Annotated in this window: 89 protein-coding genes, 8 tRNA genes and 1 pseudogene (1 of these 98 cut by a window edge); 60 read left to right on the forward strand and 38 right to left on the reverse strand. The window is 68.6% G+C overall.

Annotated features, from left to right (window positions below):
- Both BLP83_RS00470 and BLP83_RS00475 read right to left on the reverse strand, forming a co-directional pair.
- Positions 1-131, reverse strand: partial view of a hypothetical protein gene (locus tag BLP83_RS00470; protein WP_091237558.1) — the 5' end (the start) only. It extends 709 nt beyond the left edge of the window; the window shows 131 of its 840 coding nt (coding positions 1-131); it begins with the start codon at positions 129-131; the stop codon falls past the left edge of the window.
- Positions 132-259: 128 nt separating this feature from the next.
- A complete protein-coding gene (locus tag BLP83_RS00475; protein ID WP_091237559.1) occupies positions 260-1057 on the reverse strand; it encodes a S1/P1 nuclease in 798 nt (265 codons plus the stop codon).
- Between the two features lie 341 nt (positions 1058-1398).
- Between BLP83_RS00475 and gap the strand changes: the two genes are divergently transcribed.
- The 3 genes from gap to BLP83_RS00490 all read left to right on the forward strand — a co-directional run bounded on the left by gap (position 1399) and on the right by BLP83_RS00490 (position 4760).
- A complete protein-coding gene (gene gap, locus BLP83_RS00480; RefSeq protein ID WP_091237562.1) occupies positions 1399-2412 on the forward strand; it encodes a type I glyceraldehyde-3-phosphate dehydrogenase in 1014 nt (337 codons plus the stop codon).
- Positions 2413-2819: 407 nt separating this feature from the next.
- Positions 2820-4334: an alpha/beta fold hydrolase gene (locus BLP83_RS00485; protein WP_091237564.1), complete on the forward strand. Its 1515-nt coding sequence runs from the start codon at positions 2820-2822 to the stop codon at positions 4332-4334.
- A gap of 51 nt (positions 4335-4385) precedes the next feature.
- Positions 4386-4760 carry a hypothetical protein gene (locus BLP83_RS00490; RefSeq protein WP_091237566.1) on the forward strand — a complete coding sequence of 125 codons (375 nt, stop codon included), beginning with the start codon at positions 4386-4388 and terminating at the stop codon, positions 4758-4760.
- A 168-nt stretch (positions 4761-4928) separates the two neighbouring features.
- Here the strand turns inward: BLP83_RS00490 and alaS are convergent, their stop codons facing one another.
- The 5 genes from alaS to tilS form a co-directional block, all read right to left on the reverse strand.
- A complete protein-coding gene (gene alaS / locus BLP83_RS00495; protein WP_091237568.1) occupies positions 4929-7559 on the reverse strand; it encodes an alanine--tRNA ligase in 2631 nt (876 codons plus the stop codon).
- A gap of 184 nt (positions 7560-7743) precedes the next feature.
- Positions 7744-8061 (reverse strand): hypothetical protein, encoded by a 318-nt coding sequence (locus BLP83_RS00500; RefSeq protein WP_091237569.1) that lies wholly within the window; start codon positions 8059-8061, stop codon positions 7744-7746.
- 166 nt (positions 8062-8227) lie between these two features.
- Entirely contained in the window at positions 8228-9106 is an 879-nt protein-coding gene (locus tag BLP83_RS00505) for a polyprenyl synthetase family protein (RefSeq protein ID WP_091237571.1), read from the reverse strand.
- Entirely contained in the window at positions 9096-9374 is a 279-nt protein-coding gene (locus BLP83_RS00510; protein WP_091237572.1) for an exodeoxyribonuclease VII small subunit, read from the reverse strand. Before BLP83_RS00510 ends, BLP83_RS00505 begins: the two co-directional genes overlap by 11 nt.
- A 68-nt stretch (positions 9375-9442) precedes the next feature.
- Complete coding sequence (gene tilS / locus BLP83_RS00515; RefSeq protein ID WP_091239353.1) at positions 9443-10882, reverse strand: tRNA lysidine(34) synthetase TilS; 1440 nt, start codon at positions 10880-10882, stop codon at positions 9443-9445.
- A gap of 307 nt (positions 10883-11189) precedes the next feature.
- On the opposite strand from tilS, the gene coaE reads away from it, so the two are divergent.
- The gene (coaE, locus tag BLP83_RS00520) at positions 11190-11804 is read left to right on the forward strand and encodes a dephospho-CoA kinase (protein ID WP_091237573.1); all 615 of its coding nucleotides are present in this window, start codon (positions 11190-11192) and stop codon (positions 11802-11804) included.
- Between the two features lie 8 nt (positions 11805-11812).
- Here coaE and BLP83_RS00525 read toward each other — a convergent pair whose 3' ends face one another.
- From BLP83_RS00525 to uvrA, 3 genes are read right to left on the reverse strand one after another with little or no spacing between them, the layout of a single operon-like run.
- Positions 11813-12847: a patatin-like phospholipase family protein gene (locus tag BLP83_RS00525; protein ID WP_091237574.1), complete on the reverse strand. Its 1035-nt coding sequence runs from the start codon at positions 12845-12847 to the stop codon at positions 11813-11815.
- Positions 12844-13251, reverse strand: coding sequence for an acyl-CoA thioesterase (locus BLP83_RS00530; protein ID WP_091237576.1), 408 nt, complete (start codon positions 13249-13251; stop codon positions 12844-12846). Before BLP83_RS00530 ends, BLP83_RS00525 begins: the two co-directional genes overlap by 4 nt.
- On the reverse strand, positions 13248-16142 hold the full coding sequence (gene uvrA, locus BLP83_RS00535; RefSeq protein WP_176763941.1) for an excinuclease ABC subunit UvrA: 2895 nt from the start codon (positions 16140-16142) through the stop codon (positions 13248-13250). The genes BLP83_RS00530 and uvrA overlap by 4 nt, the downstream gene beginning before the upstream one ends.
- Before the next feature lie 659 nt (positions 16143-16801).
- Between uvrA and rplU the strand changes: the two genes are divergently transcribed.
- The 5 genes from rplU to plsB all read left to right on the forward strand — a co-directional run bounded on the left by rplU (position 16802) and on the right by plsB (position 22412).
- The gene (gene rplU, locus BLP83_RS00540) at positions 16802-17113 is read left to right on the forward strand and encodes a 50S ribosomal protein L21 (RefSeq protein WP_091237578.1); all 312 of its coding nucleotides are present in this window, start codon (positions 16802-16804) and stop codon (positions 17111-17113) included.
- 37 nt (positions 17114-17150) lie between these two features.
- Positions 17151-17408: a 50S ribosomal protein L27 gene (gene rpmA / locus BLP83_RS00545; protein ID WP_091237580.1), complete on the forward strand. Its 258-nt coding sequence runs from the start codon at positions 17151-17153 to the stop codon at positions 17406-17408.
- A gap of 237 nt (positions 17409-17645) precedes the next feature.
- Complete coding sequence (gene cgtA / locus BLP83_RS00550; RefSeq protein WP_091237582.1) at positions 17646-18722, forward strand: Obg family GTPase CgtA; 1077 nt, start codon at positions 17646-17648, stop codon at positions 18720-18722.
- 81 nt (positions 18723-18803) lie between these two features.
- Positions 18804-19775 carry a hypothetical protein gene (locus tag BLP83_RS00555; protein ID WP_091237584.1) on the forward strand — a complete coding sequence of 324 codons (972 nt, stop codon included), beginning with the start codon at positions 18804-18806 and terminating at the stop codon, positions 19773-19775.
- Positions 19776-19844: 69 nt separating this feature from the next.
- Positions 19845-22412: a glycerol-3-phosphate 1-O-acyltransferase PlsB gene (gene plsB, locus BLP83_RS00560; protein WP_425388959.1), complete on the forward strand. Its 2568-nt coding sequence runs from the start codon at positions 19845-19847 to the stop codon at positions 22410-22412.
- A 153-nt stretch (positions 22413-22565) separates the two neighbouring features.
- On the opposite strand, the gene BLP83_RS00565 is transcribed toward plsB, so the two are convergent.
- Together BLP83_RS00565 and BLP83_RS00570 are read right to left on the reverse strand one after the other, a co-directional pair.
- Complete coding sequence (locus BLP83_RS00565; RefSeq protein WP_091237588.1) at positions 22566-23849, reverse strand: alkaline phosphatase family protein; 1284 nt, start codon at positions 23847-23849, stop codon at positions 22566-22568.
- A gap of 73 nt (positions 23850-23922) precedes the next feature.
- Positions 23923-26112, reverse strand: coding sequence for a putative bifunctional diguanylate cyclase/phosphodiesterase (locus BLP83_RS00570; protein WP_176763942.1), 2190 nt, complete (start codon positions 26110-26112; stop codon positions 23923-23925).
- Between the two features lie 216 nt (positions 26113-26328).
- Between BLP83_RS00570 and BLP83_RS00575 the strand changes: the two genes are divergently transcribed.
- The 4 genes from BLP83_RS00575 to BLP83_RS00590 are packed head-to-tail and all read left to right on the forward strand — an operon-like array spanning position 26329 to position 32928.
- A complete protein-coding gene (locus tag BLP83_RS00575; RefSeq protein ID WP_091239355.1) occupies positions 26329-26916 on the forward strand; it encodes a TetR/AcrR family transcriptional regulator in 588 nt (195 codons plus the stop codon).
- A 56-nt stretch (positions 26917-26972) separates the two neighbouring features.
- Positions 26973-28232 carry an efflux RND transporter periplasmic adaptor subunit gene (locus BLP83_RS00580; protein ID WP_091237592.1) on the forward strand — a complete coding sequence of 420 codons (1260 nt, stop codon included), beginning with the start codon at positions 26973-26975 and terminating at the stop codon, positions 28230-28232.
- A 3-nt stretch (positions 28233-28235) separates the two neighbouring features.
- The gene (locus tag BLP83_RS00585; protein ID WP_091237594.1) at positions 28236-31505 is read left to right on the forward strand and encodes an efflux RND transporter permease subunit; all 3270 of its coding nucleotides are present in this window, start codon (positions 28236-28238) and stop codon (positions 31503-31505) included.
- Positions 31498-32928 (forward strand): efflux transporter outer membrane subunit, encoded by a 1431-nt coding sequence (locus tag BLP83_RS00590; RefSeq protein ID WP_091237596.1) that lies wholly within the window; start codon positions 31498-31500, stop codon positions 32926-32928. Before BLP83_RS00585 ends, BLP83_RS00590 begins: the two co-directional genes overlap by 8 nt.
- Positions 32929-33053: 125 nt before the next feature.
- Here BLP83_RS00590 and BLP83_RS18530 read toward each other — a convergent pair whose 3' ends face one another.
- Complete coding sequence (locus BLP83_RS18530) at positions 33054-33779, reverse strand: DUF2306 domain-containing protein (protein ID WP_176763943.1); 726 nt, start codon at positions 33777-33779, stop codon at positions 33054-33056.
- Between the two features lie 150 nt (positions 33780-33929).
- Between BLP83_RS18530 and BLP83_RS18535 the strand changes: the two genes are divergently transcribed.
- Together BLP83_RS18535 and BLP83_RS00600 are read left to right on the forward strand one after the other, a co-directional pair.
- The gene (locus BLP83_RS18535; RefSeq protein ID WP_176763944.1) at positions 33930-35102 is read left to right on the forward strand and encodes a sensor histidine kinase; all 1173 of its coding nucleotides are present in this window, start codon (positions 33930-33932) and stop codon (positions 35100-35102) included.
- Positions 35099-35725, forward strand: a complete 627-nt coding sequence (locus BLP83_RS00600) for a response regulator (RefSeq protein ID WP_091237599.1) — start codon at positions 35099-35101, stop codon at positions 35723-35725. The genes BLP83_RS18535 and BLP83_RS00600 overlap by 4 nt, the downstream gene beginning before the upstream one ends.
- Positions 35726-35788: 63 nt before the next feature.
- Here the strand turns inward: BLP83_RS00600 and hutH are convergent, their stop codons facing one another.
- Positions 35789-37333: a histidine ammonia-lyase gene (gene hutH / locus BLP83_RS00605; protein WP_091237601.1), complete on the reverse strand. Its 1545-nt coding sequence runs from the start codon at positions 37331-37333 to the stop codon at positions 35789-35791.
- Between the two features lie 305 nt (positions 37334-37638).
- Positions 37639-39330 (reverse strand): urocanate hydratase, encoded by a 1692-nt coding sequence (gene hutU / locus BLP83_RS00610; protein WP_091237603.1) that lies wholly within the window; start codon positions 39328-39330, stop codon positions 37639-37641.
- A gap of 135 nt (positions 39331-39465) precedes the next feature.
- Between hutU and BLP83_RS00615 the strand changes: the two genes are divergently transcribed.
- Entirely contained in the window at positions 39466-40179 is a 714-nt protein-coding gene (locus tag BLP83_RS00615; protein ID WP_091237604.1) for a histidine utilization transcriptional repressor HutC, read from the forward strand.
- Positions 40180-40303: 124 nt separating this feature from the next.
- Here the strand turns inward: BLP83_RS00615 and BLP83_RS00620 are convergent, their stop codons facing one another.
- The 3 genes and pseudogenes from BLP83_RS00620 to BLP83_RS00630 all read right to left on the reverse strand — a co-directional run.
- The gene (locus BLP83_RS00620) at positions 40304-42217 is read right to left on the reverse strand and encodes a putative bifunctional diguanylate cyclase/phosphodiesterase (protein WP_176763945.1); all 1914 of its coding nucleotides are present in this window, start codon (positions 42215-42217) and stop codon (positions 40304-40306) included.
- Between the two features lie 224 nt (positions 42218-42441).
- Positions 42442-42969, reverse strand: a complete 528-nt coding sequence (locus BLP83_RS00625; protein ID WP_091237609.1) for a methanogen output domain 1-containing protein — start codon at positions 42967-42969, stop codon at positions 42442-42444.
- A 339-nt stretch (positions 42970-43308) separates the two neighbouring features.
- Positions 43309-43776 (reverse strand): annotated as a pseudogene (locus tag BLP83_RS00630) (Dps family protein); the annotation flags it as partial.
- Between the two features lie 123 nt (positions 43777-43899).
- Between BLP83_RS00630 and hrpA the strand changes: the two are divergent.
- Entirely contained in the window at positions 43900-47847 is a 3948-nt protein-coding gene (hrpA, locus tag BLP83_RS00635) for an ATP-dependent RNA helicase HrpA (RefSeq protein ID WP_091237612.1), read from the forward strand.
- Between the two features lie 214 nt (positions 47848-48061).
- Here hrpA and BLP83_RS00640 read toward each other — a convergent pair whose 3' ends face one another.
- The gene (locus tag BLP83_RS00640; RefSeq protein WP_091237614.1) at positions 48062-48766 is read right to left on the reverse strand and encodes a TorF family putative porin; all 705 of its coding nucleotides are present in this window, start codon (positions 48764-48766) and stop codon (positions 48062-48064) included.
- A 188-nt stretch (positions 48767-48954) separates the two neighbouring features.
- Here BLP83_RS00640 and BLP83_RS00645 point away from each other — a divergent pair, with 188 nt between their 5' ends.
- Positions 48955-50265, forward strand: coding sequence for a YihY family inner membrane protein (locus tag BLP83_RS00645; RefSeq protein WP_091237615.1), 1311 nt, complete (start codon positions 48955-48957; stop codon positions 50263-50265).
- Positions 50262-50840 (forward strand): TlpA family protein disulfide reductase, encoded by a 579-nt coding sequence (locus tag BLP83_RS00650; protein WP_091237617.1) that lies wholly within the window; start codon positions 50262-50264, stop codon positions 50838-50840. Before BLP83_RS00645 ends, BLP83_RS00650 begins: the two co-directional genes overlap by 4 nt.
- Positions 50841-50857: 17 nt before the next feature.
- On the opposite strand, the gene BLP83_RS00655 is transcribed toward BLP83_RS00650, so the two are convergent.
- Together BLP83_RS00655 and BLP83_RS00660 are read right to left on the reverse strand one after the other, a co-directional pair.
- Entirely contained in the window at positions 50858-52036 is a 1179-nt protein-coding gene (locus BLP83_RS00655) for a vWA domain-containing protein (RefSeq protein WP_091237618.1), read from the reverse strand.
- Between the two features lie 6 nt (positions 52037-52042).
- Positions 52043-52888 carry an AAA family ATPase gene (locus BLP83_RS00660; protein ID WP_091237620.1) on the reverse strand — a complete coding sequence of 282 codons (846 nt, stop codon included), beginning with the start codon at positions 52886-52888 and terminating at the stop codon, positions 52043-52045.
- Between the two features lie 110 nt (positions 52889-52998).
- Between BLP83_RS00660 and BLP83_RS00665 the strand changes: the two genes are divergently transcribed.
- From BLP83_RS00665 to BLP83_RS00720, 12 genes are all read left to right on the forward strand, one after another.
- Positions 52999-53075, forward strand: a tRNA-Pro gene (locus BLP83_RS00665).
- 81 nt (positions 53076-53156) lie between these two features.
- Positions 53157-53233, forward strand: a tRNA-Arg gene (locus tag BLP83_RS00670).
- Between the two features lie 16 nt (positions 53234-53249).
- Positions 53250-53326, forward strand: a tRNA-His gene (locus BLP83_RS00675).
- Positions 53327-53403: 77 nt separating this feature from the next.
- Positions 53404-53479 (forward strand) — tRNA-Lys (locus tag BLP83_RS00680).
- A 41-nt stretch (positions 53480-53520) separates the two neighbouring features.
- Positions 53521-53605 (forward strand) — tRNA-Leu (locus BLP83_RS00685).
- Positions 53606-53744: 139 nt separating this feature from the next.
- Positions 53745-55049: a trigger factor gene (gene tig / locus BLP83_RS00690; protein WP_091237622.1), complete on the forward strand. Its 1305-nt coding sequence runs from the start codon at positions 53745-53747 to the stop codon at positions 55047-55049.
- A 114-nt stretch (positions 55050-55163) separates the two neighbouring features.
- On the forward strand, positions 55164-55784 hold the full coding sequence (gene clpP, locus BLP83_RS00695) for an ATP-dependent Clp endopeptidase proteolytic subunit ClpP (RefSeq protein WP_091237624.1): 621 nt from the start codon (positions 55164-55166) through the stop codon (positions 55782-55784).
- 226 nt (positions 55785-56010) lie between these two features.
- The gene (gene clpX / locus BLP83_RS00700) at positions 56011-57297 is read left to right on the forward strand and encodes an ATP-dependent Clp protease ATP-binding subunit ClpX (protein WP_091237626.1); all 1287 of its coding nucleotides are present in this window, start codon (positions 56011-56013) and stop codon (positions 57295-57297) included.
- A 256-nt stretch (positions 57298-57553) separates the two neighbouring features.
- Positions 57554-60061: an endopeptidase La gene (gene lon / locus BLP83_RS00705; RefSeq protein ID WP_091237628.1), complete on the forward strand. Its 2508-nt coding sequence runs from the start codon at positions 57554-57556 to the stop codon at positions 60059-60061.
- Positions 60062-60109: 48 nt separating this feature from the next.
- Positions 60110-60184 (forward strand) — tRNA-Val (locus BLP83_RS00710).
- Between the two features lie 78 nt (positions 60185-60262).
- Positions 60263-60339 (forward strand) — tRNA-Asp (locus tag BLP83_RS00715).
- An 86-nt stretch (positions 60340-60425) separates the two neighbouring features.
- Positions 60426-62339, forward strand: a complete 1914-nt coding sequence (locus BLP83_RS00720; protein WP_091237629.1) for a SurA N-terminal domain-containing protein — start codon at positions 60426-60428, stop codon at positions 62337-62339.
- A gap of 149 nt (positions 62340-62488) precedes the next feature.
- Here the strand turns inward: BLP83_RS00720 and BLP83_RS00725 are convergent, their stop codons facing one another.
- The 3 genes from BLP83_RS00725 to gloB all read right to left on the reverse strand — a co-directional run bounded on the left by BLP83_RS00725 (position 62489) and on the right by gloB (position 65582).
- On the reverse strand, positions 62489-63277 hold the full coding sequence (locus tag BLP83_RS00725; RefSeq protein WP_091237631.1) for an enoyl-ACP reductase FabI: 789 nt from the start codon (positions 63275-63277) through the stop codon (positions 62489-62491).
- Positions 63278-63588: 311 nt separating this feature from the next.
- The gene (locus tag BLP83_RS00730; RefSeq protein WP_176763946.1) at positions 63589-64461 is read right to left on the reverse strand and encodes a lytic transglycosylase domain-containing protein; all 873 of its coding nucleotides are present in this window, start codon (positions 64459-64461) and stop codon (positions 63589-63591) included.
- A 356-nt stretch (positions 64462-64817) separates the two neighbouring features.
- Positions 64818-65582: a hydroxyacylglutathione hydrolase gene (gloB, locus tag BLP83_RS00735; protein ID WP_091239356.1), complete on the reverse strand. Its 765-nt coding sequence runs from the start codon at positions 65580-65582 to the stop codon at positions 64818-64820.
- Between the two features lie 16 nt (positions 65583-65598).
- On the opposite strand from gloB, the gene BLP83_RS00740 reads away from it, so the two are divergent.
- From BLP83_RS00740 to BLP83_RS00755, 4 genes are all read left to right on the forward strand, one after another.
- Positions 65599-66336, forward strand: a complete 738-nt coding sequence (locus BLP83_RS00740) for an alpha/beta fold hydrolase (protein ID WP_245679953.1) — start codon at positions 65599-65601, stop codon at positions 66334-66336.
- 208 nt (positions 66337-66544) lie between these two features.
- Positions 66545-67114: a glycine zipper 2TM domain-containing protein gene (locus BLP83_RS00745; protein WP_143006507.1), complete on the forward strand. Its 570-nt coding sequence runs from the start codon at positions 66545-66547 to the stop codon at positions 67112-67114.
- Positions 67115-67219: 105 nt separating this feature from the next.
- Positions 67220-68875 carry an amidohydrolase gene (locus BLP83_RS00750; protein WP_091239358.1) on the forward strand — a complete coding sequence of 552 codons (1656 nt, stop codon included), beginning with the start codon at positions 67220-67222 and terminating at the stop codon, positions 68873-68875.
- A 102-nt stretch (positions 68876-68977) separates the two neighbouring features.
- The gene (locus BLP83_RS00755; RefSeq protein WP_218121160.1) at positions 68978-69682 is read left to right on the forward strand and encodes a DUF2062 domain-containing protein; all 705 of its coding nucleotides are present in this window, start codon (positions 68978-68980) and stop codon (positions 69680-69682) included.
- Here the strand turns inward: BLP83_RS00755 and BLP83_RS19335 are convergent.
- Positions 69664-70119, reverse strand: a complete 456-nt coding sequence (locus BLP83_RS19335; RefSeq protein ID WP_425388951.1) for a M15 family metallopeptidase — start codon at positions 70117-70119, stop codon at positions 69664-69666. The two genes, BLP83_RS00755 and BLP83_RS19335, sit on opposite strands and share 19 nt — an antisense overlap.
- 139 nt (positions 70120-70258) lie before the next feature.
- Here BLP83_RS19335 and BLP83_RS00765 point away from each other — a divergent pair, with 139 nt between their 5' ends.
- The 6 genes from BLP83_RS00765 (at position 70259) to BLP83_RS00790 (ending at position 77746) form a co-directional block, all read left to right on the forward strand.
- Positions 70259-72640: a hypothetical protein gene (locus BLP83_RS00765; protein WP_245679963.1), complete on the forward strand. Its 2382-nt coding sequence runs from the start codon at positions 70259-70261 to the stop codon at positions 72638-72640.
- A gap of 71 nt (positions 72641-72711) precedes the next feature.
- Positions 72712-74838, forward strand: coding sequence for a RelA/SpoT family protein (locus tag BLP83_RS00770; RefSeq protein ID WP_091237644.1), 2127 nt, complete (start codon positions 72712-72714; stop codon positions 74836-74838).
- 58 nt (positions 74839-74896) lie between these two features.
- Positions 74897-75577, forward strand: a complete 681-nt coding sequence (locus BLP83_RS00775; RefSeq protein ID WP_218121161.1) for a hypothetical protein — start codon at positions 74897-74899, stop codon at positions 75575-75577.
- Entirely contained in the window at positions 75574-76020 is a 447-nt protein-coding gene (gene rnhA / locus BLP83_RS00780) for a ribonuclease HI (RefSeq protein ID WP_091237650.1), read from the forward strand. The genes BLP83_RS00775 and rnhA overlap by 4 nt, the downstream gene beginning before the upstream one ends.
- Positions 76017-76724: a DNA polymerase III subunit epsilon gene (dnaQ, locus tag BLP83_RS00785; protein WP_091237653.1), complete on the forward strand. Its 708-nt coding sequence runs from the start codon at positions 76017-76019 to the stop codon at positions 76722-76724. The genes rnhA and dnaQ overlap by 4 nt, the downstream gene beginning before the upstream one ends.
- Positions 76721-77746 (forward strand): serine/threonine-protein kinase, encoded by a 1026-nt coding sequence (locus BLP83_RS00790; protein WP_176763948.1) that lies wholly within the window; start codon positions 76721-76723, stop codon positions 77744-77746. The genes dnaQ and BLP83_RS00790 overlap by 4 nt, the downstream gene beginning before the upstream one ends.
- A 14-nt stretch (positions 77747-77760) precedes the next feature.
- Here BLP83_RS00790 and BLP83_RS00795 read toward each other — a convergent pair whose 3' ends face one another.
- Entirely contained in the window at positions 77761-78993 is a 1233-nt protein-coding gene (locus BLP83_RS00795; RefSeq protein ID WP_091237659.1) for a M12 family metallo-peptidase, read from the reverse strand.
- A gap of 343 nt (positions 78994-79336) precedes the next feature.
- On the opposite strand from BLP83_RS00795, the gene BLP83_RS00800 reads away from it, so the two are divergent.
- The 11 genes from BLP83_RS00800 (at position 79337) to BLP83_RS00850 (ending at position 90791) form a co-directional block, all read left to right on the forward strand.
- The gene (locus BLP83_RS00800) at positions 79337-79669 is read left to right on the forward strand and encodes a winged helix DNA-binding protein (protein ID WP_091237663.1); all 333 of its coding nucleotides are present in this window, start codon (positions 79337-79339) and stop codon (positions 79667-79669) included.
- A 357-nt stretch (positions 79670-80026) separates the two neighbouring features.
- Positions 80027-80116, forward strand: a tRNA-Ser gene (locus BLP83_RS00805).
- A 79-nt stretch (positions 80117-80195) separates the two neighbouring features.
- Complete coding sequence (locus tag BLP83_RS00810) at positions 80196-80954, forward strand: LamB/YcsF family protein (protein ID WP_091237665.1); 759 nt, start codon at positions 80196-80198, stop codon at positions 80952-80954.
- On the forward strand, positions 80951-81658 hold the full coding sequence (locus tag BLP83_RS18830; RefSeq protein ID WP_091237668.1) for a DUF969 domain-containing protein: 708 nt from the start codon (positions 80951-80953) through the stop codon (positions 81656-81658). Before BLP83_RS00810 ends, BLP83_RS18830 begins: the two co-directional genes overlap by 4 nt.
- On the forward strand, positions 81655-82617 hold the full coding sequence (locus tag BLP83_RS18835) for a DUF979 domain-containing protein (RefSeq protein ID WP_091237670.1): 963 nt from the start codon (positions 81655-81657) through the stop codon (positions 82615-82617). Before BLP83_RS18830 ends, BLP83_RS18835 begins: the two co-directional genes overlap by 4 nt.
- Before the next feature lie 88 nt (positions 82618-82705).
- Positions 82706-84367 (forward strand): M48 family metalloprotease, encoded by a 1662-nt coding sequence (locus tag BLP83_RS00825; RefSeq protein WP_091237672.1) that lies wholly within the window; start codon positions 82706-82708, stop codon positions 84365-84367.
- 47 nt (positions 84368-84414) lie between these two features.
- Entirely contained in the window at positions 84415-85104 is a 690-nt protein-coding gene (gene phoB / locus BLP83_RS00830) for a phosphate regulon transcriptional regulator PhoB (protein WP_091237676.1), read from the forward strand.
- 54 nt (positions 85105-85158) lie between these two features.
- Positions 85159-86487: a phosphate regulon sensor histidine kinase PhoR gene (gene phoR / locus BLP83_RS00835; protein ID WP_091237679.1), complete on the forward strand. Its 1329-nt coding sequence runs from the start codon at positions 85159-85161 to the stop codon at positions 86485-86487.
- 125 nt (positions 86488-86612) lie between these two features.
- On the forward strand, positions 86613-88682 hold the full coding sequence (gene ppk1, locus BLP83_RS00840; protein ID WP_091237682.1) for a polyphosphate kinase 1: 2070 nt from the start codon (positions 86613-86615) through the stop codon (positions 88680-88682).
- A gap of 11 nt (positions 88683-88693) precedes the next feature.
- On the forward strand, positions 88694-90217 hold the full coding sequence (locus tag BLP83_RS00845; protein ID WP_091239361.1) for a Ppx/GppA phosphatase family protein: 1524 nt from the start codon (positions 88694-88696) through the stop codon (positions 90215-90217).
- Positions 90218-90356: 139 nt separating this feature from the next.
- Entirely contained in the window at positions 90357-90791 is a 435-nt protein-coding gene (locus tag BLP83_RS00850; protein WP_091237685.1) for a cytochrome c oxidase assembly factor Coa1 family protein, read from the forward strand.
- 51 nt (positions 90792-90842) lie between these two features.
- Here BLP83_RS00850 and BLP83_RS00855 read toward each other — a convergent pair whose 3' ends face one another.
- Complete coding sequence (locus tag BLP83_RS00855; protein WP_091237687.1) at positions 90843-92156, reverse strand: hemolysin family protein; 1314 nt, start codon at positions 92154-92156, stop codon at positions 90843-90845.
- Between the two features lie 151 nt (positions 92157-92307).
- The gene (locus tag BLP83_RS00860; RefSeq protein ID WP_091237689.1) at positions 92308-92832 is read right to left on the reverse strand and encodes an SRPBCC family protein; all 525 of its coding nucleotides are present in this window, start codon (positions 92830-92832) and stop codon (positions 92308-92310) included.
- A 121-nt stretch (positions 92833-92953) separates the two neighbouring features.
- On the opposite strand from BLP83_RS00860, the gene BLP83_RS00865 reads away from it, so the two are divergent.
- Both BLP83_RS00865 and BLP83_RS00870 read left to right on the forward strand, forming a co-directional pair.
- Positions 92954-93538 (forward strand): DUF5655 domain-containing protein, encoded by a 585-nt coding sequence (locus BLP83_RS00865; RefSeq protein ID WP_176763950.1) that lies wholly within the window; start codon positions 92954-92956, stop codon positions 93536-93538.
- An 89-nt stretch (positions 93539-93627) separates the two neighbouring features.
- Positions 93628-94404, forward strand: a complete 777-nt coding sequence (locus BLP83_RS00870) for a hypothetical protein (protein ID WP_091237695.1) — start codon at positions 93628-93630, stop codon at positions 94402-94404.
- Positions 94405-94496: 92 nt separating this feature from the next.
- Here the strand turns inward: BLP83_RS00870 and BLP83_RS00875 are convergent, their stop codons facing one another.
- A complete protein-coding gene (locus BLP83_RS00875; RefSeq protein WP_091237698.1) occupies positions 94497-95579 on the reverse strand; it encodes a PA0069 family radical SAM protein in 1083 nt (360 codons plus the stop codon).
- A 134-nt stretch (positions 95580-95713) separates the two neighbouring features.
- Between BLP83_RS00875 and BLP83_RS00880 the strand changes: the two genes are divergently transcribed.
- The 3 genes from BLP83_RS00880 to BLP83_RS00890 all read left to right on the forward strand — a co-directional run bounded on the left by BLP83_RS00880 (position 95714) and on the right by BLP83_RS00890 (position 98412).
- The gene (locus tag BLP83_RS00880) at positions 95714-96277 is read left to right on the forward strand and encodes a LemA family protein (protein WP_091237701.1); all 564 of its coding nucleotides are present in this window, start codon (positions 95714-95716) and stop codon (positions 96275-96277) included.
- Positions 96274-98016: a DUF2207 domain-containing protein gene (locus tag BLP83_RS00885; protein ID WP_091237703.1), complete on the forward strand. Its 1743-nt coding sequence runs from the start codon at positions 96274-96276 to the stop codon at positions 98014-98016. Before BLP83_RS00880 ends, BLP83_RS00885 begins: the two co-directional genes overlap by 4 nt.
- A gap of 81 nt (positions 98017-98097) precedes the next feature.
- Positions 98098-98412: a hypothetical protein gene (locus BLP83_RS00890; protein WP_143006508.1), complete on the forward strand. Its 315-nt coding sequence runs from the start codon at positions 98098-98100 to the stop codon at positions 98410-98412.
- Between the two features lie 97 nt (positions 98413-98509).
- Here the strand turns inward: BLP83_RS00890 and BLP83_RS00895 are convergent, their stop codons facing one another.
- Together BLP83_RS00895 and BLP83_RS00900 are read right to left on the reverse strand one after the other, a co-directional pair.
- Entirely contained in the window at positions 98510-99034 is a 525-nt protein-coding gene (locus BLP83_RS00895) for a CIA30 family protein (protein ID WP_176763951.1), read from the reverse strand.
- Positions 99035-99242: 208 nt separating this feature from the next.
- Entirely contained in the window at positions 99243-99956 is a 714-nt protein-coding gene (locus BLP83_RS00900) for a hypothetical protein (protein ID WP_091237712.1), read from the reverse strand.
- 414 nt (positions 99957-100370) lie between these two features.
- On the opposite strand from BLP83_RS00900, the gene BLP83_RS00905 reads away from it, so the two are divergent.
- The gene (locus BLP83_RS00905) at positions 100371-101168 is read left to right on the forward strand and encodes an alpha/beta hydrolase (RefSeq protein ID WP_143006509.1); all 798 of its coding nucleotides are present in this window, start codon (positions 100371-100373) and stop codon (positions 101166-101168) included.
- 15 nt (positions 101169-101183) lie between these two features.
- On the opposite strand, the gene BLP83_RS00910 is transcribed toward BLP83_RS00905, so the two are convergent.
- Both BLP83_RS00910 and BLP83_RS00915 read right to left on the reverse strand, forming a co-directional pair.
- Positions 101184-101795 (reverse strand): hypothetical protein, encoded by a 612-nt coding sequence (locus BLP83_RS00910; RefSeq protein WP_091237719.1) that lies wholly within the window; start codon positions 101793-101795, stop codon positions 101184-101186.
- A gap of 82 nt (positions 101796-101877) precedes the next feature.
- Complete coding sequence (locus tag BLP83_RS00915; protein WP_091237722.1) at positions 101878-102435, reverse strand: DUF3228 family protein; 558 nt, start codon at positions 102433-102435, stop codon at positions 101878-101880.
- Positions 102436-102778: 343 nt separating this feature from the next.
- Between BLP83_RS00915 and BLP83_RS00920 the strand changes: the two genes are divergently transcribed.
- The gene (locus BLP83_RS00920) at positions 102779-103351 is read left to right on the forward strand and encodes a hypothetical protein (protein WP_091237724.1); all 573 of its coding nucleotides are present in this window, start codon (positions 102779-102781) and stop codon (positions 103349-103351) included.
- Positions 103352-103534: 183 nt separating this feature from the next.
- On the opposite strand, the gene BLP83_RS00925 is transcribed toward BLP83_RS00920, so the two are convergent.
- The 3 genes from BLP83_RS00925 to mfd form a co-directional block, all read right to left on the reverse strand.
- The gene (locus tag BLP83_RS00925; RefSeq protein WP_176763952.1) at positions 103535-106486 is read right to left on the reverse strand and encodes a CHASE domain-containing protein; all 2952 of its coding nucleotides are present in this window, start codon (positions 106484-106486) and stop codon (positions 103535-103537) included.
- On the reverse strand, positions 106483-108315 hold the full coding sequence (locus BLP83_RS00930; RefSeq protein WP_176763953.1) for a PAS domain-containing protein: 1833 nt from the start codon (positions 108313-108315) through the stop codon (positions 106483-106485). Before BLP83_RS00930 ends, BLP83_RS00925 begins: the two co-directional genes overlap by 4 nt.
- A gap of 526 nt (positions 108316-108841) precedes the next feature.
- Positions 108842-112315, reverse strand: a complete 3474-nt coding sequence (gene mfd, locus BLP83_RS00935) for a transcription-repair coupling factor (protein WP_245679925.1) — start codon at positions 112313-112315, stop codon at positions 108842-108844.
- Positions 112316-112454: 139 nt separating this feature from the next.
- Between mfd and BLP83_RS00940 the strand changes: the two genes are divergently transcribed.
- Entirely contained in the window at positions 112455-113018 is a 564-nt protein-coding gene (locus BLP83_RS00940) for an ECF-type sigma factor (RefSeq protein ID WP_091237735.1), read from the forward strand.
- Between the two features lie 65 nt (positions 113019-113083).
- On the opposite strand, the gene BLP83_RS00945 is transcribed toward BLP83_RS00940, so the two are convergent.
- A complete protein-coding gene (locus BLP83_RS00945) occupies positions 113084-113803 on the reverse strand; it encodes an arginyltransferase (RefSeq protein WP_091237738.1) in 720 nt (239 codons plus the stop codon).
- 27 nt (positions 113804-113830) lie between these two features.
- On the reverse strand, positions 113831-115042 hold the full coding sequence (locus tag BLP83_RS18545) for an RNA polymerase sigma factor (RefSeq protein WP_176763954.1): 1212 nt from the start codon (positions 115040-115042) through the stop codon (positions 113831-113833).
- Positions 115043-115343 lie beyond the last annotated feature (301 nt).

A 115343-nucleotide genomic window follows, 5' to 3' on the forward strand; every position in this document is an offset into this window, starting at 1 on the left:
CGACCCGCGCTGCCGTCCACATGCAGACAGCGCACGTGATCGATCTTCGCGGCGAACATGCAGTCCAGCGCGAAGCCGTAGTCGGTGTTGCTTTCGAAGCCGTGCAGGGCCAGTGAGCGGCGCAGGTTCATGGCGACCGGAGCATTCGCGCGACGCCCACGGAACGGGGCGGCGCGAGTCTAGCAATTGCGGCTGGACGCGCTGTCTCGCGTCGGCTGTGTCGGCAGGAAGGGCCCGACGAGTGGGGCTCGCCTGTGATTCAACGCCCCAGGTCGGCTTCCAGCACGGCAGCCAGCCGGGCGGCGGCGAGGCGCATCTGCGCTTCCGCCACCGGCCGGCTGCGCTCGACGTAGCTGCGGTCGATGAAGCGCTTCTCGGGATAGATCCGGGCGGATTCGATCAGCGCGCAGGACTGCTCGGCCCAGCGCGCGGCGGCGCCGCGGCCGACGCCGCCGTCCTCGGGCAGGGTTTCGCGGCTCAGGCGCTGCACCAGAGCAGGACGGTCCAGCTCCAGGGTGTCGACCAGCATTCCGTCCCACAGCGCGTGCAGATTCGAGCCCATGCGATTGAAGCGGATCTGGGTGTCATTGCCGCCGCGGTCGAAGCCGTAGCCGGCGTGCAGAGGCTGGTGGATGTCGCCGACGAGGTGGGTCACGAATTTCAGCGCCTCGCTGCGCTGCCCGCGCGGGCTGGAGGCATTCCTCAGCACGGCGCGCTGGGCTTCGAGCGCGGCGACGATGCACTGGCCGTCGGCGCAGTCGCGGCGGGGCCGGTAGCGGCAGTCGCCTTCGGGGAAGTTCACGAAATGCCAGCGCGCGGTGTGGCGCCAAGCCTCTTCGCTGCGGACCTCGTCGGGCCAGGTCGAGACGGCCGCCAGCGAGTTCGAGGGTTCGTTCTTGAGCAGCTCACGCACGGCAGCCAAGGCAGGCGCCGAGAGCTGTTGCTCGGCCAGCTCGCCGATGGTCTGGTGGCCCTTGAAGTTCCAGGCGGCCGCATCGGGGGGGGCTGCGAGTCCCAGCAGAATGAGGGTGACAGTGAGGCGGAACGCAGACAGCATCGGAGCTCATCGAAACAGGGTCTGGGCAGTCTGACAGGACGGACTCATCCCGTCTTCAACAGTCGGTGAACTGCCAATGCGGGACGCCGAAGCAGTGCGCTCCGCGGAACGCTTTCAGTCGCTGTCTGCGCGCAGCGCCTGCCTGTCTCAGGCTCTGGCGGCGGCTACCGCGATGCAATGGCTGTGGCTGGCCCGTGCGGCGCCGTCCGGGCCGCAGGCTACCCCACGGCAGGCGCTCGATCGAAATGTGAGGGCGCGAGCACTACACTAGCGCGCTTGGCCGGGCCCGCCCCGGCTGTATTCCCGCCCCTGGCATCCACGCCCTCACGAGGATTCAAGCAATGACGATCAAGGTCGCGATCAACGGTTATGGCCGCATCGGCCGCAATGTGCTGCGCGCGCTGTACGAGGCCAAGCGCACCAACGAGATCCAGATCGTCGCGATCAACGACCTGGGCGACGCCGAGACCAATGCCCACCTGACCCAGTACGACACCGCCCACGGCCGCTTCCCGGGCGAGGTCTCGGTCGACGGCGGTGACCTGATCGTCAACGGCGACCGCATCAAGGTCTTCGCCGAGCGCGACCCGGCCAAGCTGCCCTGGGGCGCGCACGGCGTCGACGTGGTGTTCGAGTGCACCGGCCTGTTCACCAGCAAGGCCAAGGCCGCGGCCCACATCGCCGGCGGCGCCAAGAAGGTGATCATCTCGGCGCCGGGCGGCAGCGACGTCGACGGCACCTTCGTGTTCGGCGTCAACCACGACCAGCTGAAGGCCTCGCACGAGGTCATCAGCAACGCCAGCTGCACCACCAACTGCCTGGCGCCGCTGGCCAAGGTGCTGCACGACGTGGTCGGCATCGAGCACGGCCTGATGACCACCATCCACGCCTACACCAATGACCAGGTGCTGACCGACGTCTACCACTCGGACCTGCGTCGCGCCCGCTCGGCCACGATGAGCCAGATCCCGACCAAGACCGGCGCGGCCGCCGCGGTCGGCCTGGTGCTGCCGGAGCTGAACGGCAAGCTGGACGGCTTCGCCATGCGCGTGCCGACCATCAACGTTTCGGTGGTCGACCTGTCCTTCGTGGCCAAGCGCGCGACCAGCAAGGACGAGATCGACAGCGCCGTCCGCGCCGCCGCCGAGGGGCCGCTGAAGGGCATTCTCGGCATCAACACCAAGCCGCTGGTCAGCGTGGACTTCAACCACAACCCGCACAGCTCGGTTTACGACGCCACCCAGACCCGCGTCATGCAGGGCACCCTGGTCAAGGTGCTCAGCTGGTACGACAACGAGTGGGGCTTCTCCAACCGCATGCTGGACATGGCCATCGCCCTGATGGCGGCCAAGTAAGCACCTGCAAGCGACGAACGAACGCGCGAACGCCCACCCCGAGCGGTGGGCGTTCGCGTGTCTGCGGCGCACTTGGAAGCACGCAGAAGTGGCGGCTTGCCGTAAGTGCGGTCCGTGAGGGTCTGGGCTCTGTCATGGGAGCAAGCCGCCTCCACGAAACCAGATTCCTGCTCAGCTCCGCCAAGGCCGGCTTTTTGTAGGAGCGAGCTTGCTCGCGACCCGTTCTGGCGAGAGAGGGCGCAGGCTGCGGTCGCCTGCAAGCAGGCTCCTACAGAGAGCACGAGCGGACGAATGCAGCTCTCATCACGAATAGCTGCACTGCGATATCACGCCGGGACGCTCTCAGTTGAAGCCGCGCGGGGCTGCGAATCCCAAATCCCGAATTCCCAATCCCGGCTCTTGGCGCCATGAAGAAATTCCTGATCATCGCTGTCGGTGTGCTGATGCTCGTCGTGATCGGCCTTGAGCCGGTCCTGCGCAGCTTCCGCTACGACATCGAGACGGCACAGCTCGAAGCACCTGACACTGGCCGCTTCACCCTCAGCGTCAGCTGCTGGTTTGGCGATGGCTGGCTTGAGCGCAGCGAATGCGCCTGGCTGTATCCGAGCCAGCGGGGCGAGGCGATGACCGCACTGCCTGTGGTGATCCTGCGCCACGGGCTGCTCACGCGCTCGGACACGGCGACGGTCTATTTGAGCGGCGGCCCCGGCGGCTCCAGCTATCTGTATGAGGAGGCCATGCCCTGGTGGCGCGACTGGATGCAGCAGCGCCTGGGGCTCGATCACGATCTCGTGCTCTACGACCAGCGCGGCAGCGGCTACGCGACGCCGCGCTTGTCCTGTCCCGAGTACGACACGCGCTCGCGCCAGCTGATCCTGGAGGGCGCCTCGATCGATGCGCAGTGGGAAGAAACCGCGCCCCTGCTCGAAGCCTGCGCCGCCGCGGTGCCGGAGAGCGAACGCCGCGAGGGCCTGTACTCCACCGCCACCGCGGCGCAGGACCTGCGCGAGCTGGTACGCGCCCTGCGCGAGGAGTTCGGCTACCGCGAGGTGCATCTCTACGGCGTGTCCTACGGCACGCGTCTCGCCCAGGTCGCGCTGGCCGAATCGATCGAGGGCGTCGGCCGCGTGGTGCTGGATGGCTTCTATCCGGCCGGGCTGGAACTGATGGGCCGCTTCGCCGACGACTATGCGCAGGTGCTCGCTGCCGCGCAGACGCAGTGCGAAGGGCAGGGCGGCTGTGCGGGCGGCAGCCTGCGCAGCCTGCTGGCGCAGGCGCTGGAGCGGCTGTCCGCGCAGCCTGTCGAACTCGCGCTGCCGGCCTTCGAGGAGGCAGCGGCCGCGGTCGAGGCGCAGCCTGAGACGCTGCGGCTCACGCCCGAAAACCTGTTCGCCCTGGTCGAAGCCCAGCTCACCTTCGGCCTGCCCGTGGCTGAGCTGCATGCCCTGCTGCAGCAGGCCGCGCGCGGTGAGTTCGATGCGCGTTGGGAAGAGCTCGCCGCCGACTGGGTCTACACCTTGGACGACCCCGAGTTCAGCACCCTGTTGATGGCCCTGATCGAATGCCGCGACAACCCGCCGCTGCGCCGCGAGACGGTGGCCGCATCCATCGAAGCCCATCCCGACTGGGCGGCGCTGCTCTACACGCCTGAGATCGCCTACGCGCAGTGCGGCCGACTCGGCGTACGCCCGCAGCCGCTGCGGCCCAGCGTGATCCGCCAACCCACCCTACTGCTGGCCGCCGAGTTCGATCCGCGCACGCCCACCGTGCCTGCACTCGAGCAGGCGCGGGGCTTCACCCAGCTGCAGACCCTGGTGCTGCCGCGCAGCGGGCACAGCATGACCGACCTCGATGACTGTGCTGCTGCGGCGGCGGGAGCGTTCCTGAATCGGGGGGCTGCGCCGCCGGAGCGGTGTCCGTGAGCTGGATTCCAATTTGAGATCCCCGAAAAACCCCATGAGAACCCATTCGTCATGACCCGAAACTCGCAGTTCCGTCGCAACGTTGGCTTGCTCGGAGTGGCTTGCGCGGTTAGTCCGGGCGCGGCAAGCGCGAGCAACTTCGAGGGCGCAGGGGTTCTCCTTGTGTTTGTCCTCCTACTTATTTTTGGTCCGCCAATCGTGATCGCCTGCTTGTCTCCGGCGAAGTACGCGGTGGTGGCCTTTGTGATCTCGACGACGGCCTTGCTCGGCGGTCAAGCCGCGGTGCATTACCTTGGCGGCGAGTGGATCGCCGCAATGATCGTCTACGCGATTACGCTGCTTGTCTGCGGGGCCTACGCACTCGATGAACGCGCCAAGATGATTCAGAAGGCAAAAGAAGAAGCGCCGGCGAGGCCGGACGCTTGAAGCCTGTGGACAAGGACAGGCTGTAGTACTGCAGCAGCGTTGGTGCTCAAGCCTGCTGAGTGAGGGCCGCGCGGCGGTCGGTCAAGATCCACCCTGTGCGTGGTGGTGAGGGTTAGGAGAGACGGGCCTGGAGTACGAACTTCCAGGCCACAAGCTCGAATCCAGCCTTCACACCTTCCCGCGCACGAAGCCCTCGACCTCGGCCAAGGCCGCCGCCAGCGCCGGGCCATCCTCGCCGCCGCCCTGGGCCATGTCGGGGCGGCCGCCGCCCTTGCCGTTGATCTTGGCGGCGACGAAGGACACCACGTCGCCGGCCTTGACCTTGCCCAGCGCTGCGCCAGCAACGCCGGCGGCCAGCGAGGCTTTGCCCTCGCTGCCGGTGGCGAGCAGGATCACGGCGTCGCCGAGCTTGTTCTTCAGCACGTCGACCGAGTCGCGCAGGGCCTTGGCGTCGAGGCCATCGAGGCGCGCGGCGACCAGCTTGAAGCCGCCCAGGTCGATGGCGCTGTCAGCCAGCTCGCTGGCGGCGTTCGCGGCCGACTTGGCCTTCATCTGCTCAAGGGTCTTCTCGAGCTGCTTCTGGCGGTCCAGCAGCTGGCGCAGCTTGGCGCCGACTTCGGCCTTCGACGCACCGACCAGCTCGGCGATCTCGCCGAGGCGCTGTTCTTCCTCGCGCACGTGCGCCAGCGCGCCTTCGCCGGTGACCGCCTCGATGCGGCGTACGCCGGCAGCCACGCCGCCTTCGGAGAGGATCTTGAACAGGCCGATGTCGCCGGTGCGCTGCACGTGGGTGCCGCCGCAGAGCTCGGTGGAGAACTCGCCCATGCGCAGCACGCGCACGCGGTCGCCATACTTTTCGCCGAACAAGGCCATGGCGCCGAAGTCCAAGGCCTCCTGCATGCCCATGTGGTGCACTTCGGCGGCGACGTTGCGGCGCACCTCCGCGTTGACCATGTCCTCGATGGTCTTCAGCTCATTGGCGCTCAGCGCTTGGAAGTGGCTGAAGTCGAAGCGCAGGCGGTCGGGCGCGACCAGCGAGCCCTTCTGCTGCACATGGGTGCCGAGCACGCTGCGCAGGGCGGCGTGCAGCAGGTGGGTGGCGCTGTGGTTCAGCACGGTCGACTGCCGGCGCGCGGAGTCCACGCGCGCGGCCAGCACGTCTCCGACCTTGAGGCTGCCGCTGCTGACGTGGCCGACATGGCCGTGGAAGACGCCGGCCAGCTTCTGGGTGTCGCGCACTTCGAAGCGGGCGCCGCCGGCGCTGAGCTGGCCGTGGTCGCCGACCTGGCCGCCGCTCTCGGCGTAGAAGGGCGTGCGGTCGAGAATCAGGATGCCGTGCTCGCCTTCGTTCAGAGCCTGCACGGACGCGCCCTCGCGCAGCAGAGCGATCACCTTGAGCTGTTCGCTTTCCAGATCCTCGTAGCCGACGAACTCGGTCGGCGAGAGGCTGGCGACGATGTCGGCCGACAGCGTGCCGGCGGAGGCGAACTTGCTCGCCGCACGCGCCTGCTCGCGCTGCTTCTCCATCGCCGCCTCGAAGCCGGCCATGTCGACGCCCATGCCGCGCTCGCGGGCCATGTCGGCGGTGAGGTCGACAGGAAAACCATACGTGTCGTACAGGCGGAAGGCGTCAGCGCCGGGGATCTCGCCGCTGCTGCGGGCTGCGACCTCGTCGAAGATGCGCATGCCCTGGTCCAGGGTCTCTGCAAAGCGTTCTTCCTCGGCGCGCAGGGCGGCCTCGACCATCGCCTGCTTCTCGCGCAGCTCGGGGTAGGCCTCGCCCATCTGCTCGACCAGGGCCGCCACCATCCTGTGGAAGAAGCTGCCGCGCACGCCCAGCATCCAGCCGTGGCGGAGCGCGCGGCGGATGATCCGGCGCAGCACGTAGCCGCGGCCTTCGTTGCTGGGCAGCACGCCGTCGACGATCAGGAAGCTGCAGGCGCGGATGTGGTCGGCGATCACGCGCAGGGATTTGTTCTCCAGATCAGCCGTGGCGGTGAGCTCGGCAGCGCGGCGGATCAGGGCCTGGAACAGGTCGATCTCGTAGTTCGAGTGCACGTGCTGCAGCACTGCGGCGATGCGCTCCAGGCCCATGCCGGTGTCGACGCAGGGTGCCGGCAGCGGCAGCAGGCTGCCATCGGGCTGGCGGTCGAACTGCATGAAGACGTTGTTCCAGATCTCGATGAAACGGTCGCCGTCTTCATCAGGGCTGCCCGGGGGGCCGCCGGCGATGTGCGCGCCGTGGTCGTAGAAGATCTCGGTGCAGGGGCCGCAGGGGCCGGTGTCGGCCATCTGCCAGAAGTTGTCCGAGGCATACGGCGCGCCCTTGTTGTCGCCGATGCGGATGATGCGGTCCTCGGGCACGCCGGCGACATCGCGCCAGATCGCGAAGGCCTCGTCGTCGGTGTGGTAGACGGTGACCAGCAGCTTCTCTTTCGGCAGCTTCCAGACCTCGGTCAGCAGCTCCCACGCATAGGCGATCGCATCGCGCTTGAAGTAGTCGCCGAAGCTGAAGTTGCCCAGCATCTCGAAGAAGGTGTGGTGGCGGGCGGTATAGCCGACCTGGTCGAGGTCGTTGTGCTTGCCGCCGGCGCGAACGCAGCGCTGGCTGGAGACCGCGCGCTTGTAGCTGCGTTTCTCGCCGCCGAGGAACACATCCTTGAACTGCACCATGCCGGCATTGGTGAACAGCAGGGTGGGATCGTTGCCCGGCACCAGCGAGCTGGACGCCACCACGGCGTGGCCCTTGGACTTGAAGAAATCGAGGAAGTCCTGGCGGATCTGGTTGCTGGTTTTCATGGGGGCGGGCGGCGGGCACAAGGCGGGCGAAGGACCCTGAATGATGCCGCATGCTGCGCTGCGGTGCCATGCAGGCGCTGGCCTCAAGCCGCGTCGCCGCGGGCTGCCGGACGGCGAGTGGGCAGGGCACGGAAACACAAAGGCCGGGCATCGGCCCGGCCTTTCGGCATCAGCTGCGCGCGGCTCAGAAGCCGCGGCCGATCGACGGGTCGAGTCGGGTCAGGGCTTCGCTGACCGTGGTGGCGCCGGTGCGATCGAGATCCTCGCGGGAGTAAACCCGGCCCGCGGAGCTGCAGCTGCCGCGCTGGCGCTTGATGCGGCTGGCGGTGGCGTCGGGGCAGAATCGATCGAGTCGGGCGCGACGGGCGTCGGCCTCGGAGGCGGCGACGGCCGTGGTCGCATCGGCACTGTCTTCGGGCGGGGCCTTGGGCTCGGCGGCCCACAGGCTTCCGGCGGCCAGCAGCAGGGAAAGGGTGGAGGCAAGAATCAGCGAAGGCTTCATGGGCAATCTCCTCGACGGACAAGGCGCGCGTCAGGGCTGAAAACTGCGCCCGCGCACGCGTGCGGTCAAGTGCCGCATCGAGCCGATGGCTGGCGCAGGCCGTCCGCGTTCGTGCAGCGCTCAGCTTGCTGAATGGGCAGGTGCGATGCTTCGACCGGTCCTTGGCTCAGCTCGACCGACGCAGGGTCAGCTCGGCCAGGGCCTCCAGCTCTGGCGCCGGCTGCGGCAGGCGCGACAGCGCTGCGCGCATGGTTTCGCCTTGCGCTTCCAGCGCAGCGCGGGCGCCCTCCACGCCCAGCAGGGCGGGGTAGGTGGGCTTGCCCTGTTCGGCGTCCTTGCCGGGCGTTTTGCCGAGTTCCTCGGCGCTACCCTCGATGTCCAGCAGGTCGTCGCGGATCTGGAAGGCAAGGCCCAAGGCCGATGCATAGGCATCCAGCGTCGCCAGCGTGGCGGCTTCGGCGCCGGCGCAGAGCGCGCCCATGCGCACGGCGGCGCGGATCAGCGCGCCGGTCTTGAGCGCATGCATGCGCTTGAGCTGATCGAGAGTCTGTTCGCCGCCGGTGACGGCGAGGTCCAGCGCCTGGCCGCCGCACATGCCGGCGGCGCCGCTGGCGCGGGCCAGCGTGGCCAGCAGTTCGACGCGGATGGCGGGCTCTACCGGCGCCTGCGTCAGCACCTCGAAGGCCAGGGCCTGCAGGGCATCGCCTGCGAGGATGGCGGTGGCCTCGTCGAAGGCGATGTGCACGGTCGGTCGACCGCGGCGCAGGCTGTCGTCGTCCATCGCCGGCAGATCGTCGTGCACCAGCGAGTAGGCGTGGATGAACTCCACCGCCGCCGCAGCGTGATCGAGGATCGGCTCGCTGGCGCCGCAGCTCAGGCCGCTGGCGTAGACCAGCAGCGGACGCATGCGCTTGCCGCCGCCGAGGCTGGCGTAGCGCATGGCCTCGTGCAGTCGGCGCGGCTCGTCGGTGGGGTTGGGCAGCAGCCCGGCGAGGACGGATTCGCTGCGCTCGGCCCAGGCGCGCAGCCGGGCCTCAGGGCGCATCGGTGGCGAAGGGCTGGGCGCTGTCCGGATCGTCAGGGTCACTGAGCAGGCGCACCCGCAGCTCGGCCTGATCCAGCGCGGTCTGGCAACTGCGGAACAGGGCGATGCCGCGCTCGTAGGCCTTGAGCGACTCATCGAGGCTGAGGTCGCCCTTCTCCAGACGCTGCACCAGGCTTTCCAGTTCGTCGAGCGAACGCTCGAAGCCGGCAACGGCACTGCCGTCGGTCGAGGCTTCAGGGGCAGGAGCGGCGGGGTCGGGCGTAGACATACGCGGGAGTGTGCCGAAGCCCTGCGAGCGCGGTCAATGTGAGGAAAGTCCAGCGCTTGTGCCTCGGGTCACGCGCGCAGACCGCGGTGATGACTCGGGTGGGCAGCCGGGCGCGACGGGCGGCTGCCTGCAGCACTGGGCCTGCGGACCATGGCCAGGTCGTCGACGCCGGCGATCGACGACTGTCCGTTGGGGCCCAGCCAGCGCAGGCACAGGCCGTTTGCCGACAGCGCGGCGCGCAAGTCCTCGCGCAGCAGCAGATCGCCCACGGCGACCAGCTCGCCCTCGGCGTTCCACAGGAAGGGCAGATGCGGACGCAGCCACGGCGGCACGCCCAAGGACTGCAGCAAGGTCTTCACGCACTGGCTGGGGCGCTGCGGGGAAAGACGGATGCGCTCACCACCCTGCCTCGCGCGCAGCTGCAGTGCACGCGGCAGCCGCGCATCGGGCTGGACTTCGCCGAGGCCATTGCAGAGCGCGATCGCGTGACCGTCGGGCAGTGCGACTGGACCGCCGCCCTGCCATGCGACATCGAGATCGATCGGCAGTGGCCGCAGTTCGGGCAGCAGGTGGAGCGCGTCACGCCAGGCACGCAGTCGATGCTCGCGCCAGCGCGCTTCGGCCTCGCTGTCGGCGCGTGCATGTAGAAGCTCGCGCTCGATCTGCGCCATCACGCCGGGCGGCGGCAGCGCACAGCCCAGCGCCTGCAGCCAGGCGCGCAGCACGCGTGCGCGGCGCGCAGGTTCCCAAGCCCGCAGCACCTGCAGGTCCAGCGCGCGCGGATCGAGCAGTTGGGCGCGCGCGAGATCGATGGCGTCGAGCGACGCAAGCCGCGCATCCGCCTGCGCGCTCAAACCTGCTGACAGCGCCAGCGTCTCCGCCGCGTGAGGCCAGCGTTGGCGCAAGAGAGGCAACACGGCATGGCGCAGGAAGTTGCGATCGTGGCGCGGGTCAAGATTGCTGGGGTCGTCGATCCAGCGCAGGCCGCGCACGCGGGCGAAGTGCTCGAGCGCGCTGCGCGGTGCGCCCAACAGCGGTCGCCACAACCAGCCGGTTCCGAAGCGGCGCAACGCGCGCATGCCGCCCAAGCCGCGCTCGCCGGCGCCGCGCAGGGCGCGCAGCAGGAAGGTCTCGGCCTGGTCGTCCTGGTGGTGGGCCATCACCAGCACCTCACCCGGGCACAGCGCGGCCTGCAGCGCGGCGTGGCGGGCGCGGCGCGCGCGCTCTTCGAGCCCGCCGCTGCCGCTCGGCACCTCCGCGCGCAGCAGGCTGATGTCGAGGCCAAGGCCGAGGGCGTCGCGACGGCAGTGCTCTGCCCAGCGCGCCGAATCCGCATGCAGGCCGTGGTCGACATGCAGCACGCGCAGGCCGCGGGCGCGCGCCCAGTCGGCTTCGGCCAGGAGTTGCAGCAGCACGCGTGAGTCGAGCCCACCGCTGAAGGCCACGGCAAGGCCTGCTTCGGGCGGTAGGGCGCGGGCATTGAGGTCGATGGCGTGGGGGGCGGGCATGCGCGGCATGGTAGCGAAGCGCAGTCCATGCGCCGGTCTGCATACGTTTGATCAGTACGTGCGGGAGCACCAGCCCCCACAGCGAAGACATCCGCAAGCGCGGCAGCGGACGGTTGCTTGCGGTCGCTCCGTCGACGGGACGAAGAGCCGCGACCGCGTTCGCCGTTGGCCCCGCGAAGGCAGGGGGCAGTGGTCGTGCCTAGTAGACTGGGCGCCTCATCCTCGGGATGAAGACCTTCAAGCCGCGGCGCGACGACGCCTGCAGGCCTTCGTCCACGCGACGCCCCCAATACCCTGCAGGCCATCCATGCGTGCATCGCCCCACATCGTCGCCGTCACCGGCGGCATTGCCTCCGGCAAGTCGGCCGTCACCGCGCGCTTCGAGCAGCTCGGTGTGCCGGTCATTGATGCCGACCTGATCGCCCGCGAGCTGGTCGAGCCCGGCGAGGCCGCGCTGGCCGAGATCGTGCAGCGCTTTGGTGCCGTCGTGCTCGATGCCGACGGCCGGCTGGATCGGCGCCAGCTGCGCCAGCGCATCTTCAGCGACGCCGGGGCGCGTCGCGATCTCGAAGCCATCCTGCACCCGCGCATCCGCGAACGCATGCACGAGCGCGCGCTTGCTGCCGATGCGCCCTATGTGGTCCTGGCGATCCCGCTGCTGACGGCGAGCAGCCGCTATCCCTTCATCGACCGTGTGCTGGTCGTCGATGTGCCCGAATCCGTGCAGATCGAGCGGCTGACGCGGCGTGACGGTGTGGATGACGCTGACGCGCGCGCCGCGCTGGCTGCGCAGATCCGTCGCAGCGAGCGGCTGGCGCTGGCCGATGACGTGGTCGACAACAGCGGCAGCCTGGAGGCTCTGTCCACGGCGGTCGATGCGCTGCATGCGCGCTATCTGGAACTGGCGGCGGCGCGTTGTTAGCGCGGGTGCTACAGGTACTCGCTGCGCACGTCGACGCTGTCGCGCACGCCGAGCGCTTCGAAGTTGGCCTCCAGCCATTCCCGCGCCACCTGACGGCCGCTGTCGCGCAGGCCGAGCAGGAAGCGGCGGTCGGGGCTCAGCTTGCTGGAGACATCAAGCGTAGCCATCAGCGCATCGGCGCGAATCGCATGCAGGTGGATGCGCTTCAGGCGGTCCTCGAACTCCGGCTTGAGCCAGCCCTCGTCCTTCAGCTTGGCGACGAAGGCGACCGCGCGCATCTCGCGCATCAGTGAGGCGTTGAAGCTGATCTCGTTGACCCGATTGGCGATCTCCATCGGCGAACGCGGCGTCTGCTCGCGCACGATCGGGTTGATGTGCACGATCAGGATGTCCGGGCTCGCGGTTTCGTAGAACAGCGGGAACAGCACGGGGTTGCCCATGTAGCCGCCGTCCCAGTAGGGCTCGCCGTCGATCTCCACCGCCTGGAACAGCTGCGGCAGGCAGGTCGAAGCGAGCAGGGCGTCGACGCTCATCTCGGCGTTGTGGAACACCTTGACCCGACCGCTGCGCACGGCCGTGGCGCCCACGAAGAGCCTGAGGCAGCCGGGCGCGCGCAGGGCCTCGAAATCGATGCGCCGGCCGAGCACCTCGCGCAGCGGATTGAAATCGAAGGGATTGAACTGGTAGGGCGAGAGCAGGCGTGTCCAGGTCTCGAAGGCGGCGAAGCCGACGCTGCGCGCCCAGCTCTCGAAGGCCGGCGGCAGAGGTAGCGTCGGGCGCGTCGGGCTGAACAGCAGGCCGCTGGCGGCGACATCGCTCCAGAAGCCATCCAGCGCCTCGCGCGCGCCATCGATACCTCCGCGCAGCAGGCCATCGGCCAGCACCGCCGCATTCATCGCGCCGGCGCTGGTGCCGCTCAGGCCCTCGAACTCGATGCGGCCGTCCTCCAGCAGGGCGTCCAGCACGCCCCAGGTGAAGGCGCCATGCGCACCGCCACCCTGGAGGGCGAGATTGATCCGGCGCGCGCGGGGCTTCGCGCTCACCCGGTGGCCGCGCGCACGAAGCCGGGCAACGCCATCGAGGCGCCGCGACGGTCCACCCAGACCAGCACGGTGTGGCCGTCGGCGTAGAGCAGGTCGTCCTGGGTCGCGCTTTCGATGCGGTGGCTGAGGGTCAGGCTCTTGCCGCCGATGCGCTCGGCGCCCATCACGACGCGCAGGCGCTCGGGCCAGCCGATCGGGCGCCGGTAGTTCATCTGCGCGGCGGCCAGGATCGGCGCGCAGTCGGGGTTGCTCCAGTCCGGGCTGATCTCCTTGAACCAGAGCACGCGGGCTTCCTCGATGTAGCGCAGGTAGCTGGCATTGTTGACGTGGTTGAAGGCGTCCATGTCGCCCCAGCGCACGTCCATCTCGATCTCGAACACGGTCTTCATCGGCGTCTCGTTCATGCCAGCTTCCTGCGGCCGCGCTGCATCGGTTTGGCTTCGCCCACGCCCTCGGTCTTCGCGGGCTTCAAGCTGGGCAGCAGCTTCTTCAGGAACACGCCGGTATGCGAAGCCGGATTGGCAGCGACGGCCTCGGGCGTGCCCTCGGCGATGATCTGGCCGCCGCGGTGGCCGCCCTCGGGGCCGAGGTCGATGATCCAGTCGGCGGTCTTGATGACATCGAGGTTGTGCTCGATCACCACCACGGTGTTCCCGTGCTCGCGCAGGCGGTGCAGCACGCCCAGCAGCAGCTCGATGTCGTGGAAATGCAGGCCGGTGGTGGGTTCGTCGAGGATGTACAGGGTATTGCCGGTATCGCGCTTGGCCAGCTCCCTCGACAGTTTGACGCGCTGCGCCTCGCCGCCCGACAGCGTGGTCGCCTGCTGGCCGAGCTTGATGTAGGACAGGCCGACCTGCATCAGCGTCTCCAGCTTGCGGGCGATCGTCTGCACCGGCTCGAACAGCTTGAGCGCGTCCTCGACGGTCATCTCCAGGACGTCGTGGATGGTGTGGCCCTTGTAGGTGATCTCCAGCGTCTCTCGGTTGTAGCGGCGGCCCTGACAGACATCGCAGGGCACGTAGACGTCGGGCAGGAAGTGCATCTCGACCTTGATCATGCCGTCGCCCTGGCAGGCCTCGCAGCGTCCACCCTTGACGTTGAAGCTGAAGCGCCCGGCCGTGTAGCCGCGGGCGCGCGCCTCCGGCACCTGGGCGAACAGTTCGCGCAAGGGCGTGAACAGACCGGTGTAGGTCGCGGGGTTGGAGCGCGGGGTGCGCCCGATCGGGCTCTGGTCGATGTCGACGACCTTGTCGAACTGCTCCAGCCCCTGGATCTCGCGGAAGGCCTCGGGCGTGTGGCTGGCATCGTTCAATCGATTCGCCGCCAGCCGGAAGAGCGTGTCGTTGATCAGGGTCGACTTGCCCGAGCCCGAGACGCCGGTGATGCAGGTCAGGAGACCAGCCGGCAGGTTCAGGTCGACATTCTTGAGGTTGTTGCCGGTGGCGCCGAGCAGGCGCAGCCAGCGCTTGGCATCCGGCGCCTTGCGTACTGCCGGTACTTCGATCGCACGCCGTCCGGACAGATAGGCCGCAGTGAGCGAGCGCTCGGACTTCAGCACATCCTTGAGCGTGCCCTGGGCGACGATCTCGCCGCCGTGCACGCCGGCGCCGGGGCCGATGTCGAGGATGTGGTCGGCGAGTCGGATGGCGTCCTCGTCGTGCTCCACCACGATCACCGTGTTGCCGAGATCGCGCAGGCGGGTCAGCGTGCCGAGCAGGCGCTCGTTGTCGCGCTGGTGCAGGCCGATCGAAGGCTCATCCAGCACATACATCACGCCGACCAGGCCGGCGCCGATCTGGCTGGCCAATCGGATGCGCTGCGCTTCGCCGCCTGAGAGTGAATCGGCCTGTCGGTCGAGGGTCAGATAGTCGAGGCCGACATCGACCAGGAAGCGCAGGCGTTCGCGGATCTCCTTGACGATCTTGGTGGCGATCTCGCCGCGCCAGCCGGGCAGGGCCAGCTGCTCGAAGAAGGCCATGGAGGCGTCGATCGACAGCGCGCTCAGCTCAGGCAGCGTGCGCTCGGCCACGAACACGTGGCGCGCGGGGCGGTTCAGGCGCTGGCCCGCGCACTCGGGGCAGGGGCGGTTGCTGATGTACTTCGACAGCTCCTCGCGGACCATCTGCGACTCGGTCTCGCGGTAGCGCCGCTGCAGGTTGTTGACGATGCCCTCGAAGCGGTGGATGCGGGTCTGGCTGCGGCCGTTCTCGCCGGGGTAGCTGAACTTGATTTCCTCCTTGCCGCTGCCGTACAGCACCGCCTGCTGGACCGGTTCGGGCAGGCGCGAGAAGGCGATGTCGACGCTGAACCCATAGTGCTTGGCCAGCGAGTTCAGCATGGCGAAGTAGTACGGGTTGCGCCGGTCCCAGCCGCGGATCGCGCCGGCGGCAAGGCTGAGTTCCGGGTGCGCGACGATGCGTGCGGGGTCGAAGAACTGGGTGACGCCGAGGCCATCGCAGCTCTGGCAGGCGCCGATGGGCGAGTTGAAGGAGAACAGCCGCGGCTCCAGCTCGGACAGCGAGTAGTCGCAGACCGGGCAGGAGAAGCGCGAGGAGAACAGCACCTCGGCAGCGTTCGCGTCATCCATGTCGACCAGCTTGACCAAGCCGTCGCCGAGCTTGAGTGCGGTCTCGAAACTCTCGGCCAGCCGCTGCTTGAGATCCGGGCGCGGCCGGAAGCGGTCGATCACCGCTTCGATGGTGTGCTTGTTGCGCAGGCCGAGCTTGGGCACCTCGTCGATCTCGTGGACGGTGCCATTGACCCGCACGCGCACCAGGCCCTGCGCGCGCAGCAGCTCGAACACCTGCACGTGCTCGCCCTTGCGCTCGCGCACCACCGGCGCCAGCAGCATGTAGCGCTGGCTTTCCGGCAGGGCGATCGCGGCATCGACCATCTGGCTGACGGTCTGCGCTTCCAGAGGGTGGCCGTGGTCCGGGCAGCGCGGCGTGCCGACGCGGGCGAACAGCAGACGCAGGTAGTCGTGGATCTCGGTGATGGTGCCGACGGTCGAACGCGGGTTGTGCGAGGTCGACTTCTGCTCGATCGAGATCGCCGGCGACAGGCCCTCGATGTGGTCGATGTCCGGCTTCTCCATCATCGACAGGAACTGCCGCGCGTACGAGGACAGCGACTCGACGTAGCGCCGCTGGCCCTCGGCATAGATGGTGTCGAAGGCCAGCGAGCTCTTGCCCGAACCGGACAGGCCGGTGATCACGATCAGCTTGTCGCGCGGCAGCTCAAGGCTGAGGTTCTTCAGGTTGTGCGTGCGCGCGCCGCGGATGCGGATGGTGTTCATGGCGGGCCGGGGAGGGCGAGGGAAGCCGGTCATTGTAGGCGGGGGGTGTGAGGACGGTGGCAGGGGCGGTGCCTGGGCCCGGGATTCGGGATTGGGGATTCGTCAGGGCGGGCACGGCGGGGCTTGGGCCCGTGCGCCGTGTGAATGCGGCGACCTTGGGCTCTGGCTGCTGTCATCGTGATGTCAGTAAGGCGGGGTGCCCCCGCCCGGGATTGGGGATTGGGGATTCGGGATTCGCGAGCGCGCGCTAGTCGAGCATCAGGTTCTCCGTAGCGTCTGCCCCCGACGATCTCGTATCGATTGCCCTTGGCGCGCCCCGGGTGAGGCTTCAACGCTGGTCCAAAAGGCTTCTGGATCAGGCGTTTGACGCCGCAGGAGTAGGTCGCGCGGGAGGCGCGTTCGAGCGAATCCCGAGGCCCTCGCGCCTTGCGCTCGGGCGTTCATCGGCGCGCGGACCCGTGGTCCGCAAGCGCGCCTCTTCACTCCCCAATCCCGAATCCCGCTGCGCCCGGGTTTGACCCGGGCGCAGCACAAACCTATACTCCCGCGGCTGTCCTGGCGCCCTTGCGCCGTCCTTCCCGTGTTTGCGGGGCCAAAGGGCGGGGCTTCGGGGTTTCCCGGCCCAGGCAGCCGACAATAACTACAGAGGAATCCGCAACATGTACGCAGTCATCGTCACCGGCGGTAAGCAGTACCGCGTGATGCAGGGCGAGACCCTGCGCGTCGAGAAGCTCGACGTGGAAGCCGGCAGCAGCATCGACCTGGATCAGGTCCTGCTGGTGGGCTCGGGCGAAGGCGTGAAGGTCGGCACCCCGACCGTCGCTGGCGCCAAGGTCACCGCCACCGTCAAGGCCCACGGCCGCGGCGAGAAGATCCGCATCATCAAGTTCCGTCGGCGCAAGCACCATCGCAAGCAGATGGGCCACCGCCAGCACTACACCGAAATCGAAATCACCGGCATCAGCGCCTGATCGGCGCCGTCTGAAGCCCTAAGCAGGAGAGTCTTCCATGGCACACAAAAAGGCAGGCGGCAGTACCCGTAACGGCCGCGATTCCAATCCGAAGTACCTCGGCGTGAAGATCTATGGTGGCCAGGCGATCGAAGCCGGCAACATCATCGTCCGCCAGCGCGGCACCCAGTTCCACCCGGGTCCGGGCGTCGGCCTCGGCCGCGACCACACCCTGTTCGCGCTGAAGGATGGCGTGGTCAACTTCGCGGTCAAGGGCCCGAAGAACCGCCGCACCGTGAGCGTCATCGGCGAGTAAGCGCCGCGACCGCAGTACACGCGAAAGGCCCCGCCTCTAGAGCGGGGTTTTTCGTTTTGGAGCGGGGATTGGGGATTCGGGATTCGGGATTCGTCCGACGGTCGAGCCGTATCTTTATCCTCCATCCGAGTCGCTCCGGACTACCGCCGTCCAGTTCGGGGCGCGGCCGCGCCAGATTCCAGCGCAGCGGGCCGCCCAACGAATCCCGAATCCCCAATCCCGAATCCCGGCTCTCAAATGAAACTCGTCGACGAAGCAGACATCCGCGTCATCGCAGGCAACGGCGGCAACGGCTGCGTGAGCTTCCGTCGCGAGAAGTTCATCCCGCTGGGTGGCCCGGACGGCGGTGACGGCGGCGACGGCGGCAGCGTGTTCCTGGTTGCTGACGAGAACCTCAACACCCTGATCGACTTCCGCCACCAGCGCATTTTCCGTGCCCAGCGCGGCGAGAACGGCATGGGCCGGCAGATGTACGGCAAGAAGGGCGAGGATGTGGTCATCCGCGTGCCGGTCGGCACCGTGGTCACCGCGGTCGATACCGAGGAGGTCATCGGCGACCTCACCGAGCATGGCCAGACGCTCAAGGTCGCGCAGGGCGGCGAGGGCGGCCGCGGCAACATCCACTTCAAGACCTCGACCAATCGAGCGCCGCGCCGGGCCACGCCGGGCAGCCAGGGCGACGACCGCGAGCTGCGGCTGGAGCTGAAGCTGCTGGCCGATGTCGGCATGCTGGGCTTTCCCAATGCCGGCAAGTCCACCTTCATCCGCGCGGTCTCGGCGGCAACGCCGAAGGTGGCCGACTACCCCTTCACCACGCTTTATCCCAACCTCGGCGTGGTCCGCGTCGAGCAGGACCGCAGCTTCGTGATCGCCGACATCCCCGGCCTGATCGAAGGTGCAGCCGAAGGCGCGGGTCTCGGCGTGCAGTTCCTGAAGCATGTGCAGCGCAACCGCCTGCTGCTGCACATCGTCGACATGGCTCCGATGCTGGAGGGCGAAGAGGCGGTCCAGCACATCGTGGAGGAAGTCCACGCGATCGAGCGCGAACTCGAGCGCTACGACGCCGAGCTGCTGGGCCGGCCGCGCTGGCTGCTGCTCAACAAGGGCGATCTGCTTGACGAAGACGCCCGTCGCGCGCGCGCCGAAGCGGTGATCAAGGCGCTCGACTGGCAGGCCCCGTGGTTCCTGATCTCGGCGATCAGCCGCGAGGGCACCTGGGCAGTCGCCCAGCACGTCATGGAATTCTTCGACGCTGAAAAGCGCGCGGCGATCAAGGAAGACGAGGACAGCCGGCCCTGGAGCCCGCTGGATTGATCCCACCCCCGGGGCCGCGCCCGGCGGCAACCGCGCCGGCAAACTGCTAAAGTCCGCGCGCTTTCCACTTGGAGTTCACACATGAATCGATTCGTCTCGCTGGCCGCGGCTGGCCTGTTCTCTCTCGGCCTTGTGGCCTGCGGCGGCGGTGACAAGGGCGCGGCGGATCCGGCTGCCTCCACGGCCACCCCGGATGCTGCCCTGAAATCCGCGACCACGGCGCTGCGCCAGAACGACATCGGCCAGTTCGTGAAGCTGGTCCTGCCCGAGGCACGCTACAACGAGGTCAAGGCCAAGTACGAGGCGCAGAAGGCGGAAGCGGGCACGCCCGATCCGGCCGAAGCCGCCGAGTTCGCCGAGATGATGGGCAAGCTGACCGCCGCTGACGCCGAAGCCGCGCTGATGGCTGAGCTCGAGCCGCACCTGGCCCAGTTCGAGGCCGAGCTGGCCCCGCAGATGCCGATGATGATCGGTATGGGCCGCGGCATGGCCGTGCAGGGCATCCAGCAGAACGCCGAAATGAGTGAAGACCAGAAGCGTCAGGCGACGCAGGTGGTCGATGCGCTGGGCAACTGGCTGTCGAACGTCAAGCTGGCCGATCGTGAGCTGGCCAAGCAGGCTGTGGCGAAGGCGGTCGCGACCGCGCGTGCGCTCGATCTCAAGACTCTGGAGCAGCTGCAGGCGCTGAGCTTCGACGACGCCCTGGCCAAGGCGGGCATCGCGTTCGGCGGTCTGAAGGACGTGTTGGCCGTGTACGGTTTCGACATCAATGCCGCGCTGGACAGCGCCCAGATCGAAGTGCTGAACACCGAGGGCGACACCGCCCGCGTCAAGGTCGGCTACACCCTGCTGGGCGCTGCCATCAGCAGCGAGCAGGACATGGTCCGTGAGGCCGGCCGCTGGTACGGCAAGGACACCATGAAGGCGATCAGCGACGCCTTGGACGGACAGAGCGAGGCCGAAGTGGCCGCCGAGGAGGCCGCGCCCGCCGACGAGGCCGAAGTGACCGAGGAGCCGGCCGAAGTCGACGAGGAAGAGGCCGCCACCGAGTAAGGCAACCCGCCTGCACGGCAGACCCCGAAAGGGCGGCCCACGGGCCGCCCTTTCTCGTTCCACCCGCGCATCAGCAAACGTCCGGCTAACGGCGGCTGCGAGCGCTTCGGCGATAATCCCGCGATGACTGCCAGCCCTTCCGTCAAAGAACCTTGGCTGATGCGCCTTCTGGGGCGCGTCCTGCGGCCTTGGATCGCCATCCGCCGCGAACCTTCCACGCCGATCGCGGCGCTGGTGCGCCCCGAGTTGCCGGTGTGCTACGTCGTCGAGCGCTATGGCCTGTCGAACACCGCCATCCTGGCGCGGGCCTGCGCCGAAGCCGGCCTGCCCTCGCCGCTGCTGCCGATCGGCGAGCACACCGCGTTCGGCGACGAGCGCGCGATGGTGGCCTTGTCGCGACGGCAGAGCACCTGGTTCGGACGCCCGCGCTCGCGCACGCACTCGGCCAGCCTGGCCAAGCTGGTGCAGGCGCTGGAGGCGCACCCCGAGCTCGACGTGCAGATCGTGCCGGTGTCGATCTTCGTCGGTCGCGCGCCGGATCGCGAGAGCGGCTGGTTCCGCGTGCTGTTCTCCGAAAACTGGGCCATGGTTGGGCGCTTCCGGCGCGCACTGTCGGTGCTGCTCAACGGCCGCAGCACGATCGTCCAGTTCGCCCCCGGCGTCTCCCTGCGCGAGGCGCTGGCCGAGGGCTTGCCTCGCGAACGCACCGTGCGCAAGGTCTCGCGGGTGCTGCGCGTGCATTTCCGTCGCGTGCGCACGGCGGTCATCGGCCCCGACCTCTCGCACAAGCGCACCCTGGTCGATGCGGTGATCGCCTCGGAAAGCGTCAGCAACGCGATCGCCGACCAGGCGCGCCGCGATGGCATCAGCCTGGAGCAGGCGCGCGGCAAGGCGCGTCGCTACGCGCTCGAGGTCGCCGCCGACTACTCGCACCCGGCGGTGCGTTCGGCCTCGTTCATCCTCACGCCGTTCTGGAACAAGCTCTACGACGGCGTGACCATGCACCACTTCGAGTCGCTGAAGCAGGTCGCGCCCGGCCACGAAGTCATCTATGTGCCCAGCCACCGCAGCCACATCGACTACCTGCTGCTGTCCTACCTGCTCTACGTCAACGGCATCGTACCGCCGCACATCGCCGCCGGCGTCAACCTCAACCTGCCGGTGGTGGGGCCGATCCTGCGCCGCGGCGGGGCGTTCTTCCTGCGTCGCAGCTTCAAGGCCAATCCGCTGTACTCGGCCGTGTTCAGCGAGTACGTGGCCAGCCTGATCACGCGTGGCGTGTCGATCGAGTACTTCATCGAGGGCGGGCGTTCGCGTACGGGCCGGCTGCTCCAGCCCAAGGGCGGCATGCTGGTGATGACCCTGCGCGCCTTCCTGCGCCAGCCGCGGCGGCCGGTGGTGTTCCAGCCGGTCTACATCGGCTACGAGAAGGTGATGGAGGGCAAGAGCTACATCGCCGAGCTGTCGGGTGCGCCGAAGGAGAAGGAGTCTCTGTTCGGCCTGCTGCGCGCCGTGGGCAACGTGCTGCGAAAGCGCTACGGCAAGGTCGCGGTGAACTTCGGCGAGCCGATCTTCCTTGACCGCGTGCTTGAAACGCACGATCCCGAGTGGCGGCGGTTCGCCGGCCAAGCGGACGAAAAGCCGCAGTGGCTGAGCCGCGCGGTGGATGACCTGTCGACGCGCATCCAGCGTCACATCAACCAGGCGGCCGACGTGAACCCGGTGAACCTGCTGGCGTTGGCCTTGCTGGCCACGCCCAAGCACGCGATGGCCGAGGCCGATCTGCTCTCCGCGCTGGACCTGTTGAAGTCCCTGCTGGAGCGCGCGCCCTTCTCCGAGCGCGTCACCGTCACCGTGCTGTCTCCGGCCGAGATCGTGCGCTATGGCGAGTCCGTGCAGGTGCTGGAGCGGGTCAAGCACCCGCTCGGCGACGTGCTGCGCTTCCCGGCGGATCTGGCGGTGCTGCAGACCTACTACCGCAACAACGTGGTCCACCTGTTCGCGGCGGCGTCCTGGGTGGCCTGCTGCTTCCAGAACAATCGGCGCATGAGCCGCTCGGCGGTCGTGCGGCTGGGGCGCCTGCTCTATCCCTTCGTGCAGGAGGAGCTGTTCCTGCCCTGGACGGCGGAGGAGTTCGGCCAGCGCATCGAGGCCACGGTCGAGTTGCTGATCGAGCGCGGGCTGCTGTCCTTGGACGAGGCGGGTGCCCTGCAGCGTGGGCCGGGCCAGACCGACGAGGTGTTCCAGCTCCGGATCGTCGCGCACAGCCTGCAGCAGGCCTTCGAGCGCTACTACATCGCGATCGCCGTGTTGGTGAAGAACGGCTCCGGCGTGCTGAGCTCGGGCGAGCTCGAAAACTTCTGTCAGCTCACCGCGCAGCGCCTGTCCCTGCTGTATTCGCAGGCCGCGCCGGAGTTCTTCGATCGCGCCCTGTTCCGCGGCTTCATCGGCAAGCTGCGCGAGCTCGGCCTGATCCGCCTCGACGCCAACAGCAAGCTCGAATACGACGAGCGCCTGGAGGCCTGGGCCAAGGACGCGCGCCTGATCCTGTCGCGCGAGCTGCGCCATTCGATCCTGAAGATCACCCCGGAGGTGGCCCGCGAGGTCACCGCCGCACCGCCGCTGGAGCCGGTATAGCCCCCGACGCCGCCGGCTGCGCCCTGGCGGTGGTGTCGATGCCCGGCGCGGCGGGAGACTTGCTGCAGTCTGGTTCGGAAGCATGCGGCCACGCCGCGATGGGCTTCAGAAGGAACCCAGCTGTCTTGGGCGCCCGACGTTCGATGTCTTCGGTCAGCGGCCGGCTGCGCTCTCGCCGCTGAGCAGTGCATCGAAAGCGCGCGCATCGCCCTGGTGGTCGGCGGGCTCTATGCCCAGCAGTCGGCAGAGCAGCGCGTAGACGTCCACCGAATCCACGCGCGCTACGGTCGAGCCCGGGCGGAAGGCCGGCCCGTGGCCGACGAACAGAGCCTGCATGTCCGGCAGGGCAGGGTCGTAGCCGTGCCCGCCGCGCTTGGTCTTGCGACCCGGCATGGTCAGCACGCGGCGGGTGGCGATGATGTAGGGCGGCTCGGCCTGGCAGGTGATCGCCGGCACCCGCGGGTGCGTGCCGAACTGCCACTCGGGTGGGAACCCGTGCGGCCGGTAGCAGCGCATGTGCGCATGCTCGCGCAGCAAGGCGGCCCCGACTTCGGCGCTGCGCCCGCGCCGCGGCTGGATGCCGGCCGAGGCGCCAAAGCTGACCAGTTCGAAACTGCGCGGATCGACCAGATCGTCCAGCAGGATCGGCCTTGATTCGTCGATCGCCGTCATGCCGTGGTCGGCGACCAGAACGAGGTTCACGCGGCCGGCCCAGGGCGAGGCGTCGAGGCCTTCGATCAGGGCGGCGACGGCGGTGTCGACCGCCTGCACCGCGCGTCGAAGCGCGGGTGAATCGGGCCCCTGGTCGTGGCCCACCGTGTCGACCTGCTCGAAGTACAGGGTAAGGAAATCCGGGCGCGTGGATTCCGGGCGCGCCAGCCAGGCCAGGACCTGCTGCACGCGTTCGGCGCTGTCGAGGCCGGCATCGTAGGGCAGCCAGTCGTCGGGGTGCTGGCCCTGCACGTCGGCTTCGGTGCCGGGCCAGAACAGGGTGGCCGTGCGCAGTCCGTGGCGGCGGGCGGTGATCCACACGGGTTCGCCGCCCCACCAGCGGCCGTCCGCGACCGCTGTGCGCAGATGCATGGCGAAGCTGCCCAGCGCGGGGTCGCGCATGCTGTTGTTGACGATGCCGTGGCGATCCGGATGCAGGCCGGTCACCAGCGTGTAGTGGTTCGGGAAGGTCAGCGAGGGATACGAAGGCCGCATGGCCTCGGCGCGGCCGCCCTGCTCGGCGAGGCGACGCAGAGTCCGCGCCTCCGGCAGCTGCAGGTAGTCCGGGCGGAAGCCGTCGAGACCGATCAGAAGCACCGGCAGGGGCCGCGTACTTTGCTGGGCGATCGATGTCGAGCGGTTGGCGCAGGCTGCCAGCAGGAGCAAGAGCAGGCAGAGGGCGAAGCGGGCGCGGTGATGGCGGGCGGGGAGGGAGGGCTTGACCATCCCGCGGAGTATGCGGCGTTGCAGCGCGGCGGGCCTCCGCCAAAGGGCATGCCAGGGGCGCGGCCCCGCGCCCTCAGTTGACCGGCCTCAGCTGCGGCCTGAGCCAGCGCAGGCCCTCGCCCGCCAGCCAGGTTTCGAGCTCGGCCGCCGACATCGGTCGCGCGTAGTAGTAGCCCTGCGCAACCGGGCAGCCCGCCTGCAGCAGGAACTGATGCTGCTCCAGCGTCTCGACGCCTTCGGCGACCACGGTCTGGCCGAGGCTGCGGCCAATGCCCATTACCGCGCTGGCCAGGGCACGGTCGCCCTCGTCGGTTTCGATGTCGCGCACGAAGCTGCGATCGAGCTTCAGCTCGTCCACCGGCAGGCGTTTCAGGTAGGACAGGCTTGAATAGCCCGTGCCGAAGTCATCCACTGACAGGTGCACGCCCAGCCGGTTCAGGCTGTCGAGATCGGCGCGCACGTGCGGCTCATCGATCAGCATCAGGCGTTCGGTGATCTCCAGCGTCAGCGCGCTCGGCGGCAGGCGGTAACGCTGCAGCACAAGACGCACGTGCGCGGGCACGTCGTCCTGGCGGAAACGCTGGGCTGAGAGGTTCACCGCAATCGCCGGGATCGGCAGGCCCTTGGTCTGCCATTCGGCGAGCTGGGCGCAGGCCCGCTCCAGCACCCAGGCATCGAGCGCGTTGATGAGTCCGCAGTCCTCGGCCAGCGGAATGAACTGATCGGGCGGCACCCTGCCGAGTTCCGGATGCGTCCAGCGTACGAGGGCTTCAACGCCGGCGAGGCCAGGGCGGCCCAGCAGCACCTTGGGCTGGTAGTGCAGCTCCAGCGCGTCGCGACTCATTGCCTGCCGCAGAGCGCTTTCGAGCTGCATGCGCAGGCGTGCGTTCTCGTTCATTGACGCGAGGAAGAAGCGCACGCAGCCGCGGCCATCGCGCTTGGCTTCGTACATGGCGATGTCGGCGTTGCGCATCAGCGTGTCGAAATCGCGGGCGTCGTCGGGGAACTGGCTGATACCCATGCTGACGCTGGGCATCAGGGTCTGGCCGCCGATCTCGACGCGTTGCGCAACCGCGCGCAGGGCCTTCTCCGCGGCCACCGCGCTTTCGTTGGCATCGCTGTCGGGAAACAGGATCACGAACTCATCGCCGCCGAAGCGGCTGATCGTGTCTGATTCGCGCAGGCTGCGACGCAGCCGCTGCCCGACCTCGCGCAGCAATTCATCGCCCGCCGAGTGACCCAGCGAGTCGTTGATGTTCTTGAAGCGGTCCACGTCCAACACCGCCAGGCTCAGTTTGCGGCCGTCGCGGGCGGCCTGCTGCAGGGCCATTCGCGCACGGTCCACCAGCAGGGCGCGGTTGGGCAGGCCGGTCAGTGGATCGTAGAAGGCCAGGCGCTCGATCTCGGCCTGGTTGTCGTCATGCTGGATAGCCACCCGGCACAGCTGGATGCAGGCGTCGACCATGCGGCGATGGAAGCGGCTGGGCCCGCGCGGCTCGCGGTAGTAGAAGGCGAAGGTGGCGACGACTCGGCCCTCGCGCCCGATCACCGGCGTCGACCAGCAGGCGGCGAGGCCCAGCGGCAGCACCAGGTGCGAATAGGGCGCCCACAGCGGGTCGTTGGCGATGTCCTGCACCTCGACCTCTTCGCCGCGGTAAGCCGCTGTCCCGCAGGAGCCTGTCGCCGGCCCGATCGCCAAACCGTCGAGCGCAGCGGCGTAGGACATGGGCAGGCTGGGGCTGGCCAGCGGCCTGAGTTTGCCTTCCGCGTCAATGCGCAGGACCGAGCAGACCACCTCGGGTGCCAGCGCCTCGACCTGTCGGCACAGCAGGTCCAGCACGGCTCGCAGCGGCCGGCCCAGGGCGACCGACTCCAGCACGTCGCGCTGCAGCAGGTTGACCGCGGCCTCCTGCTGTCGGTCCAGCAAGGGAAAAGTCAGGCCGACCACCGCATCGAGGTCGGGATGCCGGCACAGTCGCAGTTCAACCGCGTCCAGCTTGCCTTCTCTGCCGTTGAGTGCGGCGGGTGCCAGCAGCGCGGTCGGGCTGTTGTCCATGCCGGCCAAAAGGCGCTGCCAGCGCGCCGGGTCGAGATCGCTGACCAGTTCGCCGACGGTGGCCGGCGAGCGCCCGCCCAAGCGCTCGCGCAGCGCACTGTTCATGCCCAGCAGCCGGCCTGCATGGTCGGCCAGAAAGGCGCCCACGGCCGTGCCCTCGAACAGCTCGATGCCGGTGGGTGGTTGGGCGCGGCTGGCTGTCCTCATGACCCTTTTCCCGCGCGGCATGCCCGCACTGCCCCGAGCCGGAGCGGGGGCAGGTGGCAGAAACTGCTGGCAGCTGGGGAAGACATCGTTCCGGCAAGGCTGCAAGCCATGTGCCATCGCGGGAGGCGGGCTCTTGGCAGTCGCCTGTCTGGAATCTGAACAGCGCCGCCCGGGCGACAGGTTTCTGTACAGGACGTTCTGTAAAGTCTCGCCCCCATGACCCGCCCCCCCAAAGCCCGCCAGCGCGTGCTGGAAGCCGCCCGCCGCATTGTCGAAGCGCGGGGCGCCGGACATCTGACCTTCGAGGAGCTGGCCCGCGAGAGCGGCGTTACCCGCGGCGGCATCACCTACCACTTCCCGACCAAGGAAGACCTGCTGCGCGGCCTGATCGAGGCCGACATCCGGCAGTGGGACAGCGCCGCCGCGCCGCCGGCGGAGCTGCCCGAGGGCTGCGTCTGCCCGCGCACGGCCGCGGCGCTGGGCCAGCTGCGCTGCCACCTGAGCGAGGACGAGGCGCACAAGCGCTTCGTCCACGGCATGCTGAGCGCCGGCATGGTCGATGACAGCCTGCTGGCGCCCGTGCGCGAGCATCAGGCGCGCGAGTTCGCCGACTGGACCTGGGACGAGGCGGATCTGCGCCGGTTTCTGCTGCTCGCCGCCGCCGAGGGCCTGTTCTGGCAGAACCTGTTCAATCTGAGCCCGGTGCCCGCCGAGGTGAGGCCGAAGCTCAAGGCCCTGATCGAGCGCCTGCTGCTGGACTGGGCCGACGCTGTCGAATCACCCGCTGCGCCGAACGACCACTGAGGGCGCGGCCGCCTGGACCGCGACTCTGTTTCTTTTCCCTTCTCAAGGATTCCCCCATGCCTGCAGCTCCGCGCTTCCGGATTGATCCCCGGCTTGCCCTCGCACCCCTGCTCATTGCCGTGCTGGCCGCCTGCTCCGGTGGTGGCGGTGGCCCGGCGATGCAAATGCCACCCACCGAAGTCAACGTCGCCACGGTCGTGTCCAAACCCGTCACTGAATGGGACGAGTTCACCGGCCGCATCGAAGCGGTCGAACACATCGAGATCCGCCCGCGCGTGGCCGGTTATCTCACCGGCATCCACTTCGCAGAGGGACGCTCGGTCAAGGCCGGCGACCTGCTGTTCACCATCGATGACCGCGAATACAAGGCGGCGGTGGCCAGCGCCCGCGCCGATCTCGCCCGCGCCCAGGCGCGCCTCGCCCTTGCCGAAACCGAGCTCAAGCGCAGCCAGGCGCTGGTCGAGGCGCGGGCGGTCAGCACCGGAGAACTGGAAACGCGTCAGAACGAAGCCCGCCAGGCCGAAGCGGATGTGCTTGCCTCGCGTGCGCGCCTGGAGCAGGCCGAGTTGAATCTTGGCTTCACCCGCATCACCTCGCCCATCGACGGCCGCGCCAGCGTGGCGCGCCTGCGCGTCGGCAATCTGGTGTCGCCCGGCGAGCCGGTGCTGACGACCGTGGTGTCGCTGGATCCGGTCTACGTGAGCTTCCAGGGCGATGAGCGCGCCTACCTGCGCTACCAGCAGCTGGCGCGCAGCGGCGACCGCGAGAGCTCGCGGGATGCGGCCAATCCGGTGCGCGTGGGCCTGGCCGATGAGCAGGGCTTTCCGCATGAGGGCCGCATGGTGTTTGTCGACAATGCGGTCAACCCGGCCACCGGCACGATCTATGCGCGCGCCGAGCTGCCCAATCCCGACGGCGTGTTCACGCCCGGCCTGTTCGCCCGCGTGCAGCTGCTGGGAGAGCGCCTGGAGCAGGCCCTGCTGGTGCATCCGCAGGCCGTGCTGACCGATCAGGACCGGCGCTATGTCTACGTCGCCGACCAGGTGACCCTGCCGCCGGAGATGGGCGGCAATGGGCAGCCGTATCTGGGGGCGGTGCGCAAGGACGTGGTGCTCGGGCCGACCATCGATGGCCTGGTGGTGGTGGAGCAGGGGCTGGAGGCCGACGACCGCGTGGTGGTCAACGGCATGCGCAAGATTTTCTTCCCCGGCGCCCCGGTGGCGCCGGTCGAGGTGCCGATGGACCAGCCGAACACGGTGACCGCGGCACCCGCCGAGGCTGAGGCGAGTGCGGCCGCCAACGCGGCCGAGGGCTGAGCCATGGCCGCAGGACATACCGATTTTTCGCGCGTCTTCGTCGACCGCCCGATTCTCGCGGCGGTGCTCTCCATCGTCATCTTCGTTGCCGGCCTGATCGCCATCCCCAACCTGCCGGTCACCGAGTATCCGGAAGTCGCACCGCCGACCATCCAGGTCACCGCGATCTACCCCGGCGCCAACCCCAAGACCATTGCCGACACCGTGGCGGCTCCGCTCGAGGAGACCATCAACGGCGTCGAGAACATGATCTACATGAAGTCGGCGGCGTCCTCGGACGGCACCGTGCAGCTGACCATCACGTTCAAGCTCGGCACCGACATCGACCTCGCCGCCATGCAGGTGCAGAACCGCGTGGCGCAGGCCCTGCCGCGCCTGCCCGAAGCGGTGCGCGCGCTCGGCGTGACCACGGCCAAGGCCTCGCCGAACATCACCATGGTGGTGCACATCGTCTCGCCGGATGGGCGCTATGACGGCCTGTACCTGTCGAACTTCGCCACTCTCAATGTCAAGGACGAACTGGCCCGGCTCGACGGCGTCGGCAACGCGCAGGCGTTTGGCGCCGGCAATTACGCGATGCGCATCTGGATCGATCCGGACCAGGCGGCCAACCGCGGGCTGACCGCGCTCGACATCATCGGCGCGATCCAGGAGCAGAACATCCAGGTCTCGGCCGGCGCCATCGGCGCTTCTCCGCAGCCCAGCGGTGCCACCACCCAGCTCCTGGTCAACGCCCGCGGTCGTCTGGAGACGCCGGAGGAGTTCGGCGCCATCGTGCTGAAGACCGGCGAGGGCGGCGCGGTGACCCGCCTGCGCGATGTCGCCCGCGTCGAACTTGGTTCCAACACCTACGCCCTCAACAGCTACCTCAACAACCGGCAGGCTGCCGCCGTCGTCATCTTCGAGGCGCCGGGCGCCAACTCGATCGCGCTGTCCGATGCCGTGCGCGCCAAGATGGCCGAGCTGGAGAAGACCTTCCCGGAAGGCGTGAGCTGGGAGGTGGCCTACGACCCCACGGTCTTCGTGCGCAAGTCGATCGACTCGGTGGTGATGACCCTGCTGGAGGCGGTCGCCCTGGTGGTGATCGTGGTTGTGGTGTTCCTGCAGACCTGGCGCGCCTCGATCATCCCGCTGCTCGCCGTGCCGGTGTCGATCGTCGGCACCTTCGCCGTGCTGCTGCTGCTCGGCTACTCGATCAACGTGCTGAGCCTGTTCGGCCTGGTGCTGGCGATCGGCATCGTGGTCGATGATGCCATCGTGGTGGTCGAGAACGTCGAGCGCCACATCGAGGACGGCCTGTCGCCGCTGGATGCCGCGCACAAGGCGATGAGTGAAGTATCGGGCCCGATCATCGCGATCTCGCTGGTGCTGGCCGCGGTGTTCGTGCCGATCGCCTTCATCGACGGAGTCACCGGCCAGTTCTACCGCCAGTTCGCGGTGACCATCGCCGCCTCGGTGCTGATCTCGGCCTTCAACTCGCTGACCCTGAGCCCGGCGTTGGCCGCCGTGCTGCTGCAGCCGCACGGGGCCAAGAAGGACGCGCTGGCGCGCGGCATCGACCGTGTGTTCGGGCGCTTCTTCGCCTGGTTCAACGCCAAGTTCAAGCGCAGCGGCGAGCGCTATTCGGGACGCATCGGCGGCACCATCCAGCGCTCCTCGCGGCTGCTGGTGGTGTACGCGGTGCTGGTCGGCGTGACGGTGCTGGGTTTCTTCCAGATCCCGGGCGGGTTCATCCCCACCCAGGACAAGCAGTACCTGTTCGCCGGCGTGCAGCTGCCCGAGGGCGCGACGCTGGAGCGCACCGAGGCGGCCATGAAGCGCATGGGCGAGATCGCGCTTGCGACGCCGGGCGTCAAGGACGTGGTGCAGTTCCCTGGCCTCAACGCCGTGCACTTCGTCAGCACGCCGAACGTCGGCGTGATGTTCGTCGGTCTCGACGAGCCGCACCTGCTGCCGAAGCCGGCCGCCGCCATCGCCGGCGAGCTGACTGCCAAGTTCGGCGCCATCCAGGACGGGATGGCCTTCGCCTTCATGCCCCCGCCGGTGTTCGGCTACGGCAACGCGGCCGGCGTCGAGGCCTACGTGCAGGACCGCCAGCGCCTCGGCTACGGCGAGCTCAACGCCAACACGCAGACGCTGACCGGAGCGATCAGCCAGCAGCCGGGCTTCGGGCCGGGTTCCTCGTTCTCGTCCTTCCAGGCCAACGTGCCGCAGATCGACGCGGTGGTCGATCGCGACAAGGTCAAGGAGGGCGGGCTCGCCCTGACCGACGTCTACAACACGCTGCAGGTCTATCTGGGCAGCGCCTACGTCAACGACTTCAACCTGTTCGGCCGCACCTACGCGGTATACGCGCAGGCCGACGCGCCCTTCCGCGACGAGGTGGGTGACGTCGCCCGTCTGCAGGTGCGCAACGCGCAGGGCCAGATGGTGCCGCTGGGCAGCGTCGTCGAGATGGTGCCGAGCTTCGGCCCCGACCCGGTGATCCGTTACAACGGCTACCCGGCGGCGGATCTGAGCGCCAGCCCCTTCGACCCGATGGCGGTCAGCAGCAGCGACGCCGTCCGAATCGCCGAACAGACCGCCGCCCAGGTGCTGCCGCGCGGCATGGCGCTGGAATTCACCGGGCTCACCTACCAGCAGGTCAACCAGGGCGTGGCGCAGTACCTGGTGTTCCCGCTCTGCGTGCTGCTGGTGTTCCTGGTGCTGGCCGCGCTCTACGAGAGCTGGTCGCTGCCGCTGGCGGTGATCCTGATCGTGCCGATGTGCATGCTCTCGGCCTTCGGCGGCATCTGGGTGCTGAACATGATCAACGGCCTGTGGTTCGGCGCCCAAATCGGCCTCGGCTGGATCAACCCGATGACCGCCGCACCGCCGACCATCATCGACATGAACGTGTTCACCCAGATCGGCCTGGTCGTGCTGATGGGCCTGGCCTGCAAGAACGCGATCCTGATCGTCGAGTTCGCCATCGATCTGGAAAAGCAGGGTCGCGGCATCGTCGAGGCGGCGATCGAAGCCTGCCGCCTGCGCCTGCGGCCGATCCTGATGACCAGCTTCGCTTTTTGCGCCGGCGTGCTGCCGCTGGTCTTCGCCGGCGGCGCCGGCGCCGAGGTGCGCCACGTCATGGGCGTGACCGTGTTCTTCGGCATGCTCGGCGTGACCTTCTTCGGCCTGTTCTTCACCCCGGTCTTCTACGTGGTCATCCGCACCCTGGTCGAGCGCCAGCGCGCCCGCCGCATCGTCGCCGAGGAGGCGCACGCCCATGCCTAAGCATCCGCTCGCTCTTGCCCTCGCGATGGCTGCGACCCTCGGTGCCTGTACGGTCGGGCCGGAGTACGTCCGCCCGGAAATCGAACTGTCGGCGCGGTTCGACCAGGCGGGCAGCCATGCGGCCACCGAGGCCGTGCAGCCGGCCCTGTGGCGGGCCTTCGGCGATCCATCGCTGGACGTGCTGATCACCCGCGCGCTGGAGGCCAACACCCAGCTCGCGCAGGCCTTGGCGCGACTCGACGAGACCCGCGCGCTGGCCGGGCTGTCGACCTACAGCCTGTTCCCCACGATCGACACCGGCCTGAGTGCGGAACGCAGCCGGCCCAGCGGTCGCGATCCCTTCCTGCCGCCCGAGCAGGGCCGGACGGACACCTACCGCGCGGGCTTCGACGCCAGCTGGGAGATCGATCTGTTCGGCAGCCTGCGCAACCCGAAGCGCGCGATCGACCGCCGCGTGCAGGCCGATGCCGCCGCGCTCCAGAACGTGCACATCAGCGTCGTGGCCGAGGTCGCGCAGTCCCTGTTCGAACTGCGCGGAGCGCATGCGCGTCTGCGTCTGCTCGAAGAGAACCTCGACGGCTGGCAGCGCACGCTGGATCTCGTGACCGCGCTTGAACGCCACGGCCGCCGCAGCGCCCAGGATGTCGCCGCCGTACAGGCGCAGCGTTCGGCACTGGCCGCGCAGCACGCCCAGCAGGAGGCCGCTCTGGTGCGCGCCGAGCAGCGTCTGGCGGTGCTCACAGCCCAGCCCGTCGCGGAGGTGCGCGCGCAGGTCGACGTCGAGGCCGGTCTGCCCAAGCTGCCGCCACTGGTGGCCGTGGGCACGCCGGAGGAGTGGCTGAAGCGCCGGCCCGACGTGCGCGAGGCCGAGCGTCGCCTGGCCGCGGCCTATGCGGACATCGGTACGGAGGTGGCCAACTACTACCCCAAGCTGACCCTGCTCGGTGGTTTCGGCTGGACGGCGCAGAGCGTCGGCGAGCTCGGCGAGGACGCCTCTGAGCGCTGGAGCTGGGGGCCATCGATTTCCTGGAGCATCCTCGATTTCGGCCGCACCCGGCAGCGCGTGCAGGCCGCCGAGGCCCGCGCCGAGGGCGCCGAGGCGTTGTTCCGCGAAACCCTGCTGCGCGCGCTGGAGGAAACCGAGAACGCGATGGCGGGCTATCGCTCGGCCAATCGCGCGGCCTTCGATCTCGAAGCCGCAGCGGAGGCGGCGCGCGAGGCGGCGCGTCTGGTGCGCCTGCGCTTCGAGGCCGGCAGCGAGGACGCGCTCGCCCTGCTCGACGCCGAGCGCACGCGCATCGACTTCGAGCTGCAGGCGGTGGACAGCGAAGTGCAGCGCGCGACTGCGCTGGCCGCTCTGTACAAGGCGCTGGCCGGTGATTTCGCCGGGCTCGATCCCGAGGCCTTGGCCGCGCGTCGCTGAAAGCAGGCCGCGTGCGGAGCTGTCCGCACGCGGCGCGTGATTCGTGCGGGGCACTGCCTCCGCACGGGGCCAGGGAGGGCCCACCTCATTCCCTACCTGCGCGGGGAAGCGGCCTCAAGCGCCGCTCATTGCTGCGGCAGCGCTGCATGCGAAACCGTTGCGGTGGCCCTGGCCGCCGGTTTGCGCGCATAGCGGCGGTCCAGCAGCACGCCAGCGATCACCGAGACCAGCACCGGCACGGCCCAGGGCGCCAGCTGCAGGTAGCCGCTCATCTGCAGGCCAAAGGCGGCCAACACGCCTTTCAAACCGATGGCGAAGAAGGCGATGTGGGTCGCGGTGCCGCAGCCGAGCATGGCGCCGTAGTGCTCCTGCAGCCACCAGTTGCCGGCATCGATCGGGCGCCACAGGCGGCGCAGCATGCCCGCACCGAGAAACGCGCCGACGGCCGAGAAGCCGATCAGCAGGGGATTGCCGATCCTGAGGCCGACGCCCAGCACGATGGCAGCGGCGGCGACGTTCAGCGCGCCGACGACCGCGTAACGACGATCGTGAAACGCGGCCTGGTCGCGCTTGCGTCGGATCGCCCGCCAGCCCAGCCACATCGATGTGCCGGTGATCACCACCAGATAGGCGAGGAAGGTGCCGATGCCGCTCTGCCCGCGCAGGAAGAACGTGGCGGCCATCGGCATCGCGGTGATGCAGATGCCCAGCATCGCGAGCAGATAGACCTTGCCGCTGCCGCGGTGCAGCGGACCGCCCTTGCGGGCGAAGGCCGCCAGCCAGAAGGTCAGCAGCGACACTGCGCCGGCCAGGCCGTGCAGGCTGACGAGGATCGGATACAGGCTTTCCATGGGGCGGCTCCGTCGCGTTGGGGGTGGGCACAGTTTCGGAATCGAGCCACACAGCGATCAGATGCCTGCCGTCACCCGCCGGGGGTGAGAAAAGTCACCCGCCGGACTCGGCCGGTTTCGCCGCGGCGCGGCCGCTGCCATGCTTCCGCCATGGACATCACCCACATCTCGCCGGAACGCGCACACGCCCCCGCCCAATGGTCGGGTTGGCTCGCTCCGCTCAGCTTCGCGGCCTACATCACTTGGGCAGCGATTGCTGTCGCCGCAGTCGATATCGACACGCTGCAGTCCGGCCTGCTCCGCGAATGGAGCGGCCTCGCCTGTCTCGTCGGCATGCTCGGCCTGTTCATCTGGCGCAGCCTGCGCGAGAGCGGTGTGGACTGCCGCGGCGCACGCTGGAACAGCGTCGCCCAGGGCGTGCTGGTGGTGCTGGCCGAGCGCCTGCTGATGGAGGGCCAGGTCACCGTGCTGCTGGTGATCGTCGCGGCCCAGCTGGTGCTGTTGATGCCGGTGCGCTGGGTCGTGCTCTGCCTGCTCGCCTTCAACGCCGCCGTGGCCCTGCGCTGGATCGGCAGCGGCTGGTCGCCGCTGCAGTCGCTGTTCAATCTGGTTCCGCTGATCGGTTTCCAGGCCTTCGCCACGCTGACCGGCTACTACGCCGGCATGAGTGAACGGGCGCGCGATCACCTCGCCCAAGTCAACGCCGAGCTGCTCGCCACCCAGCGCCTGCTGGAAGAAAGCGCGCGCAGCGGCGAGCGTCTCAAGCTCTCGCGCGAGCTGCATGACGTCGCCGGCCACAAGCTCACCGCGCTGAAGCTCAACCTCGCGCGCCTGCAGCGCGATCCGGCGCTCGCGGCGCGGGAGGAAGTCAGCCTCAGCGCTCAGCTCGCCGACGAGCTGCTCGCCGACATCCGCAGCGTGGTCAGCGCGCTGCGCCAGCACGATGGACTGGAGCTGGGTGCCGCGCTGCGCGCCCTGGCGCGCCCCATACCGGGAACTCGAATCGAGGTGGATGTGCAGGAGGGGCTGCGTGTGGAGTCGGTGGCGATTGCGGAAACGCTTCTGCGCTGCGCGCAGGAATCCATCACCAATGCCCTGCGGCACGGCCGCGCCAGCCACGTGCGCCTGCGCTGCGCGCGCAGCGGCGAGGGCCTTCTGCTGGAGGTCGCCAACGACGGCGAACCGCCGCGGCGCATCGAATTCGGCAACGGCCTGACCGGCATGCGCGAGCGCCTGCAGGCGATGGGCGGCCGGTTGGAGCTGGATACCGGCGCCGCGCGCGGCCTGTGTCTGCGAGCCTTCCTGCCGGAGCAGGCCGCATGAGCGCGCGGATCGCGCTGTGCGACGACCAAGCGCTGGTGCTGCGCGGCCTGTCGGCGCTGCTGGCCGACCTGGGCCTCGAGATCGCGCTGGAGGCGCCCGATGCGGAGAGCCTGCTGGCGGCCCTGCCGCAGAGGCCGGTGGAGGTGATCGTCAGCGATATCCGAATGCCCGGCATGGGCGGCATCGGCCTGATCGGCGCCCTGCGCGAGCGTGGCGATGCCACGCCGGTGATCCTGCTCACCACCTTCGATGACAGCGAGCTGCTGCTGCGCGCGGTCGAGGCCGGCGCCCAGGGCTTCCTGCTGAAGGACGCCTCACCCGAGGACCTGCGCGCCGCCATCCTGCGCGTCGCCGCCGGCGAGACCCTGCTGCAGCCGGTCAGCCTGGGGCCCGTGCGCGCCGGTTGGAGTGCGCCGGACGCCACACCGGGTCAGCGGCTGACCGAGCGCGAGCAGAGCATTCTGCGGCTGGTGGCCGGCGGCTACAGCAACAAGGAAATCGCCCGTGTCCTGCACCTCTCGGAAGGTACGGTGAAGAACTACATGTCCGAGATCCTGGTCAAGCTCGACTGCCGCGACCGCACGCATGCGGTGCTGAAGGCGATCACCCAGAAGCTGCTATAGCGTGGGCCCGCGCCCACCGAGGCTTAATACGCCCGCCGGTGTTGAATCCCGCGCGCACCTGCCTCAGGCCGGTACCCACAGCTCCGGCAGGGCGGGCAGGGCGCGCAGCAGGGGGATCAGCTCGCCGCGCCTGACGAGGGCGGCGGCGCGCTCAATGTCGGGCGCCAGGTAGCGGTCGGTCTCCACGCTCGGGCACTGCGCGCGCAGCAGCGCGTGCGCGGCTTCCAGGGCAGGCGAACTGCTCAGCGGACGCAGGAACTCGATGCCCTGCGCGGCGGCCAGATACTCCACGCCGAGGATGTGGGCGACGTTGTCGATCATCGCCTGCAGGCGGCGCGCGGCGAAGGTGGCCATCGAGACGTGGTCTTCCTGGTTGGCGCTGGTCGGCAGACTGTCCACCGAGGCCGGATGCGCCAGCGACTTGTTCTCGCTGGCCAGTGCGGCGGCGGTCACGTGGGCGATCATGAAGCCGCTGTTCAAGCCTGCGTCGCGGGTCAGGAAGGGCGGCAGGCGCGAGACGCCGGCGTCGATCAGCATGGCGATGCGGCGTTCGGCAATCGCGCCGACCTCGGCGATGGCGGTGGCCATGGCATCGGCGGCCAGCGCCACCGGCTCCGCATGGAAGTTGCCGCCCGAAACCATCAGGCCCTCGTCGGCAAACACCAGCGGATTGTCGGTGACCGCATTGGCCTCGCGCAGCAGCACGCGGGCGGCGTAGCGCAGCTGGTCGAGGCAGGCGCCCACCACCTGCGGCTGGCAGCGCAGGCAGTACGGGTCCTGCACGCGGTCGTCGCCTTCGGCATGCGAGGCGCGAATGGCGCTGCCGGCAAGCAGGGCGCGGTAGTACTGGGCGACGTCGATCTGCCCCGGCTGGCCGCGCACGGCGTGGATGCGCGGATCGAAGGGGCCATCGCTGCCGCGCGCGGCATCGACCGTGAGCGCGCCGATGACGAGCGCCGACTCCAGCACCGGCTCGAAGGCGAACAGCGCGTGCAGGGCCAGTGCAGTCGAGGTCTGGGTGCCATTGATCAGGGCCAGACCTTCCTTGGCTTCGAGCGTGAGCGGCTTGAGCCCGTGATTGGCCAGCACCTCGGCCGCGGATCGCCGCTCGCCGTGGACCAGGAACTCACCTTCGCCGAGCAGGGCGAGCGTCATGTGCGAGAGCGGCGCGAGATCGCCCGAGGCGCCCACCGAGCCCTGCGCCGGCACATAGGGCACCAGACCCTCGTTGTAGACATCGAGGATGGCGTCGATCACCTCCTCGCGCACGCCGGAATGCCCGCGCGCGAGGCTGGCCGCCTTGGTCACCAGCATCAGCCGCACCACTTCCGGCGACAGCGGAGCGCCCACGCCGACCGAGTGCGAGCGGATCAGGTTCAGCTGCAGCTGGGCCAGATCCGCCTTGCTGATGCGGGTGGAGGCCAGCTTGCCGAAGCCGGTGTTGACGCCATAGACCGGGGCGTCACCTGCGGCATGCCGCTGCACCAGCTCGGCGCTGGCGCGGATGCCGGCGCGGGCGTGGTGATCCAGCTCGACGCGCACGCCGCCGGCATGGATGGACTGCAGCTGCTCAAGGCTCAGGTGGCCGGGGGTGAGAGTGACGGTCATGGTGGGTTCCGCGCTGAAGGGGAGCGTTCGAAGCTGTGGCATTCACATGTAAGGCGTTGGTTGCAGAGCGATACCGTGGAGCGGAGGCGAGCTTGAGCCCCTCTCCCGATGGGAGAGGGGTTGGGGTGAGGGTCCGGGCACTCCTCGGTAGAAGACTTCGTCTGCACAGTTTGAGTGCTGATCAAACGTGGGGGATTGAGGGCTCCCGAACCCTCTCCCCCGACCCCTCTCCCATGGGGAGAGGGGAGACGATCATCTAGATTCTTGAGTTGGCGGTGTGGTCTGGCCTCAGCCAGTCCACACCCTCACCCAAACATCGGCAAATCCAGCCCCTGCTCGCGCGCGCACTGCTGCGCGATCGCATAGCCCGCATCCGCGTGGCGCATCACGCCGGTGCCAGGGTCGTTCCACAGCACGCGGGCGATGCGCTGGTCGGCCGCTTCGCTGCCGTCGCAGACGATGACCACGCCACTGTGCTGGCTGTAGCCCATGCCGACGCCGCCGCCGTGGTGCAGGCTGACCCAGGTCGCGCCGCCGGCGACGTTCAACATGGCGTTCAGCAGCGGCCAGTCCGAGACCGCGTCGGAGCCGTCGAGCATGGACTCGGTCTCGCGGTTGGGGCTGGCCACTGAGCCGGAATCCAGATGATCGCGACCGATCACGATCGGCGCCTTCAGCTCGCCCTTCCGCACCATCTCGTTGAAGGCCAGCCCTGCGCGATGCCGCTCGCCGAGGCCGATCCAGCAGATGCGCGCTGGCAGGCCCTGGAAGGCGATGCGTTCGCCGGCCATGTCCAGCCAGCGGTGCAGATGGCGGTTCTCGGGGAACAGCTCCTTGATCTTGGCGTCGGTCTTGGCGATGTCCTCGGGGTCGCCCGACAGCGCCACCCAGCGGAAGGGGCCGACACCGCGGCAGAACAGCGGACGGATGTAGGCCGGCACGAAACCGGGGAAGTCGAAGGCGTTCGACACGCCCTGGTCCTTGGCGACCTGGCGCAGATTGTTGCCATAGTCGAAGGTCGGTACGCCCATCTGCTGAAAGGCCAGCATCGCGCGCACGTGTTCGGCGCAGCCTCGCGCTGCAGCGGCGCGCAGTTCCGCATGTCTGGACGGATCACGCTGCGCAGCCTGCCATTGCTCCACGCTCCAGCCGGGCGGCAGGTAGCCGTTGACCAGGTCATGCGCCGAGGTCTGGTCGGTGACGAGATCCGGCTTCATGCCGCCAGCCTGCGCGCGGCGCACCAGTTCGGGCAGCACTTCGGCTGCATTGCCGAGCAGGCCGATCGACACTGCCTTGCCTTCAGCCGTGTAGCGGCGGATGCGCGCCAGCGCGTCGTCGAGATCCGTTGCCTGCTCGTCGAGGTAGCGCGAGCGCAGGCGGAAATCGATGCGCGACTGCTGGCATTCGATGTTGAGCGAACACGCCCCGGCGAAGCTCGCCGCCAGCGGCTGCGCGCCGCCCATGCCACCCAGGCCCGCGGTCAGCACCCAGCGGCCGCTGAGATCGCCGCCGTAGTGCTGACGCCCGGCTTCGATGAAGGTTTCGTAGGTGCCTTGGACGATGCCCTGGCTGCCGATGTAGATCCAGCTGCCGGCGGTCATCTGGCCGTACATCATCAGGCCTTTGCGATCGAGCTCATCGAAGTGTTCCCAGGTCGCCCACTTCGGCACCAGGTTCGAGTTGGCGATCAGCACCCGCGGCGCATCCGGGTGGGTCGGGAACACGCCGACCGGCTTGCCGCTCTGCACCAGCAGGGTCTGGTTGTCCTCCAGGCGCTGCAGGGTCTTCAGGATCGTCTCGAAGCTGTCCCAATCGCGCGCGGCCTTGCCGATGCCGCCGTAGACGACCAGCGCCTCCGGGGTCTCTGCAACCTCGGGGTCCAGGTTGTTCTGCAGCATTCGATAGGCGGCTTCGGTCAGCCAGCTGCGGCAGTGCAGGGTGCTGCCACGGGGGGCGCTGACGCGACGCGGCGCGGCCTTCGCGGTGGAGGAACTCATGCGGGACTCCTGCGGCCTGGGCGGCCGGGTGGCGGGCGTCGAGTGCGGCGTCGCGGAGTGCGATCGCGCTGGCGGTGCGCCTCGGGAAGGACTACGCTACCTGTCTAGACAGGGTCCGGCAAGTCGAGGTGCAGCATGCGTGCGGAATCGAAGCTTCCGCCCTACGCGCGGATCAAGGCCGAGTTGAAGAACGCCCTGGCGCGCGGCGACTATGCGCCGGGCGCCCAGCTACCCAGTGAATCCGCTCTGGTCGCGGAGTTCGGCGTCAGTCGCATGACCGTCGGCCGCGCCTTGAATGAACTGGCCGCCGAGGGCCTGATCGAGCGCGTGCAGGGCGTGGGCAGCTTCGCCAGTGCGCTCGATCGCGTCTCCAGCACGCTGACCTTGCGCGACCTGCACGAGGAGATCGCCGCCCGCGGTCACGCCCACACGGCCGAGGTGAAGCTGCTGCGCGCCGAAACACCGAAGCCGTCGCTCGCGAAGCTCTTCGGCGTGGAGCCGCGGCGCGAACTCTTCCACAGCGTGATCCTGCATCTGGAGGCCGGCCGCGCTTTGCAGATTGAGGACCGCTGGGTCAATCCGGACGAGGCGCCGGACTATCTGGAACAGGACTTCACCCAGGTGACGCCGACTCACTATCTGTTCGGCGCCACGGCCCTGTGGCGGGCGCGCTACGCGATCGAGGCGGTGCAGCCGAGCGCGCAGGAGGCGCGTTGGCTGGGCATCGAGGTCGGTGCTGCCTGCCTGCGCATTACTCGCGAGACCTTCAGCCGCAGCGCGATGATCACCCACGCGCGACTTCTGCATCCCGGTGATCGCTATGCGATCGAGGGTGAGTTCAGTCCTTGAGCGACGAGGCAGGGGCGCTCTCTGCGCCGGATCTGGGCGGCGTTTCTCACGGATCGCCGGCGTCGGGAACTACGGGACTCGCGCTTGCGCCCAGCCCTGTGGATCGACCGGCCGCGGCCGCGGCTCATGGGGTGATCGGTGCTCTCTGGTCCGAGTCGAGTCGGGTGAGGGACTGCGGTCGCGCATAGGCCCAGCCCTGGGCCAGAGGAATGCCGATCTCGCGAAGCCGCTCGATCTGCTCTGCGTTCTCGACGCTCTCGGCGATGATCCTGAGGCCGAGCGCCCCGCCGATTCCGGCGATCGACCGCACGACCGCATCGTCGAGCTCCGAGTCCTGCAGGCCGCGCACGAAGCCGCCATCGATCTTGAGGTACTGCACCGGCAGATACTTCAGGTAGGAAAAGCTGCTGAAGCCGGTGCCGAAGTCGTCCAGGGCGAATTCGCAGCCGTGTACCGAAAGATGGCGGATCACTTCGATCGCGCGATCGATGCGAACGACCGCCGCGGTCTCGGTGATCTCGAAGCAGATGCGCGCCGGGTCAATGCCCTGCTCGTGGCATTCCCGCAGGAAGAACTGCTCGAAACCGCGCTCTGACAGCGTCGTGCCCGACAGGTTGATGCCCAGCCTGGGCAATCGCATGGGGCCCGCTTCCGCAAGTTCGGCGAGTGCGCGCCGGATCACCCAGCGGTCGATGTCTTCGATCAGGTCGTAGCGCTCGGCGGCCTTGATGACGAGTTGGGTGTCCGCCATGCGTCCGTCGCTGACGCGCATGCGCAGCAGCACCTCGAAGTACTCCACCGGCGGCCCGTCCAGTCCGAGCACGGGCTGGTAGACCAGTTCGAAGCGGTTCTCGCTGATGGCGAGGCGGATCTCCCGAACCATGCGCATTTCACTGAGCGAGCTGGCTGCCGAGGCATCGCAGTCCTGGTAGACACGCACACGTCCACGTCCGGCTTGCTTGGCGAGCAGACAGGCGAGGTCGGCCTGCCGCAGGGCATCCTCCGGGCTGATGCTGCCGTCGACATAGGACAGCCCCGCGCTGGCCCGCAGATGGTGAACCTCGCCCTCGGACTCGAACCCCGTCCCGACGAGGCGAGCCAGCAAGTCTGTCAGGCGATCAAGCAGCGCAGCCTGTTCGCCCGGGCGGTAGGCCAGAAGCAACGCGAACTCGTCGCCGCCGATCCGGCTCGCGATGTCGCCGCCATGCAGGCTGGTCCGCAGGAACTGGGCAAACTGGATGAGCAGGGCGTCGCCGGTGCGGTGCCCGAAGGTTTCATTGATGACCAGGAACTGGTCGAGATCAATGTGCACCAGTGCGTACAGGCCGACGCTGCGGCTGGCGCGCTCGGAGGCGAGGGCGAGGTGGCGCTCGAAGCTTTTGCGGTTGTAGAGCGTGGTGAGAGGATCGAACTCGCTGAGGAACTGGGCCTGTTGTTTCGCGGCCTGCTGCGCGCTGACATCCCGGAATACCAGCACGGCTCCAGTCACGCGATCGCATGCGCTGCGTATCGGTGCCGCCGAGTCTTCGACGTGGTATTCGCGTCCATCGCGGGCCAGCAGAATCGAGCCAGGTGCCAGCTCCACCACGCGGCCGGTCTCCAGACAGCGCCGCACCGGGCACGTCTGTGTCTGCCGGGTGAATTGGTTCACGACGCGGAACACCGTCTCCACAGCCTTGCCCTGGGCATCGCTTTCCGACAGTCCGAGGAGTCGTGCGGCGGCAGCGTTGACACGCTCCACACGGCCCTCGGCATCCGTAGTGAGAACGCCATCGCCGATGCTGTAAAGCGTGGTCGCGACCTGGTCGCGTTCCTGTCGTGCCATGCGTTCGCTGGCACTGAGCGAGGTCAGCGCGGCACGCAGCTCGCGCAGCCGCAAATTGAGTGCATGGAAGCGATCGCCCTGACCACCATCCTGAGGCAGAAGTCGAAAGCAGATCAGGCCGTCGCCTGTTGCGGCATCGCGCAGTGCAAACGCAAGGCAGCGCAGGCTGGTCGTGCGATCGCCGTGGACGCGCCACTGGAATCGCCCGGGCAACGCGCGCCCGCTTCGCGCGACATTCCGAAGATACTCGAGCAAACGTTGGAGCTCGGCATCGGGCACCGCGGAGGTCAAGGCATGGGGCGATTCGCCCGGAGTCGAGATCGCCGACAGCAGCTCGGTTGCGCGCGCGCTTGTCCAGTGGATCGCACCGCGGAGGTCGACGACGAAGATTGGATCAGGGAGCGTCTGCGCAAGCGCCTGGAACGCGGAACCGGGCGTCATGCCCGGGCGCCCCGCACGAACTCCACGCCCGGCGCCGAGTCCGCGGGATGCGTTGGCAGCAGAGCAATTCGCACTTTGCAGCCCGGAAAGCCTGCGGCGATGGACTCATCGATATGGACCCGCGCATAGCCGAGGTTCTCGGCAGTGATCGTGCCAAACACCGAGGTCGTCATCTGGCAAAGGGAAACGCGACCCTTGACCAGGTCCCCGAAGGGACAGCGGTCATTGGACAGTACGATCGCCTCGTCCGAAATCGAAACCAGGCGGAATCCGCCCTGGATGCGCCGCTTCAGGTCAACGAGCACCTCCGCCACCTCCTTGGCGGACAGGGCATCGACCCCGTAGGCCTGACGGTAGCCGGCATCCATCCAGTCGGCGATCCGTTGCCCGACCAGCGCCACGAAACCCTCGGCCTCCTGCAGTCCAACGACTTCTTCGAGGACTCCGGCAAGTTCACGCAGCAGCTGGCGGAGGAACACATCGCGATCGAGTCCAGCCGGAGGCGCGGTGATCGTGTCTTGCATGGCGCTGTCCTGCTCGGTCGGTGGAGGGGGGGGGCTGCCGCCAGGTCCGGCGGACCGAGGCGGGACAGGGCTTGAATCGATCGCGAACCGCCAGCGGCTCCCCGTGCCGCCCCGGGGCCCGCTGCGGCCGTCCTGCAAGTCGGGCTGTTGCTGCAAGACTTGTTCCAAAGCTGTCGATCCCGGCGGCGAAGGCGGGCCACGATGCGCAGGCGGCATCGCGATCTCCGATGCGCAAGCTTACGTTGCAGCAGGGCGCATATCGGACATGGGGTGTGGCCCGATGATCGGGCGGCGCGGGGGAGCGTCTCCGACGCGTCGCCCCCAGGCATCCTGCGGGCGTCAGGCCAGCAGCGAGCGCAGCATCCAGGCGTTCTTTTCGTGGATATTGAGTCGCTGCGTCAACAGATCGGCGGTGGGTTCGTCGCCGGCTTCGCCTGCGGCTTCAAGCACCTTGCGGGCAGTACGGCAGACGGCCTCGTTGCCCAGCACCAGCTGCTCCACCATGGTCTTCCAGTCCGGGACGACCTCGCTGTCCTGCTCCTTGATGCTGCTGAGCTTGCCGAACTGCGCATAGGAGCCGGGGGCGGAGAAGCCCAACGCACGGATGCGCTCGGCGATTTCGTCCAGCGCGTTCCAGGCTTCGGTGTACTGGGTCTGGAACATCAGGTGCAGGCTGTTGAACATGGGCCCGGTGACATTCCAGTGGTAGTTGTGGGTCTTGAGATACAGCGTGTAGCTGTCGGCAAGGAATCGGGCCAGGCCTTCGGCCACCTTCTTGCGCTGCTTGTCGCTGATGCCGATGTCGATCTTCATGCAATCCTCCAGAACTGAGACAGAAACGCTGGCGCAGATGCGTGCAGCGCGGAGCCACCGCGCGCATGCCGGTAGAATCGCCGGTCCCCCAAGGCCAGGCCTTGCGCCGGATCAAGCGTGAGCAGCAGACCCGAACTTCCAGCGGACCCCGCGGCGTCAAGCAAGCACGACAACCAAGGCGCGCTGTCCAAAGCGCGTGCTGCCTTGTCGCGTGCGCTGTCGCGCGACCAGCGGCGATTGCGCCAGCTGCTCTCAAACTGGGAGCGCGAGCCGGGGAATGCAAGTCGGCGTGAAGCTTTCGACAAGGCTTTGATGGCCTCGATGGCCTTGCGCGAGTCACGCACGCAGGGTCTGCCCAAGCCCGAGTTCGACAGCGAGCTGCCAATCGCGCGCGAAGCCGAAGCCATCCTCGCGGCGATCCGGAAGCACCAGGTCGTGGTGATCGCTGGCGAAACCGGCTCGGGCAAGACCACCCAGCTGCCCAAGCTCTGCCTCGCCGCGGGTCGCGGTGCGGCCGGCATGATCGGCTGCACCCAGCCTCGCCGTATCGCCGCCCGCTCGGTGGCGCGTCGTGTCGCGGAAGAGCTCGGTACCCAGCTCGGCGGTGCCGTCGGTTTCCAGGTCCGCTTCACCGAGCAGGTCGGCGAGCAGACCTACGTCAAGTTCATGACCGACGGCATCCTGCTGGCCGAGATCCAGTCGGACCGCCTGCTCTCGGCCTACGACACCCTCATCATCGACGAGGCTCACGAGCGCAGCCTCAACATCGACTTCCTGCTGGGGTATTTGAAGGACCTGCTGCGCCGGCGTCGTGATCTGAAGCTGATTGTCACCTCGGCGACCATCGACACCGCGCGCTTCGCCCAGCACTTCGACGGCGCGCCGGTGATCAATGTCGAAGGGCGCAGCTATCCGGTGGAGACGCGCTACCGGCCGCTGGAGCTGCTGGGCCGGGACGAGGGCGGCGGCACGGTGCCCGAGGGCATCGCCGCGGCGATGGACGAGATCAACCGCGAGGACCCGCGAGGCGACGTGCTGGTGTTCCTGCCGGGCGAGCGCGAGATCCGCGAGACGCACCTGCTGCTCAGCCGCCGCAACTATCGCGAGACGATCGTGCTGCCCCTGTACGCGCGGCTGTCGGCGCGCGACCAGGACCGCGTGTTCAACCCCGGCCCGCAGCGCCGCATCGTGCTGGCGACCAACGTCGCCGAAACCTCGCTGACGGTGCCGCGCATCCGCTATGTCATCGACCCCGGCCAGGCCCGGGTCAAGCGCTACAGCCCGAGGCAGAAGCTCGACCGCCTGCAGATCGAGCCGATCAGCCAGGCCAGCGCCAACCAGCGCGCCGGCCGCTGCGGACGCACCGCGCCGGGCGTGGCCTACCGCCTGTATGCCGACAGCGATTTCGCCTCACGGCCCGAGTTCACCGACCCCGAGATCCTGCGCTCCTCGCTGGCGGGCGTGATCCTGCGCATGCTGGCGCTGGGGCTGGGCCGGATCGACGACTTCCCCTTCATCGATGCGCCGGATGAGCGCGCGGTGCGCGACGGCTGGCAGCAGCTGATCGAGCTGGGCGCGGTGGCGCCGAACCGGCAGATCACGCCGCTGGGCCGGCAGATGGCGCGGCTGCCGATCGATCCCAAGCTGGCCCGCATGCTGATCGCCTCGAAGGACTTTGACTGCACGCGAGAGCTGATCACCATTGCTGCGTTCCTCAGCATCCAAGACCCCCGCGAGCGGCCCGGCGAAGCGCGCGAAGCGGCCGACAATGCGCACGCACTGTTCGCCGATCCGCGCTCGGAGTTCGTCGGCCTGCTCAAGCTGTGGGCAGCATATGAGGCTGCGCGCGAGGACCTCACCGCCAACAAGCTGCGCGACTGGTGCGGCAAGCATTTCCTGAACTTCCTGCGCATGCGCGAATGGCGCGAGCTGCACCGCCAGCTGCTGCTGGCCTGCGCCGAGCTCGGCATCGACGCTTCAGCTTCGGCCATGGCGAGCGAGGAAGAGGCGGCGCCGGGCGCGGTTGCCGCGGGCTATGCGCGCCTGCACAAGGCCATCCTCACGGGTATCCCCAGCCAGATCGGCCGGCGCAGCGAGAAGGGCCTGTACGAGGCACCGCGGCAGCGCAAGTACGCCCTGTTCCCGGGCTCGAACCTCGCTCGCAAGCCGCCGCCCTGGGTGGTGTCGGCGGTGGTGATGGAAACGCAGAAGGTCTATGGCTTGATCAATGCCAGCATCGAGCCCGAATGGGTGATCGAGGCCGCGCCACATCTGCTCACCCGCAAGCACTTCGATCCGCACTGGGCGCGCAGCCAGGGCCGCGTGATCGCCTCCGAGCAGATCAGCCTGCACGGCCTGGTGCTGGCACCGAAGAAGCCGATCAGCTACGCCAGCATCGACGCGCGGCACGCGCGCGAGATCTTCATCGCCGAGGGACTGGTGCCGGGCGAGGTCAACCTGCGCATACCGCTGCTGGAGCGCAACCAGCGCGTGTTGCAGCAGGCGATGGAAGAAGAAGCCAAGCTGCGCCGCGTCGGCATCGTCATCGATGTCGATGCCCAGGCCGCCTGGTACGGCAAGCGTCTGCCCGAGGACATCAACACCGCGCAGGGGCTCGAGGCCTGGTACAAGCGACTCTCGCCCGCGCAGCGTGCGGCGCTGGAATGGACGCTTCCGGACCTGATCCCCGCCGACGAGACCGACGCCGCGCGCTTTCCGAGCAGCTTCCGGATTGGTGACGTCAGCCTGCGCCTGTCCTATCGCTTCGAGCCGAATGCGCCGGACGATGGAGTGAGCCTGCATCTGCCCCTGCATCTGCTGAACGCGCTCGATGCGGCGCGGCTGTCCTGGCTGGTGCCGGGGCTGCTGGAAGACAAGGTCGCGGAGCTGTTGCGCGGCCTGCCCAAGGCGCTGCGCCGTAATTTCGTGCCGGTGCCCGACTTCGCCCGCGCCTTCGTCGAAGCCGAAGGTGCACATGCGCACGATCGGCCGGTCAGCGAGGCGCTGGGCGAGTTCCTGAAACGCAGCACGGGCGTGGAGGTGCCGGCGTTCGAATGGGACGAATCCGCGGTGCCGGCGCATTTGCGCTTCAATCTGCGCCTGTCCGAGGGCAAGCGGATCCTGGAGGAATCGCGCGATCTCGCGGATCTGAAGGCGCGCTACGGCGAGAGGGCGCAGGCCGCGTTCGCAGCCGAAGCGGGCCGCAGGCTGGATGGCCATGCCGTGGATCACTTTCCGGAGGCAGGCATTGCCGAGCAGATCCGCGGTGCGGCAGGCGTGCCGGCCTTCCCCGCGCTGAGCGCCGAAAGCGAAGGCGTGCTGATCCGCGTCTACGCCGATCGCGAGCAGGCGCAGGCGGCGCATCCCGGCGGAGTGCAGGCCCTGCTGCGACGCGCGCTGGCCGACAAGCTCAAGCAGGCACGCAAGCAGCTGCCGCTCTCGCCCAAGACGGGACTGATGTACGCCGCCATCGAGAGCAGCGAGCGCCTGCGCGAGGATCTCGTCGAGGCTGCACTGAATGCGCTGGCTGGCGAGCAGCCCGCGCGCATCCGCACGCGTGAGGCTTTCGATGCGCTGGCCGCGGAGATCTCACGCGGCCTGTTCGCCGAATCCATGCGCCGGCTGGAGCTGACCGAGCGCATCGTCACGGCCTATGCCGAGCTGGTGCCGGCGCTTGAACAGAAGCTCATGGGCCACGGCACGGCCAGCTACGAGGACCTGCGCGCTCAGCTGAAAGCACTGGTGCATCCGGGCTTCCTGCGCGACACGCCCTATGAGCGCCTGAGTGAATTGCCGAGGTACCTCAAGGCCATGCGTCTCAGGGGCGAGCGCCTGCGTCAGGACCCGATCAAGGACCAGGCGCGGATGCTGGAGCTCATCCAGTTCCGCGAGGCCTTGGACGAGGCCCGTCGCCGCGGCGTCGATGGCCGTCCTGCGTGGCAGGACCTGCGCTGGGCGCTGGAGGAGCTGCGCGTGTCGCTGTTCGCACAGGAGCTTGGGACACGCGAAACAGTGTCGGCCAAGCGCCTGGCAAGGTTGCTGGAGCAGGCAAGGGTCTCGGGTTGATTGGCGCGCCTTGGTCGCTCGGCAGGCGTGGCACGCATCCGGATCCCTTGCGCGGCGCAGCCTGAAGGTGTGCGCCGCTCAGGACGCGTTCGAGCAGGTCGCGAAGTCCCGAAGACAAACGGCCGGATGCGTGGGCACCCGGCCGTTCTTGCAGCTCCAGCCCGCAGTGGACGGGCGCCGGCTCCGATCCGCAGGATGCGCGATCGAAGTTCGATCAGAAGCCGTAGCTCAGTCCCAACACCACGCGCGAATCTGCGAGGTAGCCGAACAGATCCTCGCCTTCGCCGTTGGTGTCGTGGTAGGTCAGCGAGGCGCTGATCGGGCCGAAATCGCGCGAAAGGCCCAGGCTCCAGTCCAGGTAGCTGCTGCTGCCGTCTTCCAGCACGCCGCGGGCGAAACGCGAGTAGCCCACGCCCGGCGTCAGGGTGAATTCGGCAGGCAGGGCCAGGTCGAGGCTGGCGCCGTAGTACCAGCCGGTCTCACCGCTGTTGTAGACGTCGTTGGTGTAGCCGATGGTGGTGGTGAGCTTCTCGGCGAAGGTCAGGCTGAACAGCAGCTCGTTGTAGTTGAGCGAGCCCTCATCCGGGTACACGTAGCGCAGCACCTGCACATCGGCCGCGACCGAGTCGGAGAGGTTGAAGCCATAGCCGGCGAAGAAGTCGACCTCGAGATCGGTCTCGCTGCCGAAGTCGACCTGCGAGGCCCAAGTGCCGACGTAGAAGCCGGATTCCAGCGAGTAGGTGAGCCCCGCCTGCACGGCCGGGTCTTCATCGGTCTGGGAAACGCCGCGGAAGACGTAGTCGGAGACCACGCCCACATCGCCGGACAGCTCGCCGGCGCTGGCGCCGCCAGCGAGGAGGGCGGACAGTGCGAGGCCGCTCAGGGCGCCGCGGATGGATCGTGCAATACGGTGGTGCATGCTGGCCTCTTTGCGCCTGGGGCGCTGTGTCTAGGTATCGGGGGGTGCTCGATTTATCGCACTGCAGCATCGAGGATTCAAGCTGTGCGCGTGGTCGTGACAACAGGGTCGCAAGCGCATACCGACGGCGCAAGCCAGACTTCGGGGGCGCGCGGTATCGGACCGGTCGCCTGCTAGGCTTGCCGCCCATGGATCTCGCCGAACTTCGTCATCTTCTGCGGCTGCTGCTGGATCGCCGCCGGCTGCAGGCCTTCGCCGGTTTTCTCGCGCGACGCTTCGTCGAGGATCGCTGCTTCGAAACCGCCAGCGGTCTGGCCTACGCCACGGTGTTCGCGCTGGTGCCGTTCACCGCGGCGGTGTTCGGGGTGATCAGCACCTTCCCGGTCTTCGAGGCCTGGAGCGAGCAGCTCACGAACTTCCTGTTCAGCAATTTCGTGCCGGCGGCCGCCCGTACGGTCGAGGTCTGGGTGCGGGATTCGGCCGCCAGCGCCTCACGAATGACCCTGGCCGGCGTGATCGGCCTGCTGGTGGTGGCCCTGCTGCTGATGAAGGGCATCGAGGACACCTTCAACCGCATCTGGCGGGTGCCCAGCGGCCGGGGACCGGTGGCGCGCTTCCTCATGTACTGGGCTGCTCTCACCGTTGGGCCGCTGCTGGTGGTCGTGAGCCTGGCGCTGTCGTCCTACCTTTTCTCGCTGCCGCTGCTGGCCGATGGTGGGCCGGCCGCGGGCTCGCTGCTGCAGCTGAGCCCCTTCCTGCTGGCCCTGTTCGGCTTCACCTGCGCCTACCTGATCGTGCCCAATCGCAGCGTGCGCCTGCGCGACGCCCTGGCTGGCGGCCTGCTGGCCGCGGCCTTGTTTGAAGCCAGCAAGAGCGGGCTCAGTCTGTACCTGCGCCAAGTGCCCACCTACGAGCAGATCTACGGGGCTCTGGCCGTCATCCCCATCTTTCTGCTCTGGGTCTATCTGGTGTGGATTGCCGTGCTGCTTGGCGCATCGCTGGCGGCGTCGCTGAGCGCATTCCGCTATCTGCCGAGCGAGCGCCGACTGCCGGAAGGACTGGAGCTGTTCGGCCTGCTGCGCCTCCTTGCGCGCTTCTCCCAGGCCCAGCATTACGGTCGTGCGCTGGAGGTGGACGAGCTGCGACGCCTCGAGCCTTCGTTGTCCGACGACGCCTTGATGTTCCTGCTGGAACGGCTCACCGAGCTTCACGTCGTGCAACGGGCCGAGCTGGGCGGCTGGTTGCTGGTGCGTGATCTGGATCATCTGGGCCTCGCCGAGCTCTACCGCGGGGCGCGCCTGCGGGTGCCGCTGGAGACGCCCCCCGCGGAGTTGCTGGCCGATGCGATCGGCCAACGTATCGGCTTGCGCCTGCAGGCGCTGGCGCAGGCCGTCGAAGGCGCCCTCGACACGCCGCTCTCGCACTGGCTGCGCGACACTCCGGCAGTAGATTCCACGCCTCCCTTGGCGTTCGACCCTTCCGAGGACACCCCGCGATGACTCCCCTGCCGCAGATCGCCTTGAACCTGCAGTGCTCCGCCCGTCTCGGCCGCGTCGAGAGTGCGCGTCTTCAGCCCCGTGGCATCCTCGCTGTCGCGCTGCTGCTCCTCGCCGGAGTGGCCGCATCCGCGCTGCCCGCGCGCGTCGCCGAGTCCGCGCCGGCCGAGGCAGAGGCGATCGAGCTGACGCTGCCCACTCTCGACCACGGCGTCTTCGACCTGTCACAGCAGCGAGGGCGCTGGGTGGTCGTGAACTACTGGGCGACCTGGTGTGCACCCTGCCGCAAGGAAATGCCCGAGCTGGACGCCCTGCATCGCGAGCGCGAGGATGTCGAGGTGCTGGGGCTCGCGTTCGAGGAGATCGAGCCCGCCGACATGCGCGGCTTCCTGGCCGATCGTCCGGTCAGCTATCCGATCGCGATCGTCGACGTGTACTCGCCGCCCGCAGCGTTTGAAGTGCCGCGAGGCATGCCGATGACCTACCTGCTCGACCCGCAGGGCCGCATCGCCCATCGCTGGCTGGGGCCGGTGACCAAGGCCGAGATCGAGGCGCGCGTGGCGGGGAGCGGGGGTTAGGGCCCTCGGATCTGTGGCTAGCGCGAGAGCGTGCGGATCGCCTCGTCGAGACCGCGCAGACTCATCGGATACATGCGCTGCTCGATCAGCTGGCGCACCAGCCCGACCGAAACCGTGTAGTCCCATGCTGGGCGGGGCAGGGGATTGATCCAGGCCGCGCGGCGGAAGTGGGCGAACAGGCGCTGCAGCCAGGCAGCACCAGCTTCGGCGTTGTCATGTTCGACACTGCCGTGGACATGCGTGATCTCGTAGGGCGCCATCGCGGCGTCGCCGACGATGACGAGGCGCCAATCCGCCGGCAGGCGGTGGATCAGATCAAGGGTGGATGTGCGTTCGCTGTGTCGGCGCGCGTTGCTGCGCCATACCGACTCATAGACGCAGTTGTGGAAGTAGTAGTGCTCGATGTGCTTGAACTCGCTGCGCGCGGCCGAGAAGAGCTCCTCGCAGACGCGCACGTGATCGTCCATCGAGCCGCCGATGTCGAGCAGCAGCAGCACCTTCACCGCGTTGTGGCGTTCGGGACGCAGCCGGATGTCAAGCAGGCCGGCATTGCGGGCGGTGCCGGCCAGCGTGCCGTCGAGGTCGAGTTCGGTGGCCGCGCCCTCGCGGGCGAAGCGACGCAGCCGGCGCAGGGCCAGCTTGATGCTGCGGGTGTTGAGCTCGACGCTGTCGTCGAGGTCGCGGAAGTTGCGTTGCTCCCAGACCTTGGCTGCGCGACGGTGTCCGGCCGACTGCGAGCCGAGGCGGATGCCTTCCGGGTGATAGCCGTGCGCGCCGAAGGGGCTGGTGCCGCCGGTGCCGATCCAGCGGTTGCCGCCGCTGTGTTTGTCTTTCTGTTCGGCAAGGCGCTCGCGAAAGGCCTCCAGCAGCTTGTCCAGGCCACCCAGCGATTCGATCAGCGCTTTTTCTTCGTCGCTGAGCTGTCTTTGCACGGCACGCTGCAGCCACTCGGGTGGCACTTCGGCGCGCAGTCCTTCGCCGATCACTTCCTGCGCCGCCAGCCACTGGCCGAAGGCGCGATCGAAGCGGTCGAAGTGGCGCTCGTCCTTGACCAGCAGGGCGCGCGCCAACCCGTGCAGTTCCTCAAGGTCGGCGAAGGCCAGACCCTGCTCAAGCGCGGCGTGCAGATCGAGCAGCTCGCGCAGGCTGACCGGCACACCGCTGCTGCGCAGGCGTTCGAACAGGCCGATGAACACAGGCTCCTAGCCCTGGCCGCGGCGGGTCATGAAGGCCAGCCGCTCCAGCAGCTGCACGTCCTGCTCGTTCTTGACCAGAGCCCCCGCCAGCGGCGGAATCGCGCGCCGCGGATCGCGCTCTCGCAGCACGGCCTCGGGCACCTCGTCCGCCAGCAGCAGCTTGATCCAGTCGATCAGCTCCGAGGTCGAGGGCCGCTTCTTGAGGCCCGGGATCTCGCGCAGCTGGAAGAACACCTCCAGCGCCTCACGTACCAGGCTTCCCGAGATGCCGGGGAAATGCACGTCGACGATGCGCTTCAAGGTTTCGCGGTCGGGGAAGGCGATGTAGTGGAAGAAGCAGCGACGCAGAAAGGCGTCGGGCAGCTCCTTCTCGTTGTTGGAGGTGATGAGGATGATCGGTCGATGCTGCGCGCGCACGGTCTCCCCGGTCTCGTGAACGAAGAATTCCATGCGATCGAGCTCCTGCAGCAGATCATTGGGGAACTCGATGTCGGCCTTGTCGATCTCGTCGATCAGCAGCACGCTGCGGCGCGGGTGGGTGAAGGCTTCCCACAGCTTGCCGGGGCGGATGTAGTTGCGCACGTCCTCGACTCCGGCCACGCCCAACTGCGAGTCGCGCAGGCGGCTGACCGCGTCGTACTCGTAGAGGCCGTGGATGGCGCGGGTGGTGGACTTCACGTGCCAGCTGATCAGCGGCGCATCGAGGCTGGTGGCCAGTTCCTCGGCCAGCAGGGTCTTGCCGGTGCCGGGCTCGCCCTTGATCAGCAGCGGGCGCTGCAGGGTGATGGCGGCGTTGACCGCCTGCTTCAGTTCAGAGGTGGCGATGTATCGCTGGGTGCCGTCGAAGCGCATGGGGAGAGAGTCGGGAGGCAAGGGGGATTTGACGTCTGCGGCCGAGGTCATTATTCTTCCGCGGCTCAGGGTGTCGCGTGCAAGCGCGTGGCCCTGCTGCTGCACCAGCCCGGGGTATAGCACAGCTTGGTAGTGCGTCTGCTTTGGGAGCAGAAGGTCGGGGGTTCGAATCCCTCTACCCCGACCAGCCACCGCGCAAGCGCTGGGCTGGCGGGCGTGGCCTTCGGGCGGCGACGCAGGATTCGGAAACCGCAGCTGCCGATTGCATGCGCCTGTAGCTCAATCGGATAGAGCACCGGCCTTCTAAGCCGGTGGTTGCAGGTTCGATTCCTGCCAGGCGCGCCAGCAGCAACGAACAATGGTGGATGTAGCTCAGTTGGTTAGAGCACTGGATTGTGATTCCAGATGTCGCGGGTTCGAGTCCCGTCTTCCACCCCAGCACCCGGATGCGGCACAATGCGCATCCACCGCGGCGACCACCCCTTCCGGGGAACGCAGCGGTCACAGTCCAGGTCGGGCCGTTAGCTCAATTGGTAGAGCAGCGGACTCTTAATCCGTAGGTTCTAGGTTCGAGTCCTAGACGGCCCACCACCTTCTTCTCCGCCCTCGCGGAGGCACCCCGGACCGGTCAGGCGAAAGTGGCGGAACTGGTAGACGCGCTGGATTTAGGTTCCAGTGGGGAACCCCGTGAGAGTTCGAGTCTCTCCTTTCGCACCACCCGGGAGGTCTCGGCGGACGGGGCGTCGACTCGGGCGGCGTGGTCTGGTCTGTATCCAAAAGGTTGAGAGCGGGCGGCCAAGCGCCACCGGGAGAGATTCCGGCGCGTCGGCTGCCCTTGTCCAATTCAGGAGTCGTCATGCAAGTCTCGGTTGAAAACGTCGGCAAGCTCGAGCGCAAGCTCACCGTCCGCCTTCCTGCGGAAGGGCTGCAGTCGCAGGTTGCCACCCGTCTGCGCGAGCTCGGCCGCACCGTGCGCCTGGCGGGTTTCCGTCCGGGCAAGGTGCCGGCGAAGGTGATCGAGCAGCGTTTCGGCGCGCAGGTCCGCGCGGAAGCCCTCGGAGAAGTGATCCGCCGCGGTTTCTCGGAAGCCGTCGAGCAGGAGAAGCTGCGTCCGGCCGTGGCTCCGAACATCGAGGCGACCTCGACGGGGGAAGACGGCGAAGTCGCCTTCATCGCCACCTTCGAGGTGATGCCCGAGATCGGCACCATTGATGTTTCCGGCCTCAAGATCGAGAAGCCGGTGTCGAGCGTCGAGGAAGCCGATGTCGACCGCATGATCGAGACCCTGCGCATGCAGCGCCGCACTTGGAACCCGGTCGAGCGCGCTGCAGCGGCGGGTGACATGGTGATGTTCGAGTCCAGCGCCACGACCGACGCCGGCCGCGTGCCTGCCGAGGGCGTCGAGCGCGCCGGCACCATCATCGGCTCCGGCGCCATCCTGCCGGCGCTTGAAGAGAAGCTGATCGGCCTGGCCGCGGGCCAGGAGGGCGAGTTCGAGGTCGAGTTCCCGGCGGAGTACCGGGCTGCGGCTCTGGCCGGCAAAACGGCCAAGATGAGCGTCAAGCTTGTCCGTGTGTCGGAACCCAAGCTGCCCGAGATCGACGCCGACTTCATTCGCAGCTTCGGCGTGGCCGAGGCCGATGTCGACAGTTTCCGTCGCGAAGTGCGTGCCAACCTCGAGCGCGAGCTGAAGGGCGCGCTGATGGCCCGGCTGAAGACCCAGGTGGTCGAGAAGATGCTTGCCGCCCATGCGGACCTCGAACTGCCCTCGCGCATGATCGAGTCGGAGGCACAGGCGCTGGCCCGCCAGGCCGAGCAGCAGGCCGCCCAGCAGGGCAATCTGGGCGCGAAGGCCGATCCGGCCCAGTTCATGGACACGGCCAAGCGCCGCGTCGCCGCCGCCGTGCTGCTGGGTGAGCTGGCTCGCCAGAACGAGATCCGTCTGGATGCGCGTCGACTCACGGAGACCCTGAATCTGATCGCCTCGACCTACGAGGATCCGAGTGAGGTGGTTGAACTCTACCGCCGCGAACCCCAGCTGATGCAGGGCCTGCAGAGCCGCGTCATCGAGGACCAGGTGATCGACTGGATCGCCGATCACGCCGACCTCACCGAGCAGAAGCTGGACTTCCAGGACGTGATGCGCCCGATGGCGGCCTGATCGCCTCGGGGCTTGCGACTGAAACGGCCGCCGCGCTTCGCAGGCGGCCGTTTCGTTTTCAGCTACGCTCACCCACCCCATTCATCGACTGCGCCAAGCACAAGGACGCAACCCATGAGCATCACCAACCTCAATCTGGTCCCGATGGTGGTCGAGCAGACCAGCCGCGGCGAACGCGCCTATGACATCTACAGCCGACTGCTGAAGGAGCGGGTGATCTTCCTGGTCGGTCCGATCGATGACCACATGGCCAACGTGGTGGTGGCACAGCTGCTGTTCCTCGAGTCCGAAAACCCGGACAAGGACATCCACCTCTACATCAACAGCCCGGGCGGCGTGGTCACGGCTGGCATGGCCATCTACGACACCATGCAATACATCAAGCCCGACGTCAGCACGATGTGCATCGGTCAGGCGGCCAGCATGGGTGCGCTGCTGCTGGCCGCGGGACAGGCCGGCAAGCGTTATGCGCTGCCGCATTCGCGGGTGATGATCCACCAGCCGCTGGGTGGCTACCAGGGCCAGGCCAGCGACATCGAGATCCACACGCGCGAGATCCTCACCATCCGCGATCGCCTGAACAAGATCCTGGCCCACCACACCGGCCAGCCGGTCGAGCAGATCGCCCGTGACACCGATCGCGACAACTTCCTGTCTGCCACACAGGCGCGCGACTACGGACTGATCGACGCAGTGCTCGAGCGTCGCTCCGAAGAAACCGTCAAGTCGGGCTGAGGCCGGAAACTTGCATCCCAGCGCCCGGTGCCGACCCTGCTGTCGGCGCCGGGGCTTTCCGGGGGGCTGTGCTATCCTCCGGCGAACACCGGGCCGCGGTAGCCTTCTGGCTCTGAGGTTCCGCCCAAGATATTGAATATGCTGCATTTCGGGGCGCATCGATGGGCGCATCCGGGAGGCCATGAGGCCTCCGCTGCATCTCACAGGTCCATCGGGACGAAGACGAATGAGCGACGAGCGACAGGGCAGGGCGGGCGAAGGCGGCAAGATCCTCTACTGCTCCTTCTGCGGCAAGAGCCAGCACGAGGTCCGCAAGCTGATCGCCGGCCCCAGCGTGTTCATCTGCGATGAATGCGTGGAGCTGTGCAACGACATCATCCGCGAAGAGCTGGAGGAGAAGAGCGCCAGCACCCGCAGCCATCTGCCCAAGCCGCGCGAGATCATGGAGGCGCTCGACCAATACGTCGTGGGCCAGGCGCGGGCTAAGCGCACCTTGGCGGTGGCGGTCTACAACCACTACAAGCGCGTCGAGAGCCGTACCCGCAATGACGAGGTCGAGCTGTCGAAGTCGAACATCCTGCTGATCGGCCCCACCGGATCGGGCAAGACCCTGCTGGCCGAGACGCTGGCGCGTCTGCTCAATGTGCCGTTCACGATCGCCGACGCCACCACGCTGACCGAAGCCGGTTACGTGGGCGAGGACGTCGAGAACATCATCCAGAAGCTGCTGCAGAAGTGCGACTACGACGTCGAGAAGGCGCAGACCGGCATCGTCTACATCGATGAAATCGACAAGATCTCGCGCAAGAGCGAGAACCCGTCGATCACCCGCGATGTGTCAGGTGAAGGCGTGCAGCAGGCTCTGCTGAAGCTTATCGAAGGCACGGTGGCCTCCGTGCCGCCGCAGGGCGGGCGCAAACATCCGCAGCAGGAGTTCCTGCAGGTCGATACCCGCAACATCCTGTTCGTCTGCGGTGGCGCCTTCGCCGGCCTGGAGAAGGTCATCCAGCAGCGCTCGCTGGACAACTCCGGCATCGGCTTCGGCGCCAACGTGCGCAGCAAGGACCAGAAGCCCAACGTTGGCCGCCTGCTGGCGGATGTCGAGCCCGAGGACCTGATCAAGTTTGGCCTGATCCCCGAGTTCGTCGGCCGCCTGCCCGTGCTGGCCACGCTGGAGGAGCTCGACGAGGCGGCCCTGGTGCGCATCCTCACCGAGCCCAAGAACGCGATCACCAAGCAGTTCAAGCGCCTGTTCGAGCTGGAAGGTGTGGAGCTCGAGTTCCGCCCCGACGCACTCACGGCCGTGGCCCGCAAGGCGCTGGCCCGCAAGACAGGCGCCCGCGGCCTGCGCACCATCCTCGAGCAGGTGCTGCTCGACACCATGTTCGAACTGCCCTCGATGGAGAACGTGAGCAAGGTGGTGGTTGATGAGAGCGTCATCAACAACCAGTCCGAGCCGTTCATCATTTACGAGAACGCGGCGCCGGCGCCTGCCAAGGTGGCCTCCGAGTAAGCTTGCCCCGGTTTGCGCCCGATCCCGGCCCCCGCGGCGCGCCTGCGGGGGCCTTCTCGTCTCTGGCCCATGAACATTCGGCGCCAGCGCCGCACCCCGCCCCTGGTTCAGGCAGCCCCGGTCGGCTTCTTGCATGCTGCCCTCGGGGCGGCTGCCGGCGACTGGGGGCCGCCCTTGCAAGGCGCCGCTTCGCCCGCATGTGTCAGTCCAGTGGGCCGCGTGCGCTGTCGCCGACGGCCGTCCAAAGGAGAATTCCATGAGCGATGTTCCTGCACCCGCGCGCGTCGAGTTGCCCGTGCTTCCGCTGCGCGACGTCGTCGTCTATCCACACATGGTCATCCCGCTGTTTGTCGGCCGCGAGAAGTCGATGCTGGCGCTCGAAGCCGCCATGGCCAGCGATAAACAGATATTGCTGGTGGCCCAGAAGGCAGCCGATATCGACGACCCGACGCCCGGCGACCTCTATGGCATGGGCACGCTCGCGCACGTGCTGCAGCTGCTCAAGCTGCCCGACGGCACGGTCAAGGTTCTGGTTGAAGGTGTTGCGCGCGCGCGCGTCGAGCATGTCGAGCAGCGCGAGGGCGCCCTGTATGCGCGCGCCGAAGTGGTCGATTCCGTCCGCGACCGCGATGCCCGCGAGCTCGGCGTGATCCAGCAGTCGCTGCTGTCGCAGTTTGAGCAGTATGTGAAGTCGAATCGCAAGATCCCGCCGGAACTGCTGTCCACGCTGGGCGGCATAGACGACAGTTGCAGGCTGGCCGATACCATCGCCGCGCATCTCGGCGTGCGCCTGTCGGAGAAGCAGAACCTGCTGGAGGCTTTGGAGATCGGCCGCCGCATGGAGCTGCTGATCGGCCTGGTTGAGGGCGAGATCGACGTCCAGCAGATCGAGAAGCGCATCCGCGGGCGGGTCAAGTCGCAGATGGAGAAAAGCCAGCGCGAGTACTACCTCAACGAGCAGATGAAGGCCATCCAGAAGGAGCTGGGTGAGCTGGATGACGCGCCGAACGAGATCGAGGAGATCACCCGCAAGATCGCCGCCGCCGGCATGCCGAAGGAGGTGGAGGCCAAGGCGCGCGCCGAGCTGAACAAACTGAAGCAGATGTCGCCGATGTCGGCCGAGGCGACTGTTGTCCGCAACTACATCGACTGGATGGTCGGCGCGCCCTGGAAGCTCCGCACCCGCGTGCGGCGCGACCTGCGCAGCGCCCAGCAGGTGCTGGACGCCGATCACTACGGTCTCGAAAAGGTCAAGGAGCGCATCCTCGAGTACCTCGCCGTGCAGCAGCGCGTGCGCACCATGAAGGCGCCGATCCTCTGCCTCGTCGGCCCACCCGGCGTGGGCAAGACCTCGCTGGGTCAGTCGATCGCCAAGGCCACCAACCGCAAGTTCGTGCGCATGAGCCTCGGCGGCGTGCGCGACGAAGCCGAGATCCGCGGCCACCGTCGCACCTACATCGGCTCCATGCCCGGCCGCATCATCCAGAACCTGTCGAAGGTGAAGAGCCGCAATCCGCTGTTCGTGCTTGACGAGATCGACAAGATGAGCATGGACTTTCGCGGCGATCCCAGCTCCGCGCTGCTCGAGGTGCTGGATCCCGAGCAGAACAGCGCCTTTGCCGACCACTACCTCGAGGTCGACTTCGACCTGTCCGAGGTGATGTTCGTCGCGACCGCGAACTCGCTGAACATTCCGGGCCCGCTGCTGGACCGCATGGAGGTCATCCGCATCCCCGGCTATACCGAGGACGAAAAGCTCAGCATCGCCCAGCGCTACCTGCTGCCGAAGCAGATCAAGGCCAATGGCCTGAAGCCGTCCGAGCTGAGCGTGGATGTCGAAGCCCTGCGCGCGGTGGTCCGCTACTACACGCGCGAATCGGGCGTGCGCAATCTCGAGCGCGAGATCTCGAAGATCTGCCGAAAGGTGGTGAAGGCCCTGCTGCTGCAGCCCGCCCAGCCCAAGGCGGCGCCGGCCAAGGCGGGCAAGGCCCGCAAGCTGCCGAAGCTGCGACCGGCCAAGGAGGGCGTCCGCGTCACCGTCGACAACCTCGCCGAGTACCTCGGCGTGCGTCGCTTCGACTTCGGCCGCGCCGAGAAGGACAACGAGATCGGCCTCGTCACCGGCCTCGCCTGGACCGAGGTCGGCGGCGACCTGCTGCAGATCGAAGCGACGGTGGTGCCGGGAAAGGGCAACCTCATCCACACCGGCCAGCTGGGTGATGTGATGCAGGAGTCGATCAAGGCCGCGCAGAGCGTGGTGCGTTCGCGCGCCGATCGCCTGGGGCTCGACCCTGAGTTCTACCAGAAGCTCGACATCCACGTGCATGTGCCGGAGGGCGCCACCCCAAAGGACGGCCCGAGCGCAGGCATCGCGATGTGCACCGCGCTGGTCTCGGTGCTGACGCGCGTGCCGATCCGCTCAGATGTCGCCATGACCGGCGAGATCACCCTGCGCGGTCGGGTGCTGCCAATCGGTGGGCTCAAGGAGAAGCTGTTGGCGGCCCTGCGTGGCGGCGTGCGCACCGTGGTGATCCCGGAGGAAAACGCCAAGGACCTCGCCGACATTCCGGCCAATGTCACTGAAGGCTTGGAGATTCGTCCGGTGCGCTGGATCGACGAGGTGCTGGACATCGCCCTCGAGCGTCCAGTGGCCGCGCCGGCCAAGCCCGCGGGTGCGCTCGCGCGCGCTTCGCGCAAGTCGGCCAAGGTCGCCAAGCCGGTGGCGCGCCGCCGGGTGAGCGAAAAGGCGCGACGACCGCACTGATCGGGCTTTGCAGAGGCGAATGGATGCTGTATGCTGCCGGACTTTCCCGGGTGCTTAGCTCAGTGGTAGAGCGTCTCCCTTACAAGGAGAGGGTCGGGGGTTCGAAACCCTCAGCACCCACCACAGCTGAAGCATCCGGACGCTGTCGAAAAAAGTAGTAGACAGCAGTAAAGTTGACCAGCATAATGCTGGGCTTAGCGCGGAGTGGTAGTTCAGTCGGTTAGAATACCGGCCTGTCACGCCGGGGGTCGCGGGTTCGAGTCCCGTCCACTCCGCCATCTTTTCAAGGGCGCCCGCGTGGCGCCCTTGTTTTTTTCCGGGTACGGATGTCCCGTGCCCGCCACCCGAGCACGGTCGAATTCGCATGCTGCAGACACTGCGTGAGAAAACCACCGGCTGGGTCGCCGCCGTCATCGTCGGTGCACTCGCCATCCCCTTCGCCTTCGTGGGCATCGAGAACTATCGCTCCCAGTCGATCGCGGACTACGTCGCCAAAGTGGGCGATATCGAGATCACCCGGGATGACTTCACGCGCCGGTTCGAGTCCTATGTGCAGCGCGCCCAGCAGATGATGGGCGAGTCCTTCCAGCGTTCGCTGGTGGACACGCCGGAGGCGCGGCGCCAGGTGCTCGACCAGATGATTGACGAGGCGCTGTACCGCACCGCCGCCACGCAGATGGGGCTGAAGGTCACGCCTGAGCGTCTGCAGGACGAGATCAAGTCCATCCCTGCTCTGCAGGTTGCCGGCCAGTTCAGCCCTGAGCTCTACCGCGACCTGCTGGCGCGCGAGCGCCTCACGGCCGCGGGCCTGGAGCAGATCCTCGCGCGCGAGATCGAGGCCTCCTTCCTGCCCGAGGGGCTCACGCGCAGCGCGCTGGCGACCGCCGACTATGTTGATGGCTTCCTCACCCTGCGCGACCAGAAGCGCAGCTTCAACTACGTCGAACTGCCAGCGCCCGCACTTGCGGAAGCGCCCGATGAGCAGGTGCTTCGTGCCCACTATGACGAGAACGCAGACCGCTACCGCAGCGAAGAGACCGTCAGCATCGAGTACATCGCCCTCGACCCGGCATCGCTCAGCGTGAGCGAAGAGGTCAGCGACGAAAGCCTGCGCGAGCTGTACGCCCAGGCCGGTCGCCGTTTCGTCGAGCCAGAGCAGCGTCTCGCCTCCCACATCCTGTTCCGAGTGCCCGCGAATGCGGATGCTGCAACCGAAGCCGAGGCCTTGTCCAAGGCCGAGGCCGCACTGCAGCGCGCCCGGGCGGAGGGTGCCGACTTTGCGGCGCTGGCGACAGAGCTTTCGGAGGATCCGGGTTCGCGCAACAGCGGCGGTGATCTTGGCTGGTTGGAGCGCGGCTTCACCGACCCCGCCTTCGAGGAAGCGCTGTTCGCCTTGGGTGCCGGCACCATCAGCGAGCCCGTCAAGTCGGCCGAAGGCTGGCATGTCATCCAGCTGCGCGAGGTGCGTGCTGAAGTCGCCAAGCCTTTCGAGGATGTGCGCGAAGAGCTTCGGAACGAATACATGGCGGCCGAGCGCGAGCGCCAGCTCAACGACCTGGCCGGGCGCTTGGTCGACCTGCTGCTGAAAGATCCCACCGCGCTGGACGCCACCGCCACTGAGCTGGGCCTGGAGCTGAAGACCACTGGCCCGTTTACCCGCAATGCCGGCGTGGATGCGATCAGCAACGAAGCGAAGGTCCGCGAGGCCGCATTTTCCGCAACCGTGCTCGAGGACCGGCTGGTCAGCGACATGATCGAGCTGCCCTCCGGTCAGCGCGTGGCGTTGCGCGTGACTGAGCATGCGCCCTCCGAAGTCCTGCCCTTCGACGACGTTCGCGTGCGCGTCCTCGCCGAAGTCAGCGAGGCGCGCCTGGCCGAACAGGCACGTGCCGAGGCGGATGCCATGGTCGCCCAGCTGAAGGCGGGCGAGACGACGCTCGAGGCGATTGCCGAAACGCGCGGCCTCGAACTCAAGTCCGCTGATGCGCTGGGCCGTAACGCCTTCACCGTGAATCCCACGCTGCTGCAGCAGGTTTTCCGCATGTCTGCGCCGGCCGCGGAAAGCCCCACCTGGGGGCAGTTCGACATCGGTGGTGCGAGCCACGCCCTGGTCCAGCTGACCAGCGTGCAGCCGGGCGACCCGGCGGCAGTTCCACAGGCGGAACGCGATGCGCTGCGCGAGCAGGTGAGCCAGGCCTTGGGCGACGCCGAAGCGCGTGCGCTGGCGGCTGCGCTGCGTCAGCGCACTCCGATCGTGCTGGCTGAAGATCGCCTCTGAGATCCCGCGACAGCTGACTTCACGACAAAGGCCCGCGCAAGCGGGCCTTTGTCATTGAGTCCGTGTCGGGAGTGAACCGAATGTCATCCGCTGGGCCGTCGAGCAACAGGCCTCAGCGGATGACGAGGAGCGCCAGCGGCGGACTGCGCTCAGACGTCGATGCCGGTCATGCCCAGCACGTTGTAGCCACAGTCGACATAGGTCACCTCGCCAGTGACGCCCGCGGCCAGGTCGGAGCACAGGAAGGCGGCGACATTGCCGACATCCTCGATGGTGACATTGCGGCGCAGCGGCGCATGCTCGGCCACATGGCTCAGCATCTTGCGCAGGCTGCCCACGCCGGAGGCCGCCAGCGTCTTGATTGGCCCGGCCGACACTGCGTTGACGCGGGTGCCTTCGGGGCCGAGGTTCAGCGCGAGATAGCGAACGCAGGCTTCCAAGCTGGCCTTGGCCAGGCCCATCACGTTGTAGTTCGCCAGGGCGCGTTCGGCGCCCAAATAGCTCAGGGTCAGGATGCTGCCGTTGCGCCCCTGCATCAGTGGGCGCGCGGCCTTGGCAAGGGCGGCCAGGCTGTAGCTCGAAATGTCGTGGGCGATGCGGAAGTTCTCGCGGGTCAGGTTGTCGAGGAACTGACCGTCAAGGGCTTCGCGCGGTGCGAAGCCGACCGAGTGCACCAGCACGTCGAGATGGCCCCAGCGCTGGCCGAGATCGGCCATCACCGCATCGATCTCGGCGTCCGAGGCGACATCGCAGGGCAGCACCGGACCGCCGCCGAACTCGGCTGCCGCTTCTTCGACGCGCGAGCGAAGCTTCTCGTTCTGGTAGGTGAAAGCCAGTTCCGCGCCCTGCTTGTGCATGGCCTCGGCGATGCCCCAGGCGATCGAGCGCTGGCTGGCAATGCCGACGATCAGCGCGCGCTTGCCCTGCATGAATCCCATAGTTCCTCCTGCGTTGCGATGAAGCTGGCCGAATCGGCGGACTGCCGTTGACACAGCGGAGTGGGTGGCGCTCGCCGGTGTCGACGAATACGCGTGCGTATGCAGCTACACAAGGCAGTGCAGACACGCAAGTGTGCACGTTGAAGCGCGTGATCGCCACGCCGGCAGAGGCAAAGTCTTGCGTACGGCAGAGTACTGGGGAGCCAATGCAGCCCGGGACATCAGCGAGTTCGCCGGGCCTGATCAGACGACCGTTTCCGGAGAGCATTTGCTGCGTACCGGAACGGTCGCCGCATGCTCGGCGCAGCCGGTCAGCGCGAGCGTGCGGAGGTTCCCGCAGTCGCCGGCTCGAGGCGAAGCACCTGGCCGATGCGCAGCACCGATTTCGCGCCCAAGCCATTCCAACGCTGCAGCTCGGTCACGCTGAGCCCATGGCGGCGGGCGATCACCGACAGCGTGTCGCCGGACACGACCGTGTGCAGGCGCGGCTCGGGCAACGGAATCTCGCCGCGCTTGACGCGATCCATGAACGCGATCAGTTCGGCCGCCGCGTTCTCGGGCAACAGCAGGTCCTTGTCGCCGCGCGCGGGGGCCGCAAGGCGCAACAGGGGATTCAGGCTACGGAGTGCTTCGGCGTTCAATCCCGAAGCCTCGCTGAGCAGATCAAGGCGCTGCATGCGCGGCGGCGTGGTGACACGCGTGAGGGGCTCGAAGCTGTCGGCATCAGGAAGAGCGATGCCGAACCGCTCAGGCTCGCTGAGCATGCAGGCCCATGCCTTCAACTTTTCGACGTACTCGTAGGTGCCACGCGCCAGGCCCTGCGGCAGCTGGCCCGGCGGCGGCGGCGCATCGAGCCGCTCCAGCAGTTTGCGCACGCGAAAGGCCCCCGCGTTGTAGCCGGCCGCTGCCAGCACCCAGTCGCCGTGCTCGGCCTGCAGTTGCCCGAGGTGTTGAAGCGCAGCCTCGGTCGCGTCCACCACGGACAGGCGCTCGTCGCGCTCGCCATTCACGCTGAGGCCGAAATGGCGCGCCGTATTGGCGGTGAATTGCCACATGCCCGCGGGTCCGGCGGGCGATCGGGCCTGCGGTCGGTAACTGCTCTCAATGATCGGGATCAGGGCGAACTCGCCGGGCAGACCGGCGGCCTCGACCTGGTCCAGCACATAGTCCAGCAAGGGCAGCATGGGAGCGATCCGCGCACCGAAGCGCTCGGGGCGCGGTGCATACAGACGTACCCACTGAGCCTGGCGACCGTCCTCCGCGCAGTGGTCGGATCCCAACTGGGCGCGCAGGCGCTCGAATACATCCGGCGGCGGCGGTGTGGGTGGCGGAGGTTCTGGTGGCGGGGCGGGCATCGCTTCCAGTGCGGGCATCGGCGCCGCGGGCGGTTCGGCGGGTGCTGGCGGCTCGGGGCGGATCGGCGCCTGGCAGCCTGTCAAGGCAAGCATCAGCAACAGCGCCAGCGGGCGAATGCCGAACGGAAGTGCACGCGCCGCGGAGACGGCGCGTCCAAGCTCCGGAAGCGTGGCAGGGTGTCGCATCACCGGAATTCGTCCTTCCAGCGGCGCAACGCGGCGAACACCTCGGTCGCTGCCGACAGCGCGTGTCCGCACCATGCCTCCGCCGCGGCGCGGATTTCCGGGCGATGCACGCGCAGGAACGGGTTGCAGGCGAGCTCGCTGGCCAGCGATACGGGCAGGCTTGGACGGCCCGCGCGCCGTGCATTCGCGATGGCCTCGGCGCGAATACGCAGGGCCCTGTTATCGGGGTCTACGGTCTGCGCGAAACGTGCGTTCGCCGCACTGTACTCGTGTGTGCAGCACACCAGGGTCTCGGCTGGCAGGGCGGCAAGACGCTGCAGCGAGGCGTGCATCTGCTCGGCATCGCCCTCGAAGAGCCGGCCGCAGCCCAGGCTGAACAGCGTATCTCCGCAGAACAGGTGGCCGCCCGCGAAGTAGCTCACGTGCGAGCGCGTGTGGCCGGGTGTCGCTATCACTTCTATCGACGCCGGCCAGCCATCCAGCCTGAGCGCTTCGCCGTTGCCGACGTGGCGCAGTTCGCCGGGGATCCGGGGATCGGCAGGCGCGAAGCAGGGCAGGCCCAGTCTGCGCTGGAGCTCGACGATGCCGCCGGTGTGATCGGCATGGTGATGGGTGATGAGGATGGCCGCGAGTTCGAGTCCACGTTCCACTTCGGCCAGCACCACACCTGCATCGCCCGGGTCGACGACAATGGCGCCCGCCTCGGGCACATGCAGCAGCCAGAGGTAGTTGTCATCAAAGGCGGACAGGGCGGAAACCGTGATCAAGCAGGCGCAGGGTGTGCTGGGGGGCGCAGAGTCTGGCAGATGCCAATCGGCGGCGCATGACGCGCTGCCCACCGCGCTTGCCTTGCATGGCGCTGGCGGTGGCGCCTGGGAATGGGCCTGCTGGGCGCGGGCCTGGTCGGCTCTGGGCGGTCGCTTCGTGGCGGCCGACTTCAGTCGTGCGGCCGCTGAATCGAGCGCTTGCATGCAGGACCTGGTGGCCGCGCTGGAGCTTGAGCATCACGATCAGAAGGGTTGCGTGCTGATCGGCGCCAGCTTCGGGGGGCTGCTGGCCTCTGCCCTGGCGCGACGGCTGCAGGCGCGCGCGCTGGTGCTATTGAATCCCTTGCCGCCTGCGCCCTTCCAGCCGCCGCCGCAGGGGGGCGGCGACTCCGCGCAGTCTTCGCTGCTGCGGCGCTGGGGGCTGGATGCGCGCCTCGCCGGCACGCAGGCAGCCCTGCCGGAGCTTCGCGGCGGTGAGGCCCTGCTGGCGTTCCGGCGTTGGCGCGATTTCTCCGGCGCGCTGCTCGCCGAGGCGCAGTCGGGATACCGCGTCGAGCCGCCCGACTGTCCCTTGCTGGTGGTTCAGTCCGAGCAGGACGAGGTCATTGATCCGCGCGCAGTCGAGGCCATGGTGACCCGGTGGCGCGCTTCGCATCTGCGCCTGCGCGGTTCGCACGTGTCGCCGCTGCTGGGCAATGGATGGTGGGCGAGCTTCGAGGGCGTCCGCGCCTGGCTCGCCGCGCTCGACTGACGTCGGTTCTTGGCGAACGCGGCCGATACGCGGTGGAGGGCGTTCGGAGGACAGGCTCCGTCCCTTGGCTGGGCACCGCGTTCAGGGCCCGCTTGCCTAGCCCGATCCGGGCTGAACGCGAGCTGCGAAGTTCAGAACCGATTAAGTCCGGCGAACCTAGCGTCCTTCGCGCCGGGGCATCCCGGTCTTGAGCAGCGTGGAGTTCGTCATGAAGCGTGCAGGCCTGCGTTCCTTCTCCCTTGTTGCCGCGGCGCTCGCGCTGAGCTGCGCGGGCGTGGCTTCGGCGGGCGGTCGTGACTACGGTCCGGCCTATGACTACGCCCGGGTCGTCGAGGTGCGTCCGATCATCGAGAGCTACCGCGAGCCGGTGCGCAGCGAGCAGTGCTGGAGCGAGCCCGTCACCTATCGTGAGCCGGATCGCTACGTGCGAGGGTCGCGCGACCGCGCCCCGGCGATTCTGGGGGGCATCATCGGTGGCGCCATTGGCAACCAGTTCGGCAGCGGCAGCGGGCGAGACGCCGCGACCCTCGCCGGTGCCGCCTTGGGCTATGCCGCGGTGCGCGACTCGCAGCGGCATCGCGGTGGCTACATCGAAGGCCGCGAGTACACCCGCTACGAGGACCGCTGCCGGGTGGTGACCGATTACCGTCGCGACGAGCGCGTGGTCGGGTATGACGTCGCCTATCGCTACCGTGGACGTACCCATTGGACACGCACCGACTACCACCCCGGTGACCGCATCCGGGTCGAGGTCGATGTGCGTCCCGTGCCTTACTGATCTCACTTGACGCTTCAAGCATCAGGCCGCGCAGCGATGTGCGGCTTGTTGCTTTTCAGGGCCTGCGGCACAGTGGCCGCCACCGCGATCAACCGAGCCCGCCGCATGCCGCTTCGTGCCTCCCTTGCTTTGTTGGCCCTTGCCGCCGCCGCTGCGGCGTCTGCCGAGACCACCCTGCTGGTGGATGCGCGCATCCACACGCTCGACCAATCGCGCCCGCTGGTGGAAGCGATGGCCTGGGACGCCGAGGGCCGGCTGCTGGCGCTCGGCGAGGCCGCGGCGCTTCGCGAGCAGTACCGCGGCGCACGCGAGATCGACCTTGGCGGGCAGACAGTCGTGCCCGGCCTGATCGACGCCCATGGGCATCTGATGAACCTCGGCCATGCACTGCTGCGCGCCGATCTGATGGGCGCCACCAGCAAGGCCGAGATCGTCGAGCGTCTCAAGTCGCACGCGCGCGACCTGCCGCAGGGCGCTTGGCTGCTGGGGCGCGGCTGGGACCAGACGCTGTGGCCCGAGGCGGAGTTCCCCACCGCGGCTGACCTGGATGCGCATTTCCCGGATCGCCCGGTCTGGCTGGAGCGCGTGGATGGGCATGCTGGCTGGGGCAATTCGCTGGCGCTCTCGGCCTCGAAGCGCGATCTGTCCGGCGACTGGCAGCCTGAGGGTGGGCGCATTCTTCGCGACGCCTCCGGCCAGCCGACCGGCGTGTTCATTGACAGTGCGGAGCGCTTCATCGTCGAACAGATACCGGCGCCGTCCGCGGAGGTCGATGCCTTGGCCCTGGAGCGCGCGCTGGCCGAAGCCGTCAAATTCGGCCTGACCGGCGTGCACGATGCCGGCGTATCGCTCAAGCAGCTCGGGCTGTATCGGCGCTTCGCCGACAGCGGTCGTCTGCCGCTGCGCATCCACGCGATGGCGAACGGCGATGCCGAGGCGCTGGATGCGCTGTGCGCTATGGGGCATTACCGGCATCCGTCCGGGCGCCTGCAGATGCGCACGGTCAAGCTCTACATCGACGGCGCGCTGGGCAGCCGCGGCGCTGCCCTGCTCGCCGACTACAGCGACGAGCCCGGCAACCGTGGCCTGCTGTTCGCCGAACCGCCGGCCTTCGAGAAGATCCTGCGCAAGGCCTATGACTGCGGCGCACAGGTGGCGGCGCATGCGATCGGTGACCGCGGCAATCGGGTGGTGCTGGACGGCATGCAGCGGGTGTTGGGCGAGGCCTCAGCCAGCGACCATCGCTGGCGCATCGAGCATGCCCAGGTGGTCGCTCTTTCCGACATCCCCCGTTTCGCCCAGCTCGGCGTGATCGCTTCGATGCAGCCAACCCACGCCACCAGCGACATGCGCTGGGCGCAGGCGCGACTGGGCGAGGATCGCCTCGCCGGGGCCTATGCCTGGCGCCGCATGAAGGAGTCCGGCGCCGTGCTGGCGCTGGGCTCGGATTTCCCCGTGGAGTTGGTGGATCCGTTGCTTGGGCTGCATGCGGCGGCGACCCGACAGGACGCACGCGGCTGGCCCGAGGGCGGCTGGATCGCCAGCCAGAAACTCAGCCTGATGGAGGCCCTGCGCGGTTTCACTCTCGACGCGGCGCGCGCTGGTTTCGCCGAAACCGAGGTCGGCAGCCTGGAGCCCGGCAAGCGTGCCGATTTCGTGGTGCTCTCACGTGCGCTTGAGGACCTCGCACCCGCCGACATCCTGGAGCTGCGCGTGCAGTCGACCTGGATCGACGGTGAGCGTGTCTACCCTGCGCGCTGACCCGAGCGCGCTCGATCGAGACGCCTTCGGCGCGTCCCGTCCCGGACGCGCAGGACTGGCGTCAGCGGATCGTGGTGCCGCTCCTGGCCGGGGGATGTGCCCGTGAGGCGGCGGCTGCGCCGCTGGCTACCCAGTGCGGACAAGGTCCGCTCGGCGCGCTGGGCGCGCTGGATGGGCCGTGGCATCCAGCATCCGCGTCTGTGGCAGCTCAGCCGCAGAGGCATCGCTCAAGGTGTCGCCATCGGCGTGTTCTATGGGCTGCTGCTGCCCTTCGGCCAGATTCCTCTGGCTGGCATCACCGCCATTCTGCTGCGCGGCAACGTGCCGGTGGCCATGGCCAGCACCTTCATCAGCAATCCCGTGACCTTCCCGCTGATCTACTACTTCGCCTACAAGCTCGGGCTCGCGCTGATGGGAGGCGATCCTGCGGTGGTTGAACTCGCCGGGCCGTGGCCGGACCCCCTGCTGATCGAGTCGCAGATTGCCCAAGCCGAGAGCCAGGGGTGGTTGGCCGCGGGCTGGGCCTATCTGGACTCCTTGGGCAAGCCGCTGCTGCTGGGCTTGGTGGTCATGGCAGTCGGTGGCAGCCTGTTCGCGCATCTGCTCATGAACCAGGCCTGGCGCGTGAGCGCCCGCATCGCCTGGCGACGTCGCCTTGACGAGCGAAGCGCGCGCCGTGCCGCGCAGGCCTTCGAGCAGGCGCTGCGGGCGCGCGAGGTCCCGCCGCATGCTGGCAGCGATGAGGTCTCCGAGGGCGCCGGCGATCCGATCGCCGGCGCCGCCGCGCCTCAGTCGCCGCCGCGCTGACGCAGGCTTCCGCGGGCTGGCGGATGCCAGCACCAGTGCCAGGGCTCGTAGACGATGCCGAACGGATTGCCGCGCGGGTAGCTCAAGCGGAAGCCGAAGTGCCCCGCCTTGGTCTGCAGCCAGGCGAAGGCCGGCGTGTGCTCGAAGCTCACTTCGGCCGGCGGTTCGCCCGGGCAGCTCATATCGAGGGCCCGCCCGCTGTGGTGTTCGGATTCGCCCGGTGCGGCATTGATCGCGAGGATCTGCTCGATGCCCAGCCCGCGCTTCAGCTTGCGGCGGATGATCGCCGCTTGGTACTCGACGCTTCGGAAGCCCGAAATCGCCTCCAGCCGGATGCCCTCACGGGCGGCTGCGCGCTGCATGGCCAGCCAAGCGCGGCCAGCTTCGGCGCTCAGCCACAGGGGGCGGCCGTAGCGATCCTTCCCGGCCTGCCGCATCGTCGCGGGTTCCGCGTGCGAGGGCAGCGACGCGCGCGTCAGCTTGCGCAGGCCCAAGGCGTGCTGCAGTCGTCGCGCCGCCTGCGCGTCCCGCGCCGGCAGGGCGCGCCCGAGTGACCGATGCGGTCGCGTCGCTTCCGTGGGCAGCCACTGGACGATCCTGCCGTCACGCCGATCGCGCAACGCCCAGGTCGCGCACGAACGCTGGCGCCAGGACCGGTTGCCCTTGGGCTGTACGCAACTCGCGGGGAGCAGCTCGAAGCGCCCCGCGTTGACCTGGATGGAGGAACGGTATGGGCGCCGAATTGCTGCAGCCAAGGCCCGCAAATACCGCATCGGCAGCCCGAGGCTCACCAATAAGGGCAAGGGCAGGGCGGGGGAGGGCGGCTTGGAGGGCATCGTCGGAATCTCACTGGAACTGAACGCGGGCACCACGCAGGCTGAACGGACAGCCCCGCGGCGTCCATCTCGTGACGGGCGGCAGGGGCGACGGGTAGAAGCGGCTGGAGGCGACGTCTATCATGCGGCAACGCTTCGTCCGGTTGCTTCCCCCAAGATGATCAGGTCCTACATGACTCGTTCGATAATTCTTCTTCCTTTCGCTGCGTTTTCGTTTGCCTCGCTCTCCACCCCGCTGTACGCCCAGTCCCTCGGTCTTGCCAAGGGCGAGGTGGAAGCATCCTTCTGCACTACGGGCGCAGCGCCCGGCACCACCTCGCCCGGCAACGGGGGCTACGGGCTGTTCCAGGCAGGCAGCCTGTACTTCGCAGATCTCGTGCCCGGCACGCCTGCGCCACCGCCCTGCCAGTGGGCGACGCCTGCGCGCCTGCGCTTGGACCTGCCCCAGCTGCCAGGTCTGGGAGACGTTCGCCTCAACCTCAGCACCGGCCTCAGCCTGACCACGCTCGACGGTGACGACCGCCGGGTGGTTGGATCCACGCTCAGCCCGGTGATCTGCACAAGCTTTCTGGACATCGCCAACCTGCCGAGTGGCCTGGCGCTGAGCAGCCTCTTCGCTCTGGAACTGACCAACGGTGGCGGCCAGAGGCTCGGCTCCGCCTGCACGGTCTCGCAGGCGCCCACGGCGCCGGAGCGCTGCCTTTGGGGCGTGAGCGGCCTGGCGCTTCAGTATGGACAAGGCACGGCAGCCAGCCGCATCTCCGCTTCGCTCGCCAGTGCGCCCACTGGCAGCCCCTACCTGCAGTGTTATGACGCGACCTCCGCTAACGTCGCCCTGGCGCCTGCGCCGGGCGGGGCCGACGGGGTCTTTCACGACGGCTTCGAGAGTCCCGTACCCGATGTGCGCGTGCAGTTCTTTGCCGATGCTGCGGGCCAGCAGCCCATCGAACAGCTGGTGCACGTCGTCGGCTTCCCGGCCGAGTACTACGTGCAGGTCAGCAACCGCTCCGCACTCCCCCTGACGGGCGTCCGCCTGCGCGAGTTCCTGCCCACCTCCGGCGGCAGCCTGTCGCCGGCCGTGACCCCGGTCGCTTGCGAAGAGGTTGCCGGCGCCGCGCCGGTGGCCTGCGCGGGTCCGACCCTCGATCAGGCGATTGACCTTGCGGGCAATGCGACGCGGACCTTCCGCCTGCAGCGCCAGATCGGCGGCTCGGTTGCGATCGAACCCGAAACCGGCGCCCTGCTGGCCGTGGCGGCCTTCGTCGACCCGGCGCAGGGCAACGACGCGCTGCCCGCCGACAATGCGCGTTCGCTGCGCCTTGGCACCATTCTCAACAATCCGCCCACCATCGATTGCCAAGGATTGCCGGCTTCGGGCGCGCCGCTGAGCGCAACCGTCAATTTCCTGGAAACCGACACCGCCCCCCGCAGTTTCGACTGCGCCGTGGCGGACAGCGATGGCGTGCAGAGCTTCGCGATTGTCCAGAACGGCAACCCCGGCACTTCGCCGGTGACCGGCGCGCTCAGCGGCGGCCCAGGCAACTGGACCCTCACGCTGACACGCGAACCGAGTCAGATCGGCTCCACCACGCTCCGCCTCGAAGCCACGGATGCCTTGGGCGGCGTGCGCGTGCTGAACGTGGTAGTGAATGTGACTGATGTGAATTCGGCGCCGAGCTTCACCCTGCTGACAGATGAGATCCGACTGTCGCCCACTGGCGGACTGCCGCGAGATGCCACCGGTCAGCCCATCGATTCGCCGAACGTGGTCCGTGGCGGCAACTGCCCGAGCCTTGATGTGTGCTCCCTGACTTTCCCGGACTTCCTCCGCAATCGCTCCGTCGGCGTGCAGCCGGAGTCTCCCGGGCAGCAGCTGCAGGCGAGCATCAGCTGCGCGCCGCATTCGACCGGCGTCAATCCCTTCGAGGTTGTCCCCAGCATCACGCCGAGCAGCCCGCAGTCGGCGGATCAGCCCTTTGGCTTCGCCCTGACCTATCGCAAGTCGAACTTTGATCCCGCGCCAAGCCCCGCGGTTGAAGTGTTCTGCACGATCACGGTGACTGACACGGGCTCGCCGACCCTGAACGCTCAGCAGACGCTGCGGATCGTCTACAACAACTGATCGCCATTCGCCCAGAACAGCTGAACGCCGGAGCTTGCTCCGGCGTTTGCTTTTGAAGTCCACTGTCGCGCATGAGCAAGCCCGTACCCTCCAGCCCGGCCGAGTGGCTGCGCCAGCGTGCGCCCCAGAATTCCGCGCTGCCTGCTGATGTGGCGGCATGGGTGGAGGCGACCGGCGTCGCCGCGTCCGAGCAGGGAGTATTGACCGACAGTCTTGGCCTGCTCGATCGCCTCGGTGCCGATGCCGACACCCTGCAGGCGGCGCTGCTCTATGCCGCGGGGCCGGAGCTTGAAGCCAAGCCGCCGTGGCCGCTGTCGGCCTCGGTGCGCACTCTGCTGGAGGGCCTGCACGAGGCTGAGAAGGTGTGGGCGCTGTGGGGCGAGCGCGGCGCCCGCAGCAGCGCCGAGGGCCTGCGCCGCCTGCTGCTGGCGATCATTCGCGATCTGCGCGTTGTGCTGATCCTGCTGGCGCGTCAGCTGGCGAAGATGCGCGCTGCCGGCGAGGTGGATGAGGAGGCGAGACGCAGGCTCGCCCAGCTGAGCGCCGACATCCACGCGCCGCTGGCCAACCGGCTGGGCATCTGGCAGCTGAAGTGGGAGCTGGAGGACCTCGCCTTCCGCTACCTGCAGCCCGACACCTACCGGCGCATCGCCAAACTGCTCGATGAAAAGCGCGGCGACCGCGAGCGCTTCATCGAGGATGCAAAGGCGCGACTGCGCGCCGCGCTGGCCGAGGCCGGCATCCGCGCCGAAGTGGCTGGTCGGCCCAAGCACATCTACAGCATCTGGAAAAAGATGCAGCGCAAGGACGTGCCGTTCTCGGATCTCTACGACATCCGCGCAGTGCGCGTGCTGGTCGATGACCTCACCGCCTGCTACGCCGCGCTCGGTGTGGCGCACAGCCTGTGGACGCCGATCGCTTCCGAGTTCGACGACTACATCGCCAACCCCAAGGGCAACAACTACCGCAGCCTGCATACGGCCGTGGTCGGGCCCGAGGGTAAGACGCTGGAGATCCAGATCCGCACCCACGAGATGCACCAGCATGCCGAGCTGGGCGTGGCGGCGCACTGGCGCTACAAGGAGGGCGGCGGCAGCGACGCCGAGTTCGAACGCAAGATCGCGTGGATGCGCCAGCTGCTCGAAGGCAAGGAGGGCGAGGAGGACACCGCGCTGCTCGCCGGATTGTCGACTGAGCTGATCGAAGACCGCGTCTACCTGCTGACACCGCAGGGGCAGGTCATCGATCTGCCGCGCGGCGGCACCGTGCTCGACTTCGCCTACCACGTACACACCGAGGTCGGGCATCGCTGCCGCGGCGCCAAGGTCAACGGCCGCATCGTCCCGCTGACTTATGCGCCGCGCTCGGGCGACCGCGTCGAGATCCTCACCGGCAAGGTGTCCGAGCCGCGCCGAGACTGGCTGCTGCAGGGTGCGGGCTATCTCATCTCCGGCCGCGCCCGCGACAAGGTGCGCGCCTGGTTCCACAAGCTCGATCAGGCCCGCAACCTGCAGGAAGGTCGCGAGGTGCTGGACAAGGAACTCAAGCGCCTGGCCCTGCACCAGCTGGACCTCAACCTGGTGCTGCCGAAGTTCCGCCTGCCGCGGATCGAGGACCTCTATTTCGCGGTGGCGCTGGGCGACCTGAGCCCCAGCCAGGTCGCGCGCGCTCTCCACGAGGTCAGCAGCCCGAAGCAGGAGCCCGAAGCGCCGAAGCCGCTGATCTCGGCGGCCAAGCCGCCCAAGCCCGACCGCGGGCTCACCATCGAGGGCGTGGGCAACCTGCTGACCCAGCTCGCGCGCTGCTGCCAGCCGGTGGCGGGCGATCCCATCGTCGGCTTTCTCACCCGCGGCCGTGGGGTCAGCATCCACCGCGAGGATTGCCCCTCAATGCAGCATCTGGCCGCGCGCCATCCCGAGCGCGTGCTGCCGGTGGAGTGGGGCCGCCGCGGCGGCCAGAGCTACCAGGTCGACGTGCTGGTGCGTGCCATCGACCGCAAATGGCTGCTGAAAGACCTCACCAACGTGATCGGCGTGGCCAACGCCTATGTGCTGGGCGTGAACAGCCGGATGGACCCCGAGACCTCCAAGGCCGAACTCCGTTTTTCGCTGCGCGTCAACGACTTCCAGCAGCTCGGCGAGCTGCTGGGCAAGCTGGCCGCGGTGCCCGGGGTCAGCGAGGTGCGGCGCACGCCCTGAGCCCGGCCGCCCCAGGCAACGCTGCCATGGCGGCGACGATTCGCAGACAATGGCGGCGATGCCCGCGCTGCCCGCTGCCTCTGTGACGCCTTCGCTCGACTGGTTCGCCAGCGCGGCAGGCGCGCGCCTGCTGGCCTGCGAGGCGCCGGGCCTGCAGGAGTTCGGCAGCCGCTGCGTGGGCTGTCGCGCGCTGCTGCTCTGCGGCAGCCGTGCCAGCGGATTTGCGCTGGATCTCGAGGGCCCGCGCGCCGCTGTCTCCTTGGGCTTCGATGCACGCAGCGGTGCGCTCGCCGGCCCTTTGCGCGCGGACATCGACGGCCTGCCGTTCTGCCGCGAAAGCTTCGGCCTGATCCTCGCCTGGCACCTGCCCGCGCAGATGGCGTTCGAGCACTTCGATTTCGCCGAGGCCGCCGAATTGCTGCAGCCGGAAGGTGAGCTGGTGCTGGTGGGCCTGAACGGGCTGTCGGCCTGGCGCCTGCACTGGCAGCGCTATGGCCTGCGGCCGCTGCAGGTGAGCAGTGTGCGGCAGCGCGCGCAGGCCGCCGGCTTCGAGCTGCGCGCGGTGCGTGGTCTCGGCCCGCGCTGGCCCTGGGCCTTGGGTGACGAACCCGGCCCGGCAGTGCTGCAGTCGACCACGCTGTGCGCCAGCCTGCTGCTGCAGTTCAAGCGCCGCCGCCACGGCCTCACCCCGCTGCCTGCGCGCCGCGCGCTGGCGGCCGCACGATTGGGAGCTCCATGAAAGAGGTTGAGATCTACACCGACGGCGCCTGCCTCGGAAACCCCGGCCCAGGCGGCTGGGGCGCTCTGCTGCGCCACGGCGCGCACGAGAAGGAGCTGGCCGGCGGCGAGCCCGCCACCACCAACAACCGCATGGAGCTGCTGGCTGCGATTCGCGCGCTCGAGGCGCTGCGCGAGCCATGCCGGGTGGTGCTGCACACCGACTCGCAGTACGTGCAGAAAGGCATCAGCGAGTGGATCGGCGGCTGGCAGCGGCGCGGCTGGAAGACCGCCGATGGCAAGCCGGTCAAGAACGACGATCTGTGGCGGGCGCTGCTGGTGGCGCAGAAGTCGCACAAGGTCGACTGGCGCTGGGTGAGAGGGCACTCCGGCCACGTCGAGAACGAGCGCGTCGACCAACTCGCCCGCGAGGCCGCGCTGCGCATCAAGGAGAAGGCCGCATGAGGCAGGTTGTGCTGGACACAGAAACCACCGGCATGCCGGTCGAGCGCGGCCATCGCATCATCGAAATCGGCGCGGTCGAAATCATCAACCGGCGGCTGACGGGCCGTACCTTCCACCACTACATCCACCCCGAGCGCGAGATCGACGAGGGCGCGCAGGCGGTCCACGGCATCAGCCTGGAGTTCCTTGAAGGCAAGCCGCGCTTCGCCGGCATCGCCGACGAACTGATCGAATTCCTGCGCGGCGCCGAGCTGATCGCCCACAACGCGGCCTTCGACGTGGGTTTCCTGAACGCCGAGCTGGCGCGCCTGCCGAACACCCCCAGCGTGCGTGACCTCGCGATCGTGACCGACACGCTGGCGATGGCGCGCGAGCGCTATCCGGGCCAGCGCAACAGCCTGGACGCGCTGTGCAAGCGCCTCGGCGTGGACAACGGCCACCGCAACCTGCACGGCGCGCTGCTCGACGCCGAGCTGCTGGCCGATGTCTACCTCGCGATGACCTCGGGTCAGACCGATCTGGGCCTCGCGGTCGCCGCCGAGAGCGCGGCCGCGGCCAGCGCGCGCCGGGTCAGCTTCGACCCGGGCCAGCTGCGCGTGGTCGCCGCCAGCGAGGACGATCTGCAGGCGCACCGCGCCTGGGTCGACAAGCTGCGCGGCGCCAGCGGTGGCCGCAGCCTGTGGCCGGAGGCCGCCGAGGCGTGAGCCGCGAGCTGCCCCGCCTGCCGGCCGACAGCCCGCGAGAGGTCGCGGGCTTCCGCATCCAGCGTCTCCTGGGCGGCGGCAGCAGTGCGCGGGTCTATCTGGCCGAGCATCCCCTGCGCCATCGGCCGGTGGCGGTGAAGCTGATCCGCGCCGATCTGGAAGCCGACGAGGATGGGCTGGAGGAACTGCTGGCGGCGGTGCGGCGCGCCCGTGGCCTGCGCCATCCGCACCTGGAGCGGGTCATCGAAGTGCAGCGCGGCGCCGAGGGCGTGCAGATCGTCAGCGAGTACCTGCCGGGCGGCAGCCTGCGCCAGCGTCTGGAGAAGGCCGGCTCGCTGCCCGCTCTGCAGGCCCTGGTGATCCTGAAACAGGTGCTGTCGGCGCTGTCGGCCCTGCACCAGCGCGGCCTCGTGCATCGCGATGTGAAGCCCGGCAACGTGCTGTTCGACACCGAGGGGCGCGCGGTGCTGGTCGATTTCGGCCTGCTGCAGCCGATCCGCGAAGCGGAGGCGCCGGGACCTGCCGACAGCGTGCTCGCGCCCGCGCTTGGCGCGGGCTCCTCGCGTGCCGGCCAGATCGCCGGCACCGCGGCCTACATGGCGCCGGAACAGGCGCGCGGCGAAGCGGTTGATGCGCGTGCCGACCTCTACAGCCTCGGGGTGATGGCCTTCGAACTGCTGAGCGGCCGTCTGCCCTACCGCAGCGAGGACCCGCTGACCCTGGCCGAACTGCACGAGCGCGCGCCGCTGCCGGAACTGCCGCGCGCGGTCGACTGGCTGCAGCCCTTGATCGACGCACTGCTGGCCAAGCGACCCGACGATCGCCTGGATTCCGCGCAGGCGGTGCTGCAGGTCATCGAAACCCTGGTGCTGGCCGAGCCCGCAGCAGCCGACATCGCGCCGCGCACGACCTCGCGCCTGCTGCGCGCGCCACGTCCTCCGCGTGCATGGCGTAGACGCCTGATGGCCCTTTCGGCGCTCGCAGCCGCACTTGCGGCCGCATGGGTGCTGCTCGCCCGGTAGCGGAAGCCCAAGCCCTACGGCACTTCGAAGCCGTTGCGGAACACTGCGCCCGGCACAACCACCGGCTGGAAGCAGGCGGCCTGTTGGATACGTGGTTCGATCGAGGTCCGCGCGCAGGGCGAGAAGGTGCTGGAGCCGTTCAGGCTCGGGCTCATCAGCCAGCTGCCGGTCTGCGATTCGCAAACGCTGCCGCTCTGGCCGTCGTGGCTGGCGCCGAAGTTGTGCCCCATCTCATGGGCAATGGTCAGCGCGGTGGTGGTGTTGGCGGCGCGGACCTGGTTGATGCCGTAGCCGAATGAGGTGCTGCAAAGCACCGAGAGATAGGCCACGCCCACCGTATTGCCGTCGAAGTCCTTGCCGCTGAAGAGGTGGTTCAGGCCGCCCTTGGGGATGTTGCTGCCCGCACCGCTCGTCATATAGGTGCGGAAGCGCGTCAGCAGCGTATCGCTGCCGCTGACCACGGTCGTGTTGAGCGTGCCGTTGTCGCTCAGATGGCGCAGCGTGCCAACGACGATGCGGGTCTGGAACTGATCGCTGTAGATGCCATCGACGACGTTGATGCGCGAGGCCACGACGGCATCGCGGTTGCCGCCGTGCACGCTGCCGAACTCGGTGTCGGTCACCACGGTGACCGCGAGCTGGCGCACCGGGCTGCCGAGCTTCCCGGGGCCAGCGGCCGCCCCACGCAGGTGGCGCGCGAAGTTCTCGTAGCTGGTGCGGGCAGAGCCTGTCTTCAGTGGGTAGCCCGGCACCGCGACCACGTCGTCGACGAGGCCGGGCAATTCGACGTCGCGCAGGCGATAGGCGAGTAGCGTGTCCGCCGAGGCCGGGGCGCGCTTCACCAGACTGGCGGCCAGGGTGTCGGCGCGGTCCAGCAGCACCAGCTCCGTGCCGTCGAAGTAGGCACCGGAGTAGCGGCCATCGATCAGTGACAAGCGCAGCCAGCTGCCTTCGATGCCTTCGATCTCGCCCTCGTAATGCGTGCCGAGCGCATCGATGGAGGCGCGCGATTGCGGCGGTAGCGCAGCCAGCAGGGCGTGGTTCTCGCGCAGACGCAGCTGCAGGGTCTGGCCTTCGATCTGCAGGTTGAGGCGATCCTGAGCGCGGCGGTCGGTTTCGAGCCGGGCTTCGGCATGGGCAAGGATGCGGGCTTCGGTCTCGGCAAGGGCCGCGCCGAGCGGCAGCGACAGCGCGAGGCCGGCCAGCAGCCGGCGCAGCGTGGGGCGGAAGTCTGAAGCGGAACGCATAGCCTGACCAAATGCAAAAAACTGTGCCAAGTCTAGGCCGGGCCGGCGTTTTGGCGAGTGAACAGGTTCACCAAACGCTGGATCCGCCAGGCGGATCCAGCCGCGAGAGCCGGCCGTTCCCAACGCGCAGCCGGCCGCTTGCGATCCCTCGCAGCGTCCACGCCGGGGCTCTGCCTGCACTGGTCTCACCTGTGCCGGCCACGCAAGCAATGACTACAATTCGCGCCCCGCAGAGCGATAGCCGAGAGCAACGCTGACGCCGAACACGAGTCTGCTTGCCCTCGCGTCATCGATCTGCAGCCAGCGCAATGGCCTTGGGTGGACAGCACCAGAAGTCTGCAAGATGAGCACGATAGCGAAGCACTCAACGATCACTCGTTTTCTTATGCAGGTTCGCAGGAAGATTGATAACGACATGCCCCTGCAGCGTCTGCAGGCGTTCTTGCTGATCGCGAGTCGAGGAGACGCCGGGACCAATCACGCGACACTCATCCATGAACTCGAGTTGTCGCGCTCGCAGGCGTCGAAGGTGGTGGCGGACCTGACCGAGCTTACGAGCCGGAAGGAGCCAGGCCCTGGGCTCGTTGAGTCGGTTCCTGATCCGATGAACATGCGAACCCGAATCGTCAAACTGACTCCGAAGGGGCGGCAGGTCTACGAGCAGTGCTTGTCTTGAAGAGTGGAATTGGCACGGTGTGCCAGGTTCGAAGATGCGAAGTGCAAACTTGAGGGGCAGGCCCATGGAGCGCGCAATGTCCCTGCTCGGTTTTGGCGGGCGCATCGCATTCTGAAGCTTGGCTTGCGCCGAAGGGCGGGTCTCCTGCAGGATGCGATCCCCTTCGCCCCGCACCCCTGTGCGGTGTGGCGGGACGGCGTTTCAGCCCGAGGGGTGATGCGCCGATGGCACCCGCTGCGCCGAGGGATCATTGGTGCAGTATCGGCAGGAAAGGCCGGCAGCGGCTGGCAGAAACTGGACAAGAATCAATCTTCATGGCGCCCCCGGGGCGCCGGATAAGCGGCAGCGAAGCGGCCCGGAGGGATGGCCGAGCGGTTTAAGGCACCGGTCTTGAAAACCGGCGTGGCAGCGATGTCACCGTGGGTTCGAATCCCACTCCCTCCGCCATCCGATCGCCGCGACGTGCCCGCCTTTACAGCGCGCGCGCCCGCATGCTCGACTGCCCGCTTCCGGCAAGGGGCAGGGCATGCGCAGGCGCATCGACTTCAACTGCGACGTGGGCGAGAGCTTTGGCGACTGGCGCATGGGCGACGACGCCGCGCTAATCCCGCTGGCCTCTTCCGCCAACATCGCCTGCGGCTTTCACGCGGGTGATCCCCTGCACATGCGGGCGGCGGTAGCGCTCTGCCTCGAACACGGTGTGGCCCTCGGCGCCCATCCCGGCTGGCCGGACCTGCAGGGCTATGGGCGTCGCGCGCTGGCGGCGAGCCCGGCCGAAACCTACGCCTATGTGCTGTACCAGATCGGCGCGCTTGCAGGCTTCGTGCGCGCTGCGGGTGGGCGTCTGCATCACGTCAAGCCGCACGGCGCGCTGTACAACCAGGCGGCGCGCGATTCGGCACTGGCCGACGCCATCGCCCGAGCGGTGCGGGACTTCGATCCGCAGCTCAAGCTCTATGGCTTGGCCGGCAGCGCCCTGCTTGAAGCCGGTCGCGCTCAGGGCCTGCAGGTGGTGGGCGAGGCCTTCGCCGAGCGGGCCTATGAATCCGACGGCAGTCTCACGCCGCGCGCGCTGCCGGGGGCGGTGCTGCACGACTTCGCCGCCGCCGAGGCGCAGGTGCTGGGCCTGATCGCCCGCAGCGAAGTGCTGGCTCGCAGCGGCGAAGTGGTGCGGGTCGAGGCCGAGACCCTCTGCCTGCACGGCGATCGACCGGATGCGGTCGACTTCGCGCGGCGACTGCGCGCGAGTCTCGCCTCAGCGGGTGTGGAGATCGCCGCGCCGTGAGTTCAAGCGCCAATCTTCTGCCTCTGGTGGGTGTTGGACTGGTCGTCCTCGGCTTTGCCCTGCGCCTGAACCCGGCCCTGGTAGTGGTCGGCGCCGGTTTCGCCACCGCGTTGCTGGCCGGCATCGAGCCGGTCGCCACCCTGGAGCTGTTGGGCACGGCCTTCGTCAAGAATCGCTTTCTCGCCCTGCTGCTGTTGACCTTGCCGGTGATCGCCGTACTCGAGCGGCATGGTCTCAAACAGCACGTGCAAACCGTCATCGTTCGCCTGCGCGCCGCGACCGCTGGACGACTCCTGCTGTTCTATCTCGCGCTGCGGCAACTCCTGTCGATGATCGGCCTGCACAGCCTGGGCGGTCATCCGCAGACGGTGCGCCCGCTGCTGGCGCCGATGGCGGAAGCGGCGGCCGAATCCCGCCATGGCCTGCTGCCGGCGGCCGAGCGCGAGCGCCTGCGCGCGCTCTGCGCGGGCACCGACAACGTCGGCATGTTCTTCGGCGAGGACGTGTTCATCGCCTTTGGTGCGGTGCTGCTGATGCAGAGCTTCTTCGCGGACAACGGCATCGAGCTGCAGCCGATCGAGATCGCCCTCTGGGGCATTCCGACGGCCCTGTGCGCGTTCGCCATCCATGGCGGGCGACTGCTGCGGCTGGATGCGCGGCTGGCGCGCGAAGCCGCGCGCGCAGCCGTCGAGGCGTCGCGATGATCTCGTTGCCGCTGATCTACCTGCTGGCCGGCCTGTTCGTGGCACGCATCGCCTGGCTGTCCGCGCTTGATCGGGCAAATCCCCGTCGGGCGATGACCGCGGCCTTCTGGGGGCTGCTGGCCGTGGCGTTTCTGGTGGGTGATCGACTGCCGGCGGCGTGGATGGGCGGCGTGGTGGTTGCGCTGGCCTTGCTGGCGGGTTTCGGCGGGGTGCGCGCCGGCCGGGTCGAGCCGGTGGCGCCGGAGCAGGTCGCGGAGTCCGCAGCCCGCCTGGGTCATCGCCTGTTCGCGCCGGCCCTGGTCATCCCCCTGGTGACCGTGGCCGTCGTGCTGTTTGGCGCCGGGGTCGGGTGGGGAGAGTGGCGACTGTTCGGCAGCGAAATGATCACCCAGGTCGGTCTCGGGCTCGCCTGCCTGCTGGCGCTGCTGGCCGCTTGCGGGCTGACGCGGACATCACCGCTGCGCGCGGTCGAGCATTCGCGTGGGTTGGTCGATGCGATCGGCTGGGCAGCGTTGCTGCCGCTGCTGCTCGCCACCTTGGGCAGCGTGTTCGCCGCCGCAGGGGTGGGGGAGGCAGTGGCCGAGCTGGTACGTGCCTGGATTCCGGTGGACAACCGCTTCGTGGTGGTGCTGGCCTACGCGCTGGGGATGGCCGGCTTCACCATGGTCATGGGCAATGCCTTCGCGGCGTTCCCGGTGATGACCGCCGGCATCGGCCTGCCGCTGCTGGTGCAATTGCATGGTGCGGATGCGGCCTCGATGGCCGCGATCGGCATGCTCTCGGGCTATTGCGGCACCCTGATGACGCCGATGGCTGCCAACTTCAATCTGGTGCCGGCGGCGCTGCTGGAACTGCGCGACCCTTACGCGGTCATCCGCGTGCAGGTGCCGACGGCCCTGCTGCTGCTGGCGGCCAACGTGGTGCTGATGTACCTGATCGTGTTCCGCCACGGCGCCTGAAGCGAGCGTAGGCCTTTACGGCGGGTTAACCCCGCGCCACCCGCCGCCGTCCAAGATGCCCATCTGCTGCCTCCCAGGAATCCGGCCCATGGCCCCGCCGCTGCGACTCGTCCGACGCCTCCGCCTGATGCTCTTGCCCGCCGCCCTCGTGCTGGCCGCCGGTGCCTCCGCGCAGACGCGCGATCCACTGGATCTGCCCGACATGGGCTCCTCGGCCGGCAGCCTGATCACCCCGGCCGAAGAGACGATGTACGGCGAGTACACCCGTCGCGAGCTGCGCGCCTACGGCATGCTGCTCGAAGATCCCCTGCTCGACGAGTACCTGAACGCACTGGGCCAGCGTCTCGCCGGCGTCAGCGAAAGGCCGCAGCAGGACTTCACCTTCTTCTGGATGCGTGCGCGCGACATCAACGCTTTCGCCACCCTTGGCGGCTACATCGGCATGAACTCCGGCCTGGTGCTGACGGCCGTGAGCGAGGACGAGGTGGCGGCCGTGCTGGCCCACGAAATCGCCCACGTGACCCAGCGCCACATCGTGCGCGCCGTCGAGCGCCAGCAGAAGGACGCCCTGCCGATTCTGCTGGCCACACTGGGCGCGGTGGCCGCCGCGCAGAGCGCCGGCGGCAACAGCGCCGGCAATGCCACCCAGGCGGCGATCATGAGCGGCATTGCGCTGATGCAGCAGCGCCAGATCAACCACACGCGCAGCAACGAGTACGAAGCCGACCGCATCGGCATCCTCACGCTGGCGCGCGCGGGCTATCAGCCGATGGCCATGGCGGACTTCTTCGGGCGCATGCACCGCACCCTGCGTTCGACCATCGGTGAGCAGGAGGCGCCGGAGTTCCTGCGCACCCATCCGGTGACCAGCAGCCGCATCAGCGAGGCCAAAGGCCGCGCCGAGGGCAGCCGCATTCCGCTCGGCTTCCAGCCGCCGCCACGCCTTGACGACAGTCCGCTGAACCCGCTGCTGCCCGAGCGCCATTTCTCCGCCGCCGGCCTCGACGCCCAGCCCAGCCGCGCCCTGTTCCCTTGGGTGCAGGCGCGTCTGCGGGTGCTGAGCGCAGACAGCCCGGCGCAGGCGCTGGACGAGTTCGCCAAGCGCGCCGCGGCCCACGGTGAAGGGCTGTCCGACCCGGAGCGCTACGGCTACGCGCTGGCACTGGCGCGGACCAGCGACTCGGCCGGCGCGCTCGCACAGCTGGCGGGCATCGAGCAGGCGCCACCGGGCTACTGGCTGGACCTGGCGCGAGCCGAAGCCCTGCACCTGGGCGGTCGCCAGCAGGAGGCCGAAGCGGTGTTCCAGGCGCTTTACGAGGCGCACCCACGCAGCCGGCCGGTGAGCCTGAGCTATGCCGAGGCGCTGATCCGCAGCGGTGGAGAGACGCAGGGACGCCGCGCGCAGGCGGTTCTGCGGCCGCTGCTGTTGTCGGCGGGCGAAGACATCGCTCTGCAGCGCAGTTTCGGTCGCGCCAGCGAGCTGGCCGGCGACAAGGTCCGTGCCTCCGAAGCCCACGCCGAAGCGGCCTATCTCTCCGGTCGCGCCGAGGATGCGCTCAACCAGCTGCAGGCGCTCAAGCAGCGCGACGACCTCGACTATTACCAGCGCTCGCGCATCGATGCGCGCATCGCCGAGTTGACCCCGGTGGTGCTGGAGCTGCGTGAGCGCGGCTACCGCGCCGGGCGCGAGCCGGGCAGCAATCGCGGCTTCGGTTTCGGTGCCCCGGCGGCTGTCACGCCAGGGACATAAAACTGTTATCTACTTTGCCGGCGGCTGAAAACCTTGAAGGACGCCCCGTGCAGAAGCAGATTCTGATCGTCGACGACGAGCCCGCCATCCGCGACATGGTGGCCTTCGCCCTGCGCAAGGCCGAGTACGACCCCGTCCACGCCGGCGACGCCCGCGAAGCGCAGGCCGCCATCGTCAGCCGGATCCCCGACCTGATCCTGCTCGACTGGATGCTGCCCGGCATGAGTGGCGTCGAGTTCGCCCGCCGGCTGCGCAAGGAAGGTCTGACCCGCGAGGTGCCGATCATCATGCTGACCGCGCGCGGCGAGGAGAACGACCGCGTCAGCGGGCTCGAAGCCGGCGTCGATGACTACGTGGTCAAGCCCTTCTCGGCACGCGAGCTGCTGGCCCGGATCAAGGCCGTGATGCGCCGCTCGCGCGGGGACGAGGAGGACGGCAGCGTTGCAGTCGGCGGTCTGCGCATTGACGGCGCCGCGCACCGCGTCTACGCGGGCGAGACGCCAATCCACATCGGCCCGACCGAATACCGCCTGCTGCACTTCTTCATGACCCATCCCGAGCGCGTCTACAGCCGTACCCAGCTGCTGGACCACGTCTGGGGCGGCAACGTCTATGTGGAGGAGCGCACGGTCGACGTGCACATCCGCCGCCTGCGCAAGACGCTCGAGCCGCACGGGCTGGATGGTCTGGTGCAGACCGTGCGCGGCGCCGGCTACCGATTCTCCACCGACGTCTGATCTGCCGTGCCTGGCCGGCGTAAGCTTGCGCGGACCTCCGCTGCCCGGCCGTCCGTGCGCAAGACGCGACTCCCCACGCCCGCCACCCTCAAGCGCGCCTGGCAGCACACCGCCGGGCGCCTTGCTGCTGTGGTGCTCGGCAGCCTTCTGCTGGGGCTTCTGACCGGACATCCATGGCCTGTGCTGTGCGCGGGTCTGCTCGGCGTTCTGGTCTGGCACTACGCCCAGCTGCACGCCCTGCTGGGCCAGCTCAATCGCCGCGAGTGGCTGCAGCGGCCGGATGCCCAGGGCGTGTTCGCCGAGCTGGCCCGGGTGCTCCACCTGCGCCAGCGCGAGAACCGCGAGCGCAAGCGGCGCCTGCTCGGCACCCTGCGCGCCTTCCGGCAGGCCGCGGCGGCGCTGCCCGATGCGGTGGTGGTGCTGAGCCGCCGCGAGCAGCGCATCGAGTGGTTCAACGAAGCCAGCGAACACTTGCTGGGCCTGTCCTATCCCAAGGACATCGGCAGTCGGTTCAGCAATCTGGTGCGCTCGCCGCAGGTCACCGCCTGGCTGGAGGCTGGCGCCGCCGAACCGCTGATCGACGTCCAGGGCACCGGCGCCGAGGGTCTGCGCTTGTCGATGCGCCTGCTCGAATACACGCCCGAGGAGCAGCTGCTGATCGCCCGCGACATCAGCAAGCTGCTGCATCTGGAGCAGGTGCGCCGGGACTTCGTGGCCAACGTCTCGCACGAGCTGCGCACGCCGCTGACCGTGCTGCACGGCTACCTCGACATGATCGAGCCGGAGGACGTGCCCGAGTGGTCGGGCATGCTCTCGGAAATGCGCCGTCAATCGGGTCGCATGACCCAGATCGTCGAGGACCTGTTGACCCTGTCACGGCTGGAATCGCGCGAGTCGCTGCCGCACGAGCGGGTCGACATGCCCTCGATGCTGTCCGCCCTGCGCAGCGAGGCCGAGGCCATGAGCCTCGGCCGTCATCGCATCGAAATCGACGACCGCGCCGGTTGCGACCTGTTGGGCTCGACCAAGGAGCTGCACAGCGCGTTCTCGAACCTGGTCGTCAACGCCGTGCGCTACACGCCGGAGGGCGGTCGCGTCCGTGTCGAGTTCCACCCCGCGGCGGCCGGAGGCGTCAGCCTGTGCGTGGTCGACACCGGGCCGGGCATCGCGCCCCAGCATCTGCCGCGGCTGACTGAACGCTTCTACCGCGTGTCTTCGAGCCGCTCACGCGACTCCGGCGGCACCGGCTTGGGGCTCGCCATCGTCAAGCACATCCTGCAGCTGCACCAGGCGCAGCTCGCGATCGACAGCGAGGTCGGTGTCGGCAGCCGCTTCTGCTGCGTCTTCGATGCGCGGCACCGGATCGAGCGAGGCGCTGTCTGAAAGGGGGCCGCGAGCACCGTTCAGGCCCCGAAGTCTGGAACCCCTGAATCCCGCGCCGGCACTTGCGGCATCATGGGAACCCTTGGCGCCACGCGCCCCGCCGACTCCGCACAGAACCCATCGCCATGGCCCAGGACCGCGATCTCACCGATCCGTCGCTCTACATCAACCGCGAGCTCTCCCAGCTCGAGTTCAACTTCCGCGTGCTGGCGCAGGCCATGGACGAGCGCGTGCCCCTGCTGGAGCGCCTGCGCTATCTGTGCATCAGCTGCACCAACCTCGATGAATTCTTCGAGATCCGTGTCGCCGCCATCCGCCACCAGCAGGATTTCGGCGGCGGCGGCATGGCCGACGGCATCGCGCCCGGCGCCGCTCTGGCGCAGATCTACGCGCGCGCCGGCGAGCTGGTCGATGCCCAATACCGCTACTGGAACGAGACCCTGCGTCCGGCTCTGAACGACGCCGGCATCCGCATCCTCACCCGTGACACCTGGAGCGCCAAGCAGAAGCGCTGGCTGAAGGACTACTTCGACAGCGAGATCACCCCGGTGCTGTCGCCGCTGGCGGTCGACCCCGCGCATCCGTTCCCGCGCATCCTCAACAAGAGCCTGAACCTGGTGGTGGTGCTGCAGGGTCAGGATGCCTTCGGCCGCAGCGGTGGCCTGGCCCTAGTGCGCGCGCCCCGCTCGCTGCCGCGCATCATCCAGTTGCCGCAGAGCGTCTCGGGCGGCAGCCACGACTTCGTGCTGCTGTCGGCGGTGCTTTCGGCCTTCGTCGAGGACCTCTTCCCCGGCATGACGGTGAAAGGCACCTACCAGTTCCGGGTGACCCGCAACTCCGAGCTGTTCGTCGATGAGGACGAAGTGGAGAATCTGGCCTCGGCGCTGCGCGACGAGCTCGTGGGTCGCGGCTATTCGCACGCGGTGCGGCTGGAGATCGCCGACACCTGTCCGAAGCCCATCGTCAAGCAACTGCTGCGTCACTTCGAGCTGCCGGAGTCGGCGATCTACCGCATCAACGGCCCGGTCAACTTGAACCGCGTCACCGCCGTCTACGACATGGTCGATCGGCCTGACCTCAAGTTCCCACCGTTCAAGCCACGCCTGCACCCGCACGAAACCGGCGAGGAACTGTTCGAGGTGGTGCGTCGGGGCGACGTGCTGCTGCACCACCCGTATGACAGCTTCGGGGTGATCCTTGATCTGGTGAAGACCGCTGCCCATGACCCCAATGTGCTGGCGATCAAGCAGACCCTGTACCGCACCGGCCACAACTCGCCACTGGTGAGTTCGCTGATCGAGGCGGCGCGCAATGGCAAGGATGTCACCGTCGTCATCGAGCTGCGCGCGCGCTTCGATGAAGAGGCCAACCTGCGCCTCGCCGATCGCCTGCAGGAGGCCGGCGTGCAGGTGGTGTACGGCGTGGTCGGCTACAAGACCCACGCCAAGATGCTGCTGATCGTGCGCCGCGAGGGCAGGAAGCTGCAGCGCTACGTGCATCTCGGCACCGGCAACTACCACAGCGGCACGGCCAAGCTTTACACCGACATCGGCCTGATCACCGCCAACCCCGACATCGGCGAGGACGTGCACCTGCTGTTCCAGCAGATGTCGGGCCTGGCGCCGGCAATCCGCTTGAAGCGCATCCTGCAGTCGCCCTTCACCCTGCACCCCGGGCTCCTGAAGAAGATCGAGCGCGAGGCTGCCAATGCCCGCGCCGGCAAGCCCGCCGGCATCATCGCCAAGCTCAATGCCATCAATGAGCCCAGGGTGATCCGCGCGCTGTACCACGCCTCCCAGGCGGGGGTGAAGGTGGAGTTGATCGTGCGCGGGGCCTGTGGTCTGCGACCCGGCGTCAAGGGCGTCTCCGAGAACATCCGGGTGCGCTCGATCATCGGCCGTTTCCTGGAGCACAGCCGCATCTACTGGTTCGCCAACGCTGGCGAGCCGGAGCTCTTCGCGTCCAGCGCCGACTGGATGGAGCGCAACCTGCTGCGCCGCATCGAAACCTGCTTCCCGATCCTCGATCCCAGCCTGGCCGAGCGCGTGCGCACCGAGGAGCTGGAGAACTATCTGCGCGACAACACCCAGGCCTGGGAGCTCAACTCGGACGGCAGCTACGCGCGCATCGAGCCAGGCGCGGACGAGATGCCGCATTCGGCCCAGCAGTTCCTGCTTGCCCTGCTGTGCCACTGAAGGATCCGCGCATGCCCGAGACCCTGCTCAAGGCCGATACCGCGGGCCTCGCCGAGAACGAACTGCTGGCCGCGGTCGATCTCGGCTCGAACAGCTTCCACATGATCGTGGCCCGCCACACCCTCGGCCAGCTGCGGGTGGTGGACCGCCTTCGCGAATCGGTGCGCACCGCCTCAGGTCTGACCGAGCGCGGCGAACTCACGCCGGAGGCGCTCTGGCGCTCGCTCGAATGCCTGGAGCGCATGGGCCAGCGCCTGCGCAACATTCCGCACAACCGGGTCCGCGCGATCGCCACCAACACCGTGCGTCAGCTGCGCAACCCGCAGTCCTTCCTGGTGCCGGCGCAGACTGCGCTGGGCCATCGTATCGAGGTGGTCTCCGGCCGCGAGGAGGCGCGCCTCATCTACCTCGGCGTGGCCCAGGGCCTGCCGCCGAGGAGCAGTCGCCGGCTGGTGATCGACATCGGCGGCGGCAGCACCGAGTTCATCATCGGCGAGGGCTTCGAGCCGCTGGAGCGCGAAAGCCTGCAGATGGGCTGCGTGGCGACCACGCGGCGCTTCTTCGGTGCCGGCCGGCTCTCGCGCAAGCGCTGGAAGGAAGGCCTCACCGAGATCTCGGCCGAGTTCCAGCAGTTCGCCTCGATCTACCGGGCGCGCGGCTGGAAGGACGTGATCGGCTCCTCCGGCACGGTCAAGGCGATCGGCAAGATCATCAAGGGCATGAAGCTCGGCCGCGGCGAGATCACCCTCGAAGGCCTCACCGCCGTGCGCGAGGCGCTGCTCGGCTTCGAGGAAATCGATGGCATCCAGCTGCCCGAACTCTCCGAGGAACGCCGACCGGTGATCGCCGGCGGCGTGCTGGTCCTGGAGGCAGCCTTCAACGAGCTGGGCCTCTCCCAGATGAAGGTCGCGCAGACGGCGATGCGCGAGGGCGTTCTGTACGACATGCTGGGACGCGTGGCTCTGCGCGATCCGCGCGATGGTTCCATCCAGGCCATGGCCCAGCGCTACGGGGTGGATGCTGCCCAGGCCGCACGCGTCGAGGCCACCGTGCTGGCCTTGTTCGACGAGGTCGCCACCGCCTGGAAACTGGGCGAGGACGAGCGTTTGAGCCTGGCCTGGGCGGCGCGCGTGCACGAGATCGGCCAGGCCATCGCACACAGCCAGCATCACGTGCACGGCGCCTACCTGATCGAGCATTCCGACATCGCCGGCTTCTCCAACCAGGAGCAGCAGTTCCTCGCCGCGCTGGTGCGCTCACAGCGTCGCGGCATGCACAAGTCGGTGCAGGTCGGCGCCGGCGGCCGCGATCCGCTGACGACCTTGCGCTGCGTGGTGTTGCTGCGGCTCGCGGTGCTGCTGCATCGCAGCCACGATCCGGCGGGATTGGCGCAGTTCAGCGCCGAGGCGAGCGAGCGCGGCCTGCGGCTCAAGCTGCCGGCGAGCTGGCTGCTGCAGCACCCGCTGTCGCGCGCCGATCTCGCTACCGAACAGGAACTGCTGCAGGAATCGGGCTTCAATCTCGCGCTGGAGTGAGTCCGCATGCGGACCGCGCCACGACGCCGGACGTGCCCGCTTGTCTCGTACAGCGCGCGCGTCGATGCCGCAACGGCGGCCAGGCGCGTGATCGCCGCGACCCTGCCTAGGCTGTAGTGACGGCGATCGGGAGATCGGCATGGCAGCACACTTGAACGACGCGCCATCCCGCAGCGGGCGGCGCTGGCTGTGGTGGATCCCTGCGGGTTGCCTCGTGCTCCTGCTGCTGCTCGGCGCCGGCGCTGCCGGCCTGGCTTGGCTGGTCGATGCCGCGCTTGGCGAAGCCGAGGTCTACCAGGAGCCGCTGCGCCGTGCGCAGGCCTCAGCCGAGGTGCGCGCCCTGCTGGGGGAGCCGGTGGAGGCGGGCTGGCTGCCGCAGGGCCGGATCGAGATCGACCATCAGGGTCGTGGCGATGCACGGCTGTCGATTCCCCTGCAAGGGCCCCGCGGCGAGGCCGTGCTGGAGGTCCGTGCCGATCTGCCCGAGGGCGCCGACGACTGGGTCTACGCGCGCATGGAGGTGGTACCCGCGGGCGGCGGCGCACCGATCGATCTGCGCTTCGAAGCGCGCTAGCGCTGCGCGGGAGAAACCAGCGCCGTCCTGCCCGGCGCTGCAGAGCGCTGCTCAGCAATCGAAGTCGGACGGCACCGCGGGCGTGGCGCTGCGCGACAGCAGCAGGCGGTCGACGCGGTTGCCGTCCATGTCGACCACCTCGATGCGCAGTCCAGGCAGCTCGACGATCGCGCCAACCTGCGGCACCCGGCCAAGCAGGTGCATGACCAGGCCGCCCAGGGTGTGCACATCGGCCTCGTCCCGCTGAAGTCTGAGATCGCCACCCAGCAACTCCTCGACCCGGTCGATGGCGAGCATGCCGTCGATCAGCCAGGAGCCGTCCTCGCGCTGCACGGCCGAATCGCCGGGCTCGGCGCCGCGCTCCGGCAACTCGCCCACCAGGGCTTCGAGCAGGTCGGTCAGGCTGACCAGGCCTTCGATACTGCCGTACTCGTCGACCACCAAGGCCAGATGGCTGCGCTTGCGGCGCAGGGTCTCCAGCAGCTGGAAGGGGCTGATCGACTCGGGCACGTAGACCGGCGGGTGCAGGGCGACTTCCAGCGAAGGCGGCTGGCCCTCAAGGCAGCGCGCGAGGTAGTCCTTGGCGTCCAGCAGGCCCAGCACCTCATCAAGGCTGCCGCGAGCCACCGGCAGGGTCTGATGGCGGCCCTCGCGCAGCACCGCGTGGTTGACTTCGTGGGGGTCTTCGACGTCGAGCCAGCGGATGTCCACGCGCGGGGTCATGATCGCGCGCACCTCGATGTCGTCCAGGCGGAACACGTTGCCGACCATGGTCTGCTCGACTGGCTTGAAAAGGCCACTGGCTGCGCCCTGGGCGATCATGGTGCGGATCTCCTCCTCGCTGACCGCCGGCTCATCGCTGCGGTTGGCGCCGAGCAAGCGCAACAGCAGGTTGCTTGACAGGCTGAACAGGCTGACCAGCGGGTGCGCGATTTTCGCAAGGAGGCTCATCGGTGCCGCGACGAAGCTGGCGAAACGCTCCGGCGCCAGCAGGGCCAGTCGCTTTGGGACGATCTCGCCGATGACGACCTGGAAGTAAGTCACGACGATGACCATGCAGATGGTAGCCAGCAGCTCGCTGTGGGCGGCGATCAGCGGCATCTGCTCGAAGACTCCGATGAGGCGCTCGGCAATCGCGTTCTCACCGAAAACGCCGCTCAAGATACCGATGGTGGTGATGCCGACCTGCACGGTCGACAGGAAGATCGACGGATCCGCGCTGAGCTTCAGCGCCGCCTGTGCCCCACGGCTGCCGCTCTGGGCGCGGGCCGCGAGGCGCGCGCTGCGCGAGGAAACGAGAGCCATCTCCGAAGCGGCGAACACGCCGTTCAGCAGGATCAGGCCAAGCAGGATCAGCAGTTCCATGAGTTGTCCGATGGCAGGCGCGCAGGCAAATGCCGGCACAGCCCGCAGGGCTGGGGGCTGGCTGCGGTGAATTCAAGCGCGCCCTCCGCAAGCGGCGGTTTGCGGGCGTGTGCTGCATGCGCGCGACCGCAGGCCTTGGGGCCGGGGGCTCTCAGCCTTCGGCTTCGAGATGCGCGCGCAGCCCCTCCAGCTGCTGCCCCTGCACGCGATCGACCACGGGCGCGAACTCCGACAGATCGGTGGCGCTGTAGCCGCCAAGCGTATAGCGCATGCGAATCGTGCTGCCGCCGTCGTCGCGGGGGGCGATGTCGAATTCCAGCGAACCCTGCAGGCCCATGCCCTGCAGCGGGCCCAGCCCGCCCAGCAGGCGAAGCCGGTTCGGTGCGTCGACGAAAACCACGCGCAGATGTTCCGCCGATCGCGCGCCTGCATGCTCGCAGAAGCATCCGCCCGCCCGGGGCTCGATGCTCAGCGTGGAGGCCGCCCCCCACCAGGTATGGTCGCGCGGCCACCAGGCATCGACCTCGCCGACCAGCGCCTGCCAGCTGCGCTCCGGGCTCACGGGCGCCTCGATGCGCTGCTCGAGCACGAAGCCGGTGGCGGAAGAGGACAGCACCTCAGCCGGCGCAAGCCCCGGAGCAAGACAGGCCAGCAGGAACAGAGCTTGATCGCGCATGAGGATTCCGGACGTGGCGATCGGGTGATTGGAAGCTGCGCTCGGGCATTTGGCAAGCGAGCCTTGCGTATCCCCGTGCGGCGGGCGCAGTCTCGCGCGGCCAGTCCTGATGGAGACTCCCATGGCCGATCCCGCCGCTGCCCTCATCACCCAGCTGAAAAACATCCAATCGCGCAGCGGGCATTCTCTCGAGCAGCTGTATGCCGCCTTGCAGGAGTGCGGGCTCAGCAAGCACGGCGAAAAGCGCAGCTGGCTGATGGAGCGTTTCGGGCTGGGCTACGGAGACGCCAATACCGTGGTCTCACTGCAGGGCAAGCCGCTGCCCGTGCTCGACGGCCCTGCGCCGAAGTCGGTGGCCAGGGTGGAAGGCGATCCGCTCGACGCGCTCTATGCCGGCAACAAGGCCGGCCTGCGACCGCTGCACGAAGCGCTGATGACCCGCTTGGGGGCGCTGGGTGAGTTCGAGATCGCGCCCAAGAAGTCCTATCTCAGTCTGCGCCGCAAGAAGCAGTTCGCCATGGTTGGCCCGGCAACGGCCAAGCAGATCGAGATCGGACTGAACTGCCGGGCCCTGCCCGAGGATGCGCGGCTCAAGGTGCTGCCGCCGGGCGGAATGTGCCAGGCCACTACGCGCATCGCCGAGGCTTCGGAGATCGACGAGGCACTGCTTGGCTGGATCCGGCTCGCCTATGCCAGTGCGGGCTGAGTACGCCGCACGGCCTGTCAGCCCGCAGCAGCGCGCGCGAAGCGCGTCGGCACTTGCGCAAACTCGATCACGCCGTCACGGAGACGGGAATGACTGCACGCAATCTTTTGCTGGTACTCGCCTTGCTCGCGGTGGTGATTTGGGGGGCGCGCTGCAGCCGCGACCCGCTGCGCACCGAGCTGCCTTTCGGCAGCACGGACCTGTCTTCGGTCGAAGCGTCGCTGGCCAGGCTGGCGCCCGAAGATCGTGCGCGGGTCGAGGCCTACGTGAAGCGCAGCAATGGCGACTACCTGCCGGCCGGTATGGGCGATCCGGACATGCCCTTCAGTGCGCGCACCTTCGCCGAGGCCATCGAGCTGGAGAAACGGTGGGAGGCGCGCCTAGCGCAGGAGGCCGTCGCGCAGCAGGGCAGGGAGAGCGAACGCGAGGCCGCACTGGCGCCGCTGCGCGCGCTCGTCAGCGTTGAAATCCTGCGTGCCAGCATTGACACGCGTCGCGGCGGCAGCGGCTCGGAAGTCGGTGGGGCCAAGCCTGTAGGACCGCGCATCCAGGGCGGCGGCGAGCGCATGCGCCTCAGTCTGCGCGTGCGCAATCGCAGCGCCCAGGATGTGGTGCATCTGGCCGGCACCCTGCGCGCGCGGGATCGGGACAGCCCGCTGGGGCTGTCGCTCTGCTATTTCGAGATCAGCGCGCAGCAGCCGCTCACGGCCCACGAGGTTCGCGACTTCGACTGCGTGCAGCAGCGCGCGATCAGTGAGCAGGAGCGGGCCTTCGTGGCGGGTGCGCCCGGGCGCTTCAGCGTCGAATGGTTGCCGCGTGAGATCACGCTTGCCGACGGGCGCAGCTTGAAGTCGGGCGTGTACTGATCCCCGCGCGTTCGGCGCCGCGCATCGCGGCTGGCCCTGCGAATGCGTGCGGCGACTGGGCTCCTCCCAAACGGTGGGCGGTGCGCGGCGCGCTAGAACAGCTCGCCCTGCGCGGATTCGGCGCGCGGCGGCTCAAAGCGGCTGCAGTCGAGTTCGATCTGGTCACGGTGCAGAAAGCCCAGGCGCTTGCGGGCCAGTTCGAAGCGCGCGTGGATGAGCTTGGCGATGGCGCCCTCGCCGCGCATGCGCGCGCCGAAGCGCGGGTCGTTGTCGCGGCCGCCGCGCATGTCGCGGATCAGGTTCATCACGTGCGCGGCGCGCTGCGGAAAGTGCAGTTCCAGCCATTCGCGGAACAGATCCTTCACCTCGTGCGGCAGGCGCACCACGGTGTAGTTCGCGTACAGCGCACCGGCCGCGCGGCCGCGCTCCAGAATCCCCTCGAGGTCGGGATCATTGATCGCCGGAATCAGCGGCGCGGCGAACACGCCGGTCGGCACGCCGGCCGCGCTGAGCCGGGCGATGGCCTCGAGCCGACGACGCGGCGCGCTGGCGCGCGGCTCCAGCTTGGCGGCGAGGCGATTGTCGAGCGTGGTCACCGAGACCGCGACGAAGACCAGGCGCTGCGCGGCGAGCTCGCGCAGCAGATCGAGATCGCGCTCAACGCCGGCGTTCTTGGTGACGATGGTGCAGGGATGGCGCGTCTCCAGCAGCACCTCCAGCACCTCGCGGGTCAGGCGGTACTGACGCTCGATCGGCTGGTAGGGGTCGGTATTCGCGCCGAGGTTGATCGGGCTGACCCGATGGCTGCGCTTGCCCAGTTCGGCGCGCAGCAGTGCGGCGGCATTGGTCTTGGCGAACAGCCGGGTCTCGAAATCGAGGCCTGCCGAGAGGTTGAGATAGCCGTGGCTGGGCCGCGCATAGCAGTAGACGCAGCCGTGCTCGCAGCCGCGATAGACGTTGATGGAATGCTCGAAGGGAATGTCCGGCGAGTCGTTGTGGCTCAGGATGCTGCGCGCGCGCTCCTCGCTGACCGTGGTGCGCGGCCGTGCGGGCTGGAGGTCCTCGCCCTCGGCATCGCCCGGCCAGCCGTCGTCCTCGGCCTCGACGCGCACCGACTCGAAGCGCCCTTCGCGATTGCTGGCCGCGCCGCGGCCCTTGATGGGGGTGCCGGACATGCGGCGATTGTGCGGCCGCCGGCGCCGGATGTCCCCCTGCTGCGCCCGTCGCGGCAGCGTGCGCTTTGCGCCCCGTCACGCATTGCATACTGCGCGGTCAGTGCACCGCGAACGTTCCAAAGGAGGATGCCGGGATGCTGTGGAGCCTGCTGCTCGTGCTGGTCCTGCCCGCGCTCTGGGCGCTGGCCGCCTACAACCGGCTGGTGCGCCTGCGCAACCAGGTGCGCACGGCCTGGGCCGACATCGACGTGCAGCTGGTGCGTCGCCATGACCTGGTGCCGCAGCTGGTCAGCGTGGCCCAGGCCGCGGCCGAACACGAGCGCTCCACCTTCGCCCTGGTCAGCGAGCTGCGCGCCCAGGCCTTGGGCCTGCAGGTCAGCGGCGGGCAGGGCGCGGCCGCGCTGGGTGAGGTCGAGACCCGTCTGCAGCAGGCGCTGGGTCAGGTCTTCGCCCTGGGCGAGGCCTATCCGGCGCTGCGCAGCAGTGAGAACTTCCTGGCCCTGCAGAAGGCGCTCTCGGCGATCGAAGAGCACCTGCAGTACGCGCGGCGCTTCTACAACGGCGCGGTGCGCGACTACAACGACGCCACCCAGAAGCTGCCGGACACCTTCGTCGCGCGCCTCGGCGGCTTTGCCAGCGCCGAGTTCTTCCAGGCCCGCGAGGGCGAGCGCGCGCCGGCGCAGGTGCGGCTGTCATGAGCGGGCTTCGCGTTCTGATCGCAGTGCTGCTGCTCGCCTGCACGCTGCCGGCCGCCGCGCAGGAGCGCATCCTCGACTACCGCGTCGAGGTCGACATTCGCAGCGACGGCAGCATCGAAGTCGCCGAGCACATTCGTCTGCGCGCGGAAGGCCAGCAGATCCGCCGCGGCATCTACCGCGACTTCCCGACCCGCTACCGCGACCGCTACGGCAATGCGGTGGTGGTCGATCTGCAGGTGCTGGGCGTCGAGCGTGACGGCCAGCCCGAGCCGTGGTTCACGGAAGGCAGGGACAACGGCGTTCGCATCAACACCGGCGGCGACGACTTCCTGCCGGGCCTGCCGCGCGAGTTCGAGTTCAGCCTGCGCTACCGCACCACCCGCCAGCTCGGCTTTTTCGAGGCCCATGACGAGCTGTACTGGAACGCGATCGGCACCGGCTGGGCCTTCCCGATCGAGCAGGGCAGCGTCGAGGTGCGCCTGCCGGCGGTGGTCGACCCCGGCACCATGCGTCTCGATGCCTACACCGGCCTGCAGGGCGCGAAGGGTAGCGATGCGCGCGGCGAGGTGGTCTCGCCGGGCATCGCCCGCTGGACGCTGACGGCACCGCTGGCGCCGGGCGAAGGCCTGACCATCGCGCTGGGCTTTCCCAAGGGGCTGGTGGCTGCGCCCACCCGCACAGAGCGCGTCGGCTGGCTGCTGCAGGACAATCGCGGCCTGCTGGTCGCGCTGGCCACGCTCGGCGTGCTGCTGGCCTGGTGCGTCTGGCGCTGGCGCGCGGTCGGGCGCGATCCCGAAGCCGGCGTGGTCATCGCCCGCTATCAGCCACCGGCGGAGCGTTCGCCGGGCGAACTTCGCTATCTCAAGCGCATGAGCTACGACCCGCGCTGCCTCACCGCCGATCTGCTGGCCGGTGCGGTGGCCGGTGCGGCCGAGATCGAGCGCGAGAAGGGCCTGATGTTCGGCGACACCTGGAGCCTGTCTCGCGGGCCCGTCGCGGTGGACGAGAGTCTGCCCTTCACCGTGCGCAGCCTGCTCGGCAAGCTGCTGCCCGCGGGGCGCGCAAAGCTGGAGCTCAAAAAGAGCAGCAGCACCGCGCAACACATGCAGGCGGCGATGCTCGAGCACGCCCGCGCCCTGCACAAGCGCCTGCACCGCAGCCACTTCAACAACAACACGGGTGACACGGTGCTGGCCGTGGTGATCGCAGTCTGCGGCGCGGTGATCGCCTTCCTCAGCGCCGGCGGCTCGGGCGAGCCGGCGATCATTGGCGTCTGCGTGCTGATGCTGGTGGTGGTGATCGGTTTCGCCTGGCTGGTCAAGGCGCCGACCGCGCAGGGCCGCAGGCTGCTCGACGAGATCGAAGGCCTGAAGCTGTACCTGAAGGTGGCCGAGCGCGATGAGCTGGCGGCGATGTCCGGCCCCGACCAGCCGCCGCGGCTCGATGCCGAACGCTACGAGGCCCTGCTGCCCTACGCCATCGCGCTCGACGTGGAAGAGGCCTGGACGGCCAAGTTCACCGCGGCCGTGGGTGCGGCGGCGGCGGCCGCGGCGACGGAGTCGATCCGCTGGTACCGCGGCGGCAGCTTCAACGACATCGGCAGCCTGGCCAAGGCAGTCGGTACGGGCCTGAACAGCTCGATCGCCTCGGCCAGCAGCCCGCCGGGCAGCAGCTCCGGCGGCGGTGGCGGCGGATCTTCCGGAGGCGGCGGAGGCGGTGGTGGCGGTGGTGGGCGATGAGTTGCCGGGCGACCCTCGCGCCGTGGGTCACACGGCGCAGGCTGCCGCGTCTGGCCCAGGCCAACCCACACGGAGGTGGTCATGTCACGTTTCGATTTCCTGAGCCCGATCCACCCTGAACTGGGTGCCGCGGTGAGTCGCGAAGAAAGCCTGGAGGCCTTGCGGGAGACCCTGCGCGAAGACGCCCGCTGCTGGCTGTGGCTCACGGCCGCCCTGGGCGCATGGTTCGCGTTCTTCCTGTCGCAGGGGGGCGCCGGCCTTGGTGTGCTGGCGCTGTCTTCCGCCATCCTCAGCTGGCTGTGGCTAGGCCGCCTGCTGTCGGAGCCGCGCGTGCAGGCGCGCTTCGCCCATCGGCTGAAGCGTCGCGCACTGCTGGCAGAGTTCCAGCCCTGGTGAGAAGGCCGACTGCGGACGGACACGCGTCGCGGAGGGGTGCTCCGTCCTGTCTCGTTCGGGCGCTGCGGAGGAGCGGGTGCTGAACGGGCGTAGAGCCTCAGGGCAAGAGTTCGAGCCGCCTCAACTCGACGTCGGCGTCGAAGGCCTCGCCGTAGGCCACCAGCGCGACGGAGCGCAGTCTCCGCGCATCCAAGGGGCGTGTGGTTGAAACGGCTTCGAAGCTCGCGAGGGGAAGGTCCAGCGGGCGCCAGTCAGCGGTCACCGCGACTGGCGCCCGGTAGTAGGCCCAGGGCAATCGCGTGTCGGCGCTGCGCAGATGGATCCAGTACGCGCCGGGCTCACCTCGGACTTCCACGCGCAGCGCGCGGAAGGCGCTGGCGTCGAAGTCGCCGCCGTTGGCTGCCAGTGGCAGGCGCACCTGGATGAAGCCGCCATTGTTCTCGAGTCGCACGCGACCGACCATGCGAAGGTGTCGCGATCCGGCATCCTCGACGTAGCCCGCCTGCAGGTGCGAGAGCCCGCCCATCACGCGATCGCTGAAACCCTGCCAGCGCGTACCGATCGACGCGCGACCGCTCGCGTCGGAGAAGTCATCGAGCAGCAGCGGACTGTCTTGAGCCATGGCGTGAGTGGCCAGCGCCTGCGCCAGCAGCGCCAGCGTGCATAGATTGCAGGCGAGGGATCGGTGGCGTCTGGGGCGAAGAGCGGCGTCATCGGGCATGCGCGCGACTGTGCGCCCCTGCCCGCCAAAGAAACGTGCGCGGGCGGCAGCGAGCCTCAGCCCCTCCCCGCCGAGCCGGGCCAGCGCCCGCGCGCACGGCGGCGGTCATTCAAGGCGCAGCATCCTCACGGCGGTAGTCGAAGGACACCTGCACTTCGCAGTTCGCCTGGCCGGGAATCGGTGCGACCACTTTGAGCTCGCCGCGCATGGCTGTTTCGGAGACGACTTCCAGGGCGTAGGTGCCGCGCAATCCGTCCGAACCTGCGGGGGCGACAGCGCCGACCAGCCGATTCGGGGCCACCGGGACCCAGGCGGCGCCCGGCAGGGTGGCGCGTGCATCGAAGGGGCGCTCGAAGCGGACGTCGCCGCTGCTCGGCAGCGGCAGCTGCGACTGCAGCTGCGCATCGAGGCCCGCGGGGCAGTTCTTCGACCGTGCCGGCGCGAGCGTGAGCGACCAGCGACCGTCGCGCGGCTGCAGCGCATCCGGAAGCGCCGGGCAGGCACCCTCCGACGGGGCAGCCTCGCCCCCGAAGTAGGCGTGCAGTTCAGCCGGAGGACGGCGGGTGTCGTAGTACCACGTCCACTCGCCCGCACGATTGCGGAACACCGTGACCGTGTGGCCGGGGGCGTCGCCGATGAGCCCCAGGGCCGACAGCGCGAGATCGGCCTGCACGTGGGTGATCGGCAAGGTGCAGAAGCGGCAGCCGGCGTCGAGTTCGCACAGCGCCCAGCGCACGCCCTCGGCGCGGGCCTCGGTGACGGGAACACTGAACAGGGCCAACAGCAGCAGGGGGGCGAAAGGGGAGTTCGGACGGATGCGCATGGGGAGTCTCCTGTGCGGATCGCAAAAGTACGGCACGCGGACGCGTTTCGCGACAGCGGGGCGCCTGTGCAGCCGCGGCTGCGCGCGGCCGACGAGGGCCGGGCTCAATCCGAGGGCTGGGCTCAATCCGAAGGGAGGCGGCCGTCCGATGCGCTGCCGACTGTGCCTTGCCTGCGCTTCGACCTTCCAGCGGATGGAGGTGCGGCCGGCGCGCCGCAACCGCCGTCGGGGCCGCCGCCCTACGGGCGCTCATGCCTTGATCCGGGAGCGCAAGCTCTGCCGAGGTCCGTCCGATCGGACTCGGCCGCGCGGCGGCAGCCACGGCGCTGGGCTCGCACGCGCGGTCCGCCACGCTGACGCTCGACTCGCGGGCGCGTCTTCATGAGGGGGGGGCACGGCCAGTAGACTGCCCGGATGAGCCGATACCCTGGCCGGCGCGTGCGCTGGTTCCTGCCCTTGCTGATCCTGCCCGTGCTGGCCTATGGCGCCGCCTGCGCGATGCTCTACGGTGCACAGCGATCGCTGATCTACCATCCGCAGCCGCGGGCGCTCGCTGCAGGCGCGCATGAGGCCTGGCTGCAGTCGAAGGACGTGCCGATCCAGCTCAGCGTGCGCGAGCGGGCCGGCGCCGACGCCCTCATCTACTTCGGCGGCAACGCCGAAGACGTCTCGCTGACCCTGCCGCAGCTGGCGGCGACGTTTCCGGCGCATGCGCTCTACCTGCCACACTACCGCGGCTATGGCGGCAGCGGCGGCGAGCCCAGCGAAGCGGCGCTCGTCGCCGACGCGTTGACCGTGTTCGATCACGTCGCCGCGCGGCACGCGCGCGTGGCGGTGGTTGGCCGCAGCCTGGGCAGCGGTGTTGCGATGCAACTGGCCCGCCACCGCGCCGTCTCGCGCTTGGTGCTGGTGACGCCCTTCGACAGCCTCGTGGGCGTGGCTTCCGAACAGTTTCCCTGGATACCGGTGGACCTGCTGCTGGCGGACCGCTTCGACAGCGCCGCGGCGGCGGCCGAGGTCAGGGCACCGGTGGCCCTGCTGGTGGCCGCGCAGGACCGGCTGGTACGGCCCGAGCGGACCGCTGCCCTGCAGCGCGCCTTTGCGCCGAAGCAGGCCGAGCTGCGGGTGCTTGCGGGCGTCGACCACAACACGATCGGCCTGCACCCGGACTATGCCGCGGCGCTCTCGGCTGGAGTGCTGGGCACCCGCTGATGGGGCCGGGTGCGCTCACTCCCAGGTCAGGGTGACGCGGGGGTGGATGCGCTGTGTGGTGTAGAGGGCATGCGGCGCGTCGGCGTCATTCACCGGGTCGACATGGATGCCGATCATCATCGGCCCTGCCAGGCCGCTGCCCCAGTCGAGGGCAACCGCCGACTCGGTGATGAACAGCTTGGTGGGGGCATCCAGCCACGGCTGGATGAACGCGTGGCGCTTGCCCAGCTCGGGCAGGAATCTGCGGTTCTCGTAGAAGCCCGTTCGCTTGGGCAGCAGGCCATCGGCGGCGGAGGCGCTGGCCAAGGCGCGGGCATCCTCGGCCAACTGCAGCCAGTCCGCCTCGGGTGTCGCGGCAATACGCCAAGCGAAACCCTGCTGCAGGCTGGGGCCCTGTGTCGCGATCGTCGCGGCCAGCAGCAGGCACAGCAGATCAAGGCCCAACACCGGCAGCGGCCGCTCGCGCATGGCGGCGAGCCCCAGCCAGCCGACCAGCAGAGTCAGCATCAGCACGACTGCGGCGAGGGCGAACAGTGGCCCCAGCATCAGCACCGGCGTGACGAGGCCGATCGCGCCGCACAGCCAATCCCCGAAGCCCCCGCAGAAGCCCACGGCCAGGAGCAGCATCGCCGAACGGGAAGGGCGCCAGCCCCGCGCCGGGAGCCGCGCGTCGGGGGTATGCGAGTCGGGCGTCGACCCCATGCGCGCGTCAGGGCCGCCAGTTGGCATGCCGCTCCCAGAACGTCACGCTGCGCCGATAGGCCTCGCGGTCCAGCGGCACGCCGGAGCCGCCTTCTTCGACGCCGAGCGCATTGCGCATCATGGTGATCGGCACCATGGGGATCTCTTCGGGCTCCATCGTGTACAGGCAGCCGACGATGCCCCAGTCGGCCTGGATCGGCGTGCCTTCCTTCGCCATCTGCTCGCGGCTGTACAGAATCGGGACAAGGTAGTTCGCCACCGGCGGCTCGATGCCTTCGAACCAGCGCACCAGCACCGGCAGTTCGTCCTTGGTGCGCGCTTCATAGGCGCTGCGCAGGCGGTGGCGGTTGTCTTCGGTGATCGGCAGCACCGAGCCGCGGGTGGACGTCCAGTTGCGATGCACGTGAAGCTGACAGAAGGGCGCATAGCCCGCAATCACCTGCAGCGGCGCGTGCGAGTTCAGGTGCTCGACGAACTGCTCCGGCGTGCAGTCCTGGATGGCGGTGATGCGGCGATCGCGCGGGAACAGGCGCGCGCGGGCGAAGTCAGTGAGGACGATGGACATGCGTGACTCGGCGCAAAGGGGCGCTGCCTTATAGCGTCTCGTGGAGCGGTGGAGAAGCGCTGGCCTGCGCAGGCCCGGCAAAGCTGCGCAGACGTGATCCTGGCCTGCGCGTCGCATGCGCGCTCGGGGCGCTCCTCTGGCTGGGTGCACAAACGCTTGAGCGGCCACCGATCCCCGAAGGCCGTCCGATGGAGGGCGAGCGCTGTCGGGGCCGATTCAGTCTCCAGCCCTCGGATCGTGGATGGGCGTCGGTGCAAACGCCGAGACAGTGGCAAACTTTCGCCTCTGTCTCGGGTCCATGCTCCGTCTTGCGTACCCCTGCCTTTCCTCGCTGGAGCCTTTGATGAATCGCCTTTCCCGTCCGATTTTCCTGCTCGGCCTTCTCGCGCTCATCTCGACCGCTTCGGCCATGGACCTGCAGCGCTGCAACGGGCGCGTACTGAAGCTGGGCGATTGGGCGTCCGAGGCGCCGCGGCTCTGCGGCGCGCCTTTTCACGTGGACCGCTGGCAGGAGATCGCTTACGTCGACCTTGATGCCCACCGCAGCCTGCGCCAGCGCATCGAGTGGAACGAGGCCTACTTCGACCTCGGCGAGGGCAGCCTGCTGTTCCGCGTGCGCTCTCGCCAGGGCCGCATCGTCGCCATCGACACCCTTGAAAGACGCGGCGGCCCCGCGCAGCCCGGCGACTGTTCATTGGCCGCCCTGAAGCGCAGCCAGTCGGTCGGCGAAGTGGTGCACCGCTGCGGCCTGCCGGCTCAGCGCATCGATCTGGGCGTGGCTCTGGTTGATCAACGTGGACACGGTGAGGAAGCCAAGGACCTGCGCCATCAGCAGTGGCTGTATTCCGCCGGTGGCAATGAGACGCTCGTGATCGAACTGCACGAGGGACGGCTGGTTCGGGCTGGCCTGCGCTGAGCGCGGATGCCGGCCGGCTCCTGTGGCCTCGCCGCCGTGCCGGCCAGCGCCGGCAGCGGGCGGTGGCGCCCGCTCTGCGTCCGCCGGCAGCGCTCAGCGCGGTGGCGCGAGCGTCGACAGGGCGTGGTGCCGCCGGCGCAACGCTGTGCCGCGAATTCGTTCGCGATCGAAGCGTGCGGAGACTCAGCCCGTCGAGGCCGGCGTCGGCGTCGCGAGCAGCGGGAAACGGATCCAGAAGCAGGTGCCACCGCCTTCGGCGTCCTCGAACCACAGGCGACCGCCCATGCGGTCCACCAGCTCGCGACTGATCGCGAGGCCCAGTCCGGTGCCGGAGGAGTTGCGATGGTCGGTGGTGTCAGCCTGGGCGAAGCGCTGGAACACGCGCGCGCGGAAGGCTTCCGGGATGCCCGGCCCATGGTCACGCACGCCGATCAGGATGGCCTCGTCCTGTCGGGTCCAGTGGACCTCGACGGGCTTGCCGGGGGGGCTGAACTTGATCGCGTTCGACAGCAGGTTGACCAGCACCTGCGAGAAGCGCAGCGGATCCAGCAGCGCCTGGGGCGTGCCGTCCCCGGCGTTCAGCACGATGTCGACGCCGCGATCCGACAGATAGTCGCGGGTGCTGTCCACTGCGGCCTCTACCGCGGAGGCAAGGTCCAATGCCTCAGGGTTGAGCACGAGCAGGCCGCTGGCCAGTTTTTCGGCATCCAGCAGGTCGTTGATCAGCAGGCCCAGGCGCTTGCTGTTGCTTTGCGCGGACTTCAGCAGCTCCAGGGCGTCTTCGCTCAGCGCGCCGAGCACGCCGCTCGCCAGCAGACCCAGGGCGCCGGTGATCACCGTCAGAGGCGTTCGCAGTTCATGGCTGACGGTGGCGACGAAGGCGCTCTTGGCCTGTTCGGCGCGTCGGCTTTCGGTGATGTCGCGCGCCACGCTGAGGTAGCCGGTGATGGCGCCGGAGGACTCGCGCATGGCGGTCACCGTTTGCGAGACCTCGACCAGGACACCGCAGGCCCTGCGGTAATGCCACTCGCGGGTCTCGGCGCCGTCGAGCTCGGCGCGCAGAACGAGCGCGCGGAACGCATCGGCAGCCTGCGGGTGCGCTTTCTGAAGTTCGCCCGAGAGGCGCGCGAGCTCGTCGGCGTCGATGAGGTCGGTGAGTGACAGCTGCCCGACCACCGCATCGGCCGGGTAGTTGAGCATGCGCTCGGCGCCGGCATTGAAAAGAATGATCCGCCCCTGCGTATCGGTGGCGATGATCGACACCTCCGATGCTGCACGCAGCACGCTCTGCAGGGTCCTTGCCGTCTCGGCCAGGCGCGCGCGCTCGAGTTCCAGCGCGTTGCGATGCTCGGTGATTTCGGTGATGTCGATCGCGACCGCCAGCACCCCGACAACGCCGCTGGCATCGCGCTCCGGCAGCAGGCGCCACTGGGTGCGGCGCGCCGGCGCGCCCGCCGCGGCCTCAAGTTCGATCTCGAAATCGGCCGCGCGCCCGGCCAGCGCTTCGAGCACATGCCCGCGGATGTCCTGGGTGAAGGCGGGCCCCCAGATGCGCTCCATCGGAAGACCGACCAGGGTCGCGTCGGCCGCCATGAACCAGTCCGCGCTCGCGCGGTTGGCGACGCGACAGCAGAGGCTGCGGTCCCAGGCCGCGATCAGCAGGGGCACCGAGTCCAGCACCAGCTGCAGCTCGCGGCGGATGGATTCGAGCTCGCGCGTGCGTTCGCTGACCAGCGCTTCGAGACGCGCGTTGAAGTGGCGGAGCTTGCGCTCGGCTTCCTTGCGCGGGGTGACGTCATGGACGATGCAGGAATAGCCCGCGGGCCGGCCCTTGGTGTCGAGGATGGGGTTGCGCGAGAAGTGCACCTCGATCCGACGTCCGTCGCTGAGGTCGATGCTCTTCTCCAGCGCGTCTGCGCCGACCTCCAAGCCTGGCTGATCGATCACGCGGGCGAAGTCGCTGAGATAGCGCCCCATCGCCCGTCCGCTCTCGACGCCGAACACGCGTTCCGCCGCGGGATTCCAGGCAGCGATACGGCCGTCCGTTGCTTCCACGAACATGGCATCGGACGCGTGGTCGACGATCTCCGCCATGCGCTGCTGCTGCAGTCCAAGCTCGCGCCGGCGCTGTTTCGACTGATGTACGGCTTGTGCAAGCAGGGCGAGCAGCAGCGTCGTCAGCAGGCCCGCCACCAGGGTCTGAGGCGGGCTGCCCAGGTTGAGCGGGTCCGCGAAGCCCGCCGCTGCGCGCGCCTCGATGATCCAGTTGCGCCCGTAGATCAGCCGCTGCACGCTGGCCCGCTGGGCGGTCTCGGACACCGGCATCGCGGATTCGAACAGGGGGGCGCGTGAGCCGCTCGTGGCGGCATGGGCTTCGTCGATCACGCGCAGATGGGTGTTCGGCAGCTGTGCCACGATGCCGTCCAGCACCTCGCTCATCAGCAGGGGAGCATAGCTCCAGCCGAAGGCCAGACGTTCGCGCTCGTCCAGCGTGTCGGGGGTGCTGGCGCTCCGGTAGACCGGCATCAGCACCAGCAGGCCCTGTGCGGTTTCGCCGCTGGCCTGCACCAGGGTGATCGGTGCGGTCGCGATGGCGCGGCCCTCGCGCATTGCGCGCTCGGCGGCATGGCGGCGGTTCGCCTCCGAGCCGATGTCGAGGCCAACGGCCTGCAGGTTGCGCGCCACCGGCTCGATGAATTCGATGACGAAGTGCTCGCCCTCGTGCGGGGCGAGTTCGCGCACCGCGAAGTCCGGGCGCTGTTCGCGGGCGCGGTCCACGAAGGCCGCCAGCTGCTCGGGTGGCACGCGACGGATGAAGCCGAACCCGCGCGCGCCGCGGAATTCGAGATCGACATCGCGCGTTTTGGCGTAGCGCAGGAAGGTGGCGTGATCGAGGTCGGCCTCGCCGGCGATCACCACGGTGCCGCGGGCTCCGCGCAGGCCGTACTGGTAGAGCGTCATCCGTCGCAGCACCTCGTCGCCGGCGCGGGTCGCGGCCTCGTCGAGCGCGCGGTCGATCGCCTGCGTTCGGGCCTGCTCGTGCCAGCGCATGCCGAGCACGCTCAGCACGCCGCCCAACAGCAGCAGCCAGGGCAGGGGATGGCGCAGCCAAGGCGCGATCTCGGATGCTCTCATCGTGGGGTGTCGCCTTTCGAGTTCGTGGAGCCCTGCAGCTCGGCGGCGGCGCGTCGCAGCGCCTCGATGTCCAGCGCTTCGGCCAGAGGTATCAGCGCGCTCCATCCGGGCGTGTGCGCCTGCGCCTGACACAGGCGGCGCAGCGGTTTCAAGGCGTCGAGCCGGCCTTCCGACAGACTGTCGATGCAGGCTTGCAGTGCGTCCCAGGGGCTGCCGCTCGCTTCGCCGGTCGCCAATCCGCGCGAGGGCAGGGCCGGCCCACGCAGCTCACCCAGAAGCCGGGTCGATGCATCGATGGGCGCTTCTATCGGGGGCGAAAGGGCCTCGCAGGCGTGCTGCAGTCGCAGAGCATTGGCCTCGGGGGCAGCGGAGCGCGCCTCAAGTTCCGCGTCCGCGCTTTGGGGGCGTGGATAGCCGGACATCGCCGCCACCTCTCTCAATGCGTGTGCCTCGATACGCACGATCCTGGCGGCGGCAACCACCCGTCCCTCCGCATCCCTGACCGGCGAAAGCGTCATGAGGACGGTCAGTCTGCGGCCGTCCTTGTGCAGCCGTTCGGTCTTCAAGTTCTCGATGGCGTTGCCGGCGCGCATCGACGCCAGGATCTTGTCCTCCTGCTCGGCCAGTTCCGGCGGCAGCAGACGCGCGGTGGACTGCCCCAGCATGTCGTTTGATTGCCAGCCGAACAGACGCTCCGCGCCGCGATTCCAGCTGGTGACGATGCCATCGAGGGACTCACCGATGATGGCGTCCTGCGAGCTTTCGATGATCGCCGCAAGTCGCGCCTGTGCGAAGCGGAGATCGCGCAGCCTGCGTTCGCCGCGCTGGAACAGCAGGACCCCGGCGCCGGCCAGGCTCAGCATCAACAGCGCGAGTTTCAGGCTTTCCGCCCGGCTGCGTTGACGGGCGGCATCCATCAATGCTGTTGACGCGGCGATGCTGAGCTCCAGCAGGCCGGAGTCGCCGAGCTCGGGCGACAGCATCACCCGTTCCGTGGCGATCCAGTGCTCGCTTGCGTCCTGAAGGCGCTGCCAGCGCTGCACGCGCACTTCGTCGTCCGCCCGCGAGCTGCCCGCCAGCAGCGCGAACTCATCGCGCCAGCGGTGCGGGCGACCGAGGTCGAAGCCGTAGGTCTTGCCCAGGTCGGGGTGCACCACGAAATCGCCCGCGCCGGTGCTCAGGAAGATCTCGAAGCCGGCCGGCAGGTTGCTCAGCGCGGAGTTCATCCAGAGCGCCGCATCGATATTGACGACGATTGCGCCGAAGGTGCGGTCATCGTCGCCGCGCACCGGGCTGACCAGACGGAGCATGGCGCGATGCGGGGTCTCGATGACGCCGTGTTCCCGGTTCAGCGAGGGGCCGTCCACCCACACGCTGCCTGCCGGAATCTGCAGCCCGCGCTGCAGGTAGCTTCGGTCGCCCTTGGCCTGCAGGTCTTCCGCGGCGACGACTCTGATGCGATCGCCGTCGCGCTCCACCCGGACGAGCTCGAGGCCCTGATGGTCGACGCCGATCAGGCGCAGCTGCGAGACCAGCGGGTTCGAGGCCGCGTAGGCCGAGAAGATGTGCTGAAGCCGCTTGTGCCAAGCCTCGAGCGTCGAGCCGTCGAGCGGGTCCACGCCCTTGTGCTGCGATGCACGCACGATGCCCTGCACCGGCGGCATATCCATCAGCAGCAGGGTTTCGCTGCGCAGCTGCCGAAGCGTGCGCGTCAGTTCTTCGGCGCGGTTGCCCGCCACGCGCGTCAGCTCCGTGCGCAACTCCTGGTCGGCTTGCTGCTCTGCGCGTGAGCCCAGCACCCAGGCGCCCCCCAGGGCCAGGCACATCATCAGCAGCGCGAACGGCAGGGAAATGCTGAAGCGAGCGGGGCGGGAACCGGGCGGAGTAGGCGTTGAGGGCATCGTGGCGGACGTTCCGGCGGCGCGCATCCCTCCGCCCGGCGGGCGGCTTCCGGCCTGAGGTGCAATCGGCGTGCCGTCACGCCTTGACGACGGCCGCAGGCGCGCGGCGCCCTCGTCCAAGGGGCGATCGAACAGAACGCCCTGCAGGACAGCGCAGCCGATGTGCCGAGGTCGCTTCGCAAGCAGCCTGACGTGTCGCTCCGCAGGTGCGCAATTCGCTCAAGCCAGAGTGCGAGGCGCACCGTTGCGCCCATGTTGAACTCAAGTTGGAGTCCTCCAGCCAGCCCCCCGTGCATTGGACCCCACGGCAGCGGCCGTCGAGGGTCGTCCGCACCACGCGGAGGGCGTCTGTCTGCGGCACGAGCGAGGGGCCGGCCTATACCTCCTCGATCAACCGTCGCGGGCAGGCGCGATCAAGTCAGCGCCATGAGTCCGCAAGCCCGCAAGGCCGGGTTCATGCGGCTCTCCCTCCCAGCGCCGCCAGCAGATCGCGCGCGGCGCGCAGTCGCGAGGGCGCATCCGGCAGCTCCAGCTTGAGCTTGAGCTTGTCCGGCCCTTCCATCGCGAAAACGCGCGGCTGGCCCTGGATGAGCTTGATCATGTTCATCGGGTCGAGCTTGGGCTGCTTCTCGAACTGCACGCGGCCGCCGCGTTCGCCCATCTCCACTTTCTTGATGCCCAGCGCGGTGGCGTCGAGCTTCAGTTCTGTCACCGCGAACAGGTGCTTGGCCGGATCGGGCAGCAGGCCGAAGCGGTCGACCATCTCGACCTGCAGCTCGTGCAGGGCGTCGCGGTGTGGGGCGCTGGCGATGCGCTTGTACAGGGTGAGCCGCGTGTGCACGTCGGGCAGGTAGTCGTCGGGGATCAGCGCCGGGATGTGCAGGCTGACCTCGGCACCGTGATCGGTGTGGCCGTCCAAGTCGGGGATCTTGCCCTGCTTGATGCTGCGCACCGCGCGCTCCAGCAGCTCGGTGTAGAGGCTGAAGCCGACTTCGGCGATCTGGCCGCTCTGGCCTTCGCCCAGCAGCTCGCCGGCGCCGCGGATTTCCAGATCGTGGGTCGCAAGCGTGAAGCCTGCGCCCAGTTCCTCCAGCGAGGCCAAGGCTTCAAGGCGCTTCTCGGCATCCTTGGTGATCGCCTTGCGGTCGGGGATGACCAGATAGGCGTAGGCGCGATGGTGGCTGCGGCCGACGCGGCCGCGCAGCTGGTGCAGCTGGGCCAGGCCGAAGCGGTCGGCGCGGTTGATGATGATGGTGTTGGCGCTGGGGATGTCGATGCCGCTCTCGACGATCGTCGTGCACAGCAGCACGTTGAAGCGCTGGCGGTGGAAGTCGAGCATCACCTGCTCCAGCTCGCGCTCGGGCATCTGCCCGTGGGCGATGCGGATGCGCGCCTCGGGCACCAGCTCCAGCAGCTCGCGCTGCATGCGCTCGATGTTGTCGACCTCGTTGTGCAGGAAATAGACCTGGCCGCCGCGCGCGAACTCGCGCTGGAAGGCCTCACGCAGCTGGGCGGCGTCCCACTGCGCGATGAAGGTCTGTACCGCCAGACGATGCGCCGGCGGGGTGGCGATGATGCTGAGATCGCGCAGTCCGCTCATGGCCATGTTCAGCGTGCGTGGAATCGGTGTGGCGGTCAGCGTCAGCAGATGCACCTCGGCGCGCATGGCCTTGAGCGCTTCCTTCTGGCGCACGCCGAAGCGCTGCTCTTCGTCGACGATGACGCAGCCGAGGTCCTTGAACTTGACGTCGGCCTGCAGCAGGCGATGGGTGCCGACGATGACGTCGATCTTGCCTTCGGCCAGCTTCTCCAGCTCGGCCTTGATCTCCTTCGCGGTCTTGAAGCGCGACAGCACCTCGACGCGGATCGGCCAGTCGGCGAAGCGGTCGCGGAAGTTGCGGTAGTGCTGTTCGGCCAGCAGGGTGGTCGGCACCAGCACCGCCACCTGGCGGCCGCTCATCGCGGTGGCAAACGCCGCGCGCACGGCGACCTCGGTCTTGCCGAAGCCGACATCGCCGCAGACCACGCGATCCATCGGCAGGCTGGACTGCAGGTCGGTCAGCACGGCCTCGATGGCCTGCAGCTGGTCGGGGGTTTCCTCGAAGGGGAAGCCGGCGGCGAACTGCTCATACTGCGGGCGATCGATGTCGATCGCGAGACCCTGTCGCGCCTGCCGCTTTGCCTGGATCTCCAGCAGCTCGGCGGCGACATCGCGGACCTTCTCGGCGGCCTTGCGCCGGGCCTTCTCCCAGGCCTCGCCGCCCAGCGAATGCAGTGGCGCCATCTCCGGCGAAGCGCCGGCGTAGCGGCTGACCAGATGCAGCTGCGCCACCGGCACGTAGAGCTTGTCGCCCTTGGCGTACTCGATGGCGAGGAACTCGGTCTTGCTGCCGCCGACGTCCAGCACTTCCAGCCCGCGGTAGCGGCCGACGCCGTGATCCTCGTGAACAATCGGCGCGCCGATTTCGAGCTCGCCCAGATCGCGGATGATCGCCTCGGGTTCGCGTCCCGCGCGCTTGCGCCGGCGCGGCTGGGCGGCGCGTTCGGGGTAGAGCTGGCGCTCGGTCAACACGCACAGCGCGGGCTCGACGATGCTGAAGCCGTCTTCGAGCGCCGCCACGGTGATGGCGTAGCGCGGGCCGTCGGCGGCGGCAAAGGCCGACCAGTCGGCCACCGTGGCCGGCTTGAGATCCAGCGCGCCGAGCTGCTCGATCAATGCCTCGCGCCGGCCGGCGGAGTCGGCGGCGATCAGCACCCGGCCTGGGTAGCTCGACAGCAGGCTGCGCAGCGCGCTACCGCTGGGCTCGTTCTGGCGGGTGATCGGCGTGGCCGGCGCGGGCGCATCGCCCAACTCCAGGGCTTCGTTGAAGCGCGGATGCGCGCTGCCGCAGACCTCGATGCGGCGCACGCCGTTGAGCTTCTGGCGCAGGGCCTCCGGCGCCAGGAAAAGTTCCTCCGGCGGCAGCAGCGGGCGTTCGATGTCGTGACGGCGCTGCTCAAAGCGCTCGCTGGCTTGTTTCCAGAATGCGTCTGCCGCATCCAAAGCGCCTTCGCCCAAGAGGCACAGCGCATCGGCGCCCAAGTAGTCGAACAGGCTCGCGGTGTCGTCGAAGAACAGCGGCAGGTAGTACTCGATGCCGGCGGCGGCACCGCCCTCCTTCATGTCCTGGTAGAGCGGGCAGCGCCGCGGGTCGATCGGGAAGCGCTCGCGCAGCGTGGCGCGGAAGCGCTTCGAGGCGGCTTCGTCCAGCGGAAACTCGCGTGCCGGCAAGAGGCGCACTTCCGTGACCTTGTGCAGGCTGCGCTGGCTCTCGGGGTCGAAGGTGCGGATCGAGTCGATCTCGTCGTCGAGCAGCTCGATGCGATACGGCTCGGGGCTGCCCATGGGGAAGATGTCGAGCAAGGCACCGCGCACCGCGAAGTCACCCGGGTCCAGCACCTGCGGCACGTTGCGGTAGCCGGCGGATTGAAGTCTGAGCTTCTCGGCATCGAGGTCGAGGCGCTGGCCGTTCTTCACCACCAGCGAGCTGCCGCTGATGAAGCTGACCGGCGCCAGCCGCTGCATCAGCGTACCGATCGGCACCACCAGCACTCCGCGCTGCACGCCGGGCAGGCGGTAGAGCGTGGCGATGCGCTGGCTGACGATCTCGGCGTGCGGGCTGAAGGGGTCGTAGGGCAGGGTTTCCCAGTCGGGGAAATGCAGCACCGGCAGCCCGCGCGCGAACACGGCGAGCTCGGCTTCCAGCGATTGCGCATGGAAGCTGTCGCGGGTGATCGCGATCAGCAGGCCGCTGTGGCGGCTGGCGGCTTCGGCGACGGCCAGCGCAAGCGCACTCGGGCTGGCAGGTGCGCGCCAGTAGGCACGCTGCTGGCCGGCAGCCGGCAGGGGCGGGGAGAGCAGGGCGGGAGCGGTTGTCGGGGCGTTCAATGCGGTATCCGGGCGGGGGCAGGGCCATGGCAGGCCGCTGCGCGCGGGAAAACCCGTGATTCTAGACCCGCCTGCCCGGGGCGAAGTGTGCAGGCCGGTCGCGCTAGACTTCGCCGGCCGTCCTTCTGCAGACCACGCCATGGGCAACGATACCGACCGCCAGCAGCTGACCCGGCTCCTGCGTGCGTGGAGCGCCGGCGAGCCGCCGGCGGCCGAGGCCGTGCTGGAAATTGTCTATGACCGCGTGCGCCAGCTCGCCGCCAACAAACTGCGTGCGAATCCGGCAAACGGCATCGAGCCCACCGAACTCGCGAATGAGCTGGTCATCAACCTGCTGGAAGCGCACGTCGACTGGGTCGACCGCGTGCACTTCTTCCGCACGGTCGCCGTGGCCATGCGCAACCTGCTCTGCGATATGGGTCGCAAGCAGCTGGCGGCCAAGCATGGCGGTGGTCAGCTGCGGGTGACTTTCCGTGCCGCCGAGAGCGAGCCTGCCCCTGACTTCGGCGTGGCGGAGTCGCTGCACGAGGCCCTGCTGGAGCTGCGCGCGAATGATCCGCGCAAGGCCGATGTGGTCGAGTTGAGCTACCTCGTCGGGCTCGAGCACGAGGAGGTCGCCAAGGTGCTGGGCGTGTCGCTGGCCACGGTCAACCGTGACCTGCGTTTCGCTCGCGCCTTCCTGCGTGATCGCATGCAGTCCTGAGCCCTCGACCGTAGCCTGCCGAGCCGCGGGCAGCAGCGTTTGGCAACCCTCTTGACCCGGCGGTTTCAGCCCTCGGGCGGCAGTGCTTCCCAATCGCCATGGCGCAGCTGCTCAAGGCCGGCAAAGCGCCGCTTGTAGTCCATCTTGGGGTGGCCCTGCAGCCAGAAACCGAGGTAGACATGAGGCAGGCCGAGTTCGCGTGCCCACTCGATCTGCTGGAGGATGGCCCAGGTACCCAGGCTGCGCGCCGGCTCGTCGGGTTCGAAAAAGGTATAGACGGCCGACAGTCCGTTCGGCAGCAGATCGCTGACCGCGATGCCCAGCAGCCGCCCGTCCTTGCCCTCGAAGCGCAGGAAGCGCGTCGGGCTCCATGGGGCCGAGAGAAAGCCGTCGAAGTCCTCGGGGCGCGGCTCGTCCATGCCGCCCTTGGGGTGGCGGCTGCGCAGGTAGCGCTGGTACAGCGCGAATACCGCGTCGCTGCGCTCCGGCGGCGAATCGACCAAGCGGAGATCGACATTGCGCTGCAGGCAGCGCCGCTGGCTGCGGTTGGGCAGGAAGGCCGCCACATCGATGCGCACCGGCACGCAGGCCATGCAGCTCGCGCACTGCGGCCGATACACATGCCCCCCCGAACGGCGAAAGCCCTGCGCCAGCGCCGCCGGGTAGACCGTGGGCAGGGCGCGGCTGTCGGGGTCGAGCACGATGTCGCGTGCGCGCCGCTCGGGCCAGTAGCCGCAGGCGTGTTCGGCGGTCTGGTAAATGCGGATCGAGCCGGCGGCGGTCATGCGGCGAGGTGTTCCGTGGAGTGGGGCTCAGCCGGTTGGAGTGGCGGTCAGCAGGCCGATGCCGAGCGCCACGAGGCCAAGCAGCATGCCCGCCAGCATGCTCCAGATCGCATAGCGGCGCTCCTCCATGCGTTCCAGTTCGGCGCGGCCGGGGTCGCGGCGACGCTCGATTTCGTGGCGACGCTCCAGCAGCCGCGGCAGCCAAAGCAGATTCATGGCGCCCACGGCGGCCATCATCACGATGAACACGATGCCAGGCGCCACCGGATCGCCCTCGAGGCCGGCAAAGAACATGCCGGCGGCGAACAGCACGACCACGGCGATGGCGACCGCGGAGTAGCGCGTGAGCGAGCGCTTCTCCTCCTCGTCGATGGCGGTAATCCAGTAGCGGCGCACGCCGAAGACCACGCCGGCGATGCCGGCGACCAGGGCGAACAGCGCGCTGCCGGCAGCGCCGATCAGCAGCTTGCCCGCGCCCTTGCCGGCGCTGGCGCCGCCGAAGAGAAGTTTTGACAGGCCCTTGCTGCCGCCACCGGCCGCCAGACCTGCTTTCTTGCTGGCGAACAGGCCGCCGGCTGCCGTCGCCGCCATCGCGGCGCCGGGCGCCATCGACAGTCCGCCCACCACGAGTGCGGTGAAGGCAACGCCTGGCGCAGTGCTGCAGGCGAACTCGCCGATCCGCTTCAGCATGTCGGCGCGCAGTGAGTCGCGGGCGCGCTGCAGGCGTTTGCGCACCGCGGCGTCCTGCATGCCCAGCAGTTGCGCGACCTGCTTCGAACTCTGGCCCTCGCGGTAGTAGATCAGCAGGATCTCGCGGGTGTCCTCGGGCAGCTCGTCGATCAGCTCGGCGACGATCCGCTCCTCGTGCTGGCGCGACAGCAGTTCAGGCGCGTCGGGCGTGGGGTCGGCCACCACCGCCAGGATGTCGTCCATGTCGCCGTTGTAGCGCTTCTCGCTGGCGCGCCGACGCAGGTGGTCGCGGGCGAGGTTGCGGGTGATCTGGCGTAGCCAAGGCAGGAAGCTGCCTGAGCTGCGCAGCTGTGGCAGGTTGTTCCAGGCGTTGATGAAGGCGTCCTGGGCGATGTCCTGGCTGGTGGGCACATCGCGGACGATGGCCAGCGCGATTGCCGAGATCGAATTCTGGCAGGCGGCGACAATGCGCCCGAAAGCGGCGCGGTCGCCATTCTGCGCGCGCGGCAGGTGTTCTGAGATGACCAGGTCCAGGGTTTCGGTGTTCATGCGCAGCCAGCGAGGAGGAAGACGGCAGCCCGGGACGTGGCCGCCGGCGCCGTGTGACAGGCCGCCATGCTCGGCGGCCGGAGCTCCGCTGGCAAGCGTGCCGTCCGGGCGTCGCTGCTGGGCTGCCGAATCTCGCCGGCGCGACTGTCGCAAGTCACGCAGGGCCACCGCACCCGGCCGACATGCGGCGGAACTCGAATGACGCCTGAACGCGCTCTTTCGCGTTTGGAACAGTGCGACCACATTGAGGTAATTCCTCAGGCATGCATCGGAACGTGCCATCCGGAAGTGGATGGAACGA

Source organism: Aquimonas voraii, assembly GCF_900101825.1.
GTDB lineage: Bacteria > Pseudomonadota > Gammaproteobacteria > Xanthomonadales > Xanthomonadaceae > Aquimonas > Aquimonas voraii.

Coding starts and splice junctions, on each gene's coding strand:
- dnaQ (WP_091237653.1), top strand. CDS start 76,017: ATGAGGCAGGTTGTGCTGGACACAGAAACCACCGGCATGCCGGTCGAG.
- BLP83_RS00475 (WP_091237559.1), bottom strand. CDS start 1,057: ATGCTGTCTGCGTTCCGCCTCACTGTCACCCTCATTCTGCTGGGACTC.
- BLP83_RS00645 (WP_091237615.1), top strand. CDS start 48,955: ATGGATCTCGCCGAACTTCGTCATCTTCTGCGGCTGCTGCTGGATCGC.
- BLP83_RS00625 (WP_091237609.1), bottom strand. CDS start 42,969: ATGCAAGACACGATCACCGCGCCTCCGGCTGGACTCGATCGCGATGTG.
- BLP83_RS00825 (WP_091237672.1), top strand. CDS start 82,706: ATGGCCCCGCCGCTGCGACTCGTCCGACGCCTCCGCCTGATGCTCTTG.
- BLP83_RS00615 (WP_091237604.1), top strand. CDS start 39,466: ATGCGTGCGGAATCGAAGCTTCCGCCCTACGCGCGGATCAAGGCCGAG.
- BLP83_RS00860 (WP_091237689.1), bottom strand. CDS start 92,832: ATGCGCGATCAAGCTCTGTTCCTGCTGGCCTGTCTTGCTCCGGGGCTT.
- BLP83_RS00650 (WP_091237617.1), top strand. CDS start 50,262: ATGACTCCCCTGCCGCAGATCGCCTTGAACCTGCAGTGCTCCGCCCGT.
- BLP83_RS00870 (WP_091237695.1), top strand. CDS start 93,628: ATGACTGCACGCAATCTTTTGCTGGTACTCGCCTTGCTCGCGGTGGTG.
- BLP83_RS00880 (WP_091237701.1), top strand. CDS start 95,714: ATGCTGTGGAGCCTGCTGCTCGTGCTGGTCCTGCCCGCGCTCTGGGCG.
- lon (WP_091237628.1), top strand. CDS start 57,554: ATGAGCGATGTTCCTGCACCCGCGCGCGTCGAGTTGCCCGTGCTTCCG.
- clpP (WP_091237624.1), top strand. CDS start 55,164: ATGAGCATCACCAACCTCAATCTGGTCCCGATGGTGGTCGAGCAGACC.
- BLP83_RS00660 (WP_091237620.1), bottom strand. CDS start 52,888: ATGCGCTTCGACGGCACCCAGCGATACATCGCCACCTCTGAACTGAAG.
- BLP83_RS00885 (WP_091237703.1), top strand. CDS start 96,274: ATGAGCGGGCTTCGCGTTCTGATCGCAGTGCTGCTGCTCGCCTGCACG.
- BLP83_RS00905 (WP_143006509.1), top strand. CDS start 100,371: ATGAGCCGATACCCTGGCCGGCGCGTGCGCTGGTTCCTGCCCTTGCTG.
- alaS (WP_091237568.1), bottom strand. CDS start 7,559: ATGAAAACCAGCAACCAGATCCGCCAGGACTTCCTCGATTTCTTCAAG.
- coaE (WP_091237573.1), top strand. CDS start 11,190: ATGCGTGCATCGCCCCACATCGTCGCCGTCACCGGCGGCATTGCCTCC.
- BLP83_RS00580 (WP_091237592.1), top strand. CDS start 26,973: ATGCCTGCAGCTCCGCGCTTCCGGATTGATCCCCGGCTTGCCCTCGCA.
- BLP83_RS00530 (WP_091237576.1), bottom strand. CDS start 13,251: ATGAACGAGACGCCGATGAAGACCGTGTTCGAGATCGAGATGGACGTG.
- hutH (WP_091237601.1), bottom strand. CDS start 37,333: ATGACCGTCACTCTCACCCCCGGCCACCTGAGCCTTGAGCAGCTGCAG.
- BLP83_RS00890 (WP_143006508.1), top strand. CDS start 98,098: ATGTCACGTTTCGATTTCCTGAGCCCGATCCACCCTGAACTGGGTGCC.
- gap (WP_091237562.1), top strand. CDS start 1,399: ATGACGATCAAGGTCGCGATCAACGGTTATGGCCGCATCGGCCGCAAT.
- BLP83_RS00505 (WP_091237571.1), bottom strand. CDS start 9,106: ATGCGCCCTGAGGCCCGGCTGCGCGCCTGGGCCGAGCGCAGCGAATCC.
- BLP83_RS00585 (WP_091237594.1), top strand. CDS start 28,236: ATGGCCGCAGGACATACCGATTTTTCGCGCGTCTTCGTCGACCGCCCG.
- BLP83_RS00940 (WP_091237735.1), top strand. CDS start 112,455: ATGGGCAACGATACCGACCGCCAGCAGCTGACCCGGCTCCTGCGTGCG.
- BLP83_RS00750 (WP_091239358.1), top strand. CDS start 67,220: ATGCCGCTTCGTGCCTCCCTTGCTTTGTTGGCCCTTGCCGCCGCCGCT.
- BLP83_RS00720 (WP_091237629.1), top strand. CDS start 60,426: ATGCTGCAGACACTGCGTGAGAAAACCACCGGCTGGGTCGCCGCCGTC.
- BLP83_RS00795 (WP_091237659.1), bottom strand. CDS start 78,993: ATGCGTTCCGCTTCAGACTTCCGCCCCACGCTGCGCCGGCTGCTGGCC.
- BLP83_RS00500 (WP_091237569.1), bottom strand. CDS start 8,061: ATGAAGCCTTCGCTGATTCTTGCCTCCACCCTTTCCCTGCTGCTGGCC.
- BLP83_RS00800 (WP_091237663.1), top strand. CDS start 79,337: ATGAGCACGATAGCGAAGCACTCAACGATCACTCGTTTTCTTATGCAG.
- clpX (WP_091237626.1), top strand. CDS start 56,011: ATGAGCGACGAGCGACAGGGCAGGGCGGGCGAAGGCGGCAAGATCCTC.
- BLP83_RS00575 (WP_091239355.1), top strand. CDS start 26,329: ATGACCCGCCCCCCCAAAGCCCGCCAGCGCGTGCTGGAAGCCGCCCGC.
- BLP83_RS00725 (WP_091237631.1), bottom strand. CDS start 63,277: ATGGGATTCATGCAGGGCAAGCGCGCGCTGATCGTCGGCATTGCCAGC.
- BLP83_RS00565 (WP_091237588.1), bottom strand. CDS start 23,849: ATGGTCAAGCCCTCCCTCCCCGCCCGCCATCACCGCGCCCGCTTCGCC.
- hutU (WP_091237603.1), bottom strand. CDS start 39,330: ATGAGTTCCTCCACCGCGAAGGCCGCGCCGCGTCGCGTCAGCGCCCCC.
- BLP83_RS00490 (WP_091237566.1), top strand. CDS start 4,386: ATGACCCGAAACTCGCAGTTCCGTCGCAACGTTGGCTTGCTCGGAGTG.
- BLP83_RS00555 (WP_091237584.1), top strand. CDS start 18,804: ATGAATCGATTCGTCTCGCTGGCCGCGGCTGGCCTGTTCTCTCTCGGC.
- BLP83_RS00925 (WP_176763952.1), bottom strand. CDS start 106,486: ATGAGAGCATCCGAGATCGCGCCTTGGCTGCGCCATCCCCTGCCCTGG.
- BLP83_RS18530 (WP_176763943.1), bottom strand. CDS start 33,779: ATGGAAAGCCTGTATCCGATCCTCGTCAGCCTGCACGGCCTGGCCGGC.
- BLP83_RS00745 (WP_143006507.1), top strand. CDS start 66,545: ATGAAGCGTGCAGGCCTGCGTTCCTTCTCCCTTGTTGCCGCGGCGCTC.
- BLP83_RS00930 (WP_176763953.1), bottom strand. CDS start 108,315: ATGATGTGCCTGGCCCTGGGGGGCGCCTGGGTGCTGGGCTCACGCGCA.
- BLP83_RS00570 (WP_176763942.1), bottom strand. CDS start 26,112: ATGAGGACAGCCAGCCGCGCCCAACCACCCACCGGCATCGAGCTGTTC.
- rnhA (WP_091237650.1), top strand. CDS start 75,574: ATGAAAGAGGTTGAGATCTACACCGACGGCGCCTGCCTCGGAAACCCC.
- BLP83_RS18545 (WP_176763954.1), bottom strand. CDS start 115,042: ATGAACACCGAAACCCTGGACCTGGTCATCTCAGAACACCTGCCGCGC.
- BLP83_RS00510 (WP_091237572.1), bottom strand. CDS start 9,374: ATGTCTACGCCCGACCCCGCCGCTCCTGCCCCTGAAGCCTCGACCGAC.
- BLP83_RS00810 (WP_091237665.1), top strand. CDS start 80,196: ATGCGCAGGCGCATCGACTTCAACTGCGACGTGGGCGAGAGCTTTGGC.
- BLP83_RS00775 (WP_218121161.1), top strand. CDS start 74,897: ATGCCCGCGCTGCCCGCTGCCTCTGTGACGCCTTCGCTCGACTGGTTC.
- BLP83_RS00850 (WP_091237685.1), top strand. CDS start 90,357: ATGGCAGCACACTTGAACGACGCGCCATCCCGCAGCGGGCGGCGCTGG.
- BLP83_RS18835 (WP_091237670.1), top strand. CDS start 81,655: ATGATCTCGTTGCCGCTGATCTACCTGCTGGCCGGCCTGTTCGTGGCA.
- tilS (WP_091239353.1), bottom strand. CDS start 10,882: ATGCCCGCCCCCCACGCCATCGACCTCAATGCCCGCGCCCTACCGCCC.
- BLP83_RS00770 (WP_091237644.1), top strand. CDS start 72,712: ATGAGCAAGCCCGTACCCTCCAGCCCGGCCGAGTGGCTGCGCCAGCGT.
- rplU (WP_091237578.1), top strand. CDS start 16,802: ATGTACGCAGTCATCGTCACCGGCGGTAAGCAGTACCGCGTGATGCAG.
- BLP83_RS00485 (WP_091237564.1), top strand. CDS start 2,820: ATGAAGAAATTCCTGATCATCGCTGTCGGTGTGCTGATGCTCGTCGTG.
- BLP83_RS00910 (WP_091237719.1), bottom strand. CDS start 101,795: ATGCTGCTCCTGGCCGTGGGCTTCTGCGGGGGCTTCGGGGATTGGCTG.
- BLP83_RS00945 (WP_091237738.1), bottom strand. CDS start 113,803: ATGACCGCCGCCGGCTCGATCCGCATTTACCAGACCGCCGAACACGCC.
- BLP83_RS00590 (WP_091237596.1), top strand. CDS start 31,498: ATGCCTAAGCATCCGCTCGCTCTTGCCCTCGCGATGGCTGCGACCCTC.
- BLP83_RS00900 (WP_091237712.1), bottom strand. CDS start 99,956: ATGCGCATCCGTCCGAACTCCCCTTTCGCCCCCCTGCTGCTGTTGGCC.
- BLP83_RS00875 (WP_091237698.1), bottom strand. CDS start 95,579: ATGTCCGGCACCCCCATCAAGGGCCGCGGCGCGGCCAGCAATCGCGAA.
- BLP83_RS00730 (WP_176763946.1), bottom strand. CDS start 64,461: ATGCTGCCCTTGCTGGACTATGTGCTGGACCAGGTCGAGGCCGCCGGT.
- cgtA (WP_091237582.1), top strand. CDS start 17,646: ATGAAACTCGTCGACGAAGCAGACATCCGCGTCATCGCAGGCAACGGC.
- BLP83_RS00865 (WP_176763950.1), top strand. CDS start 92,954: ATGGCCGATCCCGCCGCTGCCCTCATCACCCAGCTGAAAAACATCCAA.
- BLP83_RS00915 (WP_091237722.1), bottom strand. CDS start 102,435: ATGTCCATCGTCCTCACTGACTTCGCCCGCGCGCGCCTGTTCCCGCGC.
- BLP83_RS18535 (WP_176763944.1), top strand. CDS start 33,930: ATGGACATCACCCACATCTCGCCGGAACGCGCACACGCCCCCGCCCAA.
- rpmA (WP_091237580.1), top strand. CDS start 17,151: ATGGCACACAAAAAGGCAGGCGGCAGTACCCGTAACGGCCGCGATTCC.
- BLP83_RS19335 (WP_425388951.1), bottom strand. CDS start 70,119: ATGCGGCAGGCCGGGAAGGATCGCTACGGCCGCCCCCTGTGGCTGAGC.
- BLP83_RS00640 (WP_091237614.1), bottom strand. CDS start 48,766: ATGCACCACCGTATTGCACGATCCATCCGCGGCGCCCTGAGCGGCCTC.
- BLP83_RS00920 (WP_091237724.1), top strand. CDS start 102,779: ATGAATCGCCTTTCCCGTCCGATTTTCCTGCTCGGCCTTCTCGCGCTC.
- BLP83_RS00855 (WP_091237687.1), bottom strand. CDS start 92,156: ATGGAACTGCTGATCCTGCTTGGCCTGATCCTGCTGAACGGCGTGTTC.
- tig (WP_091237622.1), top strand. CDS start 53,745: ATGCAAGTCTCGGTTGAAAACGTCGGCAAGCTCGAGCGCAAGCTCACC.
- ppk1 (WP_091237682.1), top strand. CDS start 86,613: ATGGCCCAGGACCGCGATCTCACCGATCCGTCGCTCTACATCAACCGC.
- BLP83_RS00895 (WP_176763951.1), bottom strand. CDS start 99,034: ATGGCTCAAGACAGTCCGCTGCTGCTCGATGACTTCTCCGACGCGAGC.
- BLP83_RS00845 (WP_091239361.1), top strand. CDS start 88,694: ATGCCCGAGACCCTGCTCAAGGCCGATACCGCGGGCCTCGCCGAGAAC.
- BLP83_RS00600 (WP_091237599.1), top strand. CDS start 35,099: ATGAGCGCGCGGATCGCGCTGTGCGACGACCAAGCGCTGGTGCTGCGC.
- uvrA (WP_176763941.1), bottom strand. CDS start 16,142: ATGAACACCATCCGCATCCGCGGCGCGCGCACGCACAACCTGAAGAAC.